At 59.5% G+C, this 115,343-nt stretch carries 95 protein-coding genes, 1 tRNA gene, 1 pseudogene and 1 riboswitch (1 of these 98 running past the window's edge); of the genes and pseudogenes, 61 read left to right on the top strand and 36 right to left on the bottom strand.

Annotated features, from left to right (window positions below; genetic code table 11):
• Positions 1 to 186: 186 nt before the first annotated feature.
• The 3 genes from V7756_RS06400 to aceE all read right to left on the bottom strand — a co-directional run bounded on the left by V7756_RS06400 (position 187) and on the right by aceE (position 5,269).
• Positions 187 to 645, bottom strand: a complete 459-nt coding sequence (locus V7756_RS06400; protein WP_335609324.1) for a ferritin-like domain-containing protein — start codon at positions 643 to 645, stop codon at positions 187 to 189.
• Between the two features lie 269 nt (positions 646 to 914).
• Positions 915 to 2,600: a dihydrolipoyllysine-residue acetyltransferase gene (gene aceF / locus V7756_RS06405; protein WP_335609325.1), complete on the bottom strand. Its 1,686-nt coding sequence runs from the start codon at positions 2,598 to 2,600 to the stop codon at positions 915 to 917.
• 11 nt (positions 2,601 to 2,611) lie between these two features.
• Positions 2,612 to 5,269 (bottom strand): pyruvate dehydrogenase (acetyl-transferring), homodimeric type, encoded by a 2,658-nt coding sequence (gene aceE, locus V7756_RS06410; RefSeq protein ID WP_335609326.1) that lies wholly within the window; start codon positions 5,267 to 5,269, stop codon positions 2,612 to 2,614.
• Between the two features lie 292 nt (positions 5,270 to 5,561).
• On the opposite strand from aceE, the gene glnE reads away from it, so the two are divergent.
• The 10 genes from glnE (at position 5,562) to V7756_RS06460 (ending at position 17,689) form a co-directional block, all read left to right on the top strand.
• Positions 5,562 to 8,510 (top strand): bifunctional [glutamate--ammonia ligase]-adenylyl-L-tyrosine phosphorylase/[glutamate--ammonia-ligase] adenylyltransferase, encoded by a 2,949-nt coding sequence (gene glnE, locus V7756_RS06415; RefSeq protein ID WP_335609327.1) that lies wholly within the window; start codon positions 5,562 to 5,564, stop codon positions 8,508 to 8,510.
• A gap of 76 nt (positions 8,511 to 8,586) precedes the next feature.
• Positions 8,587 to 9,510, top strand: a complete 924-nt coding sequence (locus V7756_RS06420) for a branched-chain amino acid transaminase (RefSeq protein ID WP_335609328.1) — start codon at positions 8,587 to 8,589, stop codon at positions 9,508 to 9,510.
• Between the two features lie 94 nt (positions 9,511 to 9,604).
• Complete coding sequence (gene waaF / locus V7756_RS06425) at positions 9,605 to 10,651, top strand: lipopolysaccharide heptosyltransferase II (protein WP_335609329.1); 1,047 nt, start codon at positions 9,605 to 9,607, stop codon at positions 10,649 to 10,651.
• Between the two features lie 3 nt (positions 10,652 to 10,654).
• Entirely contained in the window at positions 10,655 to 11,716 is a 1,062-nt protein-coding gene (gene waaC, locus V7756_RS06430) for a lipopolysaccharide heptosyltransferase I (RefSeq protein WP_335609330.1), read from the top strand.
• Entirely contained in the window at positions 11,716 to 12,837 is a 1,122-nt protein-coding gene (locus V7756_RS06435) for a glycosyltransferase family 4 protein (protein ID WP_335609331.1), read from the top strand. Before waaC ends, V7756_RS06435 begins: the two co-directional genes overlap by 1 nt.
• A complete protein-coding gene (gene rfaP, locus V7756_RS06440) occupies positions 12,834 to 13,649 on the top strand; it encodes a lipopolysaccharide core heptose(I) kinase RfaP (protein WP_335609332.1) in 816 nt (271 codons plus the stop codon). The genes V7756_RS06435 and rfaP overlap by 4 nt, the downstream gene beginning before the upstream one ends.
• Entirely contained in the window at positions 13,646 to 14,392 is a 747-nt protein-coding gene (locus tag V7756_RS06445; RefSeq protein ID WP_335609333.1) for a lipopolysaccharide kinase InaA family protein, read from the top strand. Before rfaP ends, V7756_RS06445 begins: the two co-directional genes overlap by 4 nt.
• Positions 14,389 to 15,165 carry a lipopolysaccharide kinase InaA family protein gene (locus tag V7756_RS06450; protein ID WP_335609334.1) on the top strand — a complete coding sequence of 259 codons (777 nt, stop codon included), beginning with the start codon at positions 14,389 to 14,391 and terminating at the stop codon, positions 15,163 to 15,165. The genes V7756_RS06445 and V7756_RS06450 overlap by 4 nt, the downstream gene beginning before the upstream one ends.
• Positions 15,162 to 16,580, top strand: a complete 1,419-nt coding sequence (locus tag V7756_RS06455; protein WP_335609335.1) for a lipopolysaccharide kinase InaA family protein — start codon at positions 15,162 to 15,164, stop codon at positions 16,578 to 16,580. Before V7756_RS06450 ends, V7756_RS06455 begins: the two co-directional genes overlap by 4 nt.
• Before the next feature lie 50 nt (positions 16,581 to 16,630).
• On the top strand, positions 16,631 to 17,689 hold the full coding sequence (locus V7756_RS06460) for a polysaccharide pyruvyl transferase family protein (protein ID WP_335609336.1): 1,059 nt from the start codon (positions 16,631 to 16,633) through the stop codon (positions 17,687 to 17,689).
• Positions 17,690 to 17,696: 7 nt separating this feature from the next.
• Here V7756_RS06460 and V7756_RS06465 read toward each other — a convergent pair whose 3' ends face one another.
• Both V7756_RS06465 and V7756_RS06470 read right to left on the bottom strand, forming a co-directional pair.
• Positions 17,697 to 18,848, bottom strand: coding sequence for a hypothetical protein (locus V7756_RS06465; protein WP_335609337.1), 1,152 nt, complete (start codon positions 18,846 to 18,848; stop codon positions 17,697 to 17,699).
• A gap of 116 nt (positions 18,849 to 18,964) precedes the next feature.
• Positions 18,965 to 19,687: a hypothetical protein gene (locus tag V7756_RS06470; protein ID WP_335609338.1), complete on the bottom strand. Its 723-nt coding sequence runs from the start codon at positions 19,685 to 19,687 to the stop codon at positions 18,965 to 18,967.
• Between the two features lie 319 nt (positions 19,688 to 20,006).
• Here V7756_RS06470 and V7756_RS06475 point away from each other — a divergent pair, with 319 nt between their 5' ends.
• From V7756_RS06475 to V7756_RS06500, 6 genes are all read left to right on the top strand, one after another.
• Positions 20,007 to 20,798, top strand: coding sequence for a lipopolysaccharide core biosynthesis protein (locus V7756_RS06475; RefSeq protein ID WP_335609339.1), 792 nt, complete (start codon positions 20,007 to 20,009; stop codon positions 20,796 to 20,798).
• Positions 20,799 to 21,089: 291 nt separating this feature from the next.
• A complete protein-coding gene (locus V7756_RS06480) occupies positions 21,090 to 21,257 on the top strand; it encodes a carbamoyltransferase C-terminal domain-containing protein (protein WP_442908966.1) in 168 nt (55 codons plus the stop codon).
• Positions 21,254 to 22,378, top strand: a complete 1,125-nt coding sequence (locus tag V7756_RS06485; RefSeq protein ID WP_335609341.1) for a glycosyltransferase — start codon at positions 21,254 to 21,256, stop codon at positions 22,376 to 22,378. The genes V7756_RS06480 and V7756_RS06485 overlap by 4 nt, the downstream gene beginning before the upstream one ends.
• 4 nt (positions 22,379 to 22,382) lie before the next feature.
• Entirely contained in the window at positions 22,383 to 23,276 is an 894-nt protein-coding gene (locus V7756_RS06490) for a DUF6625 family protein (RefSeq protein ID WP_335609342.1), read from the top strand.
• Entirely contained in the window at positions 23,276 to 24,202 is a 927-nt protein-coding gene (locus tag V7756_RS06495) for a glycosyltransferase family 2 protein (protein WP_335609343.1), read from the top strand. Before V7756_RS06490 ends, V7756_RS06495 begins: the two co-directional genes overlap by 1 nt.
• Positions 24,199 to 25,014 carry a glycosyltransferase family 2 protein gene (locus tag V7756_RS06500; protein ID WP_335609344.1) on the top strand — a complete coding sequence of 272 codons (816 nt, stop codon included), beginning with the start codon at positions 24,199 to 24,201 and terminating at the stop codon, positions 25,012 to 25,014. Before V7756_RS06495 ends, V7756_RS06500 begins: the two co-directional genes overlap by 4 nt.
• Here the strand turns inward: V7756_RS06500 and V7756_RS06505 are convergent.
• Entirely contained in the window at positions 24,981 to 25,952 is a 972-nt protein-coding gene (locus V7756_RS06505) for a glycosyltransferase family 2 protein (RefSeq protein WP_335609345.1), read from the bottom strand. The two genes, V7756_RS06500 and V7756_RS06505, sit on opposite strands and share 34 nt — an antisense overlap.
• Between V7756_RS06505 and V7756_RS06510 the strand changes: the two genes are divergently transcribed.
• From V7756_RS06510 to rfbD, 5 genes are all read left to right on the top strand, one after another.
• Positions 25,921 to 26,781: a capsular polysaccharide synthesis protein gene (locus V7756_RS06510; protein ID WP_335609346.1), complete on the top strand. Its 861-nt coding sequence runs from the start codon at positions 25,921 to 25,923 to the stop codon at positions 26,779 to 26,781. The two genes, V7756_RS06505 and V7756_RS06510, sit on opposite strands and share 32 nt — an antisense overlap.
• Positions 26,782 to 26,937: 156 nt before the next feature.
• A complete protein-coding gene (rfbB, locus tag V7756_RS06515; protein ID WP_335609347.1) occupies positions 26,938 to 28,041 on the top strand; it encodes a dTDP-glucose 4,6-dehydratase in 1,104 nt (367 codons plus the stop codon).
• Positions 28,038 to 28,910 carry a glucose-1-phosphate thymidylyltransferase RfbA gene (rfbA, locus tag V7756_RS06520; RefSeq protein ID WP_335609348.1) on the top strand — a complete coding sequence of 291 codons (873 nt, stop codon included), beginning with the start codon at positions 28,038 to 28,040 and terminating at the stop codon, positions 28,908 to 28,910. The genes rfbB and rfbA overlap by 4 nt, the downstream gene beginning before the upstream one ends.
• Positions 28,907 to 29,449 carry a dTDP-4-dehydrorhamnose 3,5-epimerase gene (gene rfbC / locus V7756_RS06525; RefSeq protein WP_335609349.1) on the top strand — a complete coding sequence of 181 codons (543 nt, stop codon included), beginning with the start codon at positions 28,907 to 28,909 and terminating at the stop codon, positions 29,447 to 29,449. The genes rfbA and rfbC overlap by 4 nt, the downstream gene beginning before the upstream one ends.
• Positions 29,449 to 30,333 carry a dTDP-4-dehydrorhamnose reductase gene (gene rfbD / locus V7756_RS06530; RefSeq protein WP_335609350.1) on the top strand — a complete coding sequence of 295 codons (885 nt, stop codon included), beginning with the start codon at positions 29,449 to 29,451 and terminating at the stop codon, positions 30,331 to 30,333. Before rfbC ends, rfbD begins: the two co-directional genes overlap by 1 nt.
• A 24-nt stretch (positions 30,334 to 30,357) precedes the next feature.
• Here the strand turns inward: rfbD and V7756_RS06535 are convergent, their stop codons facing one another.
• The gene (locus tag V7756_RS06535) at positions 30,358 to 30,891 is read right to left on the bottom strand and encodes a lipopolysaccharide kinase InaA family protein (RefSeq protein WP_335609351.1); all 534 of its coding nucleotides are present in this window, start codon (positions 30,889 to 30,891) and stop codon (positions 30,358 to 30,360) included.
• A gap of 186 nt (positions 30,892 to 31,077) precedes the next feature.
• Here V7756_RS06535 and msbA point away from each other — a divergent pair, with 186 nt between their 5' ends.
• Complete coding sequence (gene msbA / locus V7756_RS06540; RefSeq protein WP_335609352.1) at positions 31,078 to 32,835, top strand: lipid A export permease/ATP-binding protein MsbA; 1,758 nt, start codon at positions 31,078 to 31,080, stop codon at positions 32,833 to 32,835.
• Positions 32,836 to 32,883: 48 nt separating this feature from the next.
• On the top strand, positions 32,884 to 34,314 hold the full coding sequence (gene hldE, locus V7756_RS06545; protein ID WP_335609353.1) for a bifunctional D-glycero-beta-D-manno-heptose-7-phosphate kinase/D-glycero-beta-D-manno-heptose 1-phosphate adenylyltransferase HldE: 1,431 nt from the start codon (positions 32,884 to 32,886) through the stop codon (positions 34,312 to 34,314).
• Between the two features lie 25 nt (positions 34,315 to 34,339).
• Here the strand turns inward: hldE and V7756_RS06550 are convergent, their stop codons facing one another.
• Genes V7756_RS06550 through V7756_RS06560 form a run of 3 tightly spaced genes read right to left on the bottom strand, consistent with a single transcriptional unit; the run spans position 34,340 to position 37,194 of the window.
• Positions 34,340 to 35,215, bottom strand: a complete 876-nt coding sequence (locus V7756_RS06550; RefSeq protein WP_335609354.1) for a metal ABC transporter ATPase — start codon at positions 35,213 to 35,215, stop codon at positions 34,340 to 34,342.
• Positions 35,216 to 35,218: 3 nt separating this feature from the next.
• Positions 35,219 to 36,019, bottom strand: coding sequence for an aldo/keto reductase (locus V7756_RS06555; RefSeq protein WP_335609355.1), 801 nt, complete (start codon positions 36,017 to 36,019; stop codon positions 35,219 to 35,221).
• Entirely contained in the window at positions 36,016 to 37,194 is a 1,179-nt protein-coding gene (locus tag V7756_RS06560) for an NAD(P)/FAD-dependent oxidoreductase (RefSeq protein WP_335609356.1), read from the bottom strand. Before V7756_RS06560 ends, V7756_RS06555 begins: the two co-directional genes overlap by 4 nt.
• A gap of 163 nt (positions 37,195 to 37,357) precedes the next feature.
• Between V7756_RS06560 and waaA the strand changes: the two genes are divergently transcribed.
• Complete coding sequence (waaA, locus tag V7756_RS06565) at positions 37,358 to 38,614, top strand: lipid IV(A) 3-deoxy-D-manno-octulosonic acid transferase (protein WP_335609357.1); 1,257 nt, start codon at positions 37,358 to 37,360, stop codon at positions 38,612 to 38,614.
• Positions 38,615 to 38,687: 73 nt separating this feature from the next.
• Here the strand turns inward: waaA and V7756_RS06570 are convergent, their stop codons facing one another.
• Positions 38,688 to 40,127, bottom strand: coding sequence for a TolC family outer membrane protein (locus V7756_RS06570; protein WP_335609358.1), 1,440 nt, complete (start codon positions 40,125 to 40,127; stop codon positions 38,688 to 38,690).
• Positions 40,128 to 40,348: 221 nt separating this feature from the next.
• Positions 40,349 to 40,448: riboswitch (TPP riboswitch) on the top strand.
• A gap of 76 nt (positions 40,449 to 40,524) precedes the next feature.
• Between V7756_RS06570 and thiC the strand changes: the two genes are divergently transcribed.
• The 8 genes from thiC (at position 40,525) to parC (ending at position 50,602) form a co-directional block, all read left to right on the top strand.
• Positions 40,525 to 42,408, top strand: a complete 1,884-nt coding sequence (thiC, locus tag V7756_RS06575) for a phosphomethylpyrimidine synthase ThiC (protein WP_335609359.1) — start codon at positions 40,525 to 40,527, stop codon at positions 42,406 to 42,408.
• 212 nt (positions 42,409 to 42,620) lie between these two features.
• Positions 42,621 to 43,235 carry an NUDIX domain-containing protein gene (locus V7756_RS06580; protein ID WP_335609360.1) on the top strand — a complete coding sequence of 205 codons (615 nt, stop codon included), beginning with the start codon at positions 42,621 to 42,623 and terminating at the stop codon, positions 43,233 to 43,235.
• Positions 43,232 to 43,687 carry a DUF1249 domain-containing protein gene (locus V7756_RS06585; protein ID WP_335609361.1) on the top strand — a complete coding sequence of 152 codons (456 nt, stop codon included), beginning with the start codon at positions 43,232 to 43,234 and terminating at the stop codon, positions 43,685 to 43,687. Before V7756_RS06580 ends, V7756_RS06585 begins: the two co-directional genes overlap by 4 nt.
• A gap of 94 nt (positions 43,688 to 43,781) precedes the next feature.
• Complete coding sequence (gene cpdA / locus V7756_RS06590) at positions 43,782 to 44,594, top strand: 3',5'-cyclic-AMP phosphodiesterase (RefSeq protein WP_335609362.1); 813 nt, start codon at positions 43,782 to 43,784, stop codon at positions 44,592 to 44,594.
• Positions 44,595 to 44,821: 227 nt separating this feature from the next.
• The gene (gene parE, locus V7756_RS06595; RefSeq protein WP_335609363.1) at positions 44,822 to 46,717 is read left to right on the top strand and encodes a DNA topoisomerase IV subunit B; all 1,896 of its coding nucleotides are present in this window, start codon (positions 44,822 to 44,824) and stop codon (positions 46,715 to 46,717) included.
• A 44-nt stretch (positions 46,718 to 46,761) separates the two neighbouring features.
• The gene (locus V7756_RS06600; protein ID WP_335609364.1) at positions 46,762 to 47,742 is read left to right on the top strand and encodes an esterase-like activity of phytase family protein; all 981 of its coding nucleotides are present in this window, start codon (positions 46,762 to 46,764) and stop codon (positions 47,740 to 47,742) included.
• A 34-nt stretch (positions 47,743 to 47,776) separates the two neighbouring features.
• Complete coding sequence (locus V7756_RS06605) at positions 47,777 to 48,256, top strand: retropepsin-like aspartic protease family protein (RefSeq protein ID WP_335609482.1); 480 nt, start codon at positions 47,777 to 47,779, stop codon at positions 48,254 to 48,256.
• Between the two features lie 60 nt (positions 48,257 to 48,316).
• The gene (gene parC, locus V7756_RS06610) at positions 48,317 to 50,602 is read left to right on the top strand and encodes a DNA topoisomerase IV subunit A (protein WP_335609365.1); all 2,286 of its coding nucleotides are present in this window, start codon (positions 48,317 to 48,319) and stop codon (positions 50,600 to 50,602) included.
• Positions 50,603 to 50,658: 56 nt separating this feature from the next.
• Here parC and V7756_RS06615 read toward each other — a convergent pair whose 3' ends face one another.
• A complete protein-coding gene (locus V7756_RS06615) occupies positions 50,659 to 52,212 on the bottom strand; it encodes a hypothetical protein (protein WP_335609366.1) in 1,554 nt (517 codons plus the stop codon).
• A gap of 156 nt (positions 52,213 to 52,368) precedes the next feature.
• Here V7756_RS06615 and serB point away from each other — a divergent pair, with 156 nt between their 5' ends.
• Positions 52,369 to 53,580 carry a phosphoserine phosphatase SerB gene (serB, locus tag V7756_RS06620; RefSeq protein ID WP_335609367.1) on the top strand — a complete coding sequence of 404 codons (1,212 nt, stop codon included), beginning with the start codon at positions 52,369 to 52,371 and terminating at the stop codon, positions 53,578 to 53,580.
• A gap of 80 nt (positions 53,581 to 53,660) precedes the next feature.
• On the opposite strand, the gene V7756_RS06625 is transcribed toward serB, so the two are convergent.
• From V7756_RS06625 to epmB, 3 genes are all read right to left on the bottom strand, one after another.
• Positions 53,661 to 55,730: an EAL domain-containing protein gene (locus tag V7756_RS06625; protein ID WP_335609368.1), complete on the bottom strand. Its 2,070-nt coding sequence runs from the start codon at positions 55,728 to 55,730 to the stop codon at positions 53,661 to 53,663.
• A gap of 60 nt (positions 55,731 to 55,790) precedes the next feature.
• Positions 55,791 to 57,575 carry a molecular chaperone gene (locus tag V7756_RS06630; RefSeq protein ID WP_335609369.1) on the bottom strand — a complete coding sequence of 595 codons (1,785 nt, stop codon included), beginning with the start codon at positions 57,573 to 57,575 and terminating at the stop codon, positions 55,791 to 55,793.
• 188 nt (positions 57,576 to 57,763) lie between these two features.
• Entirely contained in the window at positions 57,764 to 58,789 is a 1,026-nt protein-coding gene (gene epmB / locus V7756_RS06635; RefSeq protein WP_335609370.1) for an EF-P beta-lysylation protein EpmB, read from the bottom strand.
• A gap of 108 nt (positions 58,790 to 58,897) precedes the next feature.
• Between epmB and efp the strand changes: the two genes are divergently transcribed.
• Entirely contained in the window at positions 58,898 to 59,464 is a 567-nt protein-coding gene (gene efp, locus V7756_RS06640) for an elongation factor P (protein ID WP_335609371.1), read from the top strand.
• A 65-nt stretch (positions 59,465 to 59,529) separates the two neighbouring features.
• Positions 59,530 to 60,492: an elongation factor P--(R)-beta-lysine ligase gene (gene epmA / locus V7756_RS06645; RefSeq protein ID WP_335609372.1), complete on the top strand. Its 963-nt coding sequence runs from the start codon at positions 59,530 to 59,532 to the stop codon at positions 60,490 to 60,492.
• Here epmA and asd read toward each other — a convergent pair whose 3' ends face one another.
• From asd to V7756_RS06660, 3 genes are all read right to left on the bottom strand, one after another.
• Positions 60,493 to 61,344 carry an archaetidylserine decarboxylase gene (asd, locus tag V7756_RS06650; RefSeq protein ID WP_335609373.1) on the bottom strand — a complete coding sequence of 284 codons (852 nt, stop codon included), beginning with the start codon at positions 61,342 to 61,344 and terminating at the stop codon, positions 60,493 to 60,495.
• Positions 61,345 to 61,353: 9 nt separating this feature from the next.
• Positions 61,354 to 62,163 carry a rhodanese-like domain-containing protein gene (locus V7756_RS06655; RefSeq protein WP_335609374.1) on the bottom strand — a complete coding sequence of 270 codons (810 nt, stop codon included), beginning with the start codon at positions 62,161 to 62,163 and terminating at the stop codon, positions 61,354 to 61,356.
• A gap of 129 nt (positions 62,164 to 62,292) precedes the next feature.
• Positions 62,293 to 63,873, bottom strand: a complete 1,581-nt coding sequence (locus V7756_RS06660; protein ID WP_335609375.1) for a hypothetical protein — start codon at positions 63,871 to 63,873, stop codon at positions 62,293 to 62,295.
• A gap of 111 nt (positions 63,874 to 63,984) precedes the next feature.
• On the opposite strand from V7756_RS06660, the gene motA reads away from it, so the two are divergent.
• Together motA and motB are read left to right on the top strand one after the other, a co-directional pair.
• Complete coding sequence (gene motA / locus V7756_RS06665) at positions 63,985 to 64,839, top strand: flagellar motor stator protein MotA (protein WP_335609376.1); 855 nt, start codon at positions 63,985 to 63,987, stop codon at positions 64,837 to 64,839.
• Between the two features lie 3 nt (positions 64,840 to 64,842).
• Positions 64,843 to 65,928, top strand: coding sequence for a flagellar motor protein MotB (gene motB, locus V7756_RS06670; RefSeq protein WP_335609377.1), 1,086 nt, complete (start codon positions 64,843 to 64,845; stop codon positions 65,926 to 65,928).
• A 21-nt stretch (positions 65,929 to 65,949) separates the two neighbouring features.
• Here the strand turns inward: motB and rsgA are convergent, their stop codons facing one another.
• The gene (gene rsgA / locus V7756_RS06675) at positions 65,950 to 66,975 is read right to left on the bottom strand and encodes a small ribosomal subunit biogenesis GTPase RsgA (protein ID WP_335609378.1); all 1,026 of its coding nucleotides are present in this window, start codon (positions 66,973 to 66,975) and stop codon (positions 65,950 to 65,952) included.
• 124 nt (positions 66,976 to 67,099) lie between these two features.
• On the opposite strand from rsgA, the gene orn reads away from it, so the two are divergent.
• Complete coding sequence (gene orn / locus V7756_RS06680) at positions 67,100 to 67,642, top strand: oligoribonuclease (protein ID WP_335609379.1); 543 nt, start codon at positions 67,100 to 67,102, stop codon at positions 67,640 to 67,642.
• 5 nt (positions 67,643 to 67,647) lie between these two features.
• On the opposite strand, the gene queG is transcribed toward orn, so the two are convergent.
• On the bottom strand, positions 67,648 to 68,706 hold the full coding sequence (queG, locus tag V7756_RS06685; RefSeq protein ID WP_335609380.1) for a tRNA epoxyqueuosine(34) reductase QueG: 1,059 nt from the start codon (positions 68,704 to 68,706) through the stop codon (positions 67,648 to 67,650).
• 77 nt (positions 68,707 to 68,783) lie between these two features.
• Here queG and V7756_RS06690 point away from each other — a divergent pair, with 77 nt between their 5' ends.
• The 11 genes from V7756_RS06690 (at position 68,784) to V7756_RS06740 (ending at position 81,811) form a co-directional block, all read left to right on the top strand.
• Complete coding sequence (locus V7756_RS06690) at positions 68,784 to 70,277, top strand: NAD(P)H-hydrate dehydratase (protein ID WP_335609381.1); 1,494 nt, start codon at positions 68,784 to 68,786, stop codon at positions 70,275 to 70,277.
• Between the two features lie 43 nt (positions 70,278 to 70,320).
• Positions 70,321 to 70,806, top strand: a complete 486-nt coding sequence (gene tsaE / locus V7756_RS06695) for a tRNA (adenosine(37)-N6)-threonylcarbamoyltransferase complex ATPase subunit type 1 TsaE (RefSeq protein WP_335609382.1) — start codon at positions 70,321 to 70,323, stop codon at positions 70,804 to 70,806.
• A 10-nt stretch (positions 70,807 to 70,816) separates the two neighbouring features.
• Positions 70,817 to 72,229: an N-acetylmuramoyl-L-alanine amidase gene (locus V7756_RS06700; RefSeq protein WP_442908969.1), complete on the top strand. Its 1,413-nt coding sequence runs from the start codon at positions 70,817 to 70,819 to the stop codon at positions 72,227 to 72,229.
• A gap of 1 nt (position 72,230) precedes the next feature.
• Entirely contained in the window at positions 72,231 to 74,117 is a 1,887-nt protein-coding gene (mutL, locus tag V7756_RS06705) for a DNA mismatch repair endonuclease MutL (protein ID WP_335609384.1), read from the top strand.
• Positions 74,118 to 74,177: 60 nt separating this feature from the next.
• Complete coding sequence (gene miaA / locus V7756_RS06710; protein ID WP_335609483.1) at positions 74,178 to 75,116, top strand: tRNA (adenosine(37)-N6)-dimethylallyltransferase MiaA; 939 nt, start codon at positions 74,178 to 74,180, stop codon at positions 75,114 to 75,116.
• 134 nt (positions 75,117 to 75,250) lie between these two features.
• Complete coding sequence (gene hfq, locus V7756_RS06715) at positions 75,251 to 75,505, top strand: RNA chaperone Hfq (RefSeq protein ID WP_335609385.1); 255 nt, start codon at positions 75,251 to 75,253, stop codon at positions 75,503 to 75,505.
• A gap of 17 nt (positions 75,506 to 75,522) precedes the next feature.
• Positions 75,523 to 76,824, top strand: coding sequence for a ribosome rescue GTPase HflX (gene hflX, locus V7756_RS06720; RefSeq protein WP_335609386.1), 1,302 nt, complete (start codon positions 75,523 to 75,525; stop codon positions 76,822 to 76,824).
• Between the two features lie 116 nt (positions 76,825 to 76,940).
• Positions 76,941 to 78,125: an FtsH protease activity modulator HflK gene (gene hflK, locus V7756_RS06725; protein WP_335609387.1), complete on the top strand. Its 1,185-nt coding sequence runs from the start codon at positions 76,941 to 76,943 to the stop codon at positions 78,123 to 78,125.
• Positions 78,125 to 79,000, top strand: coding sequence for a protease modulator HflC (gene hflC / locus V7756_RS06730; RefSeq protein ID WP_335609388.1), 876 nt, complete (start codon positions 78,125 to 78,127; stop codon positions 78,998 to 79,000). The genes hflK and hflC overlap by 1 nt, the downstream gene beginning before the upstream one ends.
• Positions 79,001 to 79,279: 279 nt before the next feature.
• Positions 79,280 to 80,467, top strand: coding sequence for an ATP phosphoribosyltransferase regulatory subunit (locus V7756_RS06735; RefSeq protein WP_335609389.1), 1,188 nt, complete (start codon positions 79,280 to 79,282; stop codon positions 80,465 to 80,467).
• Positions 80,468 to 80,515: 48 nt separating this feature from the next.
• A complete protein-coding gene (locus V7756_RS06740; protein ID WP_335609390.1) occupies positions 80,516 to 81,811 on the top strand; it encodes an adenylosuccinate synthase in 1,296 nt (431 codons plus the stop codon).
• A 158-nt stretch (positions 81,812 to 81,969) separates the two neighbouring features.
• Here the strand turns inward: V7756_RS06740 and V7756_RS06745 are convergent.
• A tRNA-Leu gene (locus tag V7756_RS06745) sits at positions 81,970 to 82,056 on the bottom strand.
• A gap of 244 nt (positions 82,057 to 82,300) precedes the next feature.
• Here V7756_RS06745 and rnr point away from each other — a divergent pair.
• From rnr to V7756_RS06785, 8 genes and pseudogenes are all read left to right on the top strand, one after another.
• On the top strand, positions 82,301 to 84,823 hold the full coding sequence (gene rnr / locus V7756_RS06750) for a ribonuclease R (RefSeq protein WP_335609391.1): 2,523 nt from the start codon (positions 82,301 to 82,303) through the stop codon (positions 84,821 to 84,823).
• 13 nt (positions 84,824 to 84,836) lie between these two features.
• A complete protein-coding gene (gene rlmB, locus V7756_RS06755) occupies positions 84,837 to 85,580 on the top strand; it encodes a 23S rRNA (guanosine(2251)-2'-O)-methyltransferase RlmB (protein WP_335609392.1) in 744 nt (247 codons plus the stop codon).
• A 163-nt stretch (positions 85,581 to 85,743) separates the two neighbouring features.
• A complete protein-coding gene (rpsF, locus tag V7756_RS06760; protein ID WP_092285277.1) occupies positions 85,744 to 86,178 on the top strand; it encodes a 30S ribosomal protein S6 in 435 nt (144 codons plus the stop codon).
• Positions 86,179 to 86,218: 40 nt separating this feature from the next.
• Entirely contained in the window at positions 86,219 to 86,449 is a 231-nt protein-coding gene (rpsR, locus tag V7756_RS06765; RefSeq protein WP_083723771.1) for a 30S ribosomal protein S18, read from the top strand.
• Between the two features lie 39 nt (positions 86,450 to 86,488).
• Positions 86,489 to 87,388 carry a hypothetical protein gene (locus tag V7756_RS06770; RefSeq protein WP_335599184.1) on the top strand — a complete coding sequence of 300 codons (900 nt, stop codon included), beginning with the start codon at positions 86,489 to 86,491 and terminating at the stop codon, positions 87,386 to 87,388.
• Between the two features lie 18 nt (positions 87,389 to 87,406).
• Entirely contained in the window at positions 87,407 to 87,853 is a 447-nt protein-coding gene (gene rplI, locus V7756_RS06775; RefSeq protein ID WP_335609393.1) for a 50S ribosomal protein L9, read from the top strand.
• A 140-nt stretch (positions 87,854 to 87,993) separates the two neighbouring features.
• Positions 87,994 to 89,400, top strand: coding sequence for a replicative DNA helicase (gene dnaB / locus V7756_RS06780; RefSeq protein ID WP_335609394.1), 1,407 nt, complete (start codon positions 87,994 to 87,996; stop codon positions 89,398 to 89,400).
• A gap of 2 nt (positions 89,401 to 89,402) precedes the next feature.
• A pseudogene (locus tag V7756_RS06785) lies at positions 89,403 to 91,583 on the top strand (YgiQ family radical SAM protein); the annotation flags it as partial.
• Between the two features lie 241 nt (positions 91,584 to 91,824).
• Here the strand turns inward: V7756_RS06785 and V7756_RS06790 are convergent.
• The 12 genes from V7756_RS06790 to V7756_RS06845 form a co-directional block, all read right to left on the bottom strand.
• On the bottom strand, positions 91,825 to 94,569 hold the full coding sequence (locus V7756_RS06790) for a response regulator (RefSeq protein WP_335609395.1): 2,745 nt from the start codon (positions 94,567 to 94,569) through the stop codon (positions 91,825 to 91,827).
• Between the two features lie 147 nt (positions 94,570 to 94,716).
• On the bottom strand, positions 94,717 to 95,994 hold the full coding sequence (purD, locus tag V7756_RS06795; RefSeq protein ID WP_335609396.1) for a phosphoribosylamine--glycine ligase: 1,278 nt from the start codon (positions 95,992 to 95,994) through the stop codon (positions 94,717 to 94,719).
• Between the two features lie 106 nt (positions 95,995 to 96,100).
• Positions 96,101 to 97,708, bottom strand: a complete 1,608-nt coding sequence (purH, locus tag V7756_RS06800) for a bifunctional phosphoribosylaminoimidazolecarboxamide formyltransferase/IMP cyclohydrolase (protein ID WP_335609397.1) — start codon at positions 97,706 to 97,708, stop codon at positions 96,101 to 96,103.
• 82 nt (positions 97,709 to 97,790) lie between these two features.
• Positions 97,791 to 98,117, bottom strand: coding sequence for a DNA-binding transcriptional regulator Fis (gene fis / locus V7756_RS06805; protein ID WP_335609398.1), 327 nt, complete (start codon positions 98,115 to 98,117; stop codon positions 97,791 to 97,793).
• Entirely contained in the window at positions 98,114 to 99,112 is a 999-nt protein-coding gene (gene dusB / locus V7756_RS06810) for a tRNA dihydrouridine synthase DusB (RefSeq protein ID WP_335609399.1), read from the bottom strand. The genes fis and dusB overlap by 4 nt, the downstream gene beginning before the upstream one ends.
• A gap of 227 nt (positions 99,113 to 99,339) precedes the next feature.
• Complete coding sequence (locus tag V7756_RS06815; protein ID WP_335609400.1) at positions 99,340 to 100,677, bottom strand: zinc-ribbon and DUF3426 domain-containing protein; 1,338 nt, start codon at positions 100,675 to 100,677, stop codon at positions 99,340 to 99,342.
• 68 nt (positions 100,678 to 100,745) lie between these two features.
• Positions 100,746 to 101,627, bottom strand: coding sequence for a 50S ribosomal protein L11 methyltransferase (gene prmA / locus V7756_RS06820; protein ID WP_335609401.1), 882 nt, complete (start codon positions 101,625 to 101,627; stop codon positions 100,746 to 100,748).
• Positions 101,628 to 101,751: 124 nt separating this feature from the next.
• A complete protein-coding gene (gene accC, locus V7756_RS06825) occupies positions 101,752 to 103,095 on the bottom strand; it encodes an acetyl-CoA carboxylase biotin carboxylase subunit (RefSeq protein WP_335609402.1) in 1,344 nt (447 codons plus the stop codon).
• 19 nt (positions 103,096 to 103,114) lie between these two features.
• Complete coding sequence (gene accB / locus V7756_RS06830) at positions 103,115 to 103,570, bottom strand: acetyl-CoA carboxylase biotin carboxyl carrier protein (RefSeq protein ID WP_335609403.1); 456 nt, start codon at positions 103,568 to 103,570, stop codon at positions 103,115 to 103,117.
• Between the two features lie 34 nt (positions 103,571 to 103,604).
• On the bottom strand, positions 103,605 to 104,048 hold the full coding sequence (gene aroQ / locus V7756_RS06835; RefSeq protein ID WP_335609404.1) for a type II 3-dehydroquinate dehydratase: 444 nt from the start codon (positions 104,046 to 104,048) through the stop codon (positions 103,605 to 103,607).
• A gap of 127 nt (positions 104,049 to 104,175) precedes the next feature.
• Entirely contained in the window at positions 104,176 to 105,978 is a 1,803-nt protein-coding gene (gene dsbD, locus V7756_RS06840; protein WP_335609405.1) for a protein-disulfide reductase DsbD, read from the bottom strand.
• Between the two features lie 108 nt (positions 105,979 to 106,086).
• The gene (locus tag V7756_RS06845; protein WP_335609406.1) at positions 106,087 to 108,054 is read right to left on the bottom strand and encodes a methyl-accepting chemotaxis protein; all 1,968 of its coding nucleotides are present in this window, start codon (positions 108,052 to 108,054) and stop codon (positions 106,087 to 106,089) included.
• Positions 108,055 to 108,230: 176 nt separating this feature from the next.
• Here V7756_RS06845 and V7756_RS06850 point away from each other — a divergent pair, with 176 nt between their 5' ends.
• The 4 genes from V7756_RS06850 to dinF are packed head-to-tail and all read left to right on the top strand — an operon-like array spanning position 108,231 to position 111,449.
• On the top strand, positions 108,231 to 109,181 hold the full coding sequence (locus V7756_RS06850) for a DUF2333 family protein (RefSeq protein ID WP_335609407.1): 951 nt from the start codon (positions 108,231 to 108,233) through the stop codon (positions 109,179 to 109,181).
• 3 nt (positions 109,182 to 109,184) lie between these two features.
• Positions 109,185 to 109,721 (top strand): NUDIX hydrolase, encoded by a 537-nt coding sequence (locus V7756_RS06855; RefSeq protein ID WP_335609408.1) that lies wholly within the window; start codon positions 109,185 to 109,187, stop codon positions 109,719 to 109,721.
• Between the two features lie 3 nt (positions 109,722 to 109,724).
• Complete coding sequence (locus V7756_RS06860; RefSeq protein WP_335609409.1) at positions 109,725 to 110,093, top strand: translation initiation factor Sui1; 369 nt, start codon at positions 109,725 to 109,727, stop codon at positions 110,091 to 110,093.
• A gap of 3 nt (positions 110,094 to 110,096) precedes the next feature.
• Positions 110,097 to 111,449 (top strand): MATE family efflux transporter DinF, encoded by a 1,353-nt coding sequence (gene dinF, locus V7756_RS06865; protein WP_335609410.1) that lies wholly within the window; start codon positions 110,097 to 110,099, stop codon positions 111,447 to 111,449.
• A gap of 3 nt (positions 111,450 to 111,452) precedes the next feature.
• Here dinF and V7756_RS06870 read toward each other — a convergent pair whose 3' ends face one another.
• The 3 genes from V7756_RS06870 to V7756_RS06880 form a co-directional block, all read right to left on the bottom strand.
• On the bottom strand, positions 111,453 to 112,235 hold the full coding sequence (locus V7756_RS06870; protein WP_335609411.1) for a methyltransferase domain-containing protein: 783 nt from the start codon (positions 112,233 to 112,235) through the stop codon (positions 111,453 to 111,455).
• A 92-nt stretch (positions 112,236 to 112,327) separates the two neighbouring features.
• The gene (ppa, locus tag V7756_RS06875) at positions 112,328 to 112,855 is read right to left on the bottom strand and encodes an inorganic diphosphatase (RefSeq protein WP_335609412.1); all 528 of its coding nucleotides are present in this window, start codon (positions 112,853 to 112,855) and stop codon (positions 112,328 to 112,330) included.
• 156 nt (positions 112,856 to 113,011) lie between these two features.
• On the bottom strand, positions 113,012 to 115,343 hold the 3' portion of the coding sequence (locus V7756_RS06880; RefSeq protein ID WP_335609413.1) for a TonB-dependent siderophore receptor. 119 nt of this gene lie beyond the right edge of the window; the window shows 2,332 of its 2,451 coding nt (coding positions 120-2,451); its start codon lies beyond the right edge, outside the window; its stop codon occupies positions 113,012 to 113,014.

Raw genomic sequence — 115,343 nt, forward strand, 5'->3', positions numbered from 1 at the left:
ATAACGCGGACGAGGCTGGCAGAACCTATAAAAAACAAAACCCCATCCAAAATGGACGGGGTTTGTCAGCGATCTGAGGCGGCGCTTCTGCGCCGCCTTTTTTTGTTACGTCTGAAGCAAAACGACAGAGGCGAGCCCATGGGCTCGCCTCTGCGTTGTTGCTACAACCTTGCGATAGCGCCCTATTTAACTGCGCGCACGCTCGGCATCACGAAGCGACTTGATCTGGTCGTGATTGCGCAGCACGCCGTCATACTGACGCTGCACAACCTGGCGAATATCCTCTGGCAGGTTCTTTTCCAGAGCTTCGCGATAGCTTTTCTTGGCTACATCTTCGCCGCGCTCGCATTCGTTCAGAATGGCCTCGTCATCCTTGCCGGTGATCATGGACTTCAGATCTACCCAGCGGCGGTGCATGTCGCCAGCCATGCTGGTTGAGTCTTCCGGATCGCCGCCCAAACGTAGAACAATAGCCTGAAGCTCTTGCGCTGCCTTGCCGCATTCTACCGCGCGCTGGTTGAACAGCGTTTTGAGATCGGCGCGCTTGCTGTCCTCAGCGCAGACACGAAAACCCTCTTCGCCATCCTTGCTGGTTTCGATCAGGTCGTTCAGTGTGGAGATCACTTTTTTTGAATCGGTAGTCATGAACGTAGCTCCTGCTAGTAGTACTGATGGGTGTCACATCAGTTGACTGGGCGCGGGAGAAATTCGTTCAAGTGATTTTTTATTGGCACATGGGGCGCGGTATTACTCGACGGCCCCAGGCGTAAAGCTCAGAGGGGATTTTACTGCGACAGCCGGGTTCCATCCCGGCCTGGAGGTGAGGCTTGGCGCCTTGGTCGAGATGGCGCTCGGCCTTCCCAACCAAGTCGTGGCTTGCCGGGAAGGTCGAGTGACCGCTCGTAGGGGCAGGTTTACAAAAGCATTGAGCGAATATCGCCGAGCAGCTCCCCGAGGCGCTTGGTGAACTGCGCGGCCGCGGCCCCGTTGATAGCGCGGTGATCATAAGACAGCGACAGCGGCAGCATCAGCTGCGGCTGGAAAGCCTTGCCGTCCCACACCGGCTGCATGGTGGCCTTGGACACGCCAAGAATCGCCACTTCCGGGCTGTTCACAATGGGCGTGAAGTAGGTACCACCAATGTGACCCAGGCTGGAAATGGTGAAACAGGCGCCTTGCATGGCGTCGGCGCCCAGTTTCTTGTTACGCGCCTTCTCGGCCAGCTCGGCCGCTTCGCCTGCCAGTTGCAGAAGACTCTTCTTGTCGACATCGCGAATGACCGGCACCAGCAGGCCGTCCGGCGTGTCCACGGCAAAGCCGATGTGCACGTACTTCTTCTGGATCAGCTGTTTGCCATTGGGCGCCAGGGCGACGTTGAATCCGGGTTGCTCGTTCAGTACATGCGCACAGGCCTTGAGCAGGAACGGCAGGATGGTCAGTTTGACGCCGGCCTTTTCCGCCGCCGCTTTCTGGTCCTTGCGGAAGACCTCAAGCGCGCTGATGTCGGCCAGATCGAACTGGGTAACGTGCGGTACATTCAGCCAGCTGCGGTGGATATTGGCTGCACCCACCTGCTGCAGACGCGTCATGTCCTTGGTTTCGATTTCGCCAAAGCGTGAGAAATCGACCGCTGGCACAGCCGGAATGCCCGAGCCGCCCGCAGCAGCGCCAGGCGCGGCTTTCTGCTGTTTCATCACCGCCTGCACGTGCTTCTGCACATCTTCCTTGAGAATGCGCTCACGTGGGCCTGAGGGTTTGACGTCGACCAGATCGATGCCAAACTCGCGGGCCAGCATGCGCACGGCGGGGCCTGCATGCACTTTGGCGCCTTCGCGGCTGGGCCCGCCGACCGGCGGTGGCGAGGCTGCCTCCGGTTCCTTGCTTTCAGCTGGCGCTGCCGCGTTGTCATCCTTGGCGGCGGCTTCGTTGCTTGCCGCCTCGGCTTTGGCGTCGCTGGGTGCTGACTCGTCTTCGCTGCTGTCGTCAGCTTCACTCTGAACCTGCATATGCATGATCAGGTCGCCAGTCTTCACATCCTGCTCCAGCTTGACCTCGATCGACTCAATGACCCCGGCGAAGGGGGCAGGCAGCTCCATGCTGGCCTTGTCGGACTCCAGTACCAGCAGTGACTGGTCGGCTTCGACCTTGTCGCCCTTGCTGACCAGAATCTCGATTACCTTGGCGCCGCCATCGGAGCCCAGGTCGGGCACTTTGACGGGTTCGCTTTTGCTGGCAGCCGCTTTCTTTTCCTTGGGCTCGGCTGCGGGCGCTGATTTCTCGGCTTTCTGCTCGGTCTTGTCGTTTTCCTGGGAGGCCGTTTTCGCGGGCTCCTCGGTCTTGGCTTTGCCGGCATCGGCCTTATCGTCGCTGGCGCTTTCCAGTTCGATCAGCACATCGCCTTCTTTCAGCGTATCGCCCAGCTTGGCCTTGATGGATTTGACCACGCCGCCTTTGGGACACGGGACTTCCATGCTGGCCTTGTCGGATTCGAGCACCAGCAAAGACTGCTCGGCCTCGACGGTGTCGCCTTCCTTGACCAGAATCTCGATGACTTCACCCTCACCGCCGCCGATGTCGGGTACTTTGATGACTTCACTCATACCGTCGCTCCTCAGCAGTCCAGTGGATTGGTTTTGTCAGGGTCGATACCGAACGTCTTGAGCGCATCGGTAAGCACCTTGGGCTTGAGCTTGCCGTCTTCCACCAGGGCACTCAGGGCGGTGTAGGCCACCCAGTGACGATCCACTTCGAAGAACTGGCGCAACTTGCGTCGGCTGTCGCTGCGGCCATAGCCATCGGTGCCCAGCACCTTGTAGTTGCCCGGTACCCACTGGCGGATCTGGTCGGCGAAGAGCTTCATGTAGTCGGTCGAGGCAACTACTGGACCGCTGCGTTTCTCCAGGCATTGCTCTACAAAGGTGAGCTGCTTCTTGCCGGTCGGGCGCAAGCGGTTCTGGCGCTCAACGGCCAGGCCATCACGGCGCAGTTCGTTGAAGCTGGTGACGCTCCAGATATCGGCGGTGACGCCAAAATCGTTCTTGAGGATGGCGGCCGCTTCGCGCACTTCCCGCAAAATGGTGCCGCTGCCCAACAATTGCACATGCAGGTCGCCCGGCTTGCCGGTGGAGTCGAGCAGGTACATGCCGCGCATGATGCCTTCCTGCACCTCCTTGCCCTTGGGCATGGCGGGTTGCTCGTAGGCTTCGTTCATCACGGTCAGGTAGTAGTAGACGTTTTCCTGCTCTTCCATCATGCGCCGCGCGCCTTCGCGGATGATCACCGCCAGCTCGTAGCCGTAGGTCGGATCGTAGCTGCGGCAATTGGGGATGGTGCTGGCAAGAATGTGGCTGTGGCCGTCTTCGTGCTGCAGGCCCTCGCCGTTGAGCGTGGTACGCCCGGCGGTGCCGCCGATCAGGAAGCCCTTGGCGCGGCTGTCACCGGCGGCCCAGGCCAGATCGCCAATGCGCTGGAAGCCAAACATCGAATAGAAGATGTAGAACGGCAGCATCGGCTGGTTGTGCGTGCTGTAGGCGGTGCCGGCCGCAATCCAGCTGGACATCGCACCGGCTTCGTTGATGCCTTCCTCGAGAATCTGGCCCTTCTTGTCCTCGCGGTAGAACATCACCTGATTCTTGTCGACTGGCTCGTACAGCTGACCCACCGAGGAGTAGATACCGAGCTGACGGAACATGCCTTCCATCCCGAAGGTGCGGGCTTCGTCCGGCACTATGGGTACGATACGCGGGCCGAGTTCCTTGTCTTTCACCAGCTGGGAAATAATGCGCACGAAGGCCATGGTGGTGGAGATTTCGCGGTCGCCGCTGCCATCCAGAATCGCTTTCAGCGTATCCAGCGGCGGCACGGGCACGCGCGTGCTTTCCACACGGCGTTGCGGCATGTAGCCACCCAGGGCTTCGCGGCGCGAATGCAGGTACTTGTATTCGGCGCTGCCTTCCTCGGGTTTATAGAAGGGCAGTTTTTCCAGCTCGTCATCGTTGACCGGAATATCGAAGCGGTCGCGGAATGTCTTCAGGCTGTCGATATCAACTTTCTTGGTGTTGTGTGCGGTGTTCTGTCCCTGGCCGGCACCGGTGCCGTAACCCTTGATGGTCTTGGCCAGAATTACACTCGGCTGACCTTCGTGGTGCACTGCGTCGTGATAGGCCGCATACACCTTGTAAGGGTCATGACCGCCGCGGTTGAGTTTCCAGATTTCCGCGTCCGAGAGGTCCTTCACCATCTCCTGCAGCTCGGGACGGGTGCCGAAGAAGTGCTCGCGCACGTAGGCACCGTCGTTGGCCTTGTAATTCTGGTAGTCACCGTCGACCGCCTCTTCCATGCGCTGTTGCAACAAGCCGTTGTCGTCCTTGGCCAGCAGTGGATCCCACATGCGGCCCCAGATGACCTTGATCACGTTCCAATCGGCGCCGCGGAAGCTGCCTTCGAGTTCCTGAATGATCTTGCCATTACCACGCACCGGGCCGTCGAGGCGCTGCAGATTGCAGTTGATGACGAAGATCAGGTTGTCGAGCTTCTCGCGGCCGGCCAAGGCGATGGCGCCCAGCGATTCCGGCTCATCGGTCTCGCCGTCGCCGACGAAGCACCAGACTTTCTGTTTGCCCGGTTCGATAAAACCGCGGTGCTCCAGATACTTCATGAAGCGTGCCTGGTAGATTGCCTGAATCGGCCCAAGGCCCATGGAAACAGTCGGGAACTGCCAGAAGTCGGGCATCAGCCAGGGGTGCGGATAGGAGGATAGACCCTTGCCGTCCACTTCCTGACGGAAGTTATCCATCTGCTCTTCGCTTATGCGACCTTCCATGAAGGCGCGCGCGTAGATGCCGGGCGAGGCGTGGCCCTGAAAAAACACCAGGTCGCCACCGTGTTCTTCGGTAGGCGCCTTGAAAAAGTAGTTGAAGCCGATGTCGTACAGGGTGGCGCTGGAGGCAAAGGTAGAGATGTGGCCGCCCAGGTCCGGATCCTGCTGGTTGGTACGCATCACCATGGCTAGCGCGTTCCAGCGCACCATCGAGCGAATGCGGCGTTCCATGAACAGGTCGCCGGGCATGCGGGCTTCGTGGGTCACCGGAATGGTGTTGCGATAGGGCGTGGTAATGGCATAGGGCAGGGGAGTGCCGGTGCGGCTGGCCAGCTCGCCAAGGCGCGTCATCAGGTAGTGCGCGCGGTCTTCACCTTCGTTGTCGAGTACGGATTCCAGGGCATCGAGCCATTCCTGGGTTTCAAGCGGATCGATATCGTCTTGCTTCATTGTGGTCTCCAGACCTTGTGGGTCCTGCAAGTGCCGGAAGGCGCAAGGCTGCCGCAAGTCGATGGATTGTCGGCAGGCCGTGCGCAGCGTTCGCTAACACCTGTGGGTGTTGTGACACGGGTTGACTGAAATTGTTCTTGTAGTTTTACTACAAAATTGCGGCTTTATCTACCCCTTCATGCGCTCTTATGTAGCTTTGCTACATTATGACTGAGCGGTCGCCGCTGGCCGTGCTTTCCTGCTGCTCGCCATCATGGCAAGCTGCCGTTTCGGTTTTTGTACAGGATAGACCATGCCCCATTCTCTGCCGTTGCTCCCCGATACCCTGCGTCCTACTCTGGATCATCATCTGGCGCAGTGGCGCGCCGCTCTGGAGGGGGCGGAGCTGGCTTCGCGTCTGAACGAACTGGGCAACGACTTTGCGCAGCAACTACCGCAGGTGCTGGCGGGCAGTGATTATGTGGCCGAGCAGCTGCGCCGGGATCCTCACCTGGCATGGCGTCTGCTGGAAGATCAGCGTTTGTTGCGCCCCCTGCGCGAAGGTGAGATGCGCAGCCTGCTGCAACAGGAGTTGCGGGGTGTAAATAACGAGGAAGAGCTGGCGCAGCATTTGCGCCGGTTTCGTCAGATGCAGCAGGTACGCATTATCTGGCGTGACCTGACCCGCCAGGCAGCGCTAGGGGAGACTACGCGCGATCTGTCGGACATGGCCGACGCCTGTATCGATGAAGCTTATCAATGGCTCTACCTGCAAACCTGCGCCTCCCTTGGTCAACCGCGTAGCGCGGCGGGTACACCCCAGCACATGGTGGTGCTGGGCATGGGCAAGCTGGGCGCCTTCGAGCTCAACCTGTCATCCGACATTGACCTGATCTTCGCTTATCCCGAGCCTGGCGAGACCCAGGGTGGGCGGCGCAGCCTGTCCAATCAGGAATTTTTCATCCGTGTGGGGCAGAAGCTGATCAAGGCGCTGGATGCGCCCACGGTGGACGGGTTCGTGTTTCGTGTGGATATGCGGCTGCGACCCTACGGTGACAGCGGCGCGCTGGTATTCAGCTTTGATGCGCTGGAGCAGTACTACCAGAGCCAGGGGCGTGACTGGGAACGTTACGCCATGATCAAGGCGCGGGTCGTCGCCGGCGATCAGGTTGCCGGCGCCGAGCTGCAGGCCTTGCTCAAGCCCTTCGTCTATCGACGCTATCTCGATTTTGCCGCTATTGATGCGCTACGCAGTCTGAAGCAGATGATCCAGCGCGAGGTGCAGCGCAAGGGCCTGCAGGACAACGTCAAGCTCGGCTCCGGCGGTATACGCGAGGTGGAGTTTATCGGCCAGGCGTTCCAGTTGATTCACGGCGGGCGCGACCGCGCCTTGCAGCAACGGCCCATACTGGGTGTGCTGCAAACCCTGGCTGCCAATGATTATCTTCCGGCCATTGCGGTGGAAGAGCTGAGTACCGCCTACAGCTTCCTGCGCGATACCGAGCACGCCCTGCAGGCGGTAGATGATCGGCAAACCCAGATGCTGCCGACCGACGCGCTCGGCCAGGCGCGCATCGCCTTCATGTTGGGCTTCGCCGATTGGGCGGCGTTTCGCGAACGGCTGGATCGAGAGCGGGCGACTGTGGCCCGGCATTTTGCCGGCGTGATCGCCGACCCAGACGAGGATGAGGCCGAGCCTGCCGCGCCGCATGCTGATTGGCTGCCGCTGTGGGAGGGTACCCTGGATGAAGCCCAGGCGCTGGAGCAACTGAGCGCCGCCGGCTTTACCGATGCCGAAGCGGCCTGGCGCAGGCTCAACTCGCTGCTTGCCTCCGGGCGGGTCAAGGCGATGCAGCGCGCCGGGCGCGAGCGTCTGGACGGCTTCATGCCGCGCCTGCTGGCCATGGCCTGCGAACAGGATAATGCCGATCTGGCGTTGGAGCGCGTATTGCCGTTGATCGAAGCCGTGGCGCGGCGCTCGGCCTACCTGGTGTTGCTGACCGAGAACCCCGGTGCCCTGCGCGAGCTGCTGGTGCTGTGCGCCGCCAGCCCCTGGATCGCCGAGCAGATTACCCGATACCCGGTGGTGCTGGACGAATTGCTTAATGCTGGCCGCCTGTATCGACCGCCGGAGCCGGATGAGCTGGCCGACGAGTTGCGTCAGCAATTGCTGCGCATTCCCGAGGATGACCTTGAACAACAGATGGAAACCCTGCGCTACTTCAAGCGCGCCCATGTGCTGCGGGTAGCCGCGTCCGAGATTGCCGGCACCCTGTCGCTGATGAAAGTGAGCGACTACCTGACCTGGATCGCCGAGGCTATTTTGCAGCAGGTGCTCAAACTGGCGTGGCGTGAAATGGTTTCGCGGCATGGTCAGCCTGCGCGTGCCGATGGGTCGCGCTGCGAACTTGATTTTATCGTGGTGGGTTACGGCAAGGTGGGTGGCATCGAGCTGGGCCATGGCTCCGACCTGGATCTGGTGTTTATTCACGATGGGGATCCGCAATCGGAAACCGACGGCGCCAAGCCTATCGATGGCAGCAAGTTTTTTACCCGCCTGGGCCAACGCATCATTCATATGCTCAATACTCAGACCGTCTCGGGTGCGCTCTACGAGGTGGATATGCGGCTACGGCCCTCCGGCGACTCTGGCCTGCTGGTCAGCTCACTGGCGTCCTTTGCGCGCTACCAGCGTGAGGAGGCCTGGACCTGGGAGCATCAGGCGCTGGTGCGCGCAAGGCCGCTGGTAGGTTGTGCGCAGTTGACCGAGCGCTTTGCCGCGCTGCGCGCCGAAGTGCTGGGCAGTCCGCAGGACGAAAGAGCCTTGGCCCGCGAGGTGACGCTCATGCGGCAGAAAATGCGCGACAACCTGGGCACCGCAGCGACCGGCGCGGGTACTGCCGCAGATGCCTTCACCGCCGAGCGGCTGTTTGATCTCAAGCAGGATGCTGGAGGTATCGTTGATATCGAATTTATGGTGCAATATGCGGTTCTGGCCTGGTCGTGCCGGTACCCCGAATTACTACGCTACACCGATAACATCAGGATTCTTGATGAGCTGCAGACCGCCGGCCTGATCGCTGGCGACGACGTGCACCGCCTGCAGGAGGCTTACAAAGCCTACCGGGCAGCGGCTCATCGCCTGGCATTGCAAAAGCAGCCGGGCAAAGTAAGCGGCGACCAGTTTCATGATTTCCGTCATGGAGTCATCAAGCTATGGCAGCAGATGCTGCCGACCCCAGAGCCTGACCCCTCTGCGTGAGGGCAGGCGTACTGGAGCGCTCAGGCAGAACCAAGAACGCAAGACTGACAGAATAGAGAATATGGAGCTGGCTGCTATGTCGATGGCCGATCGTGATGGTGTTATCTGGTTTGATGGTGAAATGATCCCCTGGCGTGAGGCCAACGTGCATGTGCTCACGCACTCACTGCACTACGGCATGGGCGTATTTGAAGGCGTTCGTGCCTATAACACGCCAGACGGTACTGCGATTTTTCGTCTGCAGGCGCACACCGATCGCTTGTTTGATTCGGCCCACATCATGGGCATGAAGATTCCGTTCACCAAGGAACAGTTGAACGAAGCCCAGCGCGCCGTGGTGCGTGAAAATGGCCTGGAGACCGCTTACATTCGCCCTCTGGTGTTCTACGGTTCCGAAGGCATGGGCATTCGCGCCGACAATCTCAAGGTGCATGTGGCCATCGCCGCCTGGCATTGGGGCGCCTACATGGGCGAAGAGGCGCTGGAGCGCGGCATCAAGATTCGCACCAGCTCCTTTACTCGCCATCACGTCAACATCACCATGACCCGCGCCAAGGCTAGCGGCGCCTACATGAACTCCATGCTGGCATTGCAGGAAGCGGTATCGGCCGGTGCCGATGAAGCACTACTACTGGACCCGGAAGGTTACGTTGCCGAGGGCTCTGGCGAGAACGTTTTTATCGTCAAGAACGGCACCATCTACACGCCGGAAGTGACGGCCTGCCTGAACGGCATTACCCGGGCCACAGTGCTGGCGCTGGCTGCTCAGTTTGGCGTGCCAATCATCGAGAAACGCATCACCCGTGATGAAGTCTATATCGCTGATGAGGCCTTCTTCACAGGTACCGCTGCCGAGGTCACGCCCATTCGCGAGCTGGATGGTCGGCAGATCGGCGAAGGTCGCCGCGGTCCGGTTACCGAAAAGCTGCAGAAAGCTTACTTTGATCTGGTTACCGGTCAGACCGCTGAACACGCCGAGTGGCGGACGCTGGTCAAGTAAGCGGCAAGCTGCAAGCCACAAGCGGCAAGCTGTCGGGATCGACTTTTTGCCGCCTTTGGAGTTCTTGCAGCTTGCAGCTTGAGGCTTGCCGCTTATGAAAATTCTGATTGTAGGACCGAGCTGGGTAGGCGACATGGTGATGGCGCAGACCCTGTTCGTCTGCCTGAAACAGCAGCACGGCGAGGACTGCCAGATTGATGTGCTGGCGCCGGACTGGAGTCGCCCGATTCTGGAGCGCATGCCCGAGGTACGGCAGGCGTTGAGTTTTCCGCTAGGCCATGGATCACTGGAGCTGGCTACCCGCCGCCGTATCGGCCGCGAACTGGCAGGCCAGTACGACCAGGCCATCTTGCTACCCAATTCGTTGAAGTCTGCACTGGTGCCTTTTTTTGCCGGCATCCCTGTGCGTACCGGCTGGCGCGGCGAGATGCGCTATGGTCTGCTCAATGATGTGCGGGTGCTCGACAAGGCGCGTTATCCATTGATGATCGAGCGCTTTATGGCGCTCGCTTATGCTCCGGGCGCCGCGTTGCCCAAACCTTATCCCAATCCTGCCCTGCGGATTGAAGACAACTCGCGTGCGGCTGCGCTGGCGCGCTTCGGGCTGGAGCTGGATCGTCCGGTATTGGCACTGTGCCCGGGCGCTGAATTTGGCGAAGCCAAGCGCTGGCCGAGCGAACACTACGCCAAGGTGGCGGAAGAAAAAATTCGCCAGGGCTGGCAGGTGTGGCTGTTCGGCTCGAAAAATGATCACGCCGTAGGCGAGCAGATTCGTGCGCGGCTGATTCCGGGGCTGAGGGAAGAGGCGGTCAACCTGTCGGGTGAAACCAGCCTGGCGGAGGCAATAGATCTGTTGTCCTGTGCCGCTGCGGTGGTGAGCAATGATTCCGGCCTGATGCACGTGGCGGCAGCCTTGAATCGTCCTCTGGTAGCCATCTACGGTTCGACTTCCCCCGGTTTCACCCCGCCGCTGGCTGAACAGGTGGCAACCGTGCGCCTGGGTCTGGACTGCAGTCCATGCTTTGATCGTACCTGCCGGTTCGGTCATTACAACTGCCTGCGTGACCTGCCGCCATCCCAGGTGATTGCCGCGCTGGATCAGATGGTCGGCGATATTCTGCACGACCCGCAGGATCTTTAACCCATGCGTGTGCTGGTAATCAAGACCACGTCGCTGGGTGACGTAATTCATACCCTCCCGGCGCTGACCGACGCCGCGCGCGCGATTCCCGGCATTCGCTTCGACTGGGTGGTAGAGGAGGGATTTGCCGAAATTCCAGCCTGGCATCCGGCCGTAGACCGCGTCATTCCGGTAGCGGTGCGGCGCTGGCGCAAGAATTTGTGGCAAACCCTGCGTAGCGGCGAGTGGCGCGCCTTCAAACGCGCCATCGGCGAGACCCAGTACGATCTGGTGATTGATGCTCAGGGTTTGCTCAAAAGCGCCTGGTTAAGCCGTTATGCGCGAGGCCCGGTGGCGGGGCTGGACAAGGATTCAGCCCGTGAGCCGCTTGCCAGCCGCTTTTACCAGCGCAAGCTCAATGTGCCCTGGGGGCAGCACGCCGTGGAGCGTACGCGCCAGCTGTTTGCTCAGGCGCTGGGCTATAACGTACCTGAAGGCCTGGGCGATTACGGATTGACGCCGCCCACGGTCGCTAGTGATGCGGAATCACCGGCGTACGTGGTCTTCCTGCACGGGACTACCTGGGTCACCAAGCATTGGCCGGAGCGTTACTGGCGCGAGCTGGCAGAGCGGGTCAGCGCGCTTGGCGTGCAGGTCAAACTGCCCTGGGGCAGCCTTGAAGAGCAGGCTCGAGCGCAGCGCATTGCAGAGGGCCTGGGCTTGGTACAGGTATTGCCACGCTTGCCGCTGGCAGGCATGGCCAGTGTTTTGGCTGGCGCCAAGGCCTGCGTGGCGGTCGATACCGGGCTGGGCCATCTGGCTGCAGCGCTCGATGTGCCGACGCTGTCACTGTTCGGGCCAACCAATCCGGGTTTTACCGGCGCCTATGGCCGCGCTCAACGGCATTTGGCCAGTGACTTTGCCTGCGCGCCCTGTCTGCGCAAGGTATGTACCTATCAGCCCACGCCGGCGGACGCGCGGCAGTTCGACCTGAGCACCGAGCAACCGCTATGCTTTACTCGCCTGAACCCCGAGCGCGTGCTAGCGCAGCTGCACACCTTAATGTCTGCAAAGAGAGCTGATTGATGCAACTGGCCTTTGTGCTCTACAAGTATTTCCCGTTTGGCGGCCTGCAGCGCGATTTTCTGCGTATTGCCCAGGTGTGCCAGGCCAGAGGTCACAGCATCCGGGTTTATACACTGAAGTGGGACGGCGAGGTGCCGGCCGGGTTTGACGTGGTCATGGTGCCGGTCAAGGCGCTGAGCAACCATCGGCGTAACGAAAAATTCACGGCTTGGGTGGCCTCTGATCTGGCCAGGCGTCCTGTCGATCGGGTGGTGGGTTTCAACAAGATGCCCGGGCTTGATGTGTATTACGCCGCTGACCCCTGCTTTGAAGACAAGGCGCAGACCCTGCGCAGCGCGCTGTATCGCCACACCGGCCGTTATCGGCATTTTGCCGCCTACGAGCGGGCCGTGTTTTCGCCTGCAGTCGGCACCGAGATCCTGATGATTTCGGATGTGCAGCTGCCGCTTTTTACCAAGCATTACCGCACGCCGCTGGAGCGCTTTCACATGCTGCCGCCCGGTATCTCGCCGGACCGCCGCGCGCCGGCGAACGCAGCTGAGGTACGCGCCGCGTTTCGTGAAGAATTCAAGGTGGCCGATGACGAGCTGCTACTGGTGCAGATCGGTTCGGGCTTTATTACCAAAGGGCTGGACCGCTCCATTCGGGCGCTTGCCGCCTTGCCAGCGCACTTGCAGCGGCGCACCCGGTTGATGGTGATCGGACAGGATGACGCGGCAAGCTTCAAACGGCTGGCGCGTTCGCTGGGGGTGGCCGAACGGGTCGAGTTCCTCAAGGGGCGTAGCGATGTACCGCGCTTTCTGTTGGGCGCCGACCTGCTGATTCACCCTGCCTACAATGAGAATACGGGTACGGTGCTGCTGGAGGCGCTGGTTGCGGGCCTGCCGATTCTGGTAACCGAGGTCTGCGGCTATGCTCACTATATCGAAGAGGCCGACTGCGGCCTGGTAGTACCCTCACCCTTTTCCCAGGACACCCTGAACAGAATGCTGAGCGATATGCTGAACGATCCTGATCTGCGGCAGAGTTGGCAGGCCAACGCGCTTCGCTTCGCCGACCAGCACGACCTGTACAGCCTGCCCGAGCGGGCCGCAGACGTCATTCTGGGAGAAGCAGCGTGACTGTGACGCTGAAAGAACCCTTCGCCAGCCTGTGGGCCGGCCGCGACCCCTTTGTCGAAGTCGAACGGCTGGACGGCGAGATTTTTCGTGAGCTGGAGGCCAGGCGCACGGTGCGCACCGAAGTACAGGGCAAGGGCTACTTCGTGAAGATCCACCGCGGTGTTGGCTGGGCGGAAATACTCAAAAACTGGAGCACACTCAAGGCGCCGGTGCTGGGCGCGGGCCAGGAATGGCAAGCCATAGCCGCGCTGCAGCAGGCGGGCGTACCCACCATGACTGCGGTTGCCTTTGGCGAGCGCGGGCGCAATCCGGCAGGGCAGCACTCGTTTATCATCACCGAGGAGCTCGCGCCTACCATCAGTCTGGAAGACTACAGCGTCAACTGGCTGCAGGAGCCGCCTGCGCCAGTTCTCAAGCGCGCACTGATCGAGCGCGTGGCGCAGATGACGCGGCAGATGCACGGTGCGGGCGTGAACCACCGCGACTGCTATATCTGTCATTTTCTGCTGCACACCGATCAACCCATCACCGCCTCTCAGGTGCCGTTGTCGATCATCGATCTGCACCGTGCGCAGATACGTCCTCAGGTGCCATTACGCTGGCGCAACAAGGACCTGGCCGGACTGTATTTTTCTGCCCTGAATATCGGTCTCACCCGCGGCGACAAGCTGCGCTTTCTGCGTAGCTACTTCGCGTTGCCGCTGCGCGAAGTGTTGAAACGTGAAGCGCCCTTGTTGCAAGCGCTTGAGCGCAAGGCAGCCAAGCTGCAGGCACGGTTCGCCCGCAAGTACGCCCCCCAAGCCACGCCATGAAGCGCTGGACTCTGAACCCCGAATACGCGACCGGGGATAGCGGGCGGCTATTTGCCGATATGGACTCGGTATTTGCACTGCAGGGCAAGGTTATCACCCAGGATGGCATCAGCAGCGTGCACAAGGTGTGGGTGGGCGATCGTTTTTATTATCTGAAACGCTACACCGAAGCCGGCAAGAATCTACGGCGTTATGTTGGTCGCTCGCGTATCCAGGCGGAGTGGGAAAACCTGCTGACCTTTCAGGCCTGGGGTATACCCACCGCGCCGGTGGTGGCCTTTGGTTCGGAGCGTCACAATGGTGCCTTTATGCGGGGCGCTCTGATCACCGAAGAGCTGGCCGCCACGCGCGATCTCGCCGATTTGGCACGCAGTGCTGATGCACGCCTGCAAGACTCGGCTTGGGTGGCGCATGTTTTTCGCCAGATCGCCTACGCAACGCGGATGATGCACGAGCACGGCTTTACTCATAACGATTTGAAGTGGCGCAATATTCTGGTGGACGAGCGACCCCGAGCCAAGGTGCACATGATTGATTGCCCCGCGGGGACCTTTTGGTGGGGGCCGATGCTGCAATATCGAATCATCAAGGATCTGGCTTGCCTGGATAAACTGGGCAAGCGGCACCTGCGCCGTACCCAGAGAATGGCCTTCTTCAAGGTCTATCTTGGCAAGTCCACGCTGAATGCTGATGACAAGAAGCGCATTCGGGCCGTCGTCCACTTTTTTGCAGGCAGAGAATGAGCAGTCCTCCTTTTGTAGCTGTGAATGCGCGCGAGGTGCTTAGCCGCCATGGTTTGGACAGTTTTGCCGCGCTCTGGGCCTTGGCCCTGTCAACCGTAGAGAAGGACACGCGAGAAGGCGCGGGTTGGAGCAGCGTACACCGGCTCGAGCTGACCGACGTTAATGGTGATCTGCAGTGCTTCTACCTTAAGCGGCAAGAGAATCACTGCACCCGAACGCTCAAGTCGCCTTTGGGAGAGCCCACATTTGCGCGCGAGTTTCGAGCGGCGCAGCAATATGCCCGCTTGGGCATACCCGCTCTGGAGGCCGCTTTTTTCGCTTGCCGTGAAGAGCAGGGGCAGCGGCAGGCTATCCTGATGACGCGGGCGCTGGACGGCTATGCCTCGCTGGATCAATGGTATGAGGGCTGGCAGCAGTTACCCTTGAACCAGAGTATTACCCTTATACAAGCCTGTGGGGCGCTGGTGCGTGCGCTGCATAACGCCGGGATCACGCATAACCGGCTGCATCCTCAGCATGTGTTTCTCCGCTTGCACGGTGATGGCGCCGGAGCCCGACTGATCGACCTTGAGAATACGCACCGCGCCTGGTTTGCGCAGCACAGCTTCATACGTGACCTGGATGTGCTCAATCGTTACAGTGAAGCGCCCACCCGAACGCAACGTCTGCGCTTTGTGCTGGCTTATATGGGTCAGCGTCGTCTTGACGCCGATAGCAAGAAACTGGTGCGGCGGCTGGTGGCGCGCCGGGCCAGCAAGGAGGCCAAAAAGTGACGTTGACGACTGAGTTGCAGCAAGCCGGGCGCGAGCCGCGGTTACCAATGCAGCTGCCATTGGACGAGGGTAATACCTTGCTGGTAGAGCGGTGGCTGCGGATCCTGCCTGGCAAGCGTCTGGTGGGGCTGGCGAGACATGAGGGCCGCCCCGTCTTGCTCAAGTTATTCATCGGCGGCGGTGCCGCACGGCATTGTGAGCGCGAACGCCTGGGTGTAACGGCCTTGCAGCAACAACAGATAAGTACTCCAGCGCTGCTGGCCGAGGGCAGCATTGAAGGCGGCGGTCGCTATCTGCTGAGCGAGTTTCTGCTTGATGCCGATTCGCTACAGCAACGCTGGGATGCCTTGTCTGCGCATCAACCGGGTGGGGCCCAGGCCATGGATTTGCTGGGGCAGGCGCTGTCGATTATTGGTCACATGCACAGCAAGGGGCTGATGCAAACTGATCTGCATCTGGGTAACTTTCTGCAACAGGGTGACCGGCTGTACATGATCGACGGCGATGCGGTCGCGGTGCTCAGCCCTGGTCAGCCGCTGAGCGCAGACCAGGCGCAACAGAACCTGGCGATCTTTTTTGCGCAATTACCGCCGGACTGGGATGAATTCACCGACCTGCTACTGATCCAATATCTGCAGCACAATCCGATCGCACTGAACCCGGACACCTTGAGCGTCAGCATAGGCACCGTCCGCCGCCAGCGGCAAAACGACTACCTGAGCAAAAGTCTGCGCGACTGCACACAGTTTTCAGTGGCGCGTAGCTGGGCGCGATTCACCGCCGTGGTGCGCTCCGAGACCGAGCGGTTGACCACATTACTGGCCAACCCTGATCAGCTTTTTGTTGCGCAACCGCTGCTCAAGGATGGCGGCAGTAGCACGGTAGTCAAAGCGCAGACTTCCGGCGCTCCAGTGGTGGTAAAACGCTACAACATCAAAGGTTTTGGTCACTGGCTAAAGCGCTTCTGGCGTCCGAGCAGGGCGTGGCATTCCTGGCTGGCGGCGCATCGTCTGCAGTTTCTTGGCATCGCTACGCCAGCGCCGCTGGCGATGATTGAAAGCCGCTTCGGCCCGCTGCGGCGCCAGGCCTGGTTGATTACCGAATACTATGAAGGCGAAGACCTGCTGGCGCATTTTGGTCCGTTCGGCGACCAGTCTCCGGATGAGAATACCGCCAAAGCCCTGCTCAAGCCTTTCGAGCAACTGGTTGCCGCGCGCATCAGTCATGGCGACTTCAAAGCCACCAACCTGCTGTGGTTACAGGGTGAGGTGATACTGATTGACCTGGATGCCATGCAACAGCATCACAGCGAAACGAGTTGGCGACAGGCCTGGGCGCGAGACCGGGCTCGCTTCATACGTAATTGGCCAGCCGATAGCCCGTTGGCGCGATGGTTGGACGCGCAGTTGCCCTGAGGCTCTCTAGTTCTAGAGATCGGGCGAAAGATTTCTTTGGAGGATGACGCGTGCTGCGGGCAATTTTGTTTAACGATACCTCCTACGATGATCACCATGGCTGTCAGTTGGTGATCAGGCAAATAAGGGTGCTGGCGGCGGAGGCTGGCATCCATATAGCTCACGCCTCACCGGTTCGGCATGATTGGGCTAAGGACGGTTTTCTGCTTGAGCGTATTGCCGAGGCAGATCTGTGTATCGTCAATGGTGAGGGCACCATGCATGATGATGCGCCTGCGGCCATGATGCTTGGGCGCTTGGCGCGCCATTGTGACGAGCTGGGAATTCCCTGTGTGCTGGTTAATTCGGTGTGGCAGAACAACCAGCAGTTGATCGAGTTCGCCAGGGATTTTTCACGCATTTATGTGCGTGACCCCTTGAGCAAGGCGGAGCTCGCCCTGTCAGGCGTTTCGTCTGAAGTGGTGCCGGACCTGACGCTGACATTTCGTCCCGAGATACCACTTGTTCCTCGTCACGGGCTGATCGTCAACGGCAGCGTACTCAAGCCGATTCAGCAAGAGTTATGGCAGGCATTGGATCGGCTCCCCGTTGAGCAGAATGTTCGTTATCTGAGCATCCGCACCATCCCTGCGCTGCGACTGGGGAATGAGCGTCGTTTCTTTTTCAAGAGCCTTAAGGCCAACAGCAAAATGTGGCGTCACAGGTTCAGCAGTAGGCTGCGCCACCCTGATGCTTCCTCTTCCAAAGGATTGGGACGGCTGCGCTGGCGGTATTCCGTGCAATCCACAGCGGAGTTTCTCAATACCATCAGCGCTGCTGAAGGTGTGGTGACCGGGCGCTTTCATATGGTGACCTTGTGCATGATCACCGGAACGCCATTTATGGCGTTAGGCTCGAACACCCATAAGATTGAAGGTCTGCTTGAGCAGGCCGGGTTGGCTGGCCGCCTGTGCGACGACTATTCGCAGGGCCTGGTCAGACTAGCCTCGTCGCCCTACAGCGAGCAAGAAAGGGAGCGTCTTCAGGAGTTTCTGGCTGATTCGCTGGCGGCCGCCCGGCGAATGTTTGCTGGCATTGCCGGTTTAGCCAAAGAAACACAGAAGAGGTAGTCCGGCGTCAGCCTTTATTGAGTTTCTTGATTCGCTTGGCCCAGCGTGCGCGCTGACGAGCCAACCAGGTTTTGCGCGGAGGGCTAGCGCAGAGCCGCGCGGTGAGCTGGGGAAACAGCGACAATCTGTTATTGCGCGCGGCTGAGCTGAGCAGGTCCATGGCTGAACCCCGTTCCCCACGATTGCTCAAATCAATATCCAGAAGCATATCTTCACTGAAGCTGTTATCCAGAAACATATCGGGAATCTTCCCCGTTTCTGCAAGAAACATGGCCTTGCTACGGCTACACTTGGAGCACACGCCGCAGTTCTCCGGCCGCACATCTCGCTTTTTACAGAAGCTGACACAGCCTAAGGCCATCTCGTTCTCGCTGAGCGCTGCCAGCTTTTCCGGGCGCCCCAGTTCGAGATCAAGAGTGTTGATGTGAAACTGGCTGCTGGCAAACAAGGGGTTTGTCAGCGAACTTGTACCCCAGGGAGAGATGAGCATCTCGATCTGTCTTGTGCAGTCGGCTGCGATGCTGCCACTGCGATATCTGTCTTCAAAAAGGAACAGCGAGCCAAACAACTGAAAGCCGTGTCCGCAGTCGCCGCGTATTCCGTAACGCGCCATGGTCTGTGCGGCATTGGAGGTAATGGTGTAATGCTCATTTATCGCCAGCTCACGAAGTGGCCGGGTTTTGGTCATCAGAGCGTCGAAGCGCACTGCGTCTTGCGCATCGTAGTCCATGCCGTGAATGGTCAGGGCGGCTACCTTGTTGCCGTGCTGAAGGTAATGGGTCATCAGCGCGTAGGTTGAATCCGCACCGCCCGAATAGAGCATCAGCTCTCCTTGCTGTTGGGCGTATGTTGTCTCTTGAACATGTTCGGCCGTCACATTGATGAAATGGAACAAGCCTGGCCGCCAAGAGAACCAGATCTCAACGAGCTTTTTCGCGTTCGCCAGGGCAGTCGGGCTTACCTGACCGAGGATATGCAGGTCGCGGTTCATGCTCATGGCGATGGGTAGACATATCCAAAGCGCAAATGTATTGCTGATGCCGGTGAAGTCCTCACGCCCCTGCACCTTGAAATCAATTTCGAAGCAGTCGGTTTGCAGCTTGATCTCGTTCTGGTTGAAAACCGTGCTGACGGTAAGAGCGGTTGTGCTGGGGGGCATGGATTAATTCCAGAAAGGGTGAAGATAGTCTATGACCGCCACTCTTTGCAGTAATTCCAGAGCAACAAGCAGTTTGCCGGAGCATCCCTCGGGCTGGGCTGGGGTGGGCTCAGGCGTTAGGGCGTCGAATCTTGAAGGTCGGGGTGCCCTACCAGCGATGGGTATTTCTGTTGGAAGGCCGAGTGGCCCGATAGTTTGTATTCATCACGTATTCGTTGCCACTGAAGATGTCTTCCACGGACCAGGACAGGAATGTTTTTCAGACCAAGCACCTTGGCCATGTTGAGTCTATGATTTCCGCCAGAGGTATAAACAAAGCTTCCATCGGCATGTATGTAAATGTAGATCGGCTCTATGCCTGCGTCGTGACGCGCAGATTTGATCCCCTCGACCGCCAATTTTTGATATAGCGAATCGTATTTGCCTTCATATAGCCTAATAAGCGCATTCAGGTCATTACAGCCTTGAACGCTGGGCTTATCCAGCAATTCCTGCGCGTAGTGTTTGAACAGCGAGGTGTCTTGCCATGCAACGCCCATGAGGAAATGTTCGCGGAACCCAAGGAGTTTCACGTTCCTGCCGGTTACAGGTTTAACGTGCTCCCAGAACTCACCTCCTATTACGCTGTTAGTTGCTTTGTATATCCTTCGGTATTCCGAACTTTGTCTCGAAAGCCATCTGTCGTTGATGACCATTCTTATATCCGAAATATTGATCAGCAACTCCTTGCCAGGCCGGCCGGGGTTTCTGTAAATCATCTTGTAGTAACAGTATCTCAGTTCGCCTTGCAGGCGAGCTTTAAGCTGAGTTTTGTACTTGCGTAATAGTCCCAGACTCAAGAGCAAGATCCTTTCCTGTAAGGATGGGTAAGGGTCGAGTATATCCTGCCTGCTCTGATCAAGGGAGCAATCGTCCTGGCTAGAGCCAATCCGCTGCTCAGTTGGCTCTGTAACCTGCGTTTGGGATTAGGTGGCGAAGTTGCTGGGTAAAGGGTCGAATAGCTTTGTTGTGCAGGCTAGTGAGCGCGATTGTGTTGATTTCTCATGCAACCATCTGGCGTATTGCTAGTCGAACCAAAAGCTAGCCTGCAAAAATTAACGCTCTAGGAAGTTCGCCAGGCCAGCAACTATCGGTGAAGGCAGACAAGAGGGAGCAGATTTGCTATTTGATTCGTTTGAGCACAATTTTCAAAGTGAAAGCGGCCCTGTATTCATACTCGCTTCAGGGCCGTCGGCAGCCGAGTTTCCGTTGCATGAGTTCCCCTCGGTGCCCGTCATCGCCATGAATGGCTCGATACTGAAATGTGAAGCTGATTCCATCCGGCCCAGCTTTTATCTTTGCGATGATCCAGACTTTATTGAATCGCGCGCCGTGCTGGCGAAAAAAGGTGTTACCCAGGCCGAATCTACTGCTATGACCGCTGACTGCTACGCCGCTATGTCGGCGACGGCGCCCGACTGCCTAAGAAACAAGCACCTGTTTCTTATGTCGAGAGTAAACCGTCGGAACCGGCGTGCCATTATTTCCGACCGACGATTCGCCTGGTCCATTCGTAACGATCCACACCTGCACAGCTATTTTTCCTTATTGCATGCCAAGCCAAACCGAGTGGGCTTTAGCACCAATATGGCCAAGGGCTATTTTGGCTCTCGTACTGTTCCAGTGGCCGCTTTGCAGTTGGCATACCATCTGGGCTTCAATAAAGCCTTTCTGCTGGGCGTCGACCTCAATCCGTCCTCCGGGAGGTTTTATGAGCAGGGCGACGAAGCCATGCCGAGTACCCTCGACAAGGATTTCGACGAGTACATTCTGCCCAGTTTTCGCCTGATGGCAGAGAAAGTTGTCTCACCCGGCAAATTCGAAGTATTCAACATGTCGAACAACAGCCGATTGCCTTCGTCCGTGGTTCCGCACCTGTCGCTCGATGATCTGTCGGCGTGTCTGCACTAGTCTGTTCTTGATGCTTCGAGCCTCTTTCCTACCGGTTGCTCGCCCCAGCGTGGGGGCTGCTGGCTAGTTGCAGTGCAGCCTACAGCTATGAGGATATCATCGCTGTTGGCGCTTGCCGCTAAAGCCGTCCGCACTGCTTCCCGCTCGAAAGCGCGATGAAAACAATGCGCAACCTTTTCCGTTGCCTGGCTTCACTTAGAGCGCTAGTCGGCGTGGCCGTAAACAGCAAACAGGTTTCGATGCCCCCGCGCGCAGACGATTAAACGCAGGTACAATTCGCCTTATTACGACTTGATAGAGGAGCTGGGGGGTATGACCGGCAAGGGTGTGGTGTTCAGGACATCGCTGAGGCGCCGTGGTGAGCTAACGGCCTGCTCACCGGTCAATGCGCTGAATAGGTTTTTCAGAAACGATCTTCAGGTTCTGATCGTGGAAGAGACCCTGGTGATGAAAAAATGAGCGCCTCCCCTACCAGGCGTAGCGTCCTGCAATTCTGTCATGGCTATGACGGTCCATTTCTCGATTGCGCCAGGCAATACGCCGCACTGTTTGAAGGCACGGATTGCCAGGTGACCACTGTCTTTCTGACTGGCAAGAAAGATCCGGTAGTTGCAGCAAGCTGCAGCTCGGCTGAAGTGATCTTTCTGGAAGAAAGCTCTGCGGATATTCGCGGGCTCAAACTCAAGGCAATCCGCAAACTGCGGCAGATTGCCAGTGAGCGCAGCTTCAGCCTGTGTATTGCTCATCGTTCCAAGCCTACCTATATCGCTTGCCTGGCGACGGACCTGCCGGTCATTGGTGTTCATCATGCATTCGGTGATTTCGCGCGCGCCGGCCGCAAGTTGTTTGCCCACCTCTTTCGTCAGCGTCTGCAGTTGTTGGCGGTATCTGATGCCGTGCGCGATGACATTCGGCGCTGCTTGCCTGGGTGGCCCCCGGAGCGTATTCAGACCTTGTACAACCGTATCGACGTTCAAGCGCTGTGTAGCATCCAAGTCAGTACGGAAGAGGCGCGTAAAATACTGAAATTACCTAAGGACGCCTGGGTAGTAGGGAATGTGGGTCGCTTGCACCCTGACAAGGATCAGACCACTTTACTGAAGGGCTTTGCGCAAGCCATGCCGGCGTTGCCGCACAACAGCCTATTGGTGATTCTGGGTACCGGCCGGCTTGAGGCCCAGCTACAAAATCTGGCAAAAGAGCTGGGAATAGCTGACCAAGTAATTTTCATGGGTCAGGTGCCCGACGCCAGACGCTACTTCAAGGCGTTCAACGTCTTCGCCCTCACCTCGGATCACGAGCCCTTTGGCATGGTTCTACTCGAAGCAATGGCGGCCGGTAACATGCTGATATGCAGTGACTGTGGGGGCGGGCCTGAGGTGGTGGGTGCGAATGGGGAGCTTTTTGAGCTGGGCGACGCGGCAGCACTGGCTACGGCGCTAAAGAAATGCGCCACCATTAATGATCAGCAGGTACTGACAATGCGCGAGCAAATGCAGGAGCGTTTGCTCTCTATCTTTTCAGATGAGGCGGCAAAACGGCGTTTCTGGTCCCTGCCGAACATGTCGAATTATCGGTAAGACAATGGACAATATGAACACTACAAGCGATATAACGCCGCCAAGCATCCGTTTCGTCATCCCGTATTTCGGTGCCTGGCCGTTCTGGATGGATTTTTTTCTGGCTGGCTGCGCCCGTAACCCCGACATCGATTGGTTGTTCTTTACCGACTGTGGGGTGCCCGAAATAGCCCCTGCCAACGTCCAGTTTATCGAGATGCCTTACCCAGATTATTGTGACCTGGTGTCTGAAAAGCTGAACATCGATTTTCATCCCGTCAATCCCTACAAGCTCTGCGATATCAAACCCGCGTTGGGCTACATCCACGCTGAGCACTTGGCCGGCTATGATTTCTGGGCTTTCGGCGATATCGATGTGGTTTACGGAGATCTCAGACGCTACTTCAGTTCCGCCCGGCTGTCCGAGAAAGATCTCTTCGCTACACATGTGCGGCGTATCTCCGGCCATCTCTGTTTGTTGCGTAATACCGCCACCATGCGTGAAGCGTTCAAATTGATTCCTAACTGGCAGGAGCGCTACGCGGACCAGGCTCATCAGGCACTGGACGAAGGCGCATTCAGCCGTCTTTTTGTTCGACACAAGAACTGGCCTGAACCATTACGCCGTTTTGCTGCGCGTTTTAACAAATGGGCGCGGCGCAGTGAGTTCATCGAATCCCATAGCACTTTCAGTATTCTGCCGGACGGGCAGCGAGTGGTGCCTGAGCGTTGGTTCTTGCAAGATGGGCGCCTCACCAACAGCGCGTTGGGCGAGCAAGAGCTGCCCTATCTGCATTTTCTGGCATGGAAAAATCAACATTGGCAGGGTGTCGCTGCTGAGCAACTGCGTGGTCCTGAACAATTGGCGCAGCGCAGCTCATGGCAGGTAAGCGACATCGGTTGGCGGGAGATCGGATAATGGCCGCAGACGAGGCTGTTGCTGACCCCTTGGTGTCCGTTGTCGTCCCTTGTTACAACTACGCGGCTTATGTAGGGGACACCTTGCGCAGCGTTCTGGCGCAGGAGTACGCGAATTTTGAGCTGGTTGTGGTGGACGATGGCTCTACCGACGACAGCGCGCAGGTGATCTCTGAGGTGCTTGCGCAGGAACAGGATAAGAGCCTGGCGCGTCGCGTAGAGTTTATCCGTCAGCCCAATGCGGGGGTCAGCGCTGCTCTTAATACCGGCATTGCTCAGGCGCGTGGCGCATATATTGCTACCTTTGATGCCGACGACATCATGCCCGCCGGACGCTTGTCGACGCAGATGACCTACTTGCTGGCCCATCCGGAAGTGGGTTGTCTGGGCGGCGGGGCAGTGCGCATTGACGAGTACGGCGCAATGCTTCCCAAGAAAGAAAAAAAACGATTGGTTCGACGCTATGATTTTGCCGAGGCGCTTGCTGCAGCGTTGGTAGTGGGCGGCAATATCGCAGTCTACCGCCGCGACGCCATCGATCAGGTTGGCGGTTATGACCCTGCGATCAAGATCCAGGATTTTCAGATGACGCTCAAGATTGCGTATGCTGGTTTCTTCGTTGATATTCTGCCCGACGTGGTGACGTTGTACCGCAAGCACGAAGGCAGCCTATCCAAGAACTATAAAGCCGAATACCGTTATGGGCTTGAAGTAATAGCTCCTTACGCAGAGCATCCCCAGTACGAATCAGCCAGGGCTCGGCTTATCACCAAGGCTCTGCGCATGGCTGTGGTATACGACAAGGCATTCGGTTGGTCTTTGATCCGTCAGGTACCGTTGCGCTTATGGGACCGCCAGTTGCTTAAGCGTCTGCGTCATTTGCTACTGAAGAAGCCGCAAACTGCTCCCAAGGAAACGCTGCAATGATTCAGCCTCTGCGAACGCAACCCGAGTCACCGCTAGAACCTGTGCGGGTAGATGTCGTCATCCTGAGCTTTGCCAAGAACACGGAACTAAGGGCAATGACGGAGACCTGCCTGGATACCTTGTTCGCTTCGGAGGATTCCGCCAAGGTGAACTTCGATGTCATTGTCGTGGAATCCAACCACCAAGCGCCAGAATATACTCAGGCAGGAGTGCGAACGCTTTATCTTTCGCCACCTTTCAATTATCACAAATATATGAATGAAGGTATAAAACGCTGTAATGGCGATTTTGTCGCTATTTGCAATAACGACCTTTACTTTCATCCCGGCTGGGCGTCAGAGTTGCTAAAAGCTTTCGCCAATGACACGCAGTTGGTCAGTGCGAGTCCTATTTGCTCTCTGCATCATCCCCAAAAGGGTTTTTCCCTGAACAGTGGGAGTTATGTGGGGTACGGCGTTCTAAAAGAGGTGGCTGGATGGTGTCTTTTCTTTAGGCGCTCGATGTTGCAAATAACTGGGATGCTTGATGAGCGGTTTTATTTTTGGTACGCCGACGATGATTACGCTCGTACGCTGAAAAAACATGAGTTGAAGCACGCTCTTATTACATCATCTGTTGTGGATCATCTGGATAGCAAAACCTTAGAGCAGCAGAGTATTTTTACCCAACTGATGATAACGAGGAAAGCACGATTTGCTTTTGACGAAAAGTGGTCTGAGAAGAGCCGGCTGTACCTCCTCAAAAAGAAGATAAAGTTCTATATGAAAATACCGCTTTATTACCTTGGCCGGAAAAAGGTTTTTAGAAAGTAAGTTGGTGCTTTTGCAATATGTTTGGCTGTGGCAGTGCAAGTGGTTTTTAAGTTAGTTTCCGTGATCATGGCGCCCAGTGTCGATGCGCTAAGACCTGCATTCCGCAGTTTTTTTCGACACCACTTTTCTAAAAGTTTTTTATTGGTCTTTTTAAGGCTTTTTTTGTTTGGGAATTCGGCAACGTTTAATTTGTTCAAGATTGCCCCTATTTCTTGTCTAAATGGAGGGATGCAGCCGAACATTTTTTCCTTGTCTTGAACTGTGCTTGTGTCGTGCACTCTTATCAGTGTCAAGCATTCTTCATTGTCGCAGTAGTGGAAAGACAGATTTTCCGCTGCGCAACTGAACCAAAAAAGCCAGTCTTCGTAAAACTTCATATTCTCTTTAAATGTGATTTTTTTGGAGAGGGTAGAACGCTTTATGATGGGCGAGCTTATAACAAAAAGGTTTCGTTTTACTAATGCTGCGGCTATCTTGCTACCCTTGTCGTAATGCTTTTGCATCCATTCTGTGTGGGTGAGGTCGAATGAAGGATAAAGTTTGTGTGGCTCGGAAGTATGGAAATATTGGCAATAGGAGTAGCTTATATCTATCTCTGCATTTGCTTCAAAGTGTTTTTTATGAATCTCAAGTTTCTTAGGGCTAATAAGGTCGTCGGCATCTAGGAACAATAAATACGATCCTTTTGCGATGCGCATGCCTGTATTCCTCGCTGCAGATACGCCCCTTCTGTCTTGGTAGATGCCGATAAACCTCTCGTCCGAATGCGTGAAGCGCTCAACGAGTTCTTGAGTGTTGTCGGAAGAGCCATCATTGACTATGATGGCTTCCCAATCGGTGAGCGTTTGCGATTGTATGGACTTCAGCGTGTCGCCCAGCGTATGCGCATAATTGTGGCATGGGATTATGATTGATATTAAAGGGTGCGGCAGGCTCATTGTTATCTCCTTTGCTATAGTTCCTATTTTGCCTTTTCTTTTAAATTATTTAAAGTTTTGGTTGCTTATTTTTTCTGGGGTGCGAATGGTAGATATCTCTGATTTATCAGCTGTGACAAGATTTTCTGGGTGCCCTCAAGTGGTTTGGTGTTTTTGGTGGCAGGGCGCGATGAATGAAAATAGGCTGCAATCCCTAGAAATGATGCGTAAAAACTTAGGGGTCCCTGTAGTTTTGGTGGGGGCTGACAACATAGGTGAGTATCTAGTAGAAGGGGCGCCGCTACATCCCGCGTTTTCTTATCTAAGCGATGTTCATAAGTCTGACTATATTCGAATTTACTTTCTTCATCATTACGGTGGAGGTTGGCACGATATTAAACCGACAGGTACATCCTACTTTGATGCTTGGGATGTTTTTGCCGACCCTGATGTTTATTTTTTAGGTAAGCCCGAGATAGAAGGCGGGGCGGCGCAAGTGTATGATTCGCAAGGTAACTATATGCCCTCTGTCTGGAAAGATTTAGTTGCGACCAATCGATGGGTGGGCCGAGCGTATACCCCGATGAGCTATTCTTTATACGAATCTATAAATGCGGTCTTGGATGCTCATCTAAATAAGCTGTCAAAATATCCCGCGCGGAAAGCGTATTCGCATGTGAATGATAAATATAATTCTAAGTGGTATAGGAAGTTGCTTGGCTCGCAGTATCCGCTGCAGTGGACCTTGTTTGGTGATGTGTTTCACCCGCTCAATTATAAGTTTCGTAATAATGTTTCTAGAGCGTTGCCGTTTGATGTTGTAGAGAATATGGGGCTTGCTTATCGTTAATGTGCCTGCTCAGCTAATGCTGGTCTTCTGGCGCGGCGGGTGCGCGAACTTTGCGCTCACGTATTGTCGTCCCCGCTGTAATTAGTGTTATGCGCCCGTTTTTTCATTTCTTCACGCTTGAAATGGCTGAAAGTAGCATAAGGAGCAGCGAACTTAATGAATAATTCGCGGATATTGGTAACTGGTGGGGCTGGTTTTATAGGGTCGGCGCTAATCCGCCACTATGCGACCTGTACTGAGGTACAGATTGCCAACCTCGACGCGCTAACCTATGCCGGCAATGTCGAGTCATTGGCTTCTGTTGTAGAGGCTCCGCGCTATCGTTTTTACCACGCCGATATCTGCGACGCTGCTGCGTTGGAACAGATTTTTACAGAGTTTCAGCCGGATGCAGTAATGCACCTAGCCGCAGAATCCCACGTAGACCGTTCCATCGACGGTCCTGCCAGCTTCATCCAGACCAATATAGTGGGTACCTATACCTTGCTTGAGGCTTGCAGAGCTTATTGGCAGGGGTTACCGGCCGAGCGCAAAAGTGCTTTCCGCTTTCATCACATTTCCACCGATGAGGTCTATGGCGATCTGGAAGGCACTGACGATTTATTTACCGAAGAAACGGCCTACGCCCCCAGCTCGCCGTATTCAGCCTCGAAGGCCAGCTCGGATCATCTGGTGCGTGCTTGGCAGCGTACCTATGGTTTGCCCGTGCTGATTACCAACTGCTCCAATAACTACGGGCCCTACCACTTTCCAGAAAAGCTGATCCCACACGTTATTCTCAATGCGCTACACGGCAAGCCGATACCTGTCTACGGTGATGGTTCGCAGATTCGCGACTGGCTCTACGTTGAGGATCATGCGCGTGCGTTATGCAGGGTGCTGGAAGCTGGCAAGATAGGTGAGACCTATAATATTGGCGGCCACAATGAAAAACGTAACATCGAAGTAGTTGAGGCCATCTGTGCCCTGCTGGAAGAGCTCGCTCCAGAAAAGCCTTCGGGTGTGGCGCAGTATCGTGATCTCATCACCTTCGTGAAGGATCGACCAGGCCATGATGCCCGCTATGCTATAGACGCATCAAAAATACAGCGTGAGCTGGGTTGGCAGCCTACAGAAACCTTTGAAAGCGGTATTCGCAAGACCGTTAGCTGGTATCTGAACAACCCAGAGTGGTGGCAGCGGGTCTTGAGCGGTGACTACAAACTGGGCAGGCTTGGCGAAACTGCCTCGGCGCAGCAAACCAGCGGAGAGAACTCATGAAGGGCATTGTTCTGGCGGGGGGCTCGGGCAGTCGCCTGCACCCAATCACGCGCGGCGTTTCAAAGCAGCTTCTCCCGATCTACGACAAGCCGATGATTTATTATCCGCTCTCCGTGCTTATGCTGGCCGGCATCCGCGAAGTGTTGATCATTTCCACGCCTGAAGATTTGCCGAGCTTCCGTAAGCTCCTCGGGTCAGGCGCCGAATTTGGGATTTCCCTTAGCTATGCAGAGCAACCTTCACCGGACGGTTTGGCGCAAGCGTTTTTGATTGGCGAAGAGTTCATTGGTGATAGCAACGTCTGCCTGATTCTTGGTGACAACATATTCTATGGTTATGGCTTTAGCGCCATGTTGCGCGAGGCAGTTCAGCGCAAGCAGGGTGCTACCGTATTCGGCTATCACGTCAACGATCCGGAGCGCTTCGGTGTAGTGGAGTTTGATGAGCACGGCAAGGCACTGTCTATCGAAGAAAAGCCGGCGCAGCCGAAATCAAACTACGCGGTTACCGGTTTGTATTTTTATGACAATCAGGTGGTCGAGATAGCTCGGCAGGTCAAGCCCTCGGCCCGCGGCGAGCTTGAAATTACTGATGTAAACAATGCCTATCTTGAGCGTGGCAAGCTGAATGTCAGTCTGCTGGGGCGAGGCTTTGCCTGGCTGGATACCGGAACCCACGATTCATTGATGGAAGCGAGTCATTTCGTTCAGACCATTGAAGCTCGCCAAGGCTTGAAGGTGGCTTGCCTTGAGGAGATTGCTTACCGTCAGGGCTGGCTGGATGCAGACTCGTTGCGCAAGCAGGCAGCGGCGCTGAGTAAAACAGGATACGGCCAGTACTTGCAAAGATTGGTGGAGAAGGAAAAGTGAAGGTAATTGAAACGCGGCTACGCGGCGTGCTGGTCATCGAGCCGAAGGTTTTTGGCGACGCACGTGGTTTTTTCATCGAAAGTTTTCAGGACGAGCGCTACCGCGAAGCGGGCATTGAACAGCCTTTTGTCCAGGATAATCAGTCTCGCTCGGCCAGAGGTGTACTCAGAGGCCTGCACTTTCAGCGCACCTCGCCGCAAGGAAAACTTGTGCGCGTAAGTCGCGGCTCAGTGTGGGACGTAGCAGTGGATATCGATCCCCAGTCGCCCACCTATGGTCAGCACGTGGGGGTGGAGCTGAATGATGAAAATCATCGGCAAATGTGGGTGCCACCTGGTTATGCGCACGGCTTCTGTGTGTTGAGCGACATCGCAGATTTCCAGTATAAGTGCACCGATTACTACCGTCCGGAAGACGAAGGGGCGCTGCTCTGGAATGATCCTGACCTGAATATTCCCTGGCCGGTAGAGCAACCACTGTTGTCTGCCAAAGATCTTAACAATCCAACTTTGCGACAGTTGGCAGAGGGATCCTTCTGATGCGCGTATTGATCACGGGCGCCGGCGGGCAGGTGGGTACCGAACTGCAACGCTGCGCGCCCGCTTGGGTCCAGATCACGGCATTGCAGTCGGCAGAACTGGATATTTCCGACGCTGCTGCGGTGGCAAGCTGTGTTGAACAGTTGCAGCCGCAACTGATCATTAATGCTGCGGCCTACACTGCGGTTGACCGGGCCGAGACAGAGCAGGCGCAAGCGCTCGCAGTCAATCAGAATGGACCGGAGAACCTGGCGCGTAGCGCAGAGCACGCTGGTATCCCCCTGTTTCACATCTCCACCGATTATGTGTTCAAGGGCGATAGCCAGACAGCCTACGCAGAGCAGAGCGAGACTGACCCACAAACCGCCTATGGACGCAGCAAGCTCAAGGGTGAGCAGGCTGTTATGCAGCTTTGCAGCAGACATATCGTTCTGCGAACCAGTTGGGTTTTCTCTGCGCAAGGGGGCAACTTCGTAAAGTCCATGCTGCGCCTAGCCGGTGAGCGGGATCAATTACGAATAGTGGCGGATCAGCGCGGTGGCCCTACCTCGGCAGCCGCGATTGCCAAAGCACTTTGGACCCTGGCGGCAGAATATCAGCAGCGGCAAAACGCATTCACTTTTGGGGTGTTTCATTTCTCCGGTGCGCCAGTAGTCAGCTGGTTCGAATTTGCCGAGCATATTATTGCGCAGGCCGCAGCGATGGGGCTGATAGACAAGCAACCAATGATCGAAGCTATTGGCAGTGAAGAGTTTCCTACGCCGGCACCCAGGCCGCAGTTTTCAGCACTCGATTGCCGCAAGATTCATCGCGAGCATGGCATAGGCCAGCCAGACTGGAAGGTCGATTTATCGGCAGTGCTCGCCGAGCTTGCCGCTGGGTAAGGCTCGTCGAGAAGGAGTTGGTGCTCAGGAAAACAGCCGTTTTACATCAAAGCCCACCGTCGACCAGTCTTGTTCGTAGCGCAGCAAATGCTGGTAATTCCTTGCGCGCATGCGCCGGGAAAGCGGCCGGTTGAAGCAGCGCATATCCGAAATATCGATGAGGCCAAACTTCTTGTCGGGGGTCAGGATGATATTGCCCAGATGCAATGACCGGAAGTACACGCCTTTGTCATGTAGCGTTGTTATAAAGGTGGCAAGCTTGGCCAAGAGCTCCAGATGCTGATGACCGGTGTACTGGCTCAGAAGATCGCGCAAGGTGTCTCCGGCCAATGGCTCATAATGTACGACGGAGCGATAGGGTGTGCGCATTCGATAGAGTGAGATTACCTTGGGGCAAGGTATTTTTCGCTGCTGCAACGCAACAGCGTTGTCTGCAAAGCGTTTCGCTGGTGGAAACAGCAGGGTTTTGGAGAACCAGCTTTTACGCCGAAACAGCTTGAGAAAGGTACCGTCTGCCAAGCGCAGAACCTTGGGGCCAAAGCGGTCTTCTTCGAGCACAGTGGCGCCCAGGCGTAGGCTTTCGAACTCTTCCTTGCCGAGTGGCAGCATAGCTTTTTCCTGATAAAAAACGCCAGTTTATCTCAGTTTCGTTGCAGGCGCTGCGTCATCATTCAGCTGTGTTAGACTCACCGCTTGACCCTTCACCGCGAACTTTTCATGTCAGAAGATCAAAACGAATCATTTATGCGATCCAGTGTGCGCATTTATGCGCGTCTGCTGGGGTATGTGAAACCGTACTGGGTTCCTTTTGCCATCAGTATTCTGGGTTTCGTTATCTTTGCATCCAGTCAGCCCGCAATGGCCTGGGTGTTGAAGTATTTTGTCGATGGCTTGAATGGTGGCGAGAACGCGCAGTTTTTCGGCGTACCCATGATCTGGGGGTTTCCGCTGTTCATTGTGGCGGTGGCACTCTATCAGGGCATAGGCTCGTTTTTCGGCAACTACTACATCGCCAAGGTATCGCTCGGTGTGGTGCACGATTTGCGCACGGCGCTGTTCAATAACTTTCTGACTCTGCCCAATCGATATTTCGATAGCCACAGCTCTGGGCATCTGGTATCGCGGGTCACCTTCAATGTGACCATGGTAACCGGCGCGGCGACCGACGCCATCAAGGTGATCTTCCGTGAAGGGATGTCGGTGATATTCCTGTTTGGCTATCTGCTCTGGATGAATTGGCAGCTAACCTTGGTGTTGATTGCCATTCTTCCGATTATTGGTGTGATGGTTAATAGCACCAGCAAAAAATTTCGCAGCCAGAGCAAGAAGATACAAACAGCGATGGGCGATGTAACCCACGTGACGTCGGAAACCATCCAGGGCTATCGGGTAGTGCGCAGCTTTGGGGGTGAAAAATACGAGACCGAGCGATTCAACAAGGCTAGCGAAAACAACCGCCAGCGCGGTTTGAAAATGACGCGTACAGGTGCGGTTTACACCCCTACGTTGCAGTTGGTCACCTACTCTGCGATGGCGGTCGTCATGTTCCTGGTGCTGTTTCTGCGGGGTGACGCCACGGTTGGTGATCTGGTTTCCTACATCACTGCTGCAGGCTTGCTACCCAAACCCATACGCCAGCTGTCGGAAGTCAGCGCCAACATTCAAAAGGGCATAGCGGCCGCTGAAAGCATCTTCGAGCAATTGGATGAAGAGCCGGAGCTGGATGAAGGTACGCATGAGCAAGAGCGGGTTACCGGGCAGATAGAAATTTCCGGCCTGAGCTTCACCTATCCGGATACGGAGAAAAAGGTTCTGGATGACATTTCTCTATCCATCGCACCCGGGCAGATGGTAGCTCTGGTGGGGCGTTCGGGTAGTGGCAAGACTACACTGGCCAATCTGATTCCGCGGTTTTACCACCATGACCACGGCCAGATCCTGCTCGACGGCGTCGCGATCGAGCGGTATCGCCTGAGTAACCTTCGTCATCACATAGCTCTGGTTAGTCAGCATGTCACCCTGTTCAACGATACCATCGCCAATAATATTGCCTACGGTGATCTGGCTGGGGCGCCGCTAGAAGATGTGAAAGCTGCCGCAGAGGCGGCTTACGCCAAGGAGTTTATCGACATGTTGCCCCAGGGCTTCGACACCTTGGTCGGCGAAAACGGCGTGCTGCTGTCGGGCGGCCAGCGTCAGCGCCTGGCGATTGCCCGTGCGCTGCTCAAAGACGCGCCGGTGCTGATTCTCGACGAGGCTACCTCGGCGCTTGACACCGAATCCGAACGCCATATCCAGGCGGCGCTGGATCGCGTGATGCAGGGGCGCACCACATTGGTAATCGCGCACCGCCTGTCGACCATCGAGAAAGCCGATATCATTCTGGTGATGGACCAGGGCCGCATAGTCGAGCGCGGCTCGCATGCCGAGTTGCTGGCGTTGAACGGTTATTACGCGCGGTTGCACAGCATGCAGTTTGAAGAAGACACATCCAGCCATTGAGTACGCTCCGGCGTGAATGCCGGAATTCGGATACAGGTAGCCTATACGATGAAACTGACCATGCCCCGCTTCGATTCCGCCCCGGTTCTGGTGGTCGGCGATGTGATGCTGGACCGCTATTGGCATGGCCCTACCCACCGCATCTCACCCGAAGCGCCGGTGCCGGTGGTCAAGGTCGAGCAGATCGAGGATCGTCCCGGCGGTGCCGGCAATGTGGCGTTGAACATTTCCGCGCTGGGCGCGCCGGCTTGGCTGGTTGGCGTGACGGGGCAGGACGAAGCTGCCGAGAGTCTGCAACAGCGTTTGAATGCCGCTGGCGTGTACTGCGATTTCCAGCAGTGCGAAGGCCAGCCGACCATTACCAAGCTGCGGGTGATGAGCCGTCATCAGCAACTGATTCGTCTGGACTTCGAAGAGCGCTTTCAAACCGATGCCGATGCCTTGCTGGCGTCGGTCGCGGGTCTGCTCGACAAGGTCAAGGTGCTGGTGTTATCGGATTACGGCAAGGGTGCGCTGGTCAATCACCAGGCGCTGATTCAGTTGGCGCGCCAGCATGGCGTGCCCGTACTGGCTGATCCCAAGGGCAGCGACTTTTCCATCTATCGCGGTGCGAGTCTGATCACACCGAACCTCTCAGAGTTCGAGGCGGTAGTCGGGCGCTGCAGCAGCGAGCAGGATCTGGTCGACAAGGGTATGGCGCTGATCGCCGAGCTGCAGTTGGATGCGCTCCTGGTGACTCGCAGCGAGCAGGGCATGACCTTGTTGCGCAGTGGCGAGCCAGCCTTGCATTTGCCGGCGCGGGCGCTGGAAGTATTTGATGTCACCGGCGCTGGCGACACCGTCATTTCCACCCTGGCGGCGGCACTGGCGGCGGGAGAAACCCTGCCCAATGCCGTGGCGCTGTCGAACATCGCCGCAGGCATTGTTATCGGCAAGCTGGGCACGGCGGCCATCAGTGCACCCGAGCTGCGCCGCGCGGTGCAGCGTGAGCAAGGCAGTGAGCGCGGCGTGGTGGGTGTGGAACAGCTACTGCAGGCGCTGGAAGATGCGCGGGCTCATGGTGAGCGTATTGTTTTCACCAATGGCTGTTTCGATATTATCCATGCCGGTCACGTGGGCTACCTGGAAGAGGCGCGCAGCCAGGGTGATCGTCTGATTGTTGCCATCAACGACGATGCGTCGGTAAAGAGATTGAAGGGCCCCGGACGTCCCATCAACAGTGTTGAGCGGCGAATGACGGTTCTGGCCGGACTGGGTGCGGTGGATTGGGTGATCAGCTTTGCCGACGATACGCCTGAAGCGCTGCTTGAGCAGGTCAAGCCTGACGTGCTGGTGAAAGGGGGCGACTACAGCGTGGACCAGGTGGTGGGTGCGGCTATCGTTCAAGCCTATGGCGGTGAGGTCAAGGTGCTCAACTTTGTGGAAAGTTGCTCCACCACCGCCATTGTGGAAAAGATCCGCGGGCGCGATCAGAGCTGATTCCGGCAGCCTCCCGTGCGGGCTGCTAACGCTCGCACAGCCCCTGCTGCCAGCTGCAGTTGGGGGCCTCAACAACCCAGCCGCGTTGTTCGGCAAAGGCTTCGCTGAGCGTCATGCCCTGGGTATCCTGCGCGATCAGCTCGCCTTGCTGCAGGATAAACAGATCCCCCGTTGCCTTGCCCTTGATGCGTTCGGCGAGAAACAGCTCGGGTCGCTGGTAGTCCATCTGCGCTACCAACTCGCCGCTTTCCTCATCCAGAAATTCATCAGCATGCAGCAGCGACAGGCGCTGTGCATCCGGGGGCAGTTCCAGTTGCAGTTGATACACCAGTTGCAAGGAGTTGCTGGGCAGATGCACATAGGCACGCGGGCGCTCCAGCAGGTTGAGTTCGCGGCACAGGACCGGGCGATTGGCGCTGCTCCGCGAAGCGAGGCGAAATACCTGCTCCTCGTCCAGGGTCAGGCTGTCGGCGTAGGGTGTGGGTAGCCAGGTCTCCTGATAGCGCCCCTGTAGCCAGCCGGTTTCCGTTTCTATCAAGAGTTCTTCGGCGATCTCCGTCATGGCCGTCAGTAGCGGGACGCGCAATTCATGGGCGGGCACATAGCCCGAAAGCAGCTTGAGCACATTATCGCCGCGGTCTGGTCTATCCTGGCGCACCAGCAATTGAAACTGACGATCCTGCCATTGCAGTTGCAGATCCACAGAAACACCCAGATTGGCGACCGTGAGCTGGAAATTCTCCGGGTCGGTTACGCTGACTGGCTGACGCCGCTCCTGCATCTGCGAAAAACTCAGGGGGTTGCCTACGGGCGTGTAGCGCAGCACCTCGCTGCTGGCCTGTACCTCGATCGCCTGGGTTTTGAAGATCACCGGATTCTTGCGCGCCACGATCAATGTCATGCGTTACTCCTGAGAGACAAGCAGGGCCACAGCGGTGTGGACATTCTGCTCGAGGTGCAGCGGGGTGATGGTGCCGACGATGGCGCTGGCGACCGCCGGATGAGCCAGTACCAGTTTCAGTCCCTGCTGGACTGGGTCTTCACCAGCCAGGCAAAGATGACCGCTGGCGAGGGCTTTTTTTATCAGAATGCCCTTGTTGTGTGACAGCGCAAAGTCGAGCACTGGCCGCTCGCTTTGCTCTTTCAGGTTGTAGGTGACCATGGCACAGTCGCCCTGCTCGAGCGCGCGAATGCCGCCTTCGACGGTTTTGCCGGAAAAGCCGAAGGCGCGAATCAGCCCTTGCTGTTTGAGTTTTTGCAGAGTGGGATAGACCTCATCATCCAGTACCTGCAGGTCATTGCCATCGGAATGCACCAGCACCAGATCCAGATAGTCGGTCTGCAGGCGGCGCAGGGATCTTTCTACCGAGGCTTGTGTATGCCTGGCGCTGAAATCGAAATGCGATTCGCCGTTGTCGAACTCTTCCCCCACTTTGGTACAGATCAGCCACTGCTGCCGTTGACCTTTCAACAGGGGGCCCAGGCGTTCTTCGCTGGTGCCGTAGGCTGGCGCGGTGTCCAGCAGATTGACCCCTAGATCATGTGCCTGGGCAAGCAGGTTGCGTATCGCTTGGTCTGAGGGCAGAGCAAACTGGTTCGGGTACTTCACGCCCTGATTGCGGCCAAACTTTACTGTGCCCAACCCCAGTGGTGAGAGGCGCAAGCCGGTGTCGCCCAGCTCGCGGTAATACGGCAGCAGGCTCATGGGAAGCAGATATCCCATACCGGGGCGGATACCTTGGGTCTGGCCAGTTCGCTGGTGTCAGGTGCTGAAGCCCGCGGGGTAATCTGCTGTTCCCGTAGCTGCGCTATCACCTGGTCACTGAGGTTGGGCGCCAGGGCCAGTTTGGTGGGCCAACTGACCAGCGCGTTGGCGACCGGCTGTACGAATGCCGTATCGGGGCGCACCAGGCCGCTCTGCGCCGGCTCTGCGCGATTGACCGGCAAAGTGGTCCAGCGGGTTCCTTCCAGCGATATCCAGGGCAATAACTCATGCAGCTCGCGCTTGGCTTTGGCAATGAGCTCGTCCGGAGCCTGGCTGGCGCCCTGTTCGGCCAGCTCGCCGCCCAGATACCAGCACCATTGCCCATCAGAACAGGGGTGAGTAGTGACCGTCATGCGTGGTTTGGGGCTGCTGCCCAGGCAGTGGGCAAACAGTGGCGGCAGTTGGGCGCCCTTCACCAATACCATCTGCAAGGGCCGGCGCTGCATGGCCGGTTCGGCCTGCTGCCAGTCGCCGAGCAGGCTTTCGGTGCCTTCGCCGGCACTGAGAATATAACGCTGCGCGCGAATGTCGTGGTGTTGCAGACGCACGGCTTCAATACTGCCGTCGGCAGCGCGCTGCAGGTGGGGGGCGCTGTCTGAAATCAGGCTGTCACCTGCCAGATCGGCCAGGCGCTGCACCACGGCGGGAACGTCGATAACCAGCTCGGCCAGTTGATAGACCTTGCCCTTGAACGCGCGGTCGGCAAAGACCTGGGGTAGCTGTTTGCCCTTCACCTGTTCCACGCGGCCGCGCAGCGCCTTGCTGGCGAAGAAGCCGGCCAGGTTGCTGATCAGACTGCCGGGTGACCACAGGTAGTGGTGTTGGGATAGTACGCGCACACCTGCCAGATCAATCTCACCCGTGCCATTGAGACAGGCACGCCAGCGCTCCGGCATATCGGCTATGGCTTCGGCCGCGCTGCTCAGCTTGCCGTTCAAGGCGTACTTGGTGCCGCCGTGAATGATGCCCTGGGATTTGACGCTCTGACCGCCACCCAGCGCACCGCGTTCTATCAAAAGGGTGCTGTAGCCCAACTGTCGCAAACGCGCATTGAGCCAGAGGCCGGCAATGCCGCCGCCGAGGATGCAGATATCGGTTTCGAGGGTTGTACTCATGGGCTCCCGGTGCTTTAGTCAAGAAGGCTTTTGGGTCTGAAACGCTGCTTGCAACTGCGCTGCGGCGGCTTCGTCCCTGCGCGGCAAAGCCCTAGTATAGACATTGCCGGGCCCGCCGGTCACATCTGCTACTCTATGCCGCGCCTGATCACAGGAATAAGCCATGACCCGTACCCTTTACAGTATCGTCTTTACACTCTGCATGCCGTTGGTGCTGCTGCGCCTGCTGTACCGTGCCTGGCGTGCGCCGGCCTATGCTCGGCGCTGGTCCGAGCGCTTTGCGCTGGGCGGCGATATACGCCAGGGCGGCATCTGGGTGCACGCAGTCTCGGTAGGCGAGAGTATCGCCGCCGCGCCCATGGTGCGCGAGCTAATGCGCCGCCATCCGCAACTGCCGATTACTGTCACCTGCATGACTCCGACCGGTTCCGAGCAGATTCGCAAGCTGTTTGGCGGTCAGGTGGGTCATGCCTATCTGCCCTACGATCTGCCCTGGCTACAGCGCCGCCTGCTGCGCAAATTGCAACCAAAGGTCGGCATCATCATGGAGACCGAACTCTGGCCCAATCTGGTAGCTGAATGCGAGCGCGCTAAGGTGCCGCTGGTCCTGGCCAATGCGCGTCTGTCCGAGCGTTCGGCCAAGGGATACCAGCGCGTCGGCTGGTTGGTGCGGCCGATGTTTGCGGCCCTCGACTGGGTAGCGGTGCAAAGCCAGGCCGAAGCTCTGCGCTTTGTTTCCTTGGGTGTGAGCAAGTCGGCGTTGACGGTTACCGGTAGCATCAAGTTCGACTTCCGCCCGGCGGTGGATTTGCTGGCGCAGGCCAAGGCGTTGCGCGCAGGCTGGGGTGAGCGCCCGGTATGGATAGCCGCCAGCACCCACGCCGGCGAGGACGAGCAGGTACTGCGTGCGCATCAGAATGTGCTGCGCGAGCAACCCGATGCGCTGCTGATTCTGGTACCACGTCACCCAGAGCGCTTTGATGGCGTGGCCCGGTTGATAAGTGATGCCCGGTTGGCGCAGGTGCGGCGCAGCCAGGGTGGTGTCCCGACTGCCAGTGACCAGGTATTGCTAGGCGATACCATGGGTGAGCTGGTGATGCTCTACGCCTGCGCCGATGTGGCCTTCGTCGGCGGCTCGCTGGTAGCCAATGGCGGGCATAATTATCTGGAGCCGGCGGCGCTGGGATTGCCGGTGCTTTCGGGTCCGCACCGCTTCAATTTCACCGAGATCAGTGATCTGCTGCAGGGCGCAGGCGCTTTGCAACTGGTCAATAATGACCAGGAGCTGGCGCAGGCGGTCTCTGTGCTGTTGCAGGATGCAGAGCAGCGGTGCCGGGCCGGTGCTGCCGGTCTGGCGGTGGTCGAGGCCAATCAGGGGGCGTTGGAGCTGCTGCTGCAAGGTATTGAGCGGCGGCTGTGATCAAGGCTGGCTGAGGTGGGAAAAGCAAACGGCGCCTGCAGGCGCCGTTTGCTTTTATGGGCATTGCGACCAATTAGAAACTGGAGCGCATCTGCTCTTCGTTCGCCGGGGCGGCAGGCGTTTCGCGGCCCATCGACATGCGCTGCATTTCTTCCTCGGTGGGTTCCGGGATAAAATCGCGGTCGGGGTCGTAATCCGGCACCAGCCAGTTTGACAGTTCCTCCAGATCCCCCGGGCTGAGTGTGCCGGCGGCCTGCTTCAAGCGCAGATTGTCGATAATGTAGTTGTAACGCACGGTGTTGTAGTCACGTACCGTGCGGAACAGGTTGCGCTGCGCCTCCAGTACATCGACCACATTGCGGGTGCCCACTTCATAGCCGGTCTGGGTGGCATCGAGTGCGGCCTTGGCGGAAACAATGGCCTGCCGGCGAGCTTCGACTTCCTCGACGCTGGAGGTCACTGTGCGGTACAGGTTGCGGGTGTTCTCGACCACGCGGCGCAGCTGGGCTTCGCTCAGTTGCTCGGCCTGCGTCAGGCGGTAAGTGGATTCACGCACCTGCGAGGTAGTCAGGCCGCCGGTAAACAGTGGCATGGTCATTTCTACGCCGAAGCTGGTCAGCTCGGTGTCACTGGTACTTTGGCCGACGCTGCCGGCGACTTCGGCACCGCCACTATTGTTGTTGTAGCGCACAAAGGCATCTACCACGGGAGCGTAGCCGGCCTTGCTGCTGCGCAAGCCATCCTGTGCGGCATCAATGGCAAAGCGCGAAGCGAGCAGGTTGAGGTTCTGCGCCGAGGCGGTTTCAACCCACTGTTGCAGGTTGGCCGGAGTCGGCGGCAATACCGGCAAGTCGTGACTCATGCCGAAGAGGCTCTGGTAGTCCTGATTGGTCAGGCGGGTCAGCGCCTGATAGCTGACATCCAGGTTGGTTTGGGCGGTCAGGCGTGCGGCGCGCGCGCTATCGTAACCGGCGCGGGCTTCGAGTACGTCGGTGCGTGCCGAGAGGCCCACATCGAAGCGCTCCTGCGCTTGCTCCATCTGCCGTTCGAAAGCGTCCTCTTCAGCCTTGGCGGTGGCCAGGTTATCGGAGGCGCGCAGTACGTTGAAATAGGCTTCGGAGACTTCCAGAATCAGGTTCTGCTGGGTTGCCGAGAATTCCAGCTCGGCCTGCTGGCTCAACGACTTGGCAGACTGATAGTCGAACCAGCGATTGGCCCGAAACAGCGGCTGGGTGAGGCTGGCCTGATAATAGTGGGTGGTGTATTCGTCACCGCCTACGCCATCGATCTGGAGATCTTCGCGCGCGGCGCCAGCGCCCAGTCCGATGTTGGGTAACAATTGGGAGCGAGCCTGCGGCAAGGCTTCCTGACGGGCGCGTGCATCAGCCTGGGCAGCGGCCAGATCGGCATTATTCAGCAAGGCTTCCTGATAGACCGTCATCAGGTCGGTATTGGCGGCAACATGGCCAGAAACGCCAGCTAGCAATACAGCAGCAAACAGGGGGCGCAGCATGCATGAATCCTTCGCATGGGAGAAATTGTGAACTAAGGCTAAAGAGCTGCTGTCCCGCGGTCAAGCAATGCATTGGGCGTCTTTGGGAACAAAGTGTTTTTGCACTACAGGCTGACAAAATCGCCGTTTTTGTCAGCGCGACGGGTCGCGTTCGCTGTTCTGATTTGCTCTGGTTCCGGACAATGCTTGAAGCCTTGAAAGCTTGCTTCTAGACTGTGCCTGACATCTTGACGGGGTGCCGCCGCAAACGCGGGGGCTGAGATGATACCCGTTGAACCTGAACCGGTTAGTACCGGCGTAGGAATCGAGATCAGTGCCAGCCAGCCTGCCGCGAAAGCGCGCGGGCGTCCTGGCCTTTTCGGTTCCCTGCGAAACCCAAACGCAGTGGAGCACAACAATGAACAGCAGATTGCCTGATACCGCCATCGCCACCTCGGGGGCCGATAGCGCCGCCACCCAGCCTTTCCCCAATTCACGCAAGATCTACGTGCAAGGCTCGCGCACCGATATTCGCGTGCCCATGCGCGAAATCCGCCTGGCTGACACCCAGACCGACAAGGGCAACGAACCCAACGCCCCGGTACTGGTGTACGACACTTCCGGCCCTTACACCGACCCTGCTGTGCAGATTGACCTGCGCGCAGGCCTTGCTGATGTGCGCGGCCCCTGGATCGACGCGCGCGGCGACACCGAAGTGCTGCCGGGCCTGAGTTCCGAATTCGGCAGCGCCCGACTGTCCGATCCATCATTGGACCACATGCGTTTTGCCCATGTGCGCACGCCGCGTCGGGCGTTGCCTGGGCGTAACGTCAGCCAAATGCATTACGCGCGCAAGGGCATCATCACGCCGGAAATGGAATACATCGCTATCCGCGAGAACATGAAGCTGGCCGAAGCGCGGGAAGCCGGATTGCTGCAGGATCAGCATGCCGGCCACAGCTTTGGCGCCAGCGTGCCAAAGGAGATCACCCCGGAGTTTGTGCGTGACGAAGTCGCCCGTGGCCGTGCCATTATTCCAGCCAACATCAACCACACCGAGCTGGAGCCGATGATTATCGGCCGCAACTTCCTGGTGAAGATCAACGGCAACATCGGCAACTCGGCGCTCGGTTCCTCTATTGAAGAAGAAGTGGAGAAGATGACCTGGGGCATTCGCTGGGGCTCGGATACGGTGATGGATCTGTCTACCGGCAAGAACATCCACGAAACCCGCGAGTGGATCATTCGCAACTCGCCGGTGCCGATTGGCACGGTGCCTATCTATCAGGCGCTGGAAAAAGTCGACGGCATTGCCGAGAACCTGACCTGGGAAATCTTCCGCGATACCCTGATCGAACAGGCCGAGCAGGGCGTGGACTATTTCACCATCCACGCCGGCGTGCTGCTGCGCTATGTGCCCATGACCGCCAAGCGGGTCACCGGGATCGTCTCGCGCGGCGGCTCGATCATGGCCAAGTGGTGCCTGGCGCATCACCAGGAGAACTTTCTCTATACCCATTTCGAAGACATCTGCGACATCATGAAGGCCTATGACGTGTCCTTCTCGCTAGGCGACGGCTTGCGCCCCGGCTCGATTGCCGATGCCAACGATGAGGCGCAGTTCGGTGAGCTGGAAACCCTCGGCGAGCTGACCAAGCTGGCCTGGAAGCACGATGTGCAGTGCATGATCGAAGGCCCGGGCCACGTGCCCATGCAGCTGATCAAGGAGAACATGGACAAGCAGCTGGAGTGCTGTGACGAGGCGCCGTTCTATACGCTGGGTCCGCTGACCACCGACATCGCCCCGGGTTACGATCACATCACCTCAGGCATCGGCGCCGCTATGATCGGCTGGTTCGGTTGCGCCATGCTCTGCTACGTGACGCCCAAGGAGCACCTGGGGCTGCCGAACCGCGACGATGTGAAAACCGGCATCATCACTTACAAGATCGCGGCCCACGCGGCGGATCTCGCCAAGGGGCACCCTGGCGCACAGATTCGCGATAACGCCTTGAGCAAGGCGCGCTTCGAGTTCCGTTGGGAAGACCAGTTCAATCTCGGCCTGGACCCGGACACCGCGCGCGCCTTCCATGATGAAACCCTGCCCAAGGATTCGGCCAAGGTGGCGCACTTCTGCTCCATGTGCGGCCCCAAGTTCTGTTCCATGAAGATCACACAGGAGGTGCGCGACTACGCGGCAGCACAGCGCATCGAGGCGGTGGATCTGGCGGTGGAAGAGGGCATGCAGGCCAAATCGCAGGAGTTCCGCTCCACCGGCTCGCAGCTGTACCAGAAGGTCTGAGCCTGGGGGCGGCGAGCGCATGCTGGTCGCCCAAGGCTTGCCGACGCCCCCGCAGGTATGCGAGTTTAAGCTAGAAGCTAGAAGCTAGAAGCTAGAAGCTAGTAAAGCGGCTATGTCATTGTCGAGTTGATGCTTGACAGCCATTCAGCCGGGCTCATGCTATTGCAGCTTGCAGCTTGCAGCTTGCAGCTTGTCCAATGGGGGATATTCATTTGTCATTTACCCGCGCCGATGTCGAGATCATCAGCCGAGAGTCTGGTTTCAAGGGCTTTTATCGGCTTGATGTGCTGACGCTGCGGCATCGTCTGTTCAATGGTGGTTGGGGCCCGGCGCTGCGGCGAGAGCTCTTTGTGCGCCATGATGCAGTCTGCGTGCTGCCCTACGATCCATGGCTGGATCAGCTGGTGCTGATCGAACAGTTGCGTGTGGGTGCCATCGACAAGAGCGAGCGCCCCTGGATGCTGGAGCTGGTAGCCGGGCTGATCGACAAGGACGAAGCGCCCGAGGAAGTGGCGCACCGTGAAGCGGCAGAAGAGGCCGGTCTTGCATTGCTGAGCCTGACCCCCATCACCCAGTATTACCCCTCCCCCGGTGGCAGCGATGAGCGCGTGCACCTGTACCTGGCGGTGGTGGACAGCCGCGGCGCCGGCGGTATTCATGGGCTGGAGGAGGAGGGCGAAGATATTCGCGTCAGCCTCTGGTCCCGTGCCAATGCCATTGCGGCGCTGGCCAGCGGGCGTATCGACAACGCCGCAACCATTATCGCCCTGCAATGGCTGGCGCTGAATGTTGGCCAGGTGCAGGGTAGCGCAGGCCCGCAGCCATGAACGTACTGCGCAAGCCCCGCTACCGCGTGGACCTGATCGGGCTGCAGGCGCTGTGTGAAACCAACTACTGGCGCTTGCTCAAGCTGATGCCGGCCATGGCCGAACAGGACGAGCGCCGCATAGCCCTGGACGCTGGCGACGGCAGCCAGCAGGCCCTGCAGATGCGGGTGCTGGAGCGCTGTCGGTATACTTCGACCCTGTTGCTGGCGCATGAACGGCGGCACGACTGGGTAACACCGCCAAGCATGGAAGTGCGCCTGTATCATGATGCCGGTCTGGCGGAAGTGGTGGCAGCGTACAATCGTCGGCGTTTTCACGGCGTTTACCCCTATCCCAACGAGCAGATGCTGCAGCCAGACGAGAAATATCAGCTTAACCAGTTTCTTGGCGAGTGGCTCGGTTACTGCCAACGTTATGGGCAAAGTGCGCAGCCTTTCTCTTTTGTGCCGTGAGGGGCGGCGCGGCTGCTGTGATCCAGTCGCTGGAATCTGCGGCTGGTAGCAGTCATGATTGGCCCCGGAAAGGGGAATCAGGAATGGAGTTTCCATGTCATTAGCAGAATCGGCCGGAACCGATCACGTATGTGTAGTGCAGTTGACCGACAGTCATCTGTTCGGTGGTGACAGCGCGGACCTGCTGGGGCTGGACACGCTGGACAGTCTCAATTCGGTGATAGATCTGGTGTTGGGCGAAATCGCCCGCATGGATTTGGTGTTGGCCACTGGCGACATAACCCAGGATGGCAGCGAAGACGCTTATCGGCGCTTTATCGCCGCCAGTCTGCGCTTGCCTGCGCCTTGTCACTGGATTCCCGGCAATCATGATGACGCTGCGCTGATGCAGCGCCTCGGTGCCGCCGCCGGCATGAGCCGGGATTGGGCGGATATCGGTAACTGGCGCCTGGTGCTGCTGGATTCCAGTGTTAGCGGATCAGTGGCGGGTCATCTGGACGAACGCCAGCTGCAGCGTCTCGACGACGCAGTAGCGACCGCTGGAGAGCGCCATCTGCTGGTTTGCCTGCATCACCACCCGGTCGATATCGGCTGTGACTGGATGCAGCCAATAGGTCTGCAAAATGCCGAGGCGCTGTTTCAGCGGCTATATGGACAGACTGCGGTCAAGGCGCTGCTCTGGGGGCACGTGCATCAGGAATTTGATGATCTGCGCCAGGGCCTGCGACTTTTGGCTACGCCCTCGACCTGCGTGCAGTTTGCCGCCCACAGTGACGATTTTGCCACCGACACCCTGGCGCCCGGTTACCGCTGGCTGCGTCTGTATGATGATGGCCGTATCGAAACCGAGGTCTCACGGCTGCCGCCCGGCAGCTACCTCCCGGACCCTGGCGCCACCGGCTATTAGGCTGGTGGCCTGATGATTAAAACGGACTCTGGCATATCCGGTCAGCAGATTGCCGACTGCGGTCATTGGCAGTGGTGCGGCCGGGCAGATACTATGTGTGCGATAGTCCGGTGTCCCCGATCAGGCAGTATTGCCTCGATTCCGCAAGCCACCTGCTCTGCACGGCACTGATCGCGGTTGCAGCAGTGCCGGCCGTAATGTGAAGAACAAGGAAAACCGCTCAGACCATGTCCCAATCGACCTACAACGCTGATGCGCTGGAAGTACTCAGCGGCCTGGACCCGGTACGTCGGCGTCCCGGTATGTATACCGATACCACGCGTCCGAATCATCTTGCCCAGGAGGTTATCGACAACAGCGTCGACGAGGCTCTGGCCGGACACGCTCGCACCATCAACGTGGTATTGCATGCAGACAACGCCCTGGAAGTCAGCGATGACGGCCGAGGCATGCCGGTGGACATTCATCCCGAAGAGGGCGTCTCGGGCGTCGAGCTGATCCTGACCCGGCTGCACGCCGGCGGCAAGTTCTCGAACAAGAACTACCAGTTTTCCGGCGGTCTGCATGGCGTGGGTATCTCGGTGGTCAATGCGCTGTCACTGCGCGTTGAAGTCCGGGTCAAGCGTGATGGTCAGGAATACGCAATGGCCTTCGAAAGCGGCGAGAAGGTTCGTGAGCTGGAAGTGATAGGTACGGTTGGCAAGCGCAATACGGGCACCACCGTGATGTTCTGGCCCGACCCCAGCTATTTTGATTCGCCCAAGTTCAGCATCGCGCGGCTCAAGCATTTGCTTAAGGCCAAGGCAGTGCTCTGCCCCGGCCTGAAAGTGGAGTTTGATGATCGCCAAAGCGGCGAAACCCATACTTGGTATTACGAAGACGGGCTGCGCGACTATCTGGTCGATGCCTGCGCCGAATGGCCAAAACTGCCCGAGGAACCTTTTACCGGCAGTCTGTCCTCCAGCAAGGAGGCAGTCGACTGGGCCCTGTTCTGGTTGCCCGAAGGGGGCGAGCTGGTGCAGGAAAGCTACGTCAACCTGATTCCCACCGCGCAGGGCGGTACCCATGTCAATGGTTTGCGCGCGGGTCTGCTGGAAGCCATTCGCGAGTTCTGCGAGTTTCGCAATCTGCTGCCCAGGGGCGTCAAGTTGGCCCCCGAGGATATCTGGGAGCGCGTCAGTTACGTGCTCTCGCTGAAGATGGCCGAGGCGCAGTTCTCGGGGCAGACCAAGGAGCGCCTGTCGTCCCGGGAATCAGCGGCGTTCGTCTCCGGGGTGGTCAAGGATGCCTTCAGTCTGTGGCTGAATCAGCACGCCGAGATCGGTTTGCAGCTGGCGGAGTTGGCTATCAGCCATGCCGGCCGTCGGCTCAAGGCGAGCAAGAAAATAGAGCGCAAGCGCATTACCCAGGGACCAGCGCTGCCGGGCAAGCTGGCCGACTGCGTAGGGCAGGACACGCGTCGCTCCGAGCTGTTTCTGGTGGAGGGCGACTCTGCCGGCGGTAGCGCCAAGCAGGCGCGCGACAAGGAGTTTCAGGCGATCATGCCGCTGCGCGGCAAGATCCTGAACACCTGGGAGGTTGACTCGGGTGAGGTGCTGGGATCGCAGGAGGTGCACGACATTGCCGTGGCCATCGGTGTCGACCCCGGGGTGCCCAGTCTTGAACAATTGCGCTACGGCAAGATTTGCATCCTGGCCGATGCCGACTCCGATGGTCTGCACATTGCCACGCTGCTGTGTGCGCTTTTCGTAAGGCATTTTCGCCCTTTGGTGGAAGCCGGCCACGTATTCGTCGCCATGCCGCCGCTGTACCGTGTGGATATCGGCAAGGATATCTATTACGCGCTGGATGATGCCGAAAAGCAGGGCATCCTCGATCGCATCGAGGCTGAAGGCAAGCGCGGCAAGATCCAGGTTACCCGCTTCAAGGGGCTGGGTGAGATGAATCCGCTGCAACTGCGCGAGACCACCATGGCACCGGACACGCGGCGTTTGGTCCAGCTCACGGTGGACGACACCCAGGATACGGAGCAACTGATGGATATGCTGCTGGCCAAGAAGCGCTCCGGCGACCGCAAGACCTGGCTGGAAAGCAAGGGCAATCTGGCCGAGGTATTGCTTTGAATCGCATCTTCACAGCGGCGCTGTCTATCACCTGTATATTTGCCATGGCGCCGGCGCTTGCCTTCGAGCGCTCGCCTGAACTGAGTCTGCAGCAGGCCTTGCCGATTGACGGGATGGCGCGCGGCAACCTCTCGGCGCTGCAGTATTGCGGCGGGGAGCTGCTGGCCGTATCGGACCGCGAAGACCAGCGCCTCTTTATGCTGCAGCAGACAGACGCGGGCTGGCAAGCCAAGGAAGAGTATTTTGAGCTGCCCGATAATTCACCCAGTATGCTCCCCGTGCAGCTACTGGCAGGCGCCTGGCTGCGCGGCCTGAGCGGTCGGGCGCTGGATTTTGAAGGCTTGGCGTGCGATGCCAAGGGCAACCGTTACCTGGTTAGCGAGAGCCAGGTAGGTGTGCTCCAGCTGCCTCCGGCCGGCGATGTACCGGTACGGGGAAAGTGGCTGGATCTCGACCCTGCGGTGTACAGCGAAGGTGAAGCCCAGGGGCTATGGCAGCAGGTCAACGCCCTGGCTGAAGGCGTGGCGATCAATGCCGAAGCGGATACCCTGTGGTTGGCGGCAGAACGCCAGGGCAGAGGGCTGGTCAAGTTGCAGCGTCAGGATGATCAGTGGCGCTGCCCGCTGGCCGGTTGCGTGCTGCTCGCCGAGCGGCGCTTCCTACCCACCGATGCGTTTGCGCCGGGTGTGCTGAACAAGGAAGTGCTGCCAGTGGATTTTTCCGACCTGGCGCTCTGGCAGGGCAAACTCTGGACACTTGAGCGCAATGCTCATCAAGTGTGTCGACGCAGCCCGCTGTCAGGCCAGCGTGAGCGCTGCTGGTCGTTCGCGCAAAGCATACTGTCCGAGCCCTACATTTATCCGGATGCCCCCTACGGGTTGGCCGAGGCACTGCTGATCAATGAGCACGGCGTGATGATAGGGCTGGATAACAATGACCGGGTGCGTCCCGACGGTGATAGCCGACCCTGGGTTTTCCAGTTTGCGCTACCTGACGACTGGCAAGAGGATGAGCGCCGTGAGTGACGCGCCGAACGGACAGCGTCGGCTGGGGACCGGAATGATGATCCTGGCCTGGGCCGCTGGCCTGTTGCTCGCGGCGTACTGGTTCAGTGGGGTGGAAGAGCGGCAGCAGAACCCTAACCAGCAGCCCGACTCGGTGCATCTGGACAACGCTGTCGAGGTACGCCTGGAGCCCAACCGCCAGGGGCACTTTCTGGTCGATGGTCAAATCAACGGCCACGGGGTGACTTTTCTGGTGGATACCGGTGCTTCCTTTGTCGCCGTGCCGGCCGAGCTGGCAGAAGAAATGGGGCTGGAGCGGGGGCGGGGTTTCATGGTGGAAACCGCGAACGGCACGGCGCCGGGATTTAGTACCCACCTGCGCAGCCTGCGTATCGGTGACATCGAGTTGCATGATGTGGAAGCGGGCATAGTCCCCGGCATGGGTGGTGACGGCGTGCTCTTGGGCATGAGCGCGCTTCGGCAATTGGATTTCAGCTCGCGCGGTGGTGATCTGCTGCTGCGGCAGAATCAGTGAACAAGCAGGACGGCGACCGCACTGCCCTACAGGCGCGGTAAGCTACAACGGAGATTATCAATGAGTAATGGCCTGGATCTGAGCTTTGAAGGAGTGGAGCGCCGCACGCTGGCCTCCTTTACCGAAGAGGCGTACCTCAATTACTCCATGTACGTGATCATGGATCGCGCTTTGCCGCATATCGGCGACGGCCTGAAACCGGTACAGCGCCGCATCATCTATGCCATGAGCGAACTGGGCCTCTCGGCTACCTCGAAGCACAAGAAGTCGGCGCGCACCGTGGGTGATGTGCTGGGTAAATACCACCCGCACGGTGATTCCGCCTGCTATGAAGCCATGGTGTTGATGGCGCAACCCTTTTCCTACCGTTACCCATTGGTCGACGGCCAGGGTAACTGGGGCGCGCCGGATGATCCCAAATCCTTTGCTGCGATGCGTTATACCGAAGCGCGCCTGGCACGGTACAGCGAGATACTGCTTACCGAGCTGGGGCAAGGCACTGTTGATTGGCAACCCAACTTTGACGGCACTATGGATGAGCCCATGGTGTTGCCGGCACGTTTGCCCAATCTGCTGCTCAACGGCACCACCGGGATCGCGGTGGGCATGGCCACTGACATTCCACCGCACAACCTGCGGGAAGTGGCTGCCGCCTGTGTACGCTTGCTGGATGATCCCGGTGCGGGGCTGGACGAGATTCTCGAACATGTTCAGGGTCCCGACTTTCCAACGGAAGCGGAGATCATTACGCCGCGCAGCGACCTGTTGAAAATATACGCTACCGGTCGTGGCTCGGTGCGTAGCCGCGCAGTGTGGAACCGTGAAGACGGCGAGATCGTCATTACCGCACTACCGCACCAGGTCTCAGGCGCCAAGGTGCTGGAACAGATAGCGGCGCAGATGCAGAACAAGAAGCTACCGATGGTGGCTGACCTGCGTGACGAATCCGACCACGAGAACCCAACGCGCATCGTGGTGGTGCCACGCTCCAACCGGATCGACCTGGACGAACTGATGCAGCATCTGTTTGCCACCACCGATCTGGAGCACAGTTATCGCGTCAACATGAACGTGATAGGCACCGACGGCAGGCCGGCGGTAAAGGATCTGTGGACGCTGCTCAGCGAGTGGCTGGGCTTTCGGGTGGCCACGGTGCGCCGGCGGCTGCAGTTTCGTCTGGACAAGGTGCTGGCACGCCTGCATCTGTTGGAAGGTTTGCTGGTTGCCTTCCTGAATCTGGATGAAGTCATCCACATCATTCGTACCGAAGAGCACCCCAAGGCCGAGCTGATTGCCCGATTTGATCTCAGCGATTTGCAGGCCGACTACATTCTGGATACGCGCCTGCGGCAGTTGGCGCGTCTGGAAGAGATGAAGATACGCGGTGAACAGGATGCCCTGGCCATCGAGCGCGATGCGTTGCAAAAGGTACTTGGCAATGAGCGGTTGCTGCGCGACAAGGTGCGCGACGAGCTGGTTGCCGATGCCGAGACCTATGGCGACGATCGGCGTTCTCCCTTGGTCGAGCGCAAGGAAGCTCGGGCCCTATCGGAAACCGAACTGGTGCCCTCTGAGCCGGTGACTGTGGTGTTATCCGAGAAAGGCTGGGCCCGTTGTGCCAAGGGGCATGACATTGACGGCGCGAGCCTGAGCTACAAGGCTGGCGACGCCTTTCTGGATCAGGCTGCCGGGCGTACGAATCAGCAGGCAGTATTCATCGACAGTACTGGGCGCAGCTATTCGTTGCCGGCACATACCCTGCCATCGGCGCGAGGGCAGGGCGAGCCACTGACCGGCCGTTTCAGCCCGCCTGCCGGCGCCAGCTTCCAGACGGTGCTGATGCCGGAAGACGATGCCCTGTATCTGCTCGCCTCGGACGCCGGTTACGGGTTTGTCGCCCAGGGTGCGGACCTGCTGGCCAAGAACAAGAACGGCAAGGCGCTGCTCAGCGTACCTGAGGGTGGCCGCATTCTGCCGCCGCAACGGGTTCGAAATCGTGAGGGCAGTCAGCTCGCGGCCGTTTCCAATGAGGGGCGTCTGCTGGTGTTCAAGCTGTCCGAGTTGCCGCAGCTGTCCAAGGGCAAGGGCAACAAGATACTCTCGTTGCCTTCGGCGCGGGTGAAAACCCGAGAGGAGTTCGTGGCCGGGCTGGCGGTGCTGCCGCCGGGTGCCTGCCTGGTGTTGACCGCCGGTAAACGCACGCTGACGCTGAAACCCTCGGATCTGGACCATTACTGCGGGGAACGTGGGCGGCGTGGCAACAAGCTGCCGCGCGGCTTCCAGAAGGTGGATGCGGTCGCGGTGGAAGTGGCAGGCTCGGCGGGCGAGGCGCCTGCAGCCGAGTAAGGAACTTACAGGCCCGTGATGGGCCTGTGCGTGGCGAGGCTAATCCCGTGGTAGTCTCAGCCCTGGCGCTGGTTGTAGAGCTTATTGAGTTGGCTTTCCACCATCGACTGATAGGGCTCCAGCAGGCGTTCAATACAGTAGATGCCGGGCTGGCTGGCGAGGCGGCGGGCTACGGCGCTTTCGGCCAGGACACCGGCGGTCGCCAGCTCGGCGTCCACCAGCAGCAGGTTGCGGCTGTGCTGCAACTGATCGAAGGTGCGCTGGCAGAGCTCGTGTTCGCTCAGGCCTTCATCGCTGATGTTTTCCAGCCCCGGAGCATGACAGAGGGCCAGTTGCAGATGCAGAGCGATGCCGGTATCGGCAATCTCGATCTGCAGATCGTGCCCCAGCACCCGTAACAGTTCACCACAGCAGAGGCCGTGGGCCAGTTCCGCACGCGTATTCTCGGCGCCTGGACTGAACAGCAGAACACTGGTCCCGTCATACAGCGTATGTTGCTGACCGGCGTACAGGTGCGCTGCACGCTGCACGTGCTCGCGATAACGCTCCAGCAGGGCCATCAGTCGCGGCCGAGGCAGCCGTCGCAAGGCATCCTGGTTACCCAGACGCACGGCCAGCATGGCATGGTGCGCAAGGGCGACATTGTCGGGGGAGACAGTATCTGAGGTATCTGCGGTCAGCTCCTGCTCGTCCGAGAGGTCATCCTGTCTTACGTTGTCATCGCTGGAATCGGCGTCGGCCTCTGCGGCTTGCTCACCGGGGGCTTCTGCGGTCTGTTCCTCGTGGCTCTCGGTGCTGGTCAGCGGCTCGCTGTCGCCATCGGCTGCGGCCTTCTGGGCAGAGGCGGCCTCTGGTACAGACTCTGGTGCGACGACGCTCTCGGGCTGAGGCGCGGGCTCGGGCTCGGGCTCCGGCTCAGGATAAAGACCCCGTTGTTGGGTCAGGGCACGGGCGAAGTCGCCAAGCTCATCATGCCGTGTACTGGCTGGGGCCGGATAGACCGGCGCCTGGTCCCAGCGGGCAATGGCAGCCAGATCACGCCGCAGCCTGGCGGCCCACCACCAGGCCAGCAGACCGGCAATCAGGGTAATCAGCAGCAGGGTTACGGACAGTTGGTTGATCAAGTGACTGGCCGGCTGGCCAAACGGCTTGGCCGCCAGTATCAGTTGTACCTGTCCGGCGACTTCGTCCTGCCGCAGTACTGCCGCCATATATCTGCCCTGACCCGGCGCGCGGTCATGGGCTGCAGGCCGATTGCCGGCCTCAGCAAGTATGCGGTTGTTCGGCGAATACAGGCTGACATGGGCGATCAGGGGGTTCTGGTTCCACTCCGCCAGCAGGATGTTCAGGCTGAGATTGTCGCCGGCCGCCAGCGGTTCGGCGGCCGTAGAGGCAATCTGCCTGGCCAGCGCGGCACCGACCCGGTCCGCCTCGACGGCGATATCGTTTCGCAGTTGCACCTTGCCGATGATCAGCGTGAGCAATAGCAGGCTCAGCAAGGGTATTACCACCAGCAGCGGCACGGCGTAGGTGAACCGGCTGGAGCGTTGGCGAAGCTGGGTATAACTGCGCAGAAAGAGGTTGTCTTGGGAGGGGCTTGAGCGGCTCAAAATGGGACTCGGTATTGGCAGGGTGGGCAGTTTCTGGCCGCTGACGGCTCAAACGCCGAGTATATCCATTCCCCGTGCATGGAAAAAGACTTCATCTGTGAGGCTGTTGCCAATTCCGGTTAGAATAGCCTTTTCAGCCTGGCGTGTGAGGTTACCTTGAAGGAAATAGTCCTGATCAATATTACCGGCCCCGATCGTCCGGGGCTGACGGCGGCTATTACCGGCCTGCTGGCCAGGGCCGAGGTGAAGATCCTCGATATCGGCCAGGCAGTGATTCACGATACCCTCTCGTTCGGGATTCTGGTTGAAATGAGCGCAGATCAGGGCATGTCGGATGTGCTGAAAGATGTGCTGTTTCGCGGTTACGAGCTTGATCAGCAGGTGCGCTTTACCCCCGTCAGCCCTGAGGAATACAGCCGCTGGGTGACCGGTCAGGGCAAGCCAAGGCATATAGTGACGCTGCTGGCGCGCCGGGTTACCGCTGAACATATTGCCAGGGTGAGCGAAATTACCGCGCGCTACGGGCTGAACATCGATCATATTGACCGTCTCTCCGGCCGCATTCCGGAAGGGCTTCCGGCCGACCAGGGCAAGGGCTGCATCGAGTTTTCGGTGCGCGGCGAACCTGATGACCCGGCGGCGCTGCGCGCGGAGTTCCTGGCTATAGCGCAAGAGCTGAACGTGGATATCGCTTTTCAGCAGGACAGCATTTTCCGCCGCAATCGTCGGCTGGTAGTGTTTGACATGGACTCCACACTGATCGACGCCGAAGTGATAGACGAGCTGGCCAAGGCCGCTGGGGTGGGCGAAGCGGTGATGGAAATTACCGAGCGCGCCATGCGCGGCGAGCTGGATTTCAAGGCCAGTTTCCGTGAGCGCATGGCCTTGCTCAAGGGGCTGCCGGTCTCGACGCTGGTACAGATTGGTGAATCCCTGCGTTTGAGCGAAGGCGCCGAAACCCTGATAGCCCAACTGCGGCGACTGGGTTACAAGACGGCGATCCTGTCTGGCGGCTTTACCTATTTTGCCGAACGTCTGCAGCAGCGCCTGGGCATTGATTATGTCTTTGCCAATGCCTTGCCAGTGGAGAACGGCCTGGTGACCGGCGAGGTACAGGAGCCGATTGTCGATGGCCAGCGCAAGGCCGAGCTGCTGCGCCAGCTGGCGCAGCAGGAGGGCATCAGTCTTGAACAGACCATTGCCGTGGGCGATGGGGCCAATGATCTGCCGATGCTTTCCATTGCGGGGCTCGGCGTAGCCTTCCGGGCCAAGCCTTTGGTGAAACAGTCGGCCAAGCAGGCGATTTCCACTTTGGGACTGGATGGCATTCTCTATCTGCTGGGTTTCCGTGACCGCGATGGCGGCTAGGCGGGGTCCCTGCGCGCAGAGTCGAGTGCAAAGCAGAAACAAAAACGCCCGGTTTCCCGGGCGTTTTGCTATGTGGCCGGTCAGTCAGCCGAGAAGTCGTAATTCATGCTGTCACTGGGCGGCTGCAAATAGTGCCCCTGAATATAGTTGACCCCCGCCTGCCAGAGCGTTGGCATCATCGCGGCGCTGTCTACATAAGGCACTATGGTCAGCTTGCCCTGCGCATGCAGGGTAGAAACCATGCTCTTGAGTGCTTCTACTGCGCTTGGGTCAGACAGGTCACGCGCGAAGGAGCCATCGATCTTGATGTAGTCGGCATGGACGTGCTTGAGTGAGGCGTAGGGATTCAAGGCGCCGCCAAAATGGCTGAGGGAGACCTTGCAGTGCATTTCGTGCAGCGCCTGCGTGTGAGCCTTGGCCTGCTTGAGGTAGGTATTCACATCGGCATCGTTGAACTGGAAGATGATCGCGTCCGGTGGCAGCCGCGTTTCCTTAAGCTGGGCGGCGATCCATTCGACCATGTCCGGTGTTTGCAGGCTGGCGCTGCTGAGGTTCAGCAGCAGGTGCGTTTCCGCGCCCTTGCTGCGGTGGCTACTGAGCAGTCGAGTCGCCTGGGTGATGACCCAGCGATCGATCTCTGCAGCCAGCCCGGCTTCCTCGGCAGCCGGCAAAAAATCTGCTGCGGGCACCTCTTCGCCTTCATGATTGAGCAAGCGCAGGAAGGTCTCGTAATTTTCAGCTTCATCGCCACGCAGGCTGATCACTGGCTGGAACAGCAGTCGGAAACCGTTGGTTTCCAGGGTGTGCTTGATCAGCGCGATCAGGTTGCCGCGGTTGGCCTGATGGGCCAGTTCTTCAAGCGGGTTGAACACCTTGGCAGCGTTGCCGCCGGCGTGGCTGATCTGGTCCGCCAGGCGATGAGCACGGTTGATGGCCTCGGAGGGCTCGGCACTGGTCTCACTGATGGCTGAAATGCCGATGCTGAGGGTGATCTGTACGGTACGCCCATTGGCTTCGAACAGATTGGCTTCGACCTTCTGGCGCAGTTTGTCGAGCGTATCGAGAGCTGATTCCGGCTCCTTGCCGGGGATCAGCACGCTGCAGGCGTCGTCACCAAAGCGTGCTATCAGGGTCTCTTCAGGGAAATGGTCGCGCAGCAACTGAGCCAGGTCAGTCAATACCAGATCGGCGCCGCCAAGGCCGATCTCGGCCTGCAAACTGCTGAAACCGTCGATGCTGAGGTAAGCCAGACTGCTGGTCTGGCCCAGCCGCACGGCGTTATCGCGAATGGCCTCTAGTTCATCCTGAAAATAGGAGCGATTGAACAAACCGGTAACCAGATCGCGACTGGCCATGACCTTGAGTTTTTCTTCAAAGTCGGCGCTGGCGGTTTCCGCTCGTATCACCACCTGGGTGCAGGGTTCACCATCATAGCTGGCAGGGGAGAAGCTGAGCATGATAGGGAACTGCTTGCCGCTGCTGTCGAGCCCCTTGCAGCGCATCTCATTCTGGCCACCCTGCTGGCTGTAACTGCGCAGGAAATCCTTGAACCGGCTTTGATCCTCGCCGGCGATCAGGCCGACCATGGGTTCGGCGGCTAGATCGTCGGCATCTTCATAGCCAAACAGCTGGATATAGGAGCGGTTGGCGTAGATATGCATGCCATCGTGTACATAGGCAATGGCATCTACGGAGCTGTCGAGTAACAGTTGGCAGCGCTTCTCCGCTTCACGCAGGCTTTGCTCGGCGATGCGACGCTGTCTGCGCGCATCCAGGTTGGACAGCTCGCGGTTGGCGATCAGTGTCAGCAGGGTGTCGCTGTCATCGTTCAAAGCGTCCTGCATGCCGGCACGCAAGGCGTCGACGCGTTGTTCTATGCTGGGGGTGGGGGCGAGCAGGATAAAGGGAATGTCACGGGCCTGGCGAGCAATCAGGCTGGCGGCCTCATGCGCGGTCATAAAACTGGTCTCGGGCCTGGCCAGGCATAAATCCCAGTTTTGTTGCAATGATTCCTGCAGGTCTTCCACCGAGGTGATGCGATGCGCCCTGGTGGCGTGGCCGGCGTTGCGTAACAGGCTTACCAGACGCTCTGCGTTGTTCTGCGAGTCATCCAGGATAAGCAGCTTGATCGCTTGTTTTTCTTTGCCCATGGTCGTCCGCACAGAGCGGGCTGCGCTGATGCGCAACCCTTGATAAAGAGACGATTGAATTTACAGAGACTTCCAGAGCGAGTCAAAGTCATCCTCGGGGCTGACCGACAGGGATGAGGGATTGGTCGCAGATTGCGGCTTTTCTTCCTTGATCTGTTCGATCAGATGGTACTCGAACTGGCTGAAGCTGCCGGTGGCAGTAACCCGCTCGGTTAGATGAGCCCGCAGGGAGCTTCCCGGGCGGTGGATGATGATTTTGCTATTGCTCTGAAACGGCAGTCGCGGCGTGATGATGGTAGCAGGGCGCGCAATCGCAGTAACTTCAGGCAGCAACAGCGCGCGCAGGAACTGGCTGGGTTCGCCGGTCTTGCGCAGCAGCTTGGCGGCGCAAGGCGTGCAATGCGGTGCCACCAACTCGATGCCCATCTGCGTACCACCGCCGCGAACCTGACGGATCCAGCGTACGACGGCGAGGCTCCAGTCCTGCTCATTGGCTTCCTGGATACCCAGCAGCTCGCCTGCCTGCAGTTGTTTGGGTACTTCCTTGGGCCAGGTCAGACAGAAGCCGCCGGGGCTGTGATTGACAATCGGCAGGGAATGAATTGGATAGCTTTCTTCGCCTTCTTCATCGTCCCCGGCTGCACCGTGATAGTCGATCTGCTCGACGCCGGCTCCGTTCCAGTCAACCGATTGCGCGCCGTCAAATGCGCTAGTCCAGCCGCTCTGCTTGCTACGCTGGGCCGCTTCGGAAAAGGGATTGGTTTCCAGTTCTTCGGCGTCGACAAAGCGCGCGAAGGCCTTGCCCGCAATGCGGTAGTGGGTAGCGCTGATACCGATGCTGACTTTCAGTTGCCCGCCACTGGGAATACGGTTAAAGGTACGCTCGGCGAGATCGCCCCAGGATTGGCTCACATGCTGCAGGAGCTCTATACCCATGTTCTCGGGAATGCTCAACTCGCCATGGTAGTCACTGTCGTTCAGCATGTAGTGCTTGATGCTCTCGACTAGCGCACTGGTGTCCAGGCCCAGGCTGTTATCCAGGCTTTCGTCGCGGATCAGCGACTTGTAGCGAGGTGGGCAGTCCATGTCCGGATTGATGATAAACAGCGCCTTGGCATCGGTAGGCGGCACGATGCGGGCCACGCGACTCCAGTCTTCCAGGGTTGAAAACAGGCGGCCCATGGCGCTCTGGCGCATTTGGTTTGGCCGTGCTGAACCCATGAGCAGTGCGATGATGTAGCTCTGTTCGATGCTCAGCGGCTTTTTGCTGGCGCTTTCCTTGTCCGCTACCGGCGTCAGGTGCAACTTGCGCTTGCGCGCCAGTTGATACAGCTGATGCAGCTCGAGCCAGACCCCGTCGGCAACCGGACAATAGAGCTGAAAGGCGCGCAGCAGAGGGCCGCACAGGCCGCGAATGGAGCGCTGTAGCGCCAGCGTCATCTGACTCGCGTGATCACGGGATTTAATGCTGCGTTCTTGCGCCACAACTATCTTGTAGCCGTTGGCGAGATGGTTCTGCAATGACTGTGAGAGGTTGGCAACCTTGCGCGGCTTGTCTTCGAGAACGATCGACTGCCCCAGATAGTATTTGGACAGCGCCGAGCACACGTAGTGTACCTCGGGTCTGATGCGCTCCAGGATTGCCAGGCGTTTGTCGGCGGGCAACTCAAACTGGTTCAGCTCTATCAGGCCCTGATACAACTGGCGGGCGGTCTCCCCGATGTTGGCTTTTGGCAGATTCGCCAGCCACTGGGTGATGCCCTTTTCTGTGCCTTCGGCAAAGCTCAGGCTACTGAGCGTTTGCTGAGGAATACGCAAATGCAGTTTTTGCGATGTGCTATCCATAACAGTCATATCCAGTACAAGCGGTTCCGGCCAAAGCCTGGCAGCCTTGTGGCTGGGGCATCCTTGGCACTTTAAGGGTCATGTCTTCTATCGAAGACACTGTAGCAGCTTAGCTTCGAACTGGCTAAAAGCCGTATTCAAGGCGCTGGCTGGCATCTACAGTGCCCTTGTCGTCGGTATTCGGTTCATCAGGGAGCGATCAGATCGACATGCACCGGGACCTTGCCCGGTTGGCCGGCCACTTCACGTACCAGTCGTGGTACCAGGTAGCCCGGCAATCGTGTCAACAACTCACCGATCAATTGCTTGGCCGTGGCGTCCGCACAATGGAAATGGCTGGCGCCTCTGACATGGTCAAGCAAGTGCAGATAATAGGGCAATATGCCATTGTCGCCTAGTGCTTCGCTCAGGGCGATCTGGTCATTCAGCCGGTCGTTGACGCCGCGCAGCAGTACCGCCTGATTCAGCAGGGTTACTTTGGCAGTGCGCAGCCGCTCGGTGGCGGCCAACATATTGGCATCGACCTCGTTTGCGTGGTTGCAGTGCAGCACCATGGTCACTGGCAGGCGAGTGCCACATAGCGCCTCTATCAGCTCGGGCGTGACACGCTGTGGGATGACCACCGGCAGGCGCGTGTGCACGCGCAAGCGCTTTACGTGGGCAATATCGGCAATCTGACGGGTGAGCCAGGCCAGACGGCGATCATTGGCCGCGAGCGGATCGCCGCCACTGTAGATGACTTCGTGAATCGAGCTGTCCTGGCGGATGTAATCCAGCGCCTGATCCCACTCGGCGGTGCTCAAGTTGTTCTCATCGTAGGGGAAGTGCCGCCGGAAGCAATAACGGCAGTTGATCGCACAGCCGGCGGTCACCACCAGCAGCAGCCGTCCGTGATATTTGTGAATGATGCCGGGGCGCGCGTTACTGTGCTGCTCCCCCAGCGGGTCCACCACATAGCCCGGTTGTTCTGCCAGTTCTTCGCCCAGTGGCAGCACCTGGCGCAGCAGGGGGTCGTGCGGGTTGCCCGGTTGCATGCGTTGCAGATAGGGTTCGGGAACGCGCAGCGGAAACTCGCCGCTCGCGGCCAGGGCGCCTTCGAGCAGGGCGCTGTCGAGCTTTAGTCGCGCCAATAACACCCGCGGGTCGGTGATGCTGGTGGCGAGGATATTTTGCCAGTCCGCAGACTCAACACGAACTGAAGAACCATGTATCATTGGCGTTTTTCCGCGCATGGGTGTCAGGGTATCCGACTGGCTGCCTCCAACTGTTGTCAGAACGGCGCGTTGTCGGATTATCCGTTAATTGAAAGTGGGAATGTCTGTATGGCCAATTATTCTACCAATGAATTCAAGCCGGGTCTTAAGGTGATGCTCGATGGCGATCCTTGCTCCATCCTGGAAAACGAGTACGTCAAGCCGGGCAAGGGGCAAGCGTTCAACCGCGTGAAGGTGCGCAACCTCAAGACCGGTCGGGTCAACGAGCGCACCTTCAAGTCGGGTGATTCGCTGGAAGGGGCGGACGTCATGGACCGCGAAATGGAATACCTTTACGCCGATGGCGAGTTCTGGCATTTCATGGCCACAGATGGCTCCTTTGAACAGTACGGCGCCGACGAGAAAGCAGTGGGTGATTGCATCAACTGGATGAAGGAGCAGGTGGTTTATCAGGTCACCCTCTATAACGGTGCCCCCATCGCGATTACGCCGCCCAACTTTGTCGAACTGGAAGTAGTGGAAACCGATCCGGGTGTTCGTGGTGACACCTCCGGTGGTGGTACCAAGCCGGCCAGGCTGGTGACCGGCGCAGTGGTCAAGGTGCCGTTGTTCATCAATACCGGCGATGTGCTCAAGGTTGATACCCGCTCCAACGAGTATGTTGGCCGCGCCTGATTTAACTGCAGTAGAGAAAACCGGAGCCTGGCTCCGGTTTTTTTGTGTCTGAACGGAGACTCTTAATGAGTACTGACTGGAGACCCAGCGCATCGATAGCCGCGCTGCAGCGCCGAGCGCAGATCATCAATCAGATTCGTGGTTTTTTTGGGCAGCGGCAGGTTCTCGAGGTAGATACGCCCTCGTTATCCGCCGCAGCGGTGAGCGACCCGCATTTGTTCCCCTTTGCCACGGATTATGTGCCGGAGGGCGGTGGCCTGGCGCAGCGTCTTTATCTGCATACCTCGCCCGAGTACCCGATGAAGCGCTTGCTGGCGGCGGGCAGCGGGGCGATCTGGCAGCTATGCAAGGTCTATCGCAATGGCGAGACCGGCAGCCGCCACAATCCTGAGTTCAGCATGCTGGAGTGGTATCGGCCCGGCTTTGATCACCATCGGCTGATGGACGAAGTGGATGAGCTGGTGGTGCAGGTGCTGGCGTGCGCGCCGGCCCGGCGCGTCACCTACGCTGCCGTGTTCGCCGAGTACACCGGCCTGGATATCCATGATTGCAGCGAGCAGCAGTTGCAGGCGTTGGCACTCGAGCGTTGCGGCTTTACTGGTGAGCTGTCACGCGATGGCTGGCTGAATCTGCTGTTTTCGCATTGCGTCGAGCCGCAGTTGCTGGAGCCGACCATGGTATATGCCTTTCCCTCCTCGCAGGCGGCGCTGGCGCGGGTTGTGGAGGGCGATGATCGTGTGCCCAGTGCTGCCCGTTTCGAGATGTTTGTCGCTGGCATGGAACTGGCCAATGGTTATTTCGAGCTGACCGATGCGCAGGAGCAGGCGCTACGTTTTGCGGCGGACCAACAGTCGCGCAAAGTGCTGGGATATGCCGAGTTACCTCTGGATCAACCCCTGTTGGCGGCCCTGCGCTCGGGGCTGCCTGAGTGCGCGGGGGTGGCACTCGGAGTGGATCGCCTGATCATGCTGGCGCTGGGCGCCAGCCGGATTGATCAGGTAATCGCTTTCGATCTGGCGCGGGCCTGATCAGGCCTGGGTGGTGCCCAGCAACTGCCCCATGCACACGCCGCTGCCCGCCTTGAGCTCAGCTTGCCAGTTGGCCACGTTGGGGCCAAACAGCACTATGACGGTTGAACCCAGTTTGAAGCGGCCCATTTCTTCGCCCCTGATCAGAGTGGGCGCGGTCTTGCCATACTGAATGCTGCCAAGACGCCGGCGGTGGGGTGTGACCAGGCCGGCCCAGGTGGTTTCGATAGATGCCACTATCATGGCGCCGACCAGTACCACGGCCATGGGGCCGACTTCGGTATCAAACAGGCAGACCACCCGCTCGTTGCGCGCGAACAGCTCGGGCACATGGTTGGTCGTGGTCTGGTTGACGGAAAACAGCCGGCCGGGCACATAGGTCATGTCTGTCAGAGTGCCGGTGAAGGGCATATGCACGCGGTGGTAGTTGCTGGGCGACAGATACACGGTGGCAAAGTCGCCGCCCTGAAAGGCTGCGGCGTGTTCCGGATTACCGCCCAGCAACTCGGTGACGCTAAAGCTGTGGCCCTTGGCCTGAAAGATCCGGCCATGCTCGATCTTGCCCAACTGATTGACGGTACCGTCTGCGGGGCTGAGCACGCCGCCAGGGGTAAGATCCAGAGGGCGCGCATCGGGTTTCATCGCGCGGGTGAAAAACTCGTTGAAGCTCGGATAGGCGGTGGGGTCTTCCTCCAGCGCTTCACTCATATCGACCTTGAAGTGTGCGACAAACGCCTTGATGAAGGGATTTTTGACCCATGGCCAGGTGCAGTCGGCCAGGCTGCCCGCCAGGCTGGACAGCAGCTGATGTGGCAGCAGGTATTGCATTACAACAAACAAACGCTCGAGCATGAGAATTCCTCAGGATTCGACAGGGGTGTCCGGGTGGTTGCCCCACTCGGACCAGGAGCCGGCGTAAGCCTTTACCTCAGGATAGCCGAGCACTTTGGCCGCCAGGTAGGTAAAGCCGGAACGGTGATGGGTTTGGCAGTGGGTGACTATCTGTTTGTCCGGAGTAATCCCCAAGGCTTGCAGCTGTTGCGCCAGATCGGCGCGCAGGCGCAGGCCACGCTCAGTATCCATGCCAGCAGTCCATTCGAAGTTGACCGCGCCGGGTATGTGGCCGCCTTTGGCGGCCAGAATTTTTTCGCCGCGGTATTCCTCCGGCGAACGCGCGTCCCAGATCACCCGCTCTGGGTTGTGCAGATCAGCCTTGAGCTCATCCAGCGTCAGGCTGGGACGGAGATCAACCTGCAACTGTGGCTGACTGGCGGGTACCTGATTGGGGCGCTGTTCCAATGGCATTGCGGCCTGCTGCCAGGCTCGCAGGCCGCCATTGATATAGCTGTAATGTGCGTGGCCAATGCTGTCGAGCAGCCAGATGAAACGGCCGGCCCAGCCGCCGCCTTCGTCATCGTAGACGATGTAGTGCAAGTCGCGATGGTGACCCAGTTCGGCAAACAGTGACTGCAGGGCGTCCATATCCGGCAGCAGGCCTGGGCGCGGGGCTGGCGCGGTGATGCGGCCGGGCGCGACATGCACTGCGCCCGGAATATGGCCAGCGAGGTATTGATCGGCCTTGCACAGGTCTACCAGGCGGTAATGCTGTTGATTCACTGGCAGCACGAGCGCCTCGGGCTCCAGCAGCAAAGGCAGGTTGGGGGTCGTCATGGTGACGCTTCTCCGGCGATAGGTTAAGGCGAGCGCGGCGCCATCGAGCGCATTGTAGCGGATTGCCCTAAGCCTCAACAGAATTGCGACAGCCCGGCGCGACGCAGCTACTATCGCCCGCGGAGGCGACTAGCTGCGTTGCTTGAAGTTGATCAGTGCAGTGCAGATGCAGCTGGCTGTCTTGCTCAGGGCCTTTTGTCGTTGCTGATCCATTAGCCGGTGGCTGCCTGGGTTGCAGGCAAACAGCAGACCAAGCACCTGTTTGTTGTGAACAATGGGGATCAGCTCGAAGGCGCTATCGCTGATTATGGTCTTGAGCGCGCCTGGCAGCACTTGATCCATTCCAGTCAAGCGCTCGCTGTCGAGATGGTGACAGGTTTCGCTCATGAGCCAGGTACCCCAGGCGGAGCCGCGCGGATTGCCCAGCCGGGTACCGACGATGTTGCGTCCGGCCGCAAAGCCCAGGGCTGCGCCGACAACGAGCTGCTGCGCCTTGCCGTTGAACAGCGCGATCCAGCATTGCGGCAGGCCCAGACCGTCGTGCATGGCGGCGAGACCGCAGCTGAGTAGCTCGGGCAGGGTGGAGAAAGGGCTGGGCGCGCTGTTGAGCGTCATGCAAAGGTGCCGCCAGCGCTCCGGCCGTATCGGTGCGGGCGGGGTAGCGGCAGCCGGCAGACTAGCGGGTTTGGCGGCGGGTTCGACGGTGGTCCGGTAATCGGCGGGCCATGGCAGCGACAGCGCAGGAAGCCAGACTCTACCAGGGCCTTGGAGGGATTGCTGGTGAGCGCTGAGGACCGCACTTTCGTGACTAGTGCGCTGAGTGTCGTGCACGCTGCAACCCAGATACAGCGCGCTGAGCTGTTGCCAGCGCAAGGTGTGTACCGCGTACCAATTGTGATGCGAACCCAGCGCTATGCCGGTGGCCATCAACAGGCTGTTGGCGGGTTGGGTCAGCCAGCGGTACAGCTCGCGGTCGGCATCCAGATGGGCTTGCTGTTCCTGCGGGTTAGCCGCGTTGCGCGCGATATGCAGCGCCTTGACCATGGTGCGGCGGCTGCTGTTCAGCGAGCGATAGCCTTGCAGTATCCACGGCGGCAACCACCAGTCCTGGGCCAGTTGCTGCACCAGCACGAAGCCGGACGCGGTGGTTTCGGCGATCTGTCGCTTGCTTACATGCTCGGGCAATACGCCGCGGTTCAGCGCGTCCCACTGGGCAAATATGTGCGGCTTGACATAAGTCAGGGCCCACAGCGGCGACAGGAAGAGCAGGGTCGCCAGCGCCATCTCATGCCATAGCCGCGCGATACGGTGAGAAAACAGCCCCTGCGCCTGGCTCACGGCATGTTCGCTGATACTCAATAGCTGCAGATAGGCGCGCGGCATGTCCTGCGCTGCCACCACGGGGATATTGCCCAGCAGCGTGCCCAAGCGCTGGGTACCCAACAGGCTGCAGGCCTGTTCCAGGGTGAGTATGTCAATGTCCCGGTTGCGTGCGGCTTCACCTGCAGCGCGACATATATGCAGCGCAGCCACAGGCACACTCATGAGCGCCTGGGTCAGCTCACTCAGACTCAGCATCTCGCTGCCAAGCTGGTGCAGCAGCCGTTCGCGCTGCGCCGGCGTGATCGGCAGCACGGTCGCATTCAGCTTCTCGCGCAAGCTGCCGATAATGTCTTTGTTGCCGTTAGGGTTGGGCTGGACTGTGCTCATAGGTCTCGCGGCTTTATACTTGGCGTTTGCGCGACTATAACTCGAACTGCGGTCCTGTGCCGCTCCTGCATGCCCTTCGCATGCATCCTGCTACATCGGACATTCTGATTTATGCTGAAGATCGCTGGTTTCCTCGTTGTTATTGGTGCGGTGCTGGGCGGTTTCACAGCCTCCGGCGGGCACATTGCAGCGCTCTGGCACCCCTTTGAAATCCTGATTATCGGGGGCGCCGCCTTTGGCGCCTTTATGGTTGCCAACAGTGGGGCCGTGGTCAAGAAAACGCTGGCCTCCGGCCCGAAAATCATGTTTGGCCACAGGTTTAACAAAGCCTATTACCTGGATGTACTGGGTTTGCTGTACGAGGTACTGAATAAAAGCCGCCGTGAAGGCATGATGTCGATCGAGGCGGATATCGAAGAGCCGGCAGAAAGCCCTATCTTCAGCAAGTACCCGGCGATACTCAAAGACAAGCACATGACCGAGTTCGTCTGCGATTACTTGCGCATCATGTCCACCGGCAACATGGCTCCGCATGAGCTGGAAGCCCTGTTTGACGTGGAAATTTCCAGTCTCACCGAAGAGCTGCTCGAACCCTCTCATGCGGCCACTCGCGTGTCGGATGCCTTGCCGGGCTTTGGTATCGTCGCCGCGGTGCTGGGTATCGTGATCACCATGAGTATTCTGGGTGACGCGGAAAAGTCTGAAATTGGCGAAAAGGTAGGAACGGCGCTGGTGGGTACCTTTCTGGGTATTCTCGCGGCCTATGGCTTTGTGGGGCCGTTCTCCGCCGCTATGGAGCATGATGCGCACGAGGAGGCCAATACCTACGAGGCTATCAAGATGACGCTGGTGGCCAGCGCGCAAGGCTTGCCGCCGGCGCTGGCAGTCGAGTTTGGCCGCAAGTCGCTGCTGCCTGAGCACCGTCCCAGCTTTATGGAGCTGGAAGAGTCGGTCAAGGGCCGCTGATTCATGGATAACAACCAGCCGATTATCGTCAAGCGCATCACCCGCAAGGCTGCAGGGCACCATGGCGGTTCCTGGAAGATTGCCTTTGCCGATTTTGCCGTGGCGATGATGGCATTTTTTCTGGTCATGTGGCTGATTACCGTGGCGACGCCGGAACAGTTGAAAGATATTTCCGGCTATTTCAATGACCCCATAGGCTTTTCCGAAGGGGGCAGCCCGTATCCGATTGATCTAGGCGGCTCCCCGCAGGTGTCTCCCAATGTCACCTTGAGCAAGGAGGAGGACCCGCAGGATGAGAATCTGGTGGATGAGTCTGCAGCCAAGGAACTGGCAGACCAGGTGGAGCAGCGTGAGCTGGAAATGCTGTTGCAGGAGCTGCAGAACCAGATTGATGAAGAGCCGGTGCTGCAGCGCTTCAAGGATCAGATTCTGATCGAGATCACCCAGGACGGCTTGCGTATCCAGATTGTAGATGCGGAGAACCGTCCCATGTTCGCTAGCGGCAGTGCCGAGTTGCAGCCCTATTTCGAGGAAATTCTGCTGGCGCTGAGCGATACCATTGCCAAGGTACCGAAGAAGATCAGCATCAGCGGTCATACCGATGCCGAGCCCTATCGCGGGCGCCGCGGATATGGCAACTGGGAACTATCGTCCGACCGTGCCAATGCAGCGCGACGGACCCTGCTGGTGGCAGGGTATCCGGAGCCGCAGGTGGCCAGGGTGGTCGGTTATGCCGACTCGGCCCTGTTTGATCGCAACGATCCCTTGAGCGCGACCAACCGGCGTATCGATATTGTGGTGCTGAATCATCAGGCCGAGGCGCAGTTGCTGGATTCGGCGAATCCAGATCCGGCGGCCGACGCTGCGCAAATCCTGCCGGAAGAGGCGCCGGCGCCAGCCTCTGAGGGCTCGGGTCAGCTTGCGCCCGCTGGGCAAGAGGCGGATCCGCAAGCATTGGTGCCAGGTGCGGTAGCTGAGCCAGCAGCGGAGGCGCCCCAACAAGTCGCCCCTGCCTCGCCGACGCCCGCAGCGCAGCGCCGCTTGAACCTGTTTGATGATGCAGAGCCCACCCGCCGCCTTAGCGAGTAGCAGAGGCGCCTGGAGCGCAGGTCAGTCGTCGTTCAGCGTCGAGAGTATGTGCTTGTAGCTGGCCATCCGGGCCTTGGCGATCTTGCCTTCGGCAACTGCGCCAAGCAGCGCGCAGCCCGGTTCCTGCTGATGCCGGCAGTCGCGGAAGCGGCAGGTGCCGAGGTAGGGCCGGAATTCGATGAAACCTTCCAGCAGCTCGTCCTGACTGATGTGCATCAGCCCGAATTCGCGTATGCCGGGCGAGTCGATCAGATCGCCGCCGGCCGGAAAGTGGAACAACTTGGCCGTTGTGGTGGTATGCGTGCCCTTGCCGGTCTGTTCGGACAGGGCGCCCACGCGTAAATCTTCGCCCGGCAGCAAGACATTGATCAGTGATGACTTGCCCACGCCCGACTGCCCGACAAATACGCTGATGCGGTCCTTGAGCGTGGCCGTGAGGTCATCCATGCCACTGCCGTCGCCAGCGGAGAGGCTGAGTACTCGATAACCCAGCGCAGCATAGTCGCTCAACCACTGCAACAGCTCACCGTGTTGCTCGGGGCTGAGCAGATCGGATTTGTTCATGACCAGCAGCGGCTCCAGCCCGGCCTGTTCCGCCGCCACCAGATAGCGGTCGATCAGATTGGCGTAGGGCGTGGGCAGGGGGGCAAACACGATCACCAGCAAATCGACGTTAGCCGCCACCGGTTTGAGCTGGCCCCGGTGGTCCGGGCGACACAGCTCGGTTTGCCTGGGCAACTGCGCGACTATGACGCCGGAACCCTGGTTGTCGGCGCGCCAGATAACCCGATCGCCGGTGACCAGTGCTGGCAGGTTGGCGCGTCGGTAGCAGCGGCGCACCTCGCCGAGGTTGGCGCCATCGGTGGCCTCAACGTCCATCTGCACGCCAAAGTGGGCGATGACCAGGCCGTTCTGTTCGGGGCCCAGGTCGCCGCCCAGCAAGCTTTGCTCGGCCTTGTCGGCGCGGCGATCGGCGCGCGCAGCGCGCTCGCCCTGGATTTTTTCAATGCGCCAGCTTTGGCGCCGGGTAAGGTGTCGCTTGGCCATGGGGTCAGTGTCTGAAGAAACAGCCGCAGTGTAGCACGCGGCGGTTATACTGGCGGCAGATGATCTGCTGCCCTGGTTGCTGGGCGCAGAACGGTGTCAGTTTCCCCTTGAGTCAGGAGTCAGCATGCAAAGCCCCGAGAACCTAATCTGGATTGATCTGGAAATGACCGGGCTTGACCCGGACAACGATGTGATCATCGAGATTGCGACCATAGTGACCGACTCCAACCTGAATGTGCTGGCCGAGGGCCCGGCGATTGCAGTCAAGCAGCCCGATGCATTGCTCGATGGCATGGATGAATGGAACACCCGACAGCATGGCCAGTCGGGCCTGACGCAGCGCGTGCGGGACAGCATCACCAGCGCAGCCGACGCCGAACAGCAGACCCTGGCCTTCCTGCGCGAATGGGTGCCGGCAGGCCGTTCGCCGATGTGCGGCAACAGCATCTGTCAGGATCGGCGCTTTCTTTATCGCGGCATGCGCGAGCTGGAAGAGTATTTCCATTACCGCAACCTGGACGTATCCACCCTGAAAGAACTTGCTGCGCGCTGGGCGCCCGAGGTGAAGAACGGGGTGAAGAAGCAGAGCAGCCATCTGGCCATGGACGATATTCGTGATTCCATCGCCGAGCTGCAGCATTACCGCGAGCATTTCATCAAGTTCTGAGGTCGCTAGAAACCGTGCTGTCGCAGCGCCCATTCGACGTGCTCGCGCACCAGCTCGGAGGGATGATCGCGCCGCGTCTTCAAAGCCTCGATCACGGCGATGCTGGACGTGGCGTTGCCCAGGCCCACGGCCAGGTTGCGCAGCCAACGTTCGTGGCCGATGCGCCGAATCGGCGAGCCTTCGGTATTGGCCAGGAAGGTGGCTTCGTCCCAGCGGAACAGCGCGGCCAGACTGGCTTGGTCCAACTGGTGTCGCGGCTTGAAGTCGTCCTCGCTGGTGGGTTTGGCGAAACGGTTCCAGGGACAGACCAGTTGGCAATCGTCACAGCCGAACACGCGATTGCCCATGGGCTGGCGCAGCTCCTCGGGGATGGCGCCTTTCAGCTCTATAGTCAGATAGGAGATGCAGCGCCGCGCGTCGAGTATCTTGTCGCCGACAAAGGCCTGGGTCGGGCAGCGTTCCAGGCAGGCGCTGCAGCTGCCGCAATGCTCGCTCTGGTAGGCTTGATCTACCGGCAAAGGCAGGTCGGTATAGAGTTCGCCGAGGAAGAAGTAACTACCCGCCTTGCGGTTGATCAGCATGCTGTTCTTGCCGATCCAGCCAAGCCCTGACCCAGATGCCAGGGCGCGCTCCATGACCGGCGCACTGTCGACGAAGGCGCGATAACCAAAGGGTCCGATCAGCTCGCCAATGGCGTCTGCCAGCTTTTGCAGCCGTCGGCGGATCAGCTTGTGATAGTCGCGGCCCAGCGCATAGCGGGATATGTAGGCAGCATCCGGTTGGCTCAACCGCTGCGCCATGGCGCTATCGCCGGGCAGGTAATCCATGCGCACCGAGATCACGCGCTGCGTACCGGGTACCAGCTCAGCCGGTTGGGTACGCTTGCTGCCATGGCTGGCCATCCACTCCATTTCGCCGTGATAACCGGCCGCCAGCCATTGCTCCAGCCACTGTTCGTGTTGGCCGATATCGGGCGCGCTGATGCCAAGCTGTTGGAAGCCCAGTTGGCTGGCCAAGGAGCGAATCTGTTCGGCGAGGGCGCTGTAATCGGTGTTTTCAGGCATGGGCAGGTCGCGGGATTGGGGGTTGCGGCGAGTCATCTCGTATAATTGTGCCAGACATACGCACCGGGAGCCTATTTATGCCGCACCTTCTGCCCGACAGAGTATTGACCACTGCGCAGGTAAGAGAGCTGGACGCACGCATTATCGCCGCCGGAATTCCCGGCATCGACCTCATGCAATCCGCTGCCGAGGCCCTCTGGGCTGCGATCGGTCAGCGCTGGCCGGCAGTGCGGCGCATGAGCGTGCTGTGCGGCAGCGGTAATAATGCTGGCGATGGCTATCTGCTGGCGCTGCGGGCCAAGCTGGCGGGCTGGCAGGTGCAGGTGCTGAGCGTGGGTGACACGGCAAAACTGCAGGGCGACGCCGCCACGGCCTGGCGGCGCGCCCGTGAGCAGGGTGTGTCTGTGCGGCCCTGGTCCGCCGATATCGAATTGAGCGGAGTGGTTGTAGATGCGCTTCTGGGTACGGGTTTGCGTGGCGAGGTGCGTGAGGACTATCGCGCTGCCATCAGTGCAATCAACGCGGCCGCCGGGCCTGTGGTGGCAGTGGATGTACCCAGTGGTCTGGATGCTGACCGTGGTGTGGCACTCGGCTGCGCGGTGACCGCGCAGCTGACAGTGACCTTTATAGGTCTCAAGCTCGGCTTGCTTACCGGTGCCGGGCCCGACTACGTGGGAGAGCTGGAATTCGCGCCGCTGGCCGACTACCAGGGCGCCGACTTTGACCACGGCATTGAGCGCCTCGCCTTGCATAATTGGGCCGATACCCTGCCGGCGCGCAACAAGGCAGCACACAAGGGCACCTTTGGTCATCTGCTGCTGGTGGGTGGTGGGCATGGATCAGGCGGGGCGATCATGCTCGCCGCCGAAGCGGCCATGCACAGTGGCGCTGGCAAGATCAGTGTGGCGACGCGGGCCGAGCATGTGGCGCCGCTACTCAGCCGCTGTCCCGAGCTGATGGTGCGGGCGGTAGATTCGCCAGCCGACCTGCAACCGCTGCTGGATCAGGCAGACGCCATCGTCGTGGGGCCGGGCCTGGGCCGCGACCACTGGGCGCAAAGCCTGTTGCACGCGGTGCTTGATTGGCGCGGCCCGCGGGTGCTGGATGCTGACGCGCTCAATATCATTGCCGAGAAAGATAAACTGCCGCGTCTGGGCGATCAGGTGATAGTGTCGCCGCACCCGACTGAGGCTGCGCGCCTGTTATCGGTTTCTACCCCTGAGGTGCAGGCCGACCGCTTGGCTGCGGTGCAGCGTTTAGCCCGGGAGCTGGGCGCCGCTGCCATTCTCAAGGGCGCTGGTTCTCTGGTCGCCAGCGCCGATGGCGCGCTACCGGCGGTCTGCAGTCATGGAAATCCCGGTATGGCGGTCGCTGGCATGGGCGACGTGTTGTCCGGTCTGCTGGGGGCGTTGCTGGCCCAGCGCATTCCTGCTGGCAGGGCGGCGCGCTATGCTGTGCTGGTGCACGCGCTGGCGGGCGATCGCGCGGCTGTGGATGGCCAGGTTGGCATGCGAGCGAGCGATATGTTTGCGCCAATCAGGCAGTATTTGAATACCAGATCGAGCGAATGATCTGCCTGCGGGTCAGGTTGCTGAGGCGTAACGGGCGTACCGAATGGGAAAAGTAATGAGCTACGCGGTAGAGGTGGAAGGTGAAGAGGCTATGCAGCGCTTGGGCGCCGATATCGCTCGGGCACTTGTTGGGCGGGGCGTGGTCTACCTGGAGGGAAACCTGGGTATGGGCAAAACGACGCTGAGTCGGGGAATGATTCGTGGGTTGGGGCATGAAGGGGCGGTGAAGAGCCCAACCTTCACGCTGGTTGAACCCTATGAGCTGGCAACCGCGCAGGTTTATCACTTTGACTTGTATCGCCTGGTTGATCCGGAAGAATTGGAGTTTCTGGGTGTGCGCGATTATTTCTCTGCTGGCAACCTTTGTCTGGTCGAGTGGCCGGAAAAGGGGCACGGCGTTTTGCCAAGACCGGACCTGAGGATTACCATTGACGTCAAAGGTGCCGGCAGACGCCTTTTGTTGACCGCCGAGACCGAACACGGTCAGGCCAGTTGCCATCGATTGGAACAAGAACGGAGTAAGGCATAGCGTGACTAGCATGACCGGGGGGAAATGCCAGATGCTGCTGCGTTGGTGCGCTGTCAGTTTATTGTGCCTTGTTACCGAAGCTGCACTAGCGGCCGATATCAAGAGCGTGCGCCTGTGGCGCGCGCCCGACAACACCCGTCTGGTGTTTGACTTGAGTGGGCCCGCCGAACATACCTTGTTTACGTTGTCCAATCCCGAGCGGATTGTTATCGATATCGATAATGCCAGCTTCAACGCCAATACCGCCGATTTGGCATTGGCCAATACCCCGCTGACTGGCATGCGCTCCGCTCCGCGCAATGGCAAGGATTTGCGGGTGGTGCTGGATCTGTCCGCGCAAGTCAATCCCAAGAGCTTTGTACTGCCGCCCAATCAGCAATACGGTGATCGTCTGGTGATCGACCTGTTTGATCAGGATGGTCGACCCACTGCCATGGATCCGCCGCAAGCACCTCAGGCCGCGCCGCTGCCGCAAACACCTACGCGCTCCATTACCGAGGCGGGTGAGCGCGATATTATCATTGCCATCGATGCTGGGCATGGTGGCGAAGACCCGGGTGCCATCGGCTATGGCGGTGCCCGCGAGAAAGAGGTAGTGCTGGCCATCGCTCGCGACCTCAAGGGCATGATTGACGCAGAGCCCGGTTTCAAGGGGCAACTGGTGCGCACTGGTGATTACTTCATTCCGCTGCGCAAGCGCACCGAAATCGCCCGCCAGCACAATGCCGATCTGTTTGTGTCAATTCACGCCGACGCCTTTACCCGGGCCAGCGCCAATGGCGCTTCGGTATTTGCACTGTCGGATCGCGGCGCCACCTCCGAAACCGCGCGTCTGCTGGCTGACCGGGAAAACCGCTCCGACCTGATTGGTGGGGTTGGGGGAGTGAGTCTCGACAACAAGGATCAGGTGCTGGCCAGTGTGCTGCTCGACCTGTCGATGACGGCAACCTTGTCGGCCAGTCTGGATGTGGGTCAGCAGGTGCTATCCTCAGTTGGTAGGGTCAATTCGCTGCACAAGCCGCGGGTCGAGCAGGCCGGTTTCATGGTGCTCAAATCCCCGGATATTCCTTCGATTCTGGTAGAAACCGGCTTTATCTCCAACCCCGGCGAGGCCCGCAAGCTGGTTACCCGCAGTCATCAGCAGGCGCTGGCACGCTCGATTCATGCCGGGGTGAAGAGCTACTTCCATCGAAACCCGCCACCGGGTACCCGCGTTGCTGCGCTCAAGGCCAGTGGCAAGCTGGCTCAGGGCCCGCGCGAGCACGTAGTGCGCCGCGGTGACAGCTTGTCGATGATCGCGGCGCTGTATCAGGTGTCACTCAGTGGGCTGCGCAACGCCAATAATCTGTCCGATGACAACATACGAGTGGGTCAGGTGATCAAAGTCCCGGCCAGCAGCATGCTCGTACAGAACGAACGCTGATATGTCCCGAATTCAATTGCTAAGCCCGCGTCTGGCCAACCAGATCGCGGCGGGTGAGGTTGTCGAACGGCCTGCCTCGGTAATCAAGGAGCTACTGGAAAACAGCCTGGACGCCGGCGCCAAGCGCATCGATATAGACATCGAACAGGCTGGGGTAAAGTTGCTGCGGGTGCGTGATGACGGCAGTGGCATTGAACAGGATGACCTCCCGCTGGCGTTGTCTCGACATGCCACCAGCAAGATTCGCGACCTGGATGATCTGGAGCGCGTCGCTACCCTGGGTTTTCGCGGCGAAGCCCTGGCCTCGGTCAGTTCGGTCTCGCGCCTGACGCTGACCTCCTGTCCGGCTGGCAGCGATCAGGCCTGGCAGGTTGAAACCGAAGGGCGCGACATGGCGCCCAATCTGCAGCCGGCTGCGCATCCGCAGGGCACCACGGTGGAAGTACGCGACCTGTTTTTCAACACGCCAGCGCGGCGTAAGTTCTTGCGTACCGAGAAGACCGAATTTTCACACCTGGAAGAAGTGGTCAAACGCCTGGCACTGTCCCGTTTCGATGTGGCTTTCAACCTGCGGCACAACGGCCGCAGTGTGTTCAGCTTGCGTCCGGCGCACAGCGAGCAGGAAGCTCGCCGCCGGGTGGCGACGGTGTGCGGGCCGGCCTTTGTCGAGCAATCGCGTACCATCGACAACGAGCGTGGCGGGCTGCGCCTCTGGGGTTGGGTGGGGTTGCCGACTTTCTCTCGTAGTCAGGCCGATCTGCAATATTTCTTCGTCAACGGCCGCATGATCAAGGACAAACTGGTAGCCCACGCCGTGCGCCAGGCCTATCGCGATGTGCTGTTCAACGGCCGCCATCCCACCTTCGTGCTCTTCATGGAGCTGGATCCCGGAGTGGTCGATGTCAATGTGCACCCCACCAAGCACGAGGTCCGTTTTCGTGACGGGCGCATGGTGCACGATTTTCTCTTCAGCACTCTCTATCGTGCCCTGGCAGATCAACGCCCGGGTGATCAGACCGAGCAGGTCGCGAGCACCGACAACACCGGAAATGCAGCGCCTGACACGCTCAACCCGCCGCCGGCGCAGCCAGCGGTTAACGGGCTGAATGCCGGCGTGTTTTCCGGGCAACAGTACATGAGTCTGAACGAGCCCTCGGCCAGTTGGCGGGCAGAGTCGGGGGCAGGAGCGGCTGGCAGTTATGTGCCGACTCCAGCGCCCGCGCCCGGCGCAGTGGCAGCGTACGCCAACCTGTATGGCGCGCCTGCGGGGAGCGAGCCGGTTCTGCCTCGGGAAGAGGGCAGTGTGCCGCCGCTGGGGTATGCCGTGGCGCAGTTGCACGGAGTCTATATCCTGGCGGAAAACACCGCCGGCATGGTGGTGGTGGACATGCACGCCGCGCACGAACGCATCACCTATGAGCGGCTCAAGCTGGCGATGGATCAGGAAGGGCTGCGCAGCCAGCCTTTGCTGGTGCCGGAAACCCTGGCGGTCAGCCAGCGTGAAGCCGACTGCGCCGAGGAACACGCCGCCTGGTTTACCCGTCTGGGCATGTCATTGCAGCGGATGGGGCCGGAATCCCTGGCGATTCGGGAAGTGCCGGCGTTGTTGCGGCAGGCACATGCCGAGCAACTGGTGCGCGATGTGCTGAGCGACCTGCTGGAATATGGCACGAGCGACCGCATTCAGGCGCACCTGAATGAATTGCTCGGTACCATGGCCTGTCACGGCGCGATACGGGCCAACCGGCGGTTGACGCTGGCGGAGATGAATGGACTGCTGCGCGACATGGAGCAGACCGAGCGCAGTGGGCAATGCAATCATGGGCGCCCGACCTGGACGCAAATGAGCATGGCGGAACTCGACAAGCTGTTTCTGCGCGGGCGCTGAGGTAGCTGATGAAGGGAGCACAGTGTGACGCGCGATAAGCTGCCGCCCGTCATATGCCTGATGGGGCCCACCGCCTCGGGCAAGACCGAGCTGGCCATGCATCTGTATGACCATTTTCCCTGCGAGCTGATCAGTGTTGATTCGGTGTTGGTGTACCGCGGCATGGATATTGGGTCGGCCAAGCCGGACTCAATCACGCTGGCGCGCTATCCGCACCACCTGATCGATATTCTCGACCCGGCCGAAAGCTATTCGGCGGCACGGTTTCGCGAGGATGTTACGCCGCTGCTGGCGGATATTACCGCGCGTGGCCGCATACCTGTGCTGGTGGGCGGCACCATGCTGTATTTCAAGGCTTTGGCCGGGGGGCTGGCACAGATGCCATCGGCCGATCCCGCGGTGCGTGCGCGTATAGAAGCGATGGCTGCAGTCGGCGGCTGGGAGTCGGTGCATCGGGCGTTGGCAGAGGTGGATCCGATCGCCGCCGAGCGAATTCACCCGAACGATCCGCAGCGGATTCAGCGCGCCTATGAGGTGTTTCTGCTAACCGGTATTACACTGACACAAATGCATGGTCGGCAAAGTGCAGAAAAAGCTGTTGGCGAGAGGCCGGAAACGGCAGTTTTACCTTATACTGTGCGCTATATGGCTGTTGCACCGCAGGATCGTTCTGTGCTGCACGCGCGAATTGCCGAACGTTTTGTCCTGATGATGAAACAAGGGCTGATTCCAGAGGTCGAAGCTCTGCGTAACCGGGGAGACTTGAACTCAGCCATGCCGTCCATCAGGGCTGTCGGCTACCGACAGGTCTGGGATTATCTGGATGGCAAGCTCGACAAGGCAGAAATGGTTGAACGAGGCATCATTGCTACCCGGCAACTGGCCAAGCGCCAATTCACCTGGTTGCGTGGCTGGCACGCCGAGATCGACTGGCTTGACAGTCTGGACCCGAAAAGATTCGAGCTGGCCTTGAAAGCGCTGCAAGAGGCCGCACTATAGAGTTCATCGGTGCTACTGCCGACTTGGGTTGTGCAGATAACTTGCCTGCTCGTCTTTTGGATAATGGACAAGCCGGCCAAATCGCATTATTACAATGCTTAAAACTATTCGGTTTCCATTAAAGGAGTGAGGCAATGTCAAAAGGGCATTCACTACAAGACCCTTACCTGAACGTTCTGCGCAAGGAACGTGTCCCGGTATCCATCTATCTGGTAAACGGTATCAAATTGCAAGGCCAGATCGAGTCCTTCGACCAGTTTGTCATTCTGTTGAAAAACACAGTCAGCCAGATGGTATACAAGCACGCGATCTCTACCGTCGTTCCTGGTCGTCCGGTGCGTTTGCCGGTAGCGGCGGGTGGCGATGAGGTTGAGGCCAGCAATCCCTGATGCTACAGGAGGCCTGATTGTTTTTTGAGCGTCATGAAGGGGGTGAACGCGCAGTTCTCGTTCACCTCGAAGGCCTGGATGAACAGCGCCGAGAAGACCCGCAGGAATTTCTTGAGCTGGTGCGTTCCGCCGGTGCAGAAAATGCGGCATTTATGACCATCCCCCGGCACCAACCCACACCCCGGTTCCTGATAGGTAGCGGCAAGGTGGAGGAGTTGCGGGCGCTGGTCAAGGACAACGAAGGTGACGTGGTCATCTTCAATCACACCCTGACCCCAAGTCAGGAGCGTAATCTGGAGCGTGAGCTGGAGTGTCGGGTAATCGACCGCACCGGCCTTATCCTGGATATCTTTGCGCAGCGTGCGCGTACCCACGAAGGCAAACTGCAGGTGGAGCTGGCACAGCTCGATCATCTCAGCACGCGCTTGGTGCGAGGTTGGACTCACCTGGAGCGGCAAAAGGGCGGTATCGGTTTGCGCGGCCCCGGGGAAACCCAGCTCGAGACCGACCGTCGTTTGCTGCGCGTACGTATCAAGCAGATCATGCGTCGTCTGGAGAAAGTGCGTAGCCAGCGTGACCAGGCGCGTCGGGCACGTCGCCGCGCGGAAATTCCGGTGGTCTCACTGGTGGGTTATACCAACGCCGGCAAGTCCACACTGTTCAACACGCTGACCACCTCCGAGGTGTATGCGGCAGATCAGCTGTTCGCCACCCTGGATCCGACGCTGCGGCGAATTGAACTGGCGGACATAGGTGCGACCATTCTGGCCGATACCGTGGGGTTCATTCGCCATTTGCCGCACAAGTTGGTGGAAGCCTTTCGTGCCACCCTTGAAGAGTCTGCCCAGGCCGACTTGCTGTTGCATGTGATCGATGCCGCAGATCCTGATCGTCAGGAAAACATGCAGCAGGTGCATTCGGTGCTGAGTGAGATCGGCGCCATCGAGATCCCGATGCTGGAGGTCTACAACAAGATCGATCTGATTGAAGGCTTTGAGCCGCAACTGCAGCGCGATGAAGAGGGTACTGCGGTGAGGGTCTGGATCTCGGCGCAGAAGGGCCTGGGTCTGGACCTGCTGGCGCAAGCCATCGCAGAGCGGCTGGGCAACGATCTGGTGCAGGAGTGCATAGTGCTGGAGCACGCCGAATCGCGCTTGCGTGCCCAATTTTATGCCGCCGGTGCAGTGCTGGACGAACAGACGGCAGAAGACGGCCGTCAGCAATTGAGCCTGCGCCTGCAGCGCAGTGACTTCAATCGTTTGCTCAAGCGCGAAGGCTGGCTGCCAGACGCTTTTTTACAGCAACATACTTTGCAATGAAAGCCGCCAGCGAGGGTTCGCGTACGCTGGCCGGTTTACGGTAGGATTGCACCCTGATCCGGACGCCCGTTGTGGCAGCCGGGGGCGATGAATGGTTACAGACAACGGAGAACGCTATGGCCTGGAATGAGCCTGGTGGCGGAAATAATTCAAACGACCAGGATCCCTGGGGTAGCGGTGGTGGTGGCAAGCGGGGTGGTAAGCAAGGTCCTCCAGATCTTGATGACGCGCTGCGCAAACTGCAGGACAGCCTCAATAACCTCTTTGGTTCCGGCAAGCGTAGCAATAGCGGCGGTGGCAGCGGGCGAACCGGGGGTGGCGGTATTCCCAAGGGTCTCTGGGTCGTTGCCGGTCTGGTAGTGCTCGCGGTCTGGCTGTTCAACGCTGTCTATATGGTAGACGAGCAGGAGCAGGCAGTGATTCTGCGCTTTGGCGAGTACAACCGTACCGTCGGTTCTGGCCTGCACCTCTATTTTCCGCCGGTAGAGCGCAAGTTCCAGCGCAACGTCACTCAAGTACGCTCCTATCGCCAGCAGGGGCAAATGTTGACCGAGGATGAAAACATCGTCGAGGTGCCGGTCGCCATTCAGTATCGAATTTCCAATCTGCAGAATTTCGTCTTGATGGTCGAAGATCCGGAAACCAGTCTGCGCCATGCCACCGAAAGTGCGGTTCGCCACGTCGTGGGCTCGACGCCCATGCACCAGGTGTTGACCGAGGGGCGGGAGCAGATGGCGGTCGAGGTTACCGAACGCCTGCAACGCTATCTGGATAGCTACAACACTGGCATCACTGTGACTCAGGTGAACATCGAAAACGCGCAGGCGCCGGCAGAGGTGCAGGACGCGTTTGATGATGTGATTCGCGCCAAGGAAGATGAAGTCCGCGAGCGCAACCAGGCTGAAGCCTATGCCAACGGCGTGATACCGGAGGCACGCGGTAAGGCGCAACGCATGCTGGAAGAGGCCAATGGTTATCACGATGAAGTGATTGCCCGCGCCGAAGGTGAGGCCAAGCGCTTTGAGCTCCTGGTTGAGCAGTATCGTGTGGCGCCCGATGTGTTGCGCGAGCGCATGTACATCGACACCATGCAGGACGTTATGAGCAGCACCAGCAAGATACTGGTGTCGGGCGGGGAGGGTAACAACAACCTGCTTTATCTGCCGCTGGACAAGCTGATGCAGCAGTCCTCGTCTGCCAGTGGTGCTTCTGGCAACAGCACGCCGACGGTTACCCAGAGTGATTCGTCCCGTTCCACTACCACACAGCAGCGCGATCTGCGTTCCAGGGAGTCACGCTGATGAGCAATAAATCCTTGTTTGGCATCATAGTGCTGCTGGCCGCACTCATTGTCGGCTGGAGCAGTTTCTTTGTCGTCAGTCAGACCGAGCGCGCGATAGTGCTGCAATTTGGTCGCGTCGTTGATAGTGACGTGGCGCCGGGCTTGCATTTCAAGCTGCCCTTTGTGCAGGAGGCGCATAAGTTTGATGCGCGTCTGCTGACGCTGGATACCGCTACTCAGCGTTACCTGACGCTGGAAAAGAAAGCGCTGATGGTCGATTCCTATGCCAAATGGCGGATCGCTGATGTGCAGCGCTTCTATACCGCGACCTCGGGTCTGCGTGCCATTGCCGAAGAGCGACTGTCGCGTCAGTTAGAGTCGGGTCTGCGTAACGAGGTCGCGCGGCGTACATTGCACGAGGTGGTGTCCGGTGAGCGCGACCAGTTGATGGCAGATATTACCGCCACGCTGGATGAGAGCGCACGCCGCGAACTGGGTATCGAAGTGCTTGATGTGCGCGTCAAGGCGATCGATTTGCCGACCGAGGTGAACCGTAGCGTGTTCGATCGCATGAGCACCGAGCGTGAGCGCGAGGCGCGCGAGCATCGGGCCAAGGGTCGCGAGCTGGCGGAAGGTATTCGCGCCGATGCCGACCGCCAGCAACGTGTGATTCTGGCGGAAGCCTTCCGCGAGGCGGAAAAAGTGCGCGGTGATGGCGATGCCAAGGCAGCGGCCATCTATGCGCAGGCTTACACCCAGGATCCGGAGTTCTACGCCTTCTCGCGCAGCCTGCAGGCCTACCGTGAAAGCTTCGCCAGCAAATCCGATGTGCTGGTTCTGGACCCTGAAAGTGATTTTTTCAAGTATCTGCAGGGTGGTTCCGGCCAGCGCTAATCGGTTGCTGAGTCAGAGGGGTTGTCCGTTGAGGGGCAACCCCTTTTGTTTGTCTGGGCGTCGGTCGCGACCGCATCACGTCGCGGGTGTGGCGTCGGGAAAACGGTGTTACACTTGCGCAGCCGGGAAATCCCGGCTTTTTTGTGACCGGCCTATGCTGCTGCGCGCTTGCTGTGGCTGATGCGCCACGGCCATTACTGTTTTTCTGGTCAGCGGTCTTGAGCTGCAGACGTGAGCCGACCGCGAACCTAGTTCACCGAGTATGAAAAGGTTGTCAAAATGCCGACTGTAGATCGCTGGCTGTTGCCGGATGGTATTGACGAGGTATTGCCTGTCGAGGCTGCCCGTATCGAAGCTGCCCGCCGACAGTTGCTTGATCTGTTCTCCTGCTGGGGTTATGACCTGGTCATAACTCCCCATATCGAATACCTCGAATCGCTGCTGACCGGTGCCGGTCACGATCTTGATTTGCAAACGTTCAAGATGACCGATCAGTTGTCCGGTCGCATGCTCGGGTTGCGCGCGGACATCACGCCGCAGGTAGCGCGCATCGATGCCCATACCCTGGGTGCTGAAGGGCCCTCCCGGCTGTGCTACTGCGGCAGCGTGTTACATACCCGGCCGCGGCCACTATCGACTGCGCGCAGCCTGATTCAGTTGGGCGCGGAGCTTTACGGTGATGCGTCGAGCACCAGTGATATTGAAGTGATTTCGCTGATGCTGGAAACCTTGGCGAGTTGTCAGGTGCAGGGCGTGCATCTGGATATCGGCCATGTGGGGATTTACCGTGGGCTGGTGCAGGCTGCTGGCGTGGACGAAACCACCGAGCGGGCGCTATTCGACGCATTGCAGCGCAAGGCAGTCGATGAAGTAACGCAGTTGACTGCCGGTATCGGACAGTCGTCATTGGCGGCCATGCTCTGTAGCCTGGTCGAATTATCCGGCGGCGTTGAGGTGCTGGATCGTGCGCACGCGCTGCTCGATGGCGCGCCTGAATCGGTCATGGCAGCGCTGGATGATCTGAGCGAGATCGCTCAGGTGCTGGCGCGGCGTTATCCGCAAATTCCGCTGTATTTCGACCTGGGCGAGCTGCGTGGCTATCATTACCACACGGGTGTGGTGTTTGCCGCCTTTGTGCCTGGTGTTGGGCAAAGCGTCGCCCAGGGTGGTCGCTATGACGATATCGGCAGCGACTTCGGGCGAGCACGACCGGCTACCGGTTTCTCCACCGATCTGCGTTTTCTGGTGCAGCGCGGCGATGCGGCCGAGCAGCAGCGATCGGCTATCTGGGCGCCGCACAGCAATGAGGCCGGCCTGCATGAGCAGATCGCCCGCCTGCGGCAGCAGGGAGAGCGTGTGATCGTGGCGCTGCCCGGTCAGTCCGCTGCCGAAGCCGCCGATTACGGTTGCGACCGCGTGCTGGGCTTTCAGGCCGGCAGTTGGTCGGTAACAGACTTGAATTCGTGATTCCCTGGCCGCAAGGCCAATCAATTTCTAGCGAGGCATGGGCTGAACATGGGTAAGAATGTTGTCATCCTGGGTACCCAGTGGGGCGATGAGGGCAAAGGCAAGATCGTTGACTTGCTGACCGATCAGGTTGCTGCGGTGGTGCGCTATCAGGGCGGCCATAATGCCGGCCATACCCTGGTCATCGACGGTGAAAAGACCGTCCTGCACCTTATTCCCTCCGGCATACTGCGTGATAACGTGCGCTGCTTCATCGGCAATGGCGTGGTGCTCTCACCCGAGGCGCTGCTGAAAGAGCTCAAGCAGCTGGAAGCCAAGGGCGTGCCGGTACGCGATCGTCTGCGCATCAGCCCAGCCTGTCCGCTGATTCTGCCGTATCACGTAGCGCTGGATCAGGCGCGCGAAAAGGCCCGTGGCGAGGCCAAGATCGGCACTACCGGTCGCGGTATCGGTCCGGCCTATGAAGACAAGGTCTCGCGCCGCGGTTTGCGCGTTGCCGATCTGTTCCATCGCGAGCGCTTTGCCGCCAAGTTGGGTGAGGTGCTGGATTACCACAACTTCGCCCTGCAGCACTATTACAAGGTCGAACCGGTCGATTTTCAGAAGACGCTGGATGAAGCGCTCGGCTATGCCGACTGGCTGGCGCCATTGATGACCGACGTTACGGCGCGTCTGCACGAACTACGCCGCGAAGGCGCGAACATCATGTTCGAGGGTGCTCAGGGTTCACTGCTGGATATCGATCACGGCACCTACCCCTTCGTTACCAGCTCCAACACTACTGCGGGCGGCACCGCCACCGGTTCCGGCTTTGGCCCGCTGTATCTGGATTACGTGCTGGGTATCACCAAGGCCTACACCACCCGTGTTGGCTCGGGTCCTTTCCCGACCGAGTTGTTTGACACCGTAGGTGCACGCCTGGCCGAGCGTGGTCACGAGTTCGGTTCTACCACGGGTCGTGCGCGTCGCTGCGGCTGGTTTGATGCGGTCATCCTGCGTCGGGCCATTGAAATCAACAGCATCAGCGGCCTGTGTCTGACCAAGCTGGACGTGCTGGACGGTCTCGAGACCATTCGCATCTGCGTGGGTTATCGCAACGAGCACGGCACTGTTATTGAAGCGCCAACCGATGCCGACAGCTACATCGGGCTTGAACCGGTGTACGAAGACATGCCGGGCTGGCAGGAGTCGACTCTTGGCGTGAAGACGCTGGACGGTCTGCCGGCTGCTGCGCGTGCCTACATAGAGCGTATCGAGGAGCTGGTAGGAGCTCCAATCGATCTGATTTCCACGGGGCCGGATCGTCACGAGACCATTATCCTGCGTCAGGTGTTCAAGGCCTGAGGGTTTGGTTGCACTAACGAAAAGGCGCCTGCGGGCGTCTTTTTTGTTGGCGGGGGCTCGATTGGGCAGGGTGCGGCCGGCGCTGCAGGGGCCGTGATAAGCGGCGTTGCATTTGTGGCAGGCATAAAAAAACCGAGCATAAGCTCGGTTTTTTGAATTGGTGCCCAGGAGAAGACTCGAACTTCCACGGCCGTAAGGCCACTAGCACCTGAAGCTAGCGTGTCTACCAATTTCACCACCTGGGCGCGTCTTGCGAAACTGCTGCTATGCTGAACCAGAGGTTCTTGCCGCTGCCGTTTCGTGCTGACGGCGCGAATATTACGTAGCCAGAATGATCTTGTAAACCCCTGACAAGAAAAAAATTTTGTTGGAGGAAACAGGTGCATACAGACTTGATTCGCGGTTCAATAGGCGTCTATGACGAAAAAAGATCAATCTCCAAAAGTCTCGACCAAGTCGAGCAAATCTACATCTTCCCAGGCCACTTCCATGACCAATGAATGGATCCAGCAGGATCCGGAAGCCCGGCGCGAAGCAGAAAAATACGATAACCCCATCCCCAGTCGTGAACTCATCCTGCAACTGCTCGAGACCCGTGGCGCTCCCGCCACCCGTGCGCAGTTGCAACAGGAGTTCGACCTGCAGGATGAGGACAGCATTGAAGCGCTGCGCCGTCGCCTGCGCGCCATGGAGCGTGACGGGCAACTGATTTATACCCGCCGGGGTGCTTACGCGCCGGTCGACAAGCTCGACCTGATTCGCGGTCGTGTCCAGGGTCATCGCGATGGCTTCGGTTTTCTGGTGCCCGATGAGGGCACCGAAGACCTGTTTCTCGGCCCATCGCAGATGCGCCTGGTATTCGATGGTGACCGCGTGCTTGGCCGGGTTACCGGTGTCGACCGCCGTGGCCGCAGCGAAGGCGCTGTAGTCGAGGTGCTCGAACGCGCGCACGAAATTCTGGTTGGCCGCTACTACGAAGAGAACGGTATTGGCTTTGTCGTGGCGGATAACGCCAAGATCAATCAGGACGTGCTGATCCCGCCGGGTGCCACCAATGGCGTCAAGCACGGGCAGTATGCCGAGGTACGCATCACCCAGTGGCCGACCATGAGCCGGCAGGCGCAAGGCGAGGTGATTGAAGTGGTGGGCGACTACATGGCGCCCGGCATGGAAATTGAAGTAGCGCTGCGTAGCTACGACATCCCCAGCGAATGGCCGCAGGCGGTCATCGATGAAGCAGCCAAGCTGAAAGACCACGTCGAGGAAAAGGACAAGCAGAAACGCGTCGATCTGCGCCATCTGCCGCTGGTCACGATTGACGGCGAAGATGCCCGCGACTTTGATGACGCGCTCTACTGCGAGCCGCATAAGGCCAGCGGCTGGCGTCTGTTTTCCGGTGGCTGGAAACTCTATGTGGCCATCGCCGATGTATCGCACTACGTACCGGTCGGGTCTGCCCTGGATCAGGAAGCCGAGCTGCGCGGCACCTCGGTGTATTTCCCCAGCCAGGTCATTCCCATGCTGCCCGAGGCCATCTCCAATGGCCTGTGTTCGCTGAATCCGCATGTGGATCGCCTGGCGCTGGTATGCGAGATGACGCTGTCCAAGGCGGGTGAGCTGACTGACTACCAGTTCTACGAGGCGATTATTCATTCCCATGCGCGGCTGACCTACAACAAGGTCTCGTCCATGCTGGAACATGGCCGCAGTCGCGAAGGCAAGGCTCTGCGCGATGAGCATGCCGAGGTCGTGCCGCATCTGGAAAACCTGTACGAGCTCTACAAGGCGCTGGCCAAGGCGCGTCAAGGGCGCGGTGCAATCGACTTTGAAACCACCGAAACCCGCATGGTCTTCGGTGACGATCGCAAGATAGTCGAAATCAAGCCGACCACCCGCAACGACGCGCACAAGATCGTGGAAGAGTGCATGCTCAGTGCCAACGTGGCGACGGCGCGCTTCCTGCAGGATCTGGAGCTGCCGGGTTTGTACCGGGTGCACGATGCGCCGCAGGCAGAGAAGGTCGAGCGGCTGCGCCAGTTCCTCAATGCCCAGGGCTTGAGCCTGACGCGCAAAAAAGGTGACCCCACGCCGGAAGACTACAGCGCCGTGCTGGCCAAGGTGCAAGGGCGCCCGGATGCGCAGCTGATCCAGACAGTCATGCTGCGCTCGCTGAGTCAGGCGGTATACAGCCCGGACAATGCTGGTCACTTCGGCTTGAATTACGAGGCCTATACGCACTTTACCTCGCCCATTCGGCGTTATCCGGACCTGCTGACGCACCGCGCCATTCGCAGCGTTATCCGCTCGCGACGCAATACCGATCTGGTCAAACGCTGTGGTGCCCCGGCGATGCCGAAGGCGAAAATCTACCCCTATGATCATGCGCGCCTCGCCGAGCTGGGTGAGCAATGCTCGCAGCACGAGCGCCGCGCGGATGAAGCGTCGCGCGACGTAGTCAGTTGGCTCAAGTGCGAATTCATGCAGGATCGTGTCGGTGAATCCTTTGATGGTCTGGTTACCGCGGCGACCAGTTTCGGCTTGTTCATCGAGTTGACTGATATCTACGTGGAAGGCTTGCTGCACATCACTGCGTTGCCAGCGGACTACTACAACTTCGATGCCGTGCATCATTGCCTGACCGGTGAGCGTTCCGGCCGCAAGTTCCGTCTGGGCGATCCGGTGCGAGTGCAGGTCGCGCGGGTTGATCTGGATGATCGCAAGATCGATTTCGAGATGGCGGCCGATCAGCAGCAGCCAGAAGCCGATCGCAAGGTATCGGCCAGCCGCGCAGTGCGTGAGAAGCTTCTGGCCGAAGCGCGTCAGGCGGCTGGCGAAGGCAAGAAGACAGGCAAATCGGGTGGTCGTAGTCCGTCTGGCAAGGCGCCTGCAGGTGCTGCGCCGCGCAAGCCGGCCAAGGTGAGCGGGGCCGGCAAGCCAGCCGCCCGCAAGCCTGCCGGCAGCAAGGACGGAGCAGCGCCTCGCAGTCCGCGCAAGCGTAAGCCAAAGCAGTGAGTGAGCGTCAGGCATGAGTGATCTTGAGCGGGTATTCGGGGTTCACGCGGTACAGGCCTTGCTGGAACGCAACCCCAAGCGGGTGAAGCGTTTGCTGTTGCAGTCAGGTCGCCTGAATGAGCGCCAGCAGGCTTTGCTGGAGCAAGCGCAGGGTGCGGGCATAGGCTTGCAGCGCCTGGCCCCCGATGAGTTGGACAAGTTGATTGAGGGCGTGCATCAGGGAGTGATTGCCGAGGTCACTCCCAGTCAGCTGTGGTCGGAAGAGATGCTCACGCATCTGCTCGACCGGCTGGAGGAAGTGCCGCTGCTGCTGGTGCTCGATGGTGTGACCGACCCGCACAATCTGGGCGCCTGTTTGCGCAGCGCCGACGCCGCCGGTGTGCAGGCGGTGATCGTGCCCAAGGATCGTTCCGCCAGTCTGACCCCGGTGGTGCGCAAGGTGGCTTGCGGTGCTGCCGAGACAGTGCCGCTGGTGGCGGTGACCAACCTGGCCCGCACCCTCAAGCAGCTGCAGCAACGCGGCCTGTGGGTGGTGGGCACGGCGGGCGAGGCGCAGCAATTCATCTATGAGGTGGATCTGAAGGTGCCTTCGGTCATCGTCATGGGCGCGGAGGGCGCGGGAATGCGCCGCCTGACCCGCGAGCATTGCGATTACCTCGCGCGTCTGCCGATGGCCGGTGCGGTCAGTAGCCTGAACGTGTCCGTGGCTGCCGGCGTCTGTTTGTTTGAAGCCGTGCGTCAACGCCTGCCGGGCTAGCCTTTCCTCTCTTGTGACCCCCGCGTCGGCGGGGGTGTGCAAATAATCGCCATTTAACTTGCCTCTATAGGGCGCCTTCACTAGAATGGCCGCCCCAAACCCTATGTTCCACTCCTTGCCAGACCATATTTGGGTGGCTGGCTATAACCCGTAAGGAGCTTTTATGCGTCATTACGAAATCGTTTTTCTGGTTCATCCAGACCAGAGCGAGCAGGTTAGCGCGATGGTTGAGCGTTACACCAAGCTGATCGAAGAAGACGGCGGCAAGATTCACCGTCTGGAAGATTGGGGTCGCCGTCAACTGGCTTACCCGATCGACAAGATCCACAAGGCACACTACATCCTGATGAACGTAGAGTGCAGCGCCAAAGCGTTGGAAGAACTGACTGAAAACTTCCGTTACAACGATGCCGTTATCCGCAACATGGTAATGCGTCGCGATGAAGCGGTGACTGAACAGTCCGACATGCTCAAGTCCGAAGAGAGTGGTCGTGGTGAGCGTCGTGAGCGTCGTGAGCGCAGCGATGACAACGACGACAACAGCTCCAACGATGACGCTGACAACAGCGACGACACCGATGACGGTGACGACGAGTAAGTTTTCCCAGTTCACATTCCAGAATTAAGGAGACGCTGCCATGGCACGTTTTTTCCGTCGCAGAAAGTTCTGCCGTTTCACCGCTGAAGGCGTTAAAGAGATCGATTACAAGGATCTCAACACTCTGAAGGCCTACGTTACCGAGACCGGCAAGATTGTCCCGAGCCGCATTACCGGTACCAAGGCTAAGTACCAGCGTCAGCTGGCCGTTGCTATCAAGCGCGCCCGCTACCTGGCTCTGCTGCCTTACACCGACGGCCACGGTCGTTAATTGGTAGCCAAAAGTAATTGATCAGGAAACCGAATCGGCATGCAGGGGCTGGCTGAGTTCATCATGCGCGGTCGCAGACAAGCCACACTGGTGGTGGGTTTGTCGGTCGCAGTACCCATGCTGTTCTGGTTTGGTGCGGTGGCAATGGCGTTGGTGCTGTTGCGCCGCGGGTGGTCGGAAGGCCTCCCGGTGCTGGGTTGGGCGTCCTTGCCTGCAGTTGCCTGGGCGCTGTTGGGTGATCCTACCCCGCTGATGGTGTTGTTGGGCTGTTCGGCGTTGGCGCTGTTGTTGCGCCAGCGCAGTGAGTGGTCACTGGTGACGATGGCGACTGCGCCGCTCGGGCTGGTTTTTGCACTGGTACTGCTGGTTACCCTGCAGGGCCCGTTGCAAGAGGTGGCAGATCAGATTCGCTCTGCGCTGCCGCAGATGCTGACCGAGTTGAGCGCAGAAATCGACGAGGCTGCACTGGCCCGCCTGCAGGCACTTATGGTGCCGCTGCTGGCCGGTTTGATGGGGGCTACCCACGCAGCCATGACACTGGTGTGCCTGATTCTCGCGCGCAGCTGGCAAGCCCGGTTGTTCAACCCTGGCGGGTTTCGCGACGAGTTTCACCGTTTGCGCTTGGCTCCGTGGATGAGCATCGTTTTGGCCTTGCTGGTGTTTGTTGGCCCGCAGTTTGATGGGCTGGCAATGCTTGCACCGATTGCCACAGTGCCGCTGCTGTTTGCCGGACTGGCGCTGGTGCATGGCGTTGTCGGTATCAAGCGGCTGGGTATCGGCCCGCTGGTGGTGCTTTACGCGACGCTGATTTTTGTCTGGCAAGTGCTGTACCCCCTGATCATGTTTTTGGCGTTTATTGATAGTCTGTTTGATTTCCGTTCCCGCTTGCAGCCGGCTTCCGGTGCCAGTGGAAACGATGACTCAAACGGTCAAGGTTGAATTTAAGAGGTCATCGCAATGGAAGTTATCCTGCTCGAAAAGATCGCGAATCTGGGTAACCTGGGCGACAAGGTCGCCGTCAAGGCTGGTTACGCTCGCAATTTCCTGCTGCCTTTTGGCAAGGCTACTCCGGCTACCGCAGCCAACGTAGAAGCTTTTGAAGCGCGTCGCGCCGAACTGGAAAAAATCGCTGCCGAGAAGAAAGGCGAAGCTGAAGCGCGTTCTGCCAAGCTGGCTGAGCTGTCGGTTACCATCACCGCCAATGCTGGCGAGGAAGGCAAGCTGTTCGGTTCTATCGGTACTCGTGACATCGCTGACGCAGTCACTGCGGCTGGCGTTGAGCTCGAGAAGAGCGAAGTTCGTCTGCCTGAAGGTCCGCTGCGTAACGTCGGCGAGTTCGACATTTCTGTGCAACTGCACAGCGATGTTGAAACTACCGTCAAGCTGATCGTCGTCGCTGGTTAACAGCGGCTGCCGCGCTGTGCCCGAGCTTTTGCATCTCGGGTGATTTAGCAGCGCTTTGCAGTTAGACTTGTCAACACGGCGCTTGTCTTGGACAGGCGCCGTGTTGTTGTTTGTGCCTATGCCGTCTCGAGCCCAAGCCCATGACTGAATCACTTTACTCAGAACGCCCCGAGCTGGATCTGCAGACTTCTGCGTTGAAGATCCCGCCGCACTCCATCGAGGCCGAGCAGGCCGTGCTGGGTGGCGTGATGCTGGAAAACACGGCCTGGGAGCGGGTAGCCGAGCTGCTGACCGAAAGCGACTTCTATCGCCACGATCACCGGCTGATCTTCAAGGCGCTCAAGCGTCTGGCCGAGCGTAACCAGCCATTCGATGTGGTGACCCTGGCAGAGGATCTCGACAAGGAAGGCATGAACGATCAGGTGGGCGGTCTGGCCTATCTCGGACAGCTGGCAAAAAATACCCCCTCTGTTGCCAATATCAGTGCTTATGCCCAGATCATCCGCGAGCGCTCCACGCTACGTCAGTTGATCAGCGTGAGTACCGATATTGCCGACACCGCGTTCAATCCCAAGGGCATGCAGTCCAGTGAGGTATTGGACGAGGCTGAACGCAAGATTTTCTCGATCGCCGAGAGCAGGCCGAAAACCGGTGGTCCAGAAGGCGTGAATGCGCTGTTGGCCAAGGCAATTGATCGCATCGATACCCTGTTCAACAGCGAAGGTTCGATCACTGGCTTGTCTACCGGTTTTACCGATCTCGACAACATGACGTCGGGGCTGCAACCCTCGGACCTGATCATCGTGGCCGGTCGTCCCTCGATGGGCAAGACCACCTTCGCCATGAATCTGGTCGAGAACGCGGTCATGCGCAGCGACAAAGCGGTGCTGGTGTTTTCGCTGGAGATGCCAGGTGACTCGCTGATCATGCGTATGCTGTCGTCCCTGGGACGCATCGATCAGACCAAGGTGCGTTCGGGGCGGCTCGATGATGAGGATTGGCCGCGGCTGACCTCGGCGGTCAACATGCTGAATGACCGCAAGCTGTTCATTGACGATACCGCTGGCCTGTCGCCCATGGAGATGCGCGCCCGTGCGCGTCGCGTGGTGCGCGAGCACGGCGACCTGGGTCTGATCATGATCGACTATCTGCAATTGATGCGCATCGGTGGAGCATCTTCAGAGAACCGTACCAACGAGATTTCGGAAATCTCGCGCTCGCTCAAGGCCCTGGCCAAGGAATTCAATGTCCCTGTGGTCGCCCTGTCGCAGCTTAACCGCTCGCTGGAGCAGCGGCCAAACAAGCGTCCGATCAACTCTGACTTGCGTGAATCAGGCGCAATCGAGCAGGACGCCGACGTCATCATGTTCGTCTATCGGGACGAGGTTTATCACCCCGATACCCAAGACAAAGGCATTGCCGAGTTGATTATCGGCAAGCAGCGGAACGGGCCTATCGGTACCGCACGCATGGCGTTTTTGGGCAAATACACCCGTTTTGAAAACCTGGCGCCTGGCTCCTATGCCGGCTACGGGGATATGGAGTAAGCATGTCGATCGCCATACCGGTGGCCAAACAGCAACTGTTCGATTTTCCGCGGTATTGGGCCGAGTGCTTCGGTCCCGCACCCTTCCTGCCAATGAGTCGGGAGGAAATGGACCAGTTGGGCTGGGACAGTTGCGACATCATTATCGTGACCGGTGATGCCTATGTAGACCATCCGTCCTTCGGCATGGCCATCATCGGCCGCCTGCTCGAGGCGCAGGGTTTCCGTGTTGGCATCATCAGCCAGCCGGACTGGCAGAGCAAAGACGACTTCATGAAGCTGGGCAAGCCGAACCTGTTCTACGGCGTGGCTGCCGGTAACATGGACTCGATGATCAATCGTTACACCGCTGATCGCAAGGTGCGCTCCGACGATGCCTACACACCTGGTGGCAAGGGCGGCAGCCGGCCGGACCGCGCCAGCCTGGTATACAGCCAGCGCTGCCGCGAAGCCTACAAGGACGTGCCCATCGTGCTGGGTGGTATTGAGGCCTCGCTGCGGCGCATTGCCCATTACGACTATTGGCAGGACAAGGTCCGGCACTCACTGCTGATCGATGCCAAGGCCGACATCCTGCTTTACGGCAATGCCGAGCGCGCCGTGGTCGAGGTGGCGCATCGCCTGAGCCGTGGCGAAGCCATTGCCGATATCACCGATATTCGCGGCACTGCCTTTGTGCGCCGCGATACCCCGCAGGGCTGGTTCGAGCTGGATTCCACTCGCATTGATCGCCCAGGCAAGGTCGACAAGATTATCAACCCCTACGTCAATACCCAGGACACCAGCGCCTGCGCCGTCGAGCAGGCCAAGGGCCCGGGCGACGAAGCGGCTGACGATGGGGCTCAGGTCATACAGCTATTGCCGCACCCGCGACTGGAGCGTGATCGCACGGTGATTCGCCTGCCGTCCTTCGACAAGGTCAAGGCTGATTCGGTGCTTTATGCCCACGCCAACCGGGTGTTGCACCTGGAAACCAACCCGGGCAACGCCCGTGCCCTGGTGCAGCGCCACGGCGACCGTGATGTATGGTTTACGCCGCCCCCGATTCCGTTGTCGACCGAAGAAATGGACTACATCTTCGGTTTACCCTATGCCCGCGTTCCGCATCCGGCCTACGGCGATGCCAAGATCCCGGCCTACGACATGATTCGCTTTTCGGTGAACATCATGCGCGGCTGTTTTGGCGGTTGCACCTTCTGCTCCATCACCGAGCATGAAGGGCGCATCATCCAGAACCGCTCGCACGATTCCATCATTCGCGAGATTGAAGAGATCCGCGATAAGGTGCCGGGTTTTACCGGGGTGATTTCCGATTTGGGCGGGCCTACCGCCAACATGTACCGGATTGCCTGCAAAAGCCCGGAGATCGAGGCCGCCTGCCGCAAGCCGTCCTGTGTTTTCCCAGGGATCTGCGAGAATCTCAATACCGATCACTCCTCGCTTATCGGTCTATACCGCAAGGCGCGGGAGTTGCCGGGGGTTAAGAAGATCCTGATCGCCTCTGGCCTGCGCTACGACCTGGCGGTGGAGTCTCCCGAGTATGTAAAGGAACTGGTTACCCATCACGTCGGTGGCTACCTGAAGATCGCGCCGGAGCATACCGAGGATGGTCCGCTGACCAAAATGATGAAGCCGGGTATAGGCTCCTATGACCGCTTCAAGCAAATGTTCGAGAAGTATTCGAAGGAAGCTGGCAAGGAGCAGTATCTGATTCCTTACTTCATCGCGGCCCACCCGGGTACCACCGATGAAGACATGATGAATCTGGCACTCTGGCTAAAGCGCAATGGCTTCCGTGCGGATCAGGTGCAGGCTTTCTATCCCTCGCCCATGGCGACGGCGACGGCCATGTACCATTCCGGCAAGAATCCGCTGCGCAAGGTCACCTACAAGAGCGACGGCGTGAACATCGTCAAGGGTGATCGTCAACGCCGCTTGCACAAGGCTTTTTTGCGCTACCACGATCCCAAGAACTGGCCGCTGCTGCGCGATGCTCTGAAGGAAATGGGTCGCAGTGATCTGATCGGCAACGGCAAACAGCAGTTGATTCCGACCTTTCAGCCTGCGGTAGAGGGTTATCAGAGTGCCCGTCGCAAGAACTCCACTCCCGCCGGCAGCAAGAAGGCGGGCAGAGTGCTGACCCAACACACCGGCCTGCCGCCACGGGAGACCGGCGCTGCGCGCAAAGGCGGCCGCAAAGGCGCACGTCCTGTACGATAAGTGCGGCTATCGGCACGATAGGTTCAGCTCAATGGCCATGCCGAGTGGGCTGGCCTATTCTTCGGGTGTGATTGGCCAGCAATGGTAGCTGGCCAGAACGGCGCCCGGAGGCACCCGATGAAATTCTGCTGGATGGTCTTGCGCGATACGCTGAGTAACTACGCTGCGGTCAACGGTGGCGTCGAGTATCCCGTCTTGCTATCGATCAGCGCAGAGTAATGCTGCGCTTCTGATCGCGCCAATGCTGGACCTGTTCGCGTAGCTGGCTTAGCTCGACGGGCTTGGCCATGTGACCGTTCATGCCTGCCTTGCGCGCCCGCTCCCGGTGCTCTGGCAAAATGTGTGCGGTCAGCGCGATGATAGGTATGGGCTGGTTGCCACTCCCGGCCTCCCAGGCGCGAATCTTTTCGGCCGCCGTAAAGCCGTCCATTTCCGGCATTTCGCAGTCCATCAGGATCAGATCAAAGGGCTGCTGCTGGACTGCCTCCACCGCGCGCCTGCCGTTGTCGACAGCGATCACTGCGACCTTGAGTTTGGCCAGCATGCCCTGGATGACTTTGGTGGAGATGGCGTTGTCTTCGGCCACCAATACGCGAAAATCGTCATTGTTGGCCGGTATCGGGATGGGCGTCTCGCTTTCAGCGGTGTCACTGCTGCTGTTACTGCGCAGCTGGGTCCATTCGTCAATCAGTGTAGTGCGTAAGGTATAACCGGCGACCGGCTTGCTGAGGATGCGGCGAATCCCGGCATTGCGGGCGATCACCCTGCTCGGCACCTGGTTGATCCCGGTCAGCATGATGATTAACAGATCGCCGGACAGCACCGCGTCATCCTTGATGCGGCTGGCCAGCTCCACGCCGCTCATGCCTGGCATGGATTGGTCCAGCAGCAGTATTTCAAAGGGGCTGCCCAGATTGGCCTGGGTGCGCAGCATGGCGAGCGCCTCGCGTCCGCCGGCGGCGCATTGCGCGCGCATGCCCCAGGCTGCCGTCTGTTGCTGCAGCACCTTGCGGCAGGTGGCGTTGTCATCGACGATGAGCACGTTGCGGTCCTGCAGGCAGCGGCCGCTGGTGTCGGCGGCGATGCTGTCATCCAGATTGCTGGCGGGCAGGGTGAACCAGATGGTGGTGCCCTGTTCGCTGCCGTACTTGACGCCCAACTGGCCTTGCATCATGGCCACCAGCTGCCTGGCTATGACCAGCGGCAGATAGTCGTCACCATTGCCGTGCTCCAGCAGTCGAGTAGTGCTCGGATTGTCGCTCAGCAGGTTGTCGCGGGCCTGTTGCGGCATGCCTGCGCCGGTGTCCTGGATGGCAAACCGCAACTGCTGGCTGGTGCCTTGCTTGTGGTCCAGCCCGACAACCAGCACCACTTCACCCTCGTCGGTGTATTGCAAGGCATTGGCCAGCAGGTTCATGAGGATCTGTCGCAGCCGCGTCGGATCCCCCTGCATGGTGCGTGCTACGTCGGGGTGTACAAAGCCGATCAGCTCTATGCCTTGGCTCTCGGCGCGTGCGCGGTAGATGTCCAGACAGTCGTTGATCAGCGCATGCAGGTCAAACTGGACCTGTTCAAGCACCAATTGGCCAGATTCCAGCCGGGACACGTCCAGAATCTCGTTGATCAGGTTGAGCAGGTCGTTGCCCGAGCCGTGGATGGTCTGTACATAGTCGCGCTGTTTGGCTGAAAGGGCGGTATCCAGCAACAGTTCGCTCATGCCCAGCACGCCGTTCATGGGGGTGCGTATCTCATGGCTGATGCGGGCGAGAAACTCGGCCTTGGCACGCTGTTCGGCCTGCGCGGTGGCGATATCCTGGCGCCGGCGAATGCGGCTGTTCAACTTGCCTTGCAGGCGACGATACAAGCTCCAGCTGTAAGCCACCAGCGCGCCCCACAGCAGCACATCGGCCAGATAGGCTGCGGCGGGCAAGCCGTTGAACTGATGTTCGACCAGGGCATTGCAGAGCAGCAGCAGGTGGCCCACGCAAAAGGGCAGATTGAAGGCCTTGCCCTGGAGGCGCAAATAAAGCGCCAGCCCCAGGCCGAGCAGAGGCACGCCAATGCGCAGCAAGTCGGAGATCAGGTGAAACTGAGGCGCGAAGCTGGCTGCTATGATCAGCAGCGCAGTCGCGCTCAGGCCCAGGCCGATGACGACTTTTCGCGCCGGGGCAAACTGCTGAGGTGGGAGGCGGCTGAGTAACAGCAGGATCAGCAGTGGATAAGCGCCGAGTAGAAGTACCTGCGCCAGATGCCCATGCAGGGTGAAAGGGCTACTGGCTGCCCAACTGAGATTGTCCAGGTTGCTGATGGCAAGAATCAGACTGACTGCAGCCAGCGTCAGGTGATAGGGGTCGCGGCCCAGGGTACCTTGCAGCAGCCCGTGCAGAAACAGCGCCAACAGCAGGCCGATGAGGATTCCCTGGATACTTTGCTGCAGATCATGCTGTTCGGCTGCACTTCTGGCATCGCTGACACTGACCCGTGTCTGCAGGGGATAATCATTTTGCAGGCGGATCAGCAGAGTGACCTTGTCACCGGGCAGTTGCGCAAGCGGCAGGGCGAAGCCGTTGTAAGGCAGCGGGCGATCGGCTGGCGCTGCGGTGGCGCCGGTCTGGTACAGCAATTCGGCACCCTGGGTGCTGAGACGGTAGGCTGCCAGATGCGCAATGGCCGGATTGCTCAACGACAGCACCTGATTCTGCGCGTCGCTGAGTGATAATTCGACCCAGAGCACGGCGCTGTTGCCGGGTAGCGTCAATGGGGCGTCGGGGGCGGGTATGAAGCGGTTGGCGTAGCGGTTGGAAAGAATGTCCGCCAGCTCCAGCTGGCCTCCGGGATCAACGAATGTCTTGAGCTGCGGGGTAAAACTCTCGGCAACGGCCACCCAGCTCGTGAGCGTGAACAGCAGGCCGGTGAGAAGGGCTAGCAGCAGAGAGCTAATGTGCTTCACAATCGGTGATGTCCTGTCCTTGGGCCCGGTTACCTTTATTGCCGTTGCGTCATGGCTATAGCTACAGCGGGGCCAGTATAGACCAAGGCCCGAGCCACCGAAACGGGCCTGGCGGGACAGTCTAGTGTCCCGCTCGGCCGCACTGGGTTATTTCCTGCCGATGGCACGATAGCCAATATCGCTGCGATAGAAGCAGCCTTCCCAGTCGATCTGCCGGGCCAGCCGATAAGCGGCTTGTTGCGCTGCGGCAATATCGTCGCCCAGCGCTGTGGCGCAGAGCACGCGGCCGCCGCTGGTCACCACCTGGTCGCCCTGCAGTGCAGTGCCCGCATAGAACACCTTGCCATCATCGGCCTGCGCCTGTGCCAAACCACTGATCGGCAGACCCTTGGCATAGTCGCCAGGGTAGCCGCCGGCAGCTAGCACCACGCCCAGACTGGGCCGAGGGTCCCAGCGCGCCTCGATCTGGTCGAGCGTGCCGGCTTCGGCGGCTTCGATCAGCTCGACCAGGCTGGACTGCAAGCGCAGCATGATGGGTTGGGTCTCCGGATCACCGAAGCGACAATTGAACTCGATCACCTTGGGGTTGCCGGCCGTATCAATCATCAGACCGGCATACAGGAAACCGGTGTAGCGATTGCCTTCGGCCGCCATGCCGCGCACGGTTGGCCAGATCACTTCATCCATCACGCGTTGGTGCACTGTCTCGGTGACCACGGGGGCCGGGGAGTAAGCGCCCATGCCGCCGGTGTTGGGGCCGGTATCGGCATCACCCACGCGCTTGTGGTCCTGGCTGGTGGCCATTGGCAGTACGTGTTCACCATCGACCATGACGATGAAACTGGCTTCCTCGCCATCGAGAAATTCCTCGATTACCACGCGCGAACCGGCCTCGCCAAAGGCATTGCCGGCCAGCATGTCGCGTACCGCATCTTCAGCTTCCTGCAGGGTCATGGCCACTATCACGCCCTTGCCTGCGGCCAGTCCGTCGGCCTTGATGACGATGGGCGCACCGGTTTGCTGCAGGTAGGCCAGTGCCGGCTCGATCTCGGTGAAGTTCTGGTAATTGGCAGTCGGGATCTGATGGCGCGCGAGAAAGTCCTTGGTAAAGGCCTTGGAGCCTTCCAACTGGGCGGCGCCAGCGGTAGGGCCAAAGCAGGGTAGACCAGCCTCGCGGAACAGATCCACCACGCCGGCGACCAGGGGGGCCTCGGGGCCGACAATGGTCAGGCTGACGTTGTCGCGGGCAAAGGCGACCAGTTTGTCCAGTTCCAGCACATCGATGGCGACGTTCTCGCACTTGGCTTCAATGGCGGTGCCGGCATTGCCGGGCGCAACAAAGACCTTCTCGACGCGTGCATCCTGTGCCACTTTCCATGCCAGGGCATGCTCACGGCCGCCGCTGCCGATAATCAATACGTTCATCTCTCTCTCCTGTGGAGAGAGCTACAAGCTTCAAGCCACAAGCTACAAGCAGAGTGGGTGCGCCAGTTCTGCTTGCAACTTGCAGCTTGCAACGTGCAGCTCGTAATTAGTGTCTGAAATGCCGCATGCCGGTAAACACCATGGCCATACCGGCTTCGTCGGCAGCCGCGATCACTTCAGCGTCGCGCATTGAACCACCGGGCTGGATGACCGCGCTGATGCCATTGCTGGCGGCATTGTCGATACCGTCACGAAACGGGAAAAAGGCATCGGAGGCCAAGACCGCGCCTTGCACCTGCAAACCTGCATGCTCGGCCTTGATGGCGGCAATGCGCGCGGAGTTGACGCGGCTCATCTGGCCGGCACCAATACCCACGGTCTGACGCTGGCTGGCGTAGACGATGGCATTGGATTTGACGAATTTGGCGACTTTCCACGCGAACACCAGATCGTTGATCTCCTGCTCCGTGGGTGGCCGCTGCGTGACCACCTTGAGGTCATCGGCTGTGATCATGCCGATATCGCGACTCTGCACCAGCAGGCCGCCGTTGACTCGCTTGAAGTCCCAGTCGGCAGTGCGCTCACTGGCCCATTCGCCGCATTCCAGCAGACGCACATTGGCCTTGGCAGCCACCGCTTCGCGGGCTGCGGCGCTGATGCGCGGCGCGATGATTACCTCGACAAACTGGCGCTCGACGATGGCCTTAGCGGTTTCGCCGTCCAGTTCACGGTTGAAGGCGATGATGCCGCCGAAGGCCGATTCGCTGTCGGTGGCATAGGCCAGCTCATAGGCCTGGCGGATGCCGCCATCGGCCTCGGGCACGACCGCAACACCGCAGGGGTTGGCGTGCTTGACGATAACGCAGGCAGGCTTGCTGAAGCTCTTGACGCATTCCAGCGCTGCGTCGGTATCGGCAACGTTGTTGTAGGAGAGTTCCTTGCCCTGCAGCTGCACGGCAGTGGCGATGCAGGCTTCGGTCGCGGTGGCCTCCTTGTAGAAGGCGGCAGCCTGGTGCGGGTTCTCGCCGTAGCGCATGTCCTGCACTTTGACGAACTGGCTGTTGAAGGTGCGCGGAAAAGCGCTGCGATCTTCAGTGCTCAGCGTCTCGCGGCTCTGCTCGATCGTACCCAGGTAGTTGGCAATCATGCCGTCATAGGCCGCGGTGTGTTCGAATGCCTTCAGCGCCAGATCGAAGCGCTGGGCATAGCTCAGGCCGCCTTGCTTGAGGTTGGCGAGGATGCCGGCGTAGTCGCTGGCGTTAACCACTATGGCAACATCCTTATGGTTCTTGGCCGCGCTGCGAACCATGGTTGGGCCGCCAATATCGATGTTTTCGATGGCGTCGGGCAGCGTGCAGCCGGGCTTGGCTACGGTGGCGGCGAAGGGGTAGAGATTGACCACCACCATGTCGATTGGCTTGATGCCATGCTCCTGCATGACCGCGCCGTCCAGATCGCGGCGTCCGAGAATGCCGCCGTGGATCTTCGGGTGGAGGGTCTTGACCCGACCATCCATCATTTCCGGAAATCCGGTGTAGTCTGCTACTTCAACGGCGGGGATGCCCTGCTCGCAAAGGAGCTTGTAGGTGCCGCCGGTAGAGAGTATCTCGACGCCCTGGGCGCTGAGCTCACGGGCAAAATCGACAATGCCGGTCTTGTCTGACACGCTGATCAGGGCGCGGCGTACCGCCAGGCGGGTGGTTTGGTCGGTCATCTTGGGTCCAGGCTGGTTTCGAAAAAATTGGCTTCAAGCTTCAAGCTTCAAGCGGTACGGGTGGGGTCGCTCGCTCGCAGCTTCAAAGCAGCCCGTATTGTTTGAGCTTCTTGCGCAGGGTGCCGCGATTCAGGCCCAGTACCTCGGAGGCGCGAGTCTGATTGCCCTTGACGTAGTTCATCACGCTTTCCAGCAACGGCGCCTCGACTTCGGACAGCACCATGTTGTAGACGTCCGTGACGTCCTGCCCTTCCAGATGCTGAAAATAATTGCGCAACGCTTCTTCTACGCTGTCGCGCAGTGGACGCGGGTTGCGGGCTTCGTCGCTGTCGGCGGCGGGTAGAGGGGATGGACTGCTGTCGCTCACGGTGGGATTTCCGTCAAAAAAGGTAGAGGTTTCGAGGTTCATGCCGCTAGATCTCCTTCCAGCAGGCGGGTGAAATAGCGGTTTATTGCCTGATGCTGCTGCTCGGCACAGCTGATGGCGTTGAAGCTGCGGCGGAATTCGTCGGCCCCGGGTAGCGTCTGCAAATACCAGCCCACGTGCTTGCGGGCAATGCGGGCGCCATGCTCGGCGCCATAGAACTGATGCAGCGCGTCGAGGTGCTCGCTGAGAATGGCGTGCTGGGCGTCAAGTGTTGGCTCCGGGAGGACCGCGCCGGTGCGCAAAAAATGGTCTATTTCGCGAAAAATCCAGGGGCGGCCCTGGGCGGCGCGGCCGATCATCACGGCATCGGCGCCGGTTTGTTGCAGCACGTCGCGGGCTTTCTGGGGGCTGATGATATCGCCGTTGGCGATAACCGGAATGCTGATGGCCTGCTTGATAGCGGCGATGGTGGCGTACTCAGCCTCGCCCGTGTACAGCTCGCAGCGGGTGCGGCCATGCACGGCCAGCGCCTGGATACCGCTGGCTTCGGCGATACGGGCAATGGTCAGGCCGTTGCGGTTGGCCGGGTCCCAGCCAGTGCGGATTTTCAGGGTGACGGGCACCTGAACCGCGGCTACCACCGCCTCCAGAATATCAGCCACCAACGCCTCGTCGCGCAACAGGGCCGAACCTGCGGCCTTGTTGCAGACCTTCTTGGCGGGACACCCCATGTTGATGTCGATGATCTGTGCGCCGGAATCCTGATTCATGCGCGCGGCATCGGCCATCATCTGCGGGTCGCCACCGGCAATCTGCACTGAGCGGGGTTCGGGTTCGCCGCTATGATTGAGGCGCAGTTGAGATTTGCGGCTGTTCCAAAGACGGCTGTCGCTGGTCACCATCTCGGAGACCACCAGTCCCGCGCCCAACCGTCGGCAAAGCTGCCGGAAGGGCTGGTCGGTAACCCCGGCCATGGGGGCCAGAATCACAGCGTTGGGTAATTGGTAGGGTCCGATGCTGAGCACTGCCTGGTCCATCCCTGTACTGTCCGGTGATATGCCCGGGTATGTTCGGCGAAGTCACTTCAAACGCACCGAATTCAGAGTTTTCGGCGCGAAGAAGAAGTGGGAAAAGGGCGAACATCATACCTGCAAAGCATGACCGGTTAAAGACTGGCCTGGCTGTTTTTTGTACAGTTTCGCATTGACTAATGCAGCAACTGGCACTATGGCGCTGCAGGCTCGCAGCGCCCGGCCATCAGCCTTCAGGGGCTGAGGAAATCGAGGTTGTAACTGGTCGCGCGCGGCCCCGGAGCGAGCATACTCAACGCGATATGGATGGGGGTCTGGGGCGGCATCAGGTCGCGCCCGGCAAGCTCGCCGCCGAGATATTCTTCCGGCCGGAAGCGCTTCTCGCTGACGCTTTCACCCTGGGTGTCGCTGAAGGTCATGCGCACCACCGGGAAGGGTTGGGGGTAGTCCGCGCGATTGTAGATGATCACATCAATGGCCACCGCGTTCGGAAACTCGGGGTGCGGGCGTACCAGCAGGTTACTGCTGCGTAGTTGGCCGATATCCACGCGCACCGGCAGTTCGCAGCCGGCTACCAGACAGATGCTTTCCAGCATCGGGCGCCAGCGCGCGTCGCGTGCCCAGGCATCCAGGTTGTAGGTTACCGCCTGTACTGCCAGCGCCAGAGCCGCTAGCACGCAAAGTGGCGTCCATAACCAGCTGCGGCGGCTGTGCCTGGTGGGGCCGCCGACTTCATCGAGCAGCAGAGGCTCTTCTTCCAGCTCCGGCAGGCTCAATTCGCCATCCAGGCGAGGCTCGCTGCGTCCATCGTCGTGCGGCGCTGTTTCCTCGTCAGCCAGGGGCTCGACCTCGGGCGCTTCGCGCCGCGCGGAAAGTCCGGTATCCAGTGGCTCGGCATCGATAATAGTGTCGGCCGCAGGACGGTCGCGCAGGAAGATACCGTTGGCGCGTACGTCATCCTGCAGTGGCAGCAGACGTGCAGGCGGTGGCTTTTTCTCTGTAGTGGCTTCACTGGGCTGCACGCTTGGCGGTTCGATGGTTGGCCGCTGCGCCAGGTCGCGTGCCGGCGGCGTGGCGATGAAGTCGTCATGCAGATCGAGACTGTCGTCATCCTCCGGGGGGCCGAGGTATGGCAGATATTCCTCTTCCTGCTGCTGGGCGGTTTCGGCAAGACTGAACGGAGGATCATCGTCGTGGAACAAATCGCCACCCACCAGAGCGGTGGCGCTCAGTGGCTCTGTGGACGAGGCGGGCGGATTCTGGTCGTCAGTGCGTGTGGCCGAGAGCGGGGGGTTAACCTCTTCGACCAGAGATTCGTCCAGTCCCAGCGCTTCCAGGTCGAGGTCATCGAGTTCGAGATCGTCATGTATCAGCAATTCGCCCGCCGCGTTGTGACGCTCAATAGGAGTGGCTGCGTTAGCGGGTGGGCTGCTGGCAGCAGCGCCAAGGGCATTGAACACCTTCAGGCAGGCTCCGCAGCGCACGTTTCCGGCAGCTGCGCTCAGCTGTTCCTGAGACAGGCGGAAGTGAGTTTTGCAGTAAGGGCATTGCGTTACCTGCAGTTCGCTCATGGTGTACCGGGAATCCTGTGCGCGTCGCGTAATCGAAGGGCTATTCTGCCCCCAAGCAGGTCAGACTGTCACGGCCTACGACGGCCGCTGACACGGATCCAGCCGTCCTGTTCGGCAACCGGATCCAGCGTGAACCAGGGCTCGTAGGCTGCGAGAATATCGTCGGTCTGTTCGGCAAGAATGCCTGACAGCGCGATCAGTCCGCGTGGTAGTACCAGACTGGCCAGTTGCGGAGCCAGGCTGACCAGAGGGCCGGCAAGAATATTGGCAACTACAACGTCGGCTGGTTGCTGCGGCATCTTCTCGGGCAGATAGAGGTCGAAGCGCTCATCGGCTATCTGGTTGCGCTGCGCGTTGTCGCGTGACGCTTCCAGTGCCTGGACGTCGATGTCGGTGCCGACCGCATGCGGTGCACCCAGCAGCAGGGCGGCGATGGCGAGAATGCCCGACCCGCAGCCAAAGTCGATCACCTGCTTGCCTTCGAGCTGCTGGCCATCGAGCCATTGCAGACAGAGCGCGGTAGTCGGATGGGTCCCGGTACCAAAGGCCAGGCCGGGATCAAGCAACAGGTTGACGGCATTCGGCTCGGGTGCGGCGTGCCAGCTGGGCACAATCCACAGTCGCTCGCCAAAGCGCATGGGGTGGAAATTATCCATCCAGCTGCGCTCCCAGTCCTGGTCCTCTATCTGCTCCAGCTCGTGCTGCGGCAACTCACCCTGCCAGAGTAGCTGCAGGTGTTGCAGCAACGCCGGGCCATCGGTATCGGACTCAAACAGCGCGAGCAGATGGGTATTGGACCACAGCGGCGTGGTACCAAGATCCGGCTCGAAGATAGGCTGGTCTTCGGCGTCCATGAAGGTGACGGACACCGCACCCAGCTCCAGTAATTTGTCTTCCAGGCTTTCGGCCTGTTCAGGCGTGATGGCGAGACGGAGTTGCAGCCAGGACATAGAGGTTCCTTCGGAACGGCTTCAAGCTACATGCTTCAAGCGGCAAGAAAACAAAAAGGGAGCGGACGGGCCGCTCCCAAAAATGCAGATCATACTCTGTGAGCCTGCAGCTTGCAGCTGAGAACTATTTCAACCCCAGCTTGTGCTCCAGATAATGGATGTTCACGCCACCCTTGCAGAAACCGGGGTCACGGACCAGTTCACGGTGCAGCGGCGCGTTGGTCTTGATGCCATCCACTACCAGCTCATCGATAGCATTGCGCATGCGCGCCAATGCTTCGTCGCGGGTTGCGCCATAGGTGATCAGCTTGCCGACCAACGAGTCGTAGTAGGGCGGCACTTTGTAACCGCTGTACAGGTGCGAATCCACCCGCACGCCATTGCCGCCGGGGGCGTGATAGAAGGTCACAGTGCCGGGGCTGGGCATGAAGGTCTTGGGATCTTCTGCGTTGATCCGGCATTCGATGGCGTGGCCGCGAATGACCACATCGTCCTGGGTAAAGCTCAAGGGCTGCCCGGAGGCGACCAGAATCTGCTCCTTGACGATGTCGATGCCGGTCACCATTTCAGATACCGGATGCTCGACCTGTACGCGGGTGTTCATTTCGATGAAATAGAACTCGCCGTTCTCGTACAGAAACTCGAAGGTGCCGGCGCCGCGGTAGCCCAGATCGATACAGGCCTTGACGCAGCGTGCCTGCACTTCCGCCCGCGCTTTCTCGTCAATACCCGGTGCTGGCGCTTCCTCGATGATCTTCTGGTGGCGGCGCTGCAGTGAGCAGTCGCGGTCGCCCAGATGAATGGCGTGGCCCTGGCCGTCGGACAATACCTGTACTTCCACGTGGCGCGGGTTGGTCAGGAATTTTTCCAGGTAAACCATGGGGTTGCCGAAAGCGGCCCCGGCTTCGGTGCGGGTCAGCTTGATCGACTTGAGCAGCTCGGCTTCATCGTGCACCACACGCATGCCGCGCCCGCCGCCGCCGCCAGCTGCCTTGATGATCACCGGATAGCCAACGCGGCGGCCAATGGCCAGACACTCGTCGTCATCATTCTCCGGCAAGGGACCGTCGGAGCCTGGAACCGTAGGCACGCCGGTGGCCTTCATTGCAGCAATCGCGGAGACCTTGTCGCCCATCAGGCGAATCACCTCGGCGCTGGGTCCGATGAAGGTGAAGCCGGAGTTCTCGATTTGTTCGGCAAAATCGGCGTTCTCCGCGAGGAAGCCGTAGCCGGGGTGGATGCCATCGGCGCCGGTTACTTCGGCAGCGCTGATGATGGCGGGAATGTTCAGGTAGGAGTCTGTCGCACTCGGCGGCCCGATGCAGACAGATTCGTCTGCCATGGCCAGGTGCATCAGCTCACGGTCGGCGGTGGAGTGCACCGCCACGGTCTTCAACCCAAGCTCCTTGCACGCGCGAATTACACGCAGGGCAATTTCACCACGGTTGGCAATCAGTACTTTATGCATCGCAGCCTCCGGGCCGGGCTCAGGCGATGCTGAACAGGGGTTGATCGAATTCCACCGGTTGGCCATTCTCAGCCAGGATGGCCTGCACCACACCGCTCTTGTCGGCTTCAATGTGGTTCATCATCTTCATGGCTTCAACAATGCACAGCACATCGCCGGCTTTCACGCTCTGGCCTACTTCGACGAAGGAAGCGGCAGCCGGAGAGGGTGAACGGTAGAAGGTGCCGACCATCGGCGAGCGTACCAGGTGACCGGACGGCTCGGCCGGGGCTGCTTCAGCTGCGGGCGCCGCTGCTGCCGCTGCTGGAGCAGGGGCGGGCGCTGGGGCAGGTTGCGGGGCATAGTACTGCGGCGCAGCTGGCTGCTGGCTGTGGCGGCTGATGCGGACGGATTCTTCACCTTCGTGAATTTCCAGCTCGTCGATGCCGGACTCTTCCAGAAGCTCGATTAGTTTTTTTACTTTGCGAATATCCATTGATGCGTGCACTCCAGAGCAGGGTTAATCGTATTCAGGATTGTTCTATTTTGTGTATTGCCGCCTGCAGGGCCAGCTCGTAGCCCTGGGCGCCCAGCCCGCAAATCACCCCTTCGGCAATGTCCGAAAAATAGGAATGATGGCGGAAAGGTTCGCGCTTATACACATTGGATAAGTGAACTTCGATGAATGGGATGCTCACCGCGAGCAATGCGTCACGTATTGCGACACTGGTATGAGTAAAAGCAGCGGGATTTATCAGGATGAAGTCGATGGCCTCATCGCCTGCGGCATGGATTCGCTCGATCAACTCGTGCTCGGCGTTGCTTTGCAGGCTCAGCAGGTGGTGACCTCGCTGGCTGGCCACTTCACGCAGATGCTGATTGATCTGTTCCAGCGTGGTAGCGCCGTATACGCCGGGTTCGCGGCTGCCAAGACGGTTTAGATTGGGTCCATGCAGGACCAGTATGCTGGCCATTGTGCTTATATTCCGTTGCTGAATCCGTGTGACCACATGGTCAGTGAATTACCCGGCAGTGTGCCGGAATCGGATGGACCTGTCCATAACCAGTAGATTGGCACCAAATGCCCGCATGATGGCCGCATTAAGGCGTCATGTTGCCTGCGGCGGCCCGCTGCAGAACCTGCGTGAAATGCGCCTTGTCCACCTCGCCCTGGATGCGCAGCGTGCGCAACTCTTCTCCGCCGGGAGTGAAGAACAGATAGGCGGGCGGGCCAAACAACTGGTGCCGGGTGAGCCAGTCTCGCTGTGCAGGCGTATTGGCAGTCAAGTCCAGCTTGATACGCGCGTAGCCGGCCAGTGCGTCGCGCACCTCCGGGTGGCTGAGGATCTCTCGCTCCATCACCTTGCAACTGATGCACCAATCGGCGTACACGTCGATAATGGCCGGCTGTTGTTGCTGCGCCGCGTTGCGCAGCGCCTGATCAAGCTGGGCGGGGTCTTGCAGGACAACAAAGTCACTTTGCGCCTGTGGCGCCATGGTGTTGCCGGTGAAGGGCGCCAAGGGTCGCAGCGGATCGACTGCGCCCGCCAGCGCACCAAACAGCGCTGCGCTGGCATAGAGCGCGATCAGCAATGCCAGGGTGCGGCGCAGATGGTTGCCATGGTCGGCGCTGAACAAGCCAATGCGTACGGCCAGTCCGGCGGCCAGAGCGGCCCACAGCGCCAGGCTCAGTTGGCCCGGCAGCAGCCGCTCGATCAGCCAGATAGCGACCGCCAGCAGGCCAAAGCCGAACAGGTGCTTGACGGTATTCAGCCACGGGCCTGAGCGCGGCAGCAGGGCGCTGCCAAACAGAGCCACCAGCAGCAGTGGCACGCCCATACCCAAGCCGAGGGCGAAGAGTTTCACGCCACCACCCAGCGCATCACCGGTGGTACTGATATAGATCAGCGCGCCCGCCAGCGGGGCAGAGATGCAAGGCGATACCACCAGCGTAGAGAGCACGCCCATGCTGGCAGCACCGGCCAGGGAGCCGCCCTCGGTGCGCTGATTCAGTCGTTCCAGCGGTTCGCGCAGAAAGCGTGGCAGAGAGAGGTCGAAATGGCCGAACATCGCCAGAGCAAAGAGCGCAAAGAACAGCGCGAAGGTACCGAGAATCCAGGGGGACTGCAGGCGCGCCTGAATATTCAGCGCTGCGCCGAAGCTGCCAATGAGCGCGCCGACAATGGCCAGGGTAATGGCCATACCCAGCACATAGGCCAGCGCCAGGACCAGCGCCCGGCCGCGCCCGATGGCGCTGCGACCGAGTACCAGACTGGACAGAATGGGCAACATGGGCAGCACGCAGGGCGTAAAGGTCAGACCCATCCCCGCAACGAAGAACAGCAGCAGCGCCAGGCTGCCGGTTTGGCTTGCTAACGACATGCCAGCGGACGCGTCGCTGGATTCAGCTGATGCGGCGCCAGCGCTATTGTCCAGGGGTAGGGTAACGACTTCCGGCGGGTAGCACAGGCCCGCGTCGGCGCACCCCTGAAAGCCTACCGCCAGGCTGCCGGCACCGGCTGGCAGCTCACTGATATCAAGGGTCACCTGTAGCTGGTTGTAATACACCTCGACATCGCCAAAGTACTCATCGGTCTTGTGCTTGCCCTCGGGTAGTTGGGCAGTAAGCACCTGGTCCTGGGCGCCCTGGAGGCTAAAGTGCAGGCGATGGCGATAAAGGTAATAGCCGGGCGCGATATCGAAAATGACAGTGATCTGCCTGGCGTCGGCTTCCAGTACCCCGGGCCGAAAAGCCTGGTGTACTGGCAGAAAATCAGCCTGATTGCTGCTGCCCTGCAGCAGGCCGGTGAGAGTGTTGGAATTGCTCGCCGAACCGGGGAACTCAGCCTGTGCGCTGCCGGCCAGCAGCAGGCTCAGCAAGATGAAAAAACGGAACAGTCGCATTGCACACCCGGCCAGTTGAGGGACAGCCATCATAAAGGCAGAGCGGGTCGCGCGAAAGGGCAGGCCGCGGTGACACTCCGGTGGAATCGTTGCCGAATCCTTCGGTGTTCAGATCTGGAACGCCGACACCGCGCCAAGCAGCGCTCGGCTGCGTTGACTTATCTGCTGAGTGTGCTCGCGGGTTTGCTCCACCATGCCCAGGTTGTCTTCGGTCAATTGATGAATCTGTTGGCTGTTCTCGCGGATGGTGCGTACCTGGCCGGACTGGGTATCGGTGTGACTGGCGATGTGCTCGGCCAGCTCGGTGATACGCACGATGGCGCTGACAATGCTGCTGAGGGCTGCCTCGGCCAGTTGACCTTGCTCGGCGGTATTCTGGGCGTGCAGAACCTGCTGGTTCATTTGCGCGGCAGATTGTCTGGCCACCTGTTGCAGGCTCTCGATCAGTTGGCGGATTTCCTGGGTGGAGCCGGCGGTGCGCTGGGCCAGTTGGCGCACCTCGTCGGCGACCACCGCAAAGCCACGTCCGGCTTCGCCGGCACGCGCGGCTTCAATCGCTGCATTCAGGGCCAGCAGGTTGGTTTGCTCGGCAACGCCCTGGATGACCTGCAGCACCCCGCCAATGGTCTCGGATTCGCTGACCATACGGTCGATGGTGCGGGCGGTAGCCTCCACCTCACTGACCAGTTGCTGCATCTGCGCGATGGTGCCGCCGATCACCTGCTGGCCGTCGCGTACTTCGCGGTTGGCTGAGCGCGCCAGCTCGGCGCTTTCACCGGCATTGGTGGCGACCAGGCGCACGGCCTCTTCCATGCCGCCGATGTCCTGATTGATTTCCTGGGTGTCGCGCTGCTGCTGGGCAGCGCGGTCATGGGTTTCGGCAGAGAGCTTTTCCAGATGCTGACTGGTGCCGCTCAGCGCCTCGGCCTGCTGGTTGATGGTGGTGACCAGATTGATCAGGTAGTTGCGCAGCTGATTGGCCGAGTGCTCCAGCTGCACCAGCTCGCGGGTTTTGCTCTGGCTGCGAACCGGCTGACGAAAGTCACCGCTGGCATAGGTAGAGAGCACCGGCGCGAATTGACTGATGGCGTTGGCGATAGAGCGTTGAATGCGGTCGATCAGTAGTGCAATCAGAATAATCAGTACGATGATGGCCAATTGCACGTTGCGCACTTGGCGCGTGATGCTGTCACGCTCGCTGATCAGTTCCGGACGAATCAGATCGGCGCCCTGTTGTAGATTGGCTGTGCGCTCGCTGGTGATGTTTTGCAGGCGCGCGCGTTCGGCAATCAGCTCGCCGGTGCGTTGCAGCTCGGCCGGATAGCGCGTCAACAGCGACTGCAGCGCGCGCTTGTAGTTGTCGCCCGGATCGGTAGAGGTGGACTGGTCGCTGGTCTCGACACCCAGCAGCGAGGCAAAGGGATCCTGACTGCTGTCGGCTACGCTGACCACGCCGAGCAAGGGCAGTTGCTGCAGCGCCTGTGCTTCTTGCTGGGCACCCTTGACCAAGCGCTTTAGGTTGTCCATCAATGCCGGATCGTTCTGGCTGAACAGTCGGGAACGGGCCAGACTGATACGCAGCAGATCGTGCTGCAGACTGTCGATGCGGCTGATGTATTGCAGGGCGTTGCGATTTCCTTCTGCGGCGCTGGCATTGGCGTACTGGGTCAGGCTCTGTAGTTCAGCCATGATCTCGCGCTCGGCCTGAACCAGCAGCCCCTGCGGATCGCCGGCCAGTTTGCCGACGGCCAGCAGGTCGCCGCTGACAAACTCGGTGAAGTCGTTGAGAGGCCGGTCCAGCGGTTGCCTGATAGCGGCCGGCAGCCGCTGCAGATTCTCGGCCAGCTCGCCGGCGGTGTTTTGCGCCTGCTGATGGCGCAGTGCGTCACCAGTCAGGCGGTAGGCTTCCGTATCACGTTCTAGACTTTGTACTTGAGCAACTATGTTCAAGTAGGTGTCCATTAGTGCGTAGGGCGCTTTGAGCGCGTGTTGCGACCACCAGAGACTGGCGCCCAGTGCGACGCCCACTGCGACCAGCAGGCCGGTGTTGAACAGAGTAAGTGATTTCAGACGCATGACAGACCCGCTGCTGGAAGTGGCTAGAACAACAGGTGGAGCTTAATGTCAGTTGTGTTACGGCTTGATGAAAGCTGGCCAATGGCCAATAACCCGAATCGCCAGCCAGGTGCCTTTAGCCTTGAGCCCGCTTGCGCGTGATATGCTGACCAACGAACTGAAACAGGAGTGCAGACATGAAATTCGGAACGCGCACGGATTCAAACTTGGCCGCCCCGCTTGGCAAGATCGTTTTGGTCGTGCTGGTGGTGTATCTGCTGATATGCCTGATACTGGGCTGGTATTGGAGTCGGGAGCCAGCGCTCAAGCCGCTGATCAGCAGCCCGCAAGGCGGGCAGATGGTTCCCGGGGAATATACTGCGCGTACGCTGGATTCATTGATGGTTGAGCTGCTGAACAAGCCCGGCGGATATATCAGCAACGACATAGCGCCGCCCGGCCTGTGGCTGGACAACATGCCGAGCTGGGAGTTTGGCGTGCTGGTGCAGGTGCGCGACATGAGCCGCGCGCTACGCCGTGACATGGCGCGTTCGCAATCGCAATCGACTGAAGACCCTGACCTGGCCAAGGCCGAGCCCTTGTTCAGTGTCGACAACAACAGCTGGGCGATGCCCTCTAGTGAAGGCGAGTATCGGCAGGGTCTGCAATCACTGAATCGCTATATCATCCGCCTGAATCAGGGCGACGCCCAGTTTTATGCGCGTGCCGACAATCTGGCCAGTTGGGTCAGCGATGTCAGCACACGTCTGGGTTCATTGTCGCAGCGGTTGTCTGCCAGCGTAGGGCGGGCGCCGCTGATCGAGGGTGGCAAGCTGGGTGCGACCACGCCGTGGCTGGAAATCGACGACGTGTTCTACGAGGCTCGCGGTACTTCCTGGGCACTGGTACATCTGCTGCGTGCGGTAGAGCGAGACTTTCATGACGTGCTGTTGAAGAAGAACGCCCTGGTCAGTCTGCAACAGATCATTCGCGATCTGGAAGCTACTCAGGAAACCCTGTGGAGTCCCATGGTGCTTAACGGCGGCGGTTTTGGCATGATGGCCAACCACTCGCTGGTGATGGCCAACTACCTGTCGCGCGCCAACGCCGCGATGATCGACTTGCGTCGGTTGCTAGAACAGGGCTAGGCAGTGGATACATCGGCAATAGCGGCTTATCTGGCGGCATCGTCCGCCGAGTCGGTAATTCATGTGGATGAGCACGACCGGCCCCTGGGTACGGTCAGTCGCGGCGAGGCGCAGACGCGGGGTTTGATCACCCGCTGTACCTTCATCTTCGTGTTCAACTCTGCGGGCCAGCTGTGTTTGCATCAGCGCACCAATCACAAGCGGCTGTATCCCGGATTCTGGGATGTAGCCGCCGGCGGTGTGGTGGCGGCAGGCGAAACTTACGCCCAGGGAGCTGAACGAGAACTTGCCGAAGAACTGGGTGTGTGCGGCGTGGGCCTGACCGAGCATTTGCGTTTTTACTTCGAGTCGGCGCAGAGCCGTCTGTGGGCGGGCGTGTTCAGCTGTTGCTGGGATGGGCCGCTGCGTCTGCAGCCCGAAGAGGTGCAGGCGGTGCGCTGGATTGAACCCCGTAGCCAGTGGCAGCGCGCGGGTGAACACTACGCACCCGACTCGATGGCGGCGTTGCAGCGCTTGTGGCAACAGTTTTCGGTGGATTGAAGCATGTTGAAGAAAAGTGGTTTGCAGGCTCTGGGCGGCCTGGTTTATTCGACAGATTCCGGGCGCATGTGCCCAATCTGCAAACAGCCGGTGGCTGACTGTCGTTGCGCCGAGCAGCAGATCCCCGACGGGGACGGTATTGCCAGGGTGCGACGTGAGACCAAGGGCCGCGGTGGCAAGACGGTCACCACGGTCACCGGCGTGCTGCTGGGAGCTGATGAGCTCAAGGCGCTGGCCAAGCGGCTGAAGAATCGCTGTGGCTGCGGCGGATCGGTCAAGGACGGGATTATCGAGATCCAGGGTGACAAGGCCGAGCTGCTCGCTGAACTGCTGACTGCCGAAGGCTTCAAGGTCAAGCGAGCCGGCGGCTAGCCGGTGGCGCGGCGCAGCGAGCTGCTGCAACTCTGGCGCGACACCCCTACGCACAAGCGGGTGTGGGGCATCGCCCTGCCATTGATTCTGTCGAATATCAGCGTCCCCCTGGTTGGCCTGGTCGATACCGCGGTGATCGGTCATCTCGACGGCGCCCACTTTCTGGGTGGCGTGGCGGTGGGCAGTACGCTCTTCACCTTTGTACTCTGGGCGGCCGGCTTTCTGCGCATGGGCACCACCGGCTTTGCCGCGCAGGCCTGTGGCGCCGAGGATGGAACGGCGTTGCGACGGGTGCTGTTGCAGCCATTGTGGCTGGCGCTGCTGATTTCCACGCTGGTCTGGGTGCTACAAACCCCCTTGCTGAATCTGGGCCTGCAGCTGCTCGACAGCAGCCAGGCGCTGCTGGACCAGGCGCGGCTGTACGTAGGTATTAGGCTCTACAGTCTGCCAGCCGCGCTGGCCAACTTCGTGCTCATTGGCTGGTTTATCGGCGCGCAGAACAGCCGAGCGCCTTTCCTGCTGCTGCTGGCGGTGAATCTGTGCAATGTGGCGCTGGATCTGCTGCTGGTGGTCGGCCTGGAATGGGGTGTGGCGGGCGCGGCCTGGGCCACGGTGATCAGTGATTATCTGGGGCTGCTGCTGGGGCTGGCGCTGTTGCGGCCAATACTGCGTCGCTATCCGGGGCAGACCGACTGGTTGCGGGCCCTGCAGCTGCGTGGCGCGGGCCCGCTGATTCGGGTCAACCGAGACATTCTGATCCGTACCCTGGCGCTGGAATCGGTGTTTTATCTGCTGGTGGTGCAGGGCGCGCGTCTGGGCGACGAGGTGGTGGCGGCCAATGCGGTGCTGCTGAACTTTCTGCTGCTCACCTCCCACGGGCTGGATGGACTGGCGCATGCGCTGGAGGCTTTGGGTGGTCATGCGCTGGGGCGGCGAGACAAACAGGCGTTGCGCAAGGTACTGGTGGTTGCCACGCTCTGGTCGCTAATTCTGAGCTGTGCTTTTGTGCTGGTATTTCTGTTTGGTGGCGACGCCATCATCGCATTGCTGACCGATTTGCCTGGGGTGCGTCTGCAGGCCGCGACCTATCTGCCGTGGATGGCGGTGATGCCCTTGGCGGCGGTCTGGAGTTATCTGCTCGATGGCCTGTTCATCGGGGCGTCGCGGGCACGGGCAATGCGTAATGCCATGCTGGCAGCGCTGCTGCTATACCTGCCACTAGCCTGGAGCCTGCAGGGCTTCGGCAATCACGGCGTGTGGCTGGGCTTTCTCTGCTTCATGCTGTTGCGGTCGCTGCTGCTGGGTGGCTGGTTTGTTTACCTGTGGCGACTGGATCGCTGGATACCCGCCAGCTAACCATTAAACCCCGCTTACCGGTTGCAGCCACCAGTGCAGGTAGCGGCCAAGATGCTGATACGCCGGGTGCTGGCTGTAGCGCAGCTCGTATTCAATCAGGTCGTCCAGGCTGCTATTGCTGCAGAAGGGCTCGGGCATGTAATCGTAGAACACCCGCACACCGCTGGTGGCGCGGCAATCGAGCCCGGCGGCGGTGCTCCACTCCAGCACCTGGCGTGGGTCCAGCGGCTGCTGCGGCGTCAGGCCGCTCTGGCCCTGGCCGGACAGCGGCTTCTTGCGCAGTTTCTTGAACTGACCCTTGACCAGATTCTTGTAGATCAAGGCGTCGCGGTTATAGAACGCCAGTGACAACGCGCCGGCCGGTCGCAGTAGTGATCTCAGTTGCTGCAGCGCGGCGGCCTGATCTGCCAGCCACTCCAGCACCGCATGACAGACTATCAGGTCGTATTGCTCGGGCTGCTCGACCAGTTCCTGCAACGGCGCCTGTAGGTAGCGCACCGGCCGGGCAGGGTTGCTTTCCTCGATCCGCTGACGGGCAAGTTCCAGCATGGCCTCCGAGGGCTCGGTGACCGTGAGCTGATGCCCGAGGCTGGCCAGCCAGGTGCTGATCTGCCCCAGGCCAGCGCCGACATCCAGAATGCGCAACGGCGGCGATGACGTCACCAGTGCCGGCAGCCACTGCTGCAAATCGCGCTGCAGCACGGCCAGGCGAATGGCGCCCTTGGGGCTGTCGTAGATGCGCTGGGCAAAGCGAGCGCCCAGATGATCGAAGTAGCGGTCGGTCATGCGAAATTCCGGTAGGTGGGGACTAGCGTCAGGCTGACCGACAGACATAAAAAAAGCCAGCTTGTGGCCGGCTTTTCAACGGGGCGAAACGCTTATTTTTGGTAAGCGTTTACAGCCTTAACAATTTCCGCACGGGCTTCGTCAGCGTTGCCCCAACGGTCGATCTTGACCCACTTGCCAGCTTCCAGATCCTTGTAGTGCTCAAAGAAGTGCTGGATCTGCTGGATCAGCAATTCAGGCAGGTCGGTATGTTCCTTGATGTCACGGTACTGAGTGCTCAGCTTGTCGTGAGGTACCGCGATCACTTTGGCATCGCCGCCGCCATCGTCGGTCATGTGCAACACGCCAACCGGACGGGCGCGAATCACGGCGCCGGGCGCAACCGGGTGCGGCGTTACTACCAGCACGTCGAGCGGGTCGCCGTCGTCGGCCAGGGTGTTGGGGATGTAACCGTAGTTGGCCGGATAGAACATGGGCGTTGCCATGAAGCGGTCAACGAACAGCGTGCTGCTGTCCTTGTCGATCTCGTACTTGATCGGCGCGTGGTTGGCTGGAATTTCAATGGCGACGTAAATGTCGTTGGGAATGTCTTTGCCTGCGGGGATCTGGTCGTAGCTCATGATTTACCTGAATCGGCCATAGTTGAAAACTGGCCGGCATTATAGGCGCATAGCGCGGGGATACCAAGCAAAAACCCGGCGTACCTTGGTCGTAGGTGGCGCACCTTCGCGCGGGATGGACTTTGCGGCGCACCCGGCCGCAAAGTCCAGTGCGGATCAGAACTGCCAGCGTGCCGAAGCCACCAGATTGCGCGGCTCGCCATAACGGCCAAGGTACTGCATGCCACTGTAGTAGGTCTTGTCGAAGGCGTTGTTCAGATTGAGCGCCAGCGTCAACTGATCGTTGGCCTTGTAGCGCGTCATCAGATCGAGCAGAAACAGGCTGTCCTGGGTGAAGTCTTCGCCATTGGGGCCTATGCCTTCGGCCAGCGTTTCATCTTGCCAGCGCAGGTTGCCGCCCACCGCCAGCCCGTTCAATAGCGCGTTGAGTTCGTAGGTGCTGAACATCTTGAAGGTGTTGGTCGGTATGTGACGGTTGATATGGTCGCCGTCGTTGTTCTTGACGCTGGCGCGGGCAAAGCCGCCGGCTACTTGCCAGCCGGGTGTCACTTCGCCGCTGAGCTCAACCTCGAAACCTTCCGATTCGCTGCCGGGCTCGGCGCGGTATGCCTGGCTGCCGTCCGGCGTTACCGTGCCAGCGCCCAGCGAGACGGCAAGGTTTTCCTGCTGCAGCTGGAACACCGAGAGTGTGGCGTTCAGGCGGCCATCCAGCAGCTCGCCTTTCAGGCCCAGCTCGTAGTTGTTGCCCTCCAGTGGTGCCAGGGTTGTGCCATTGATGTCCTTCTCGTTCTGCGGCTCGAAGATATTGGTGTAACTGGCGTAGGTTGACCATTGTTGGGTGAGGTCGAACACCACACCGGCGTAGGGGGTTACGACCCCGTTCTCGTTGGCGACCGGTGTCGTGGTTTTATTCCCTGCGGCGGTCCTGCTCCAGTCTTCCTCATCCCAGTCACTAACGCGTGCGCCAAGCAGCAAATGCAGGCGGTCTGTCGGGTTGAGACGCATGGCGGCTATATAGGCAGTGGTTGTTATATCGGTGCCATAACGAGCCCCCGTGGCGCTGAGGTCAGGTTTGGGCCAGGCCCCGGAGTCGTAGAAAGGGACTGAGTCAGGTAGCACAGCAATGAGCCAGCCTGGATAATTGTCACCCTCTTCGCTGTAATCGGCATGGAAGGCTGAAAAGGACAGCTGGTGCTCCTGGCCCAGCCAGTCGAAGCTGCCACTCAGGCTGGCATTGAATGCGCTCAACTCAAGGTCGGCGGCCCAGCGGTTCATATAGAGTGTGCCGCCCGCGCCGGTCTGGCGGTCAATGGCTGGGGCATAAACATAACCGAAGGATTCGTCGTAGCCGCCGGTCTTGTGCTCGGCCTGCAGGCGCAGCTGCCAGCGGTCGCTGATCGCCTGCTCCAGTGTGGCGAAGAGGTTCAGGCTGTCGCGGCTGAAGTCGGACCAGTCGGTCGCGGTGCTGGTTGAGCGATCAAAGTTGGTGTAGCCACCATCGGTATAGAACAGGGGCAAGCCGCCCCGGGACGCGCCGCTATTGTTGAAATCCTGGTACTCGAAGCCGCCAGACAGCACAGTGGTGTCGCTCAGGTCGGCTTCGATAATGCCGTAGGCGGCCTGCTGTTCATGGTGTTCACGATCCACAAAGGTGTCGTTTTCCTGATAAGACGCAGCTAAACGGCCGCGCAGACGGCCGCTGTCTATAAGGGCGCCGCTGACGTCCATTTCGCCGCGATACAGATCCCAGGCACCCGCCTGCACGGTTACGCTTGCCTGCGGCGTGGCGGTAGCCCGCTTACGTATCAGATTTACACTGGCCGCAGGGGATCCCATGCCGGACATGAGTCCGGATGCGCCGCGCACAATTTCAATGCGGTCGTAGGCGACCATATCGGCAGTTTCTTCTTCGAAACCGTAGATTCCCGGCGGTCTTGGCACGCCGTCGACCAGATAGTTGTCAACCGAGAAGCCCCGGGAAAAATAGCCGATGCCATCGGAGCCAAGGGCACTGGAGTTGTTGCCCTCAATACCGACGATCTGGTCCATGACCTGAGAGATGGAGGTCAGGTTCTGGTCTTCCATCCGTTGCCGGGTCACCACGGTGACCGATTGGGGCGTGTCGCGCATGGATAGCTCAAGGCCGGTAGACGAGCTCATGGCGTCGGTGGTGTAGGAGCCGCTGCCCTCGGTGGTGCTGCTGACGCCGGCGCCCGAGACGAGCATGGCGGGCAGGGTGGCCATGCCCTCGGCGCTTTCAACTGTTTGTGCCCTGCTCAGCGTGTAACTGCCTTCGCCTTGTGGTACCGGACTCAAGCCGCTTCCCTGGAGTAACTGACGCAAGCCTTCCTCGACGCTGTACTCGCCGCTCAGTGCCGGTGCGCGCTGTCCGCTCACCAGGGTCGGATCGAACGACAGCAGGATGCCAGCTTCGCGACCAAACTGGTTGAGTGCATTCTCCAGCGAGGTACTGGCGATCTGATAGTGA

The sequence above is a fragment of the Halopseudomonas sp. genome (assembly GCF_036961105.1).
Taxonomy (GTDB): Bacteria; Pseudomonadota; Gammaproteobacteria; order Pseudomonadales; family Pseudomonadaceae; genus Halopseudomonas.

What these genes read in the sequence shown, in the direction of transcription:
- V7756_RS06400 (WP_335609324.1), bottom strand. Translation starts at nt 645, where the DNA reads ATGACTACCGATTCAAAAAAAGTGATCTCCACACTGAACGACCTGATC.
- aceF (WP_335609325.1), bottom strand. Translation starts at nt 2,600, where the DNA reads ATGAGTGAAGTCATCAAAGTACCCGACATCGGCGGCGGTGAGGGTGAA.
- aceE (WP_335609326.1), bottom strand. Translation starts at nt 5,269, where the DNA reads ATGAAGCAAGACGATATCGATCCGCTTGAAACCCAGGAATGGCTCGAT.
- glnE (WP_335609327.1), top strand. Translation starts at nt 5,562, where the DNA reads ATGCCCCATTCTCTGCCGTTGCTCCCCGATACCCTGCGTCCTACTCTG.
- V7756_RS06420 (WP_335609328.1), top strand. Translation starts at nt 8,587, where the DNA reads ATGTCGATGGCCGATCGTGATGGTGTTATCTGGTTTGATGGTGAAATG.
- waaF (WP_335609329.1), top strand. Translation starts at nt 9,605, where the DNA reads ATGAAAATTCTGATTGTAGGACCGAGCTGGGTAGGCGACATGGTGATG.
- waaC (WP_335609330.1), top strand. Translation starts at nt 10,655, where the DNA reads ATGCGTGTGCTGGTAATCAAGACCACGTCGCTGGGTGACGTAATTCAT.
- V7756_RS06435 (WP_335609331.1), top strand. Translation starts at nt 11,716, where the DNA reads ATGCAACTGGCCTTTGTGCTCTACAAGTATTTCCCGTTTGGCGGCCTG.
- V7756_RS06445 (WP_335609333.1), top strand. Translation starts at nt 13,646, where the DNA reads ATGAAGCGCTGGACTCTGAACCCCGAATACGCGACCGGGGATAGCGGG.
- V7756_RS06450 (WP_335609334.1), top strand. Translation starts at nt 14,389, where the DNA reads ATGAGCAGTCCTCCTTTTGTAGCTGTGAATGCGCGCGAGGTGCTTAGC.
- V7756_RS06465 (WP_335609337.1), bottom strand. Translation starts at nt 18,848, where the DNA reads ATGCCCCCCAGCACAACCGCTCTTACCGTCAGCACGGTTTTCAACCAG.
- V7756_RS06485 (WP_335609341.1), top strand. Translation starts at nt 21,254, where the DNA reads ATGAGCGCCTCCCCTACCAGGCGTAGCGTCCTGCAATTCTGTCATGGC.
- V7756_RS06490 (WP_335609342.1), top strand. Translation starts at nt 22,383, where the DNA reads ATGGACAATATGAACACTACAAGCGATATAACGCCGCCAAGCATCCGT.
- V7756_RS06495 (WP_335609343.1), top strand. Translation starts at nt 23,276, where the DNA reads ATGGCCGCAGACGAGGCTGTTGCTGACCCCTTGGTGTCCGTTGTCGTC.
- V7756_RS06500 (WP_335609344.1), top strand. Translation starts at nt 24,199, where the DNA reads ATGATTCAGCCTCTGCGAACGCAACCCGAGTCACCGCTAGAACCTGTG.
- V7756_RS06510 (WP_335609346.1), top strand. Translation starts at nt 25,921, where the DNA reads ATGATTGATATTAAAGGGTGCGGCAGGCTCATTGTTATCTCCTTTGCT.
- V7756_RS06505 (WP_335609345.1), bottom strand. Translation starts at nt 25,952, where the DNA reads ATGAGCCTGCCGCACCCTTTAATATCAATCATAATCCCATGCCACAAT.
- rfbB (WP_335609347.1), top strand. Translation starts at nt 26,938, where the DNA reads ATGAATAATTCGCGGATATTGGTAACTGGTGGGGCTGGTTTTATAGGG.
- rfbA (WP_335609348.1), top strand. Translation starts at nt 28,038, where the DNA reads ATGAAGGGCATTGTTCTGGCGGGGGGCTCGGGCAGTCGCCTGCACCCA.
- rfbD (WP_335609350.1), top strand. Translation starts at nt 29,449, where the DNA reads ATGCGCGTATTGATCACGGGCGCCGGCGGGCAGGTGGGTACCGAACTG.
- msbA (WP_335609352.1), top strand. Translation starts at nt 31,078, where the DNA reads ATGCGATCCAGTGTGCGCATTTATGCGCGTCTGCTGGGGTATGTGAAA.
- hldE (WP_335609353.1), top strand. Translation starts at nt 32,884, where the DNA reads ATGAAACTGACCATGCCCCGCTTCGATTCCGCCCCGGTTCTGGTGGTC.
- V7756_RS06550 (WP_335609354.1), bottom strand. Translation starts at nt 35,215, where the DNA reads ATGACATTGATCGTGGCGCGCAAGAATCCGGTGATCTTCAAAACCCAG.
- V7756_RS06555 (WP_335609355.1), bottom strand. Translation starts at nt 36,019, where the DNA reads ATGAGCCTGCTGCCGTATTACCGCGAGCTGGGCGACACCGGCTTGCGC.
- V7756_RS06560 (WP_335609356.1), bottom strand. Translation starts at nt 37,194, where the DNA reads ATGAGTACAACCCTCGAAACCGATATCTGCATCCTCGGCGGCGGCATT.
- waaA (WP_335609357.1), top strand. Translation starts at nt 37,358, where the DNA reads ATGACCCGTACCCTTTACAGTATCGTCTTTACACTCTGCATGCCGTTG.
- V7756_RS06570 (WP_335609358.1), bottom strand. Translation starts at nt 40,127, where the DNA reads ATGCTGCGCCCCCTGTTTGCTGCTGTATTGCTAGCTGGCGTTTCTGGC.
- thiC (WP_335609359.1), top strand. Translation starts at nt 40,525, where the DNA reads ATGAACAGCAGATTGCCTGATACCGCCATCGCCACCTCGGGGGCCGAT.
- V7756_RS06585 (WP_335609361.1), top strand. Translation starts at nt 43,232, where the DNA reads ATGAACGTACTGCGCAAGCCCCGCTACCGCGTGGACCTGATCGGGCTG.
- cpdA (WP_335609362.1), top strand. Translation starts at nt 43,782, where the DNA reads ATGTCATTAGCAGAATCGGCCGGAACCGATCACGTATGTGTAGTGCAG.
- parE (WP_335609363.1), top strand. Translation starts at nt 44,822, where the DNA reads ATGTCCCAATCGACCTACAACGCTGATGCGCTGGAAGTACTCAGCGGC.
- V7756_RS06600 (WP_335609364.1), top strand. Translation starts at nt 46,762, where the DNA reads ATGGCGCCGGCGCTTGCCTTCGAGCGCTCGCCTGAACTGAGTCTGCAG.
- V7756_RS06605 (WP_335609482.1), top strand. Translation starts at nt 47,777, where the DNA reads ATGATGATCCTGGCCTGGGCCGCTGGCCTGTTGCTCGCGGCGTACTGG.
- parC (WP_335609365.1), top strand. Translation starts at nt 48,317, where the DNA reads ATGAGTAATGGCCTGGATCTGAGCTTTGAAGGAGTGGAGCGCCGCACG.
- V7756_RS06625 (WP_335609368.1), bottom strand. Translation starts at nt 55,730, where the DNA reads ATGGGCAAAGAAAAACAAGCGATCAAGCTGCTTATCCTGGATGACTCG.
- V7756_RS06630 (WP_335609369.1), bottom strand. Translation starts at nt 57,575, where the DNA reads ATGGATAGCACATCGCAAAAACTGCATTTGCGTATTCCTCAGCAAACG.
- epmB (WP_335609370.1), bottom strand. Translation starts at nt 58,789, where the DNA reads ATGATACATGGTTCTTCAGTTCGTGTTGAGTCTGCGGACTGGCAAAAT.
- efp (WP_335609371.1), top strand. Translation starts at nt 58,898, where the DNA reads ATGGCCAATTATTCTACCAATGAATTCAAGCCGGGTCTTAAGGTGATG.
- epmA (WP_335609372.1), top strand. Translation starts at nt 59,530, where the DNA reads ATGAGTACTGACTGGAGACCCAGCGCATCGATAGCCGCGCTGCAGCGC.
- asd (WP_335609373.1), bottom strand. Translation starts at nt 61,344, where the DNA reads ATGCTCGAGCGTTTGTTTGTTGTAATGCAATACCTGCTGCCACATCAG.
- V7756_RS06655 (WP_335609374.1), bottom strand. Translation starts at nt 62,163, where the DNA reads ATGACGACCCCCAACCTGCCTTTGCTGCTGGAGCCCGAGGCGCTCGTG.
- V7756_RS06660 (WP_335609375.1), bottom strand. Translation starts at nt 63,873, where the DNA reads ATGAGCACAGTCCAGCCCAACCCTAACGGCAACAAAGACATTATCGGC.
- motA (WP_335609376.1), top strand. Translation starts at nt 63,985, where the DNA reads ATGCTGAAGATCGCTGGTTTCCTCGTTGTTATTGGTGCGGTGCTGGGC.
- motB (WP_335609377.1), top strand. Translation starts at nt 64,843, where the DNA reads ATGGATAACAACCAGCCGATTATCGTCAAGCGCATCACCCGCAAGGCT.
- rsgA (WP_335609378.1), bottom strand. Translation starts at nt 66,975, where the DNA reads ATGGCCAAGCGACACCTTACCCGGCGCCAAAGCTGGCGCATTGAAAAA.
- orn (WP_335609379.1), top strand. Translation starts at nt 67,100, where the DNA reads ATGCAAAGCCCCGAGAACCTAATCTGGATTGATCTGGAAATGACCGGG.
- queG (WP_335609380.1), bottom strand. Translation starts at nt 68,706, where the DNA reads ATGCCTGAAAACACCGATTACAGCGCCCTCGCCGAACAGATTCGCTCC.
- V7756_RS06690 (WP_335609381.1), top strand. Translation starts at nt 68,784, where the DNA reads ATGCCGCACCTTCTGCCCGACAGAGTATTGACCACTGCGCAGGTAAGA.
- tsaE (WP_335609382.1), top strand. Translation starts at nt 70,321, where the DNA reads ATGGGAAAAGTAATGAGCTACGCGGTAGAGGTGGAAGGTGAAGAGGCT.
- V7756_RS06700 (WP_442908969.1), top strand. Translation starts at nt 70,817, where the DNA reads ATGACCGGGGGGAAATGCCAGATGCTGCTGCGTTGGTGCGCTGTCAGT.
- mutL (WP_335609384.1), top strand. Translation starts at nt 72,231, where the DNA reads ATGTCCCGAATTCAATTGCTAAGCCCGCGTCTGGCCAACCAGATCGCG.
- miaA (WP_335609483.1), top strand. Translation starts at nt 74,178, where the DNA reads ATGGGGCCCACCGCCTCGGGCAAGACCGAGCTGGCCATGCATCTGTAT.
- hfq (WP_335609385.1), top strand. Translation starts at nt 75,251, where the DNA reads ATGTCAAAAGGGCATTCACTACAAGACCCTTACCTGAACGTTCTGCGC.
- hflK (WP_335609387.1), top strand. Translation starts at nt 76,941, where the DNA reads ATGGCCTGGAATGAGCCTGGTGGCGGAAATAATTCAAACGACCAGGAT.
- hflC (WP_335609388.1), top strand. Translation starts at nt 78,125, where the DNA reads ATGAGCAATAAATCCTTGTTTGGCATCATAGTGCTGCTGGCCGCACTC.
- V7756_RS06735 (WP_335609389.1), top strand. Translation starts at nt 79,280, where the DNA reads ATGCCGACTGTAGATCGCTGGCTGTTGCCGGATGGTATTGACGAGGTA.
- V7756_RS06740 (WP_335609390.1), top strand. Translation starts at nt 80,516, where the DNA reads ATGGGTAAGAATGTTGTCATCCTGGGTACCCAGTGGGGCGATGAGGGC.
- rnr (WP_335609391.1), top strand. Translation starts at nt 82,301, where the DNA reads ATGACCAATGAATGGATCCAGCAGGATCCGGAAGCCCGGCGCGAAGCA.
- rlmB (WP_335609392.1), top strand. Translation starts at nt 84,837, where the DNA reads ATGAGTGATCTTGAGCGGGTATTCGGGGTTCACGCGGTACAGGCCTTG.
- rpsF (WP_092285277.1), top strand. Translation starts at nt 85,744, where the DNA reads ATGCGTCATTACGAAATCGTTTTTCTGGTTCATCCAGACCAGAGCGAG.
- rpsR (WP_083723771.1), top strand. Translation starts at nt 86,219, where the DNA reads ATGGCACGTTTTTTCCGTCGCAGAAAGTTCTGCCGTTTCACCGCTGAA.
- V7756_RS06770 (WP_335599184.1), top strand. Translation starts at nt 86,489, where the DNA reads ATGCAGGGGCTGGCTGAGTTCATCATGCGCGGTCGCAGACAAGCCACA.
- rplI (WP_335609393.1), top strand. Translation starts at nt 87,407, where the DNA reads ATGGAAGTTATCCTGCTCGAAAAGATCGCGAATCTGGGTAACCTGGGC.
- dnaB (WP_335609394.1), top strand. Translation starts at nt 87,994, where the DNA reads ATGACTGAATCACTTTACTCAGAACGCCCCGAGCTGGATCTGCAGACT.
- purD (WP_335609396.1), bottom strand. Translation starts at nt 95,994, where the DNA reads ATGAACGTATTGATTATCGGCAGCGGCGGCCGTGAGCATGCCCTGGCA.
- purH (WP_335609397.1), bottom strand. Translation starts at nt 97,708, where the DNA reads ATGACCGACCAAACCACCCGCCTGGCGGTACGCCGCGCCCTGATCAGC.
- fis (WP_335609398.1), bottom strand. Translation starts at nt 98,117, where the DNA reads ATGAACCTCGAAACCTCTACCTTTTTTGACGGAAATCCCACCGTGAGC.
- dusB (WP_335609399.1), bottom strand. Translation starts at nt 99,112, where the DNA reads ATGGACCAGGCAGTGCTCAGCATCGGACCCTACCAATTACCCAACGCT.
- V7756_RS06815 (WP_335609400.1), bottom strand. Translation starts at nt 100,677, where the DNA reads ATGAGCGAACTGCAGGTAACGCAATGCCCTTACTGCAAAACTCACTTC.
- prmA (WP_335609401.1), bottom strand. Translation starts at nt 101,627, where the DNA reads ATGTCCTGGCTGCAACTCCGTCTCGCCATCACGCCTGAACAGGCCGAA.
- accC (WP_335609402.1), bottom strand. Translation starts at nt 103,095, where the DNA reads ATGCATAAAGTACTGATTGCCAACCGTGGTGAAATTGCCCTGCGTGTA.
- accB (WP_335609403.1), bottom strand. Translation starts at nt 103,570, where the DNA reads ATGGATATTCGCAAAGTAAAAAAACTAATCGAGCTTCTGGAAGAGTCC.
- aroQ (WP_335609404.1), bottom strand. Translation starts at nt 104,048, where the DNA reads ATGGCCAGCATACTGGTCCTGCATGGACCCAATCTAAACCGTCTTGGC.
- dsbD (WP_335609405.1), bottom strand. Translation starts at nt 105,978, where the DNA reads ATGCGACTGTTCCGTTTTTTCATCTTGCTGAGCCTGCTGCTGGCCGGC.
- V7756_RS06845 (WP_335609406.1), bottom strand. Translation starts at nt 108,054, where the DNA reads ATGCGTCTGAAATCACTTACTCTGTTCAACACCGGCCTGCTGGTCGCA.
- V7756_RS06850 (WP_335609407.1), top strand. Translation starts at nt 108,231, where the DNA reads ATGAAATTCGGAACGCGCACGGATTCAAACTTGGCCGCCCCGCTTGGC.
- V7756_RS06860 (WP_335609409.1), top strand. Translation starts at nt 109,725, where the DNA reads ATGTTGAAGAAAAGTGGTTTGCAGGCTCTGGGCGGCCTGGTTTATTCG.
- V7756_RS06870 (WP_335609411.1), bottom strand. Translation starts at nt 112,235, where the DNA reads ATGACCGACCGCTACTTCGATCATCTGGGCGCTCGCTTTGCCCAGCGC.
- ppa (WP_335609412.1), bottom strand. Translation starts at nt 112,855, where the DNA reads ATGAGCTACGACCAGATCCCCGCAGGCAAAGACATTCCCAACGACATT.